Below are 111965 nucleotides of genomic sequence, written 5' to 3' on the forward strand. Positions count from 1 at the left end.
CCACCGGGCTCGCTCGCGCGAACGACCTCGGGGTTCACGCCATCCATCTCTACAGTCTGGGCGCTCATGCCGTACACATCGTCGGCACTCGGCGCCTGAGGGTCGACATGGCCGGGGAAGTGCTTCATCCGCCAGACGACCTTCTCGAAACTCTTCGTCTTGCCCTTGGTGTCTGCGCCGTAGAAGGCGTAGGTGTTCGGGTGATAGGTCCGTTCAGTGAGCCGCTGATGGAAGCTCTTTGCTCGGCCAAGATATTTGACGTAGTCAATCCAGGTTATCGGCATTCCACCTTCTGGAGCCAACCACTCTTCCTTGACCAGTGCCCACCAACGGTCCCGCCGGCGGTAGATCTCGTCGTACGGGTTCTTTTCATGCAGACACTTCTGCACGGTCTTGCCATCGGCATCGCGCACTTCAAGCCAGCCCTTGTCGTAGCGCTGCGTGGGCAACAGCTCCAGCGCGCCCGGCGCCTGGGCAAACACGGCTGTCACTTCCTGGCCGGTGCCACCGATGACGCGGCCGCCGATCGGGTCTTCCTCGAGCATGCCGACCTTGCAGCGCCGGTAGGCAACCGCCGCGCCGTTCGCCGGCATCACGCCATGCACGATGCCGGCGATCTTCTCCTGTATGCCCGGCAAGGCCTGGCAGGCGCGCGCCACCAGTCCGCCCATGCTGTGGGTGATGACGATGACCTGTTCGCAGCGCGCCCAGGGGCCGTTGTGCTTCGCAATGATCTGCTCGATGCGTTGCTGCAACCGGATGGCGGCCTCTTCGTTGTCGTCGAGCCAGTTGTAGCCGCAGGCATGGACAGGCAACAGCCAGTTGCGCAACTTGGCGAAGTCCTCCGGGGTGGAATCCACGAACGGTTTCTGCGGGCGCCAGGATGAATCGGCGCCGGTGCGTTCGGTCATCAGGGCTGCAATCTGGGCTTCGGCCGCAGTGGCAGGGAGGCCAGAGCGAAAGCCGTTGAGAAGCTTCTCGAGCTTCAGGAGGAAGGCGTGATAGCTGCCCTCGCCGATCTCGCCCCAGCCGCGGTCCTTGTACGGGATGGTGAAGGCGGAGCCGTCGGCGCGGGTGGGGACGTTGCCACCGGCATCGACTTCCGTGCGGTCGGGGTGGAGGAGTTGCTGGCGCTCTCCGGCTTTTTGCGTCAACTTGTCTCTGGCGAGCCACAGCGGTTGACCTTGAATGGTGTCGAGCCGCCAAACGGGCAGCTTCCTGTCTTTCGACATCAGATTCGTCCCCATGATCCCCGGCACGAAGACGATGGGTAGCACATTCATGACATCGACACGGACCTCGACGAGATCCGTGCGACTTCGCTCGGTGAGGGTCCATGTGTATTGCAGGACGTCACCATCCGCAGAGACCGGATGGGCGACACGCGGGAAGCCAGGCACTTTGAATTGGGTCATGGTGAATCACTTAGCGCTGGAGGCCCAGCAGATGGAGGGTTAGTTCGTCCGGGCTGACACCCTTCGCGGCGGGAATGACGCCGTCCGCGCCAGTAACTCCATCAATGAAGCTTCCGTCACGATGAATCAGGCGGTACTTCATCTGCGACATGAGCTCTCCCGAATGGCTCATGAGGACAAATGAGTCATCGAACGCCATCTTTGGAAACGATCGAAGCTCTGTCGCAAGCGCGCCGGGCTCTTCGAAGGCAGTGCCGCCGGACTTCACCGTGAACGGCCCCCGCATGCCGAAGACCACCTTGCCATCTGCCAGGCGCAGGTAGGTTCCGTCCTCCAGCACCAGCGTGATGCTCTTGCCTGCGCGCACGACGACGTCTGCTTGCGTGGACGACAGCGTCAGACTTTTCTCTGCGGTGATCTCGACCTGACCGTGCTGCGCCTGGTGAATGAGGTCGCCCTGGTTCGCGATGCTGCGGATGTCACCTGCCACGGCAAACTGCCCGATGTCTCGGCCTGCGGTCTGCAGGATCGACTCGCCCGCATAGTGCTGCTGATTGCGCCCGGCCACGCTGTCGACGTGGCCGCCCGCGTACTGTGTGTGGTTCATGGGCGTGGCACTGGCGACGCCGGCCGCGCCGCTCATTGCCAGCACAGGTTGACCGCCGGGCGCATGGCCCGTTTGCTCGACGTCATCGCCGGCCATGCCGTGGCCTAACGCCTGTACCGCTTCCTGCAAAGCCTGCTGTGCCGCGGTATCGGGCGTACTGGCCACACAGGTCTTCGCCGCATGTGCCAGTTCCTTGGCGAGCGCCAACGCCCGCTCCAGCTGGACAATGAGCTCATCGCGGCTCAGGATGCCTCCTTCGCCCTGGGGGCGACCATCGGTCGACAGCAGCATCGCCAGGGCGCTGCGGATCGATGCATATCCATCGGTCCTGAGCTCCACTCCTTCTCCCGCCTCAGCCCGCCGCCCCGCGTGGCCCGCCACCCTGGTGATGTGCCCAAGGCTCAGGCTGGAACTCTGGTAGTCGCTCTTCAATTGCGCTTGAATCTTGCCGGCCGTGTCGTCGAGCACCAGGTGGTTGCCGCGCCCCGCCGCAGCGTTGCCGCTTCCGGGTGCGAGCTCCCTGGAGCGGAAGCCGCTGAGCGCAGCCTGCCCGGGCAGTTCCCACGGCGGCTGGTTCAGCGCGTTGTGCACCCGGCCCGTGCAGATCGGCAGGTCCGGGTCGCCACCGATGAAGTCGACGATGACCTCCTGGCCGATGCGCGGCAGCTGGATGCCGCCCAGCTGGTTGCCCGCCCAGGGCGAGCTCACGCGCACCCAGCAGCTGCTGTTCTGATCCAGCCGCCCTTCGCGGTCCCAGGGGAACTGCACCTTGATGCGTCCGAGCGCATCGGTCCAGATGTCGGGGTCGGTCTGCTTCGTTCCTTCCGTCCGGGTGGCGCCAGTCACTCGGGTGACCCGGCCCGTGTCGCCGGCCTCGTTCGATGCCCGGTCTTCCTGCGTCCTCGGCCCGACGACGACGGCGCTCTGCGGGCCGGCACCGACGGGCTTGCGCTGCGTGAGCGCCGGGCGCAGCGCTTCGGTGAGCGGGTGCGCGGTCAGCTCGAGGTCGACGCGCCACTGCTGGCGCCGGCCGGGTGCGGCGTCCTTGATCTGGCTGTTCTGGGCGATGTCTTCGATCAGGAAACGGGTGGCCAGGATCAGGTAGTCGGCGTTGGCGCTGTGGCGGGGGTGGTTCTGCAGCCTGAAGGTGCAGCCCGGCTCCATGCCGCGCAGGTTGCCGCGGGCCTGGGCGCGGGCACCGGCGGTGCGCAGCGCCTGCATGCGCAGGCCGGCCAGCAGGCGGCCTTCGGCTTGGGGGTCGTTGGCTGGGGGGCCGGCGGTGGCGGTGGCGGTTGCCGTGGCGGTCGCGGTGCCAGGGCCGCCAGTGCGTCCGGCGCGCGGCTGGGCGTAGTGGCTGCCGCCGGGATCGGCGTGCCAGGCGTAGACCTCGTCGAGGGGGCGACTGTTGGGGCGACCGGCGGATCGACTGGTGTCCGGGTCATTGCCCTGGCCGTTGCCCCGCCCGTCGGGGCGCGGATCGCGCCGCTCGATGTGCAGGTCGGCCCGCGGCCGGGTGTAGTCGTGCTCGCGCGTGGCGTAGGCGCCGCTGGTGAGGCGGCTCAGCGGGATGAAGCCGTGGAGGTATTCGGCATCGGTCTTCCAGCCGGGTGGGTGGTAGTCGACGGCGCGGTACGCCTCGCTCGGGTTGGGCTGGTAGGCGCCCATGGCGTCGCTGAGCACGAGCCGGTGGGTGCCCTCGCGGTGTTCGAAGTGGTAGCTGATGCCCCATTCCTGGCACAGGCGGGAGATGAAGTCGAAGTCGCTCTCGTTGAACTGGGTCTGGTAGTCGCGCTCGGGGTAGGTCTCGATGAGGCGCCTGGCGACCGGGAAGGCGTAGGCGCCGAGGACGGCGTCCAGGATCTGCACGACGCTCTGGTTCTGGAAGATGCGGCAGTCGCTGCGCAGGGTGGCCTGGTGCAGCCAGGGGCGCAGGGTGAGGCGGTAGAGCAGGTGGCGGCCTTCTTCGCCGACGAAGGCGGCTTCGGTGATGAGGGCGTTGATCTGGCGTTCGCCCGCGCCGATGGCGTGTGTGCTGGCGCCGACTGCGCCGGGGACGAAGGCGCCCATGCCGTCGAGCTGGATGACGCAGCTGATCTCGCGGCCGATGAAGGCGTCGAGGTCGAAGTCGGCGGCTTCGCCGGGGGGCGTGTCGAAGGGATTCGGGGCGTCGGTCGCCTCCGGCGTCTTGAGCAGCAGCTCGTACGCGAACAGGCTGTTCATGCCTTCGCGGCCCGACAGGCGCACGGGCTCCAGGACGGGGATGCCATGGATGAGGGGGAGTGCGGCGCTGGTGATCGATAGCGTGCGTGAAGTCATGCGAATCTCCTCCCGGTCCTCATTTGTCCCGAATGCCCCAGAGCTCCATCTGCAGCCCCGGGAACTCGCCAGCGACGTGCAGCGCGAGGCCGCCGAACTTGAGCAGGTGCTCCCACAACGGCCCGCGCGCGTCCACCTGGAAATAGACGAAGCCGGCGTTGAATGGGATCTGGCGAGGCGGGACGGGCAACGCCTGAAGCGGAATGCCGGGCAAATGGGATCGGATGAGGTCGGCCAATCGATCGCTCGGGCCAAGCTTGGATATCTGCGGAAACTGCGCGGCGATCTGATCCGGCGGCCTGTGGGCAGTGACCGCGAACACGAGGCTCGCAAAGCTCCGGAGATCGGCGGGATCGATGGCCGCAACGCGCATGCCATTGGGCCGATCGGACAAAGGGATGTTCTGTGCACTGCGCACGAGCACATCGTTGAGCAACGATTGCAGGTCGCCCACCAGGTCCTTGAAAGACAGGTAGGGATCGACGTGTTCGTAGTCGGGCAGCTTCCGGGGCCGACGCGTGCTGGGCCTCACGAAGGTGGAAAGCTCACCACCCATCGCTCGCAACGCAGAATAGAGAGTCTCTGGCGAGACCTCCGGCACACGCAGCCAATGCGCCAGCAACGGCTCGTACCGATTGAGGATCTGCAACAGCAGAAAGTCCGACACCTCTGCCGCTTCCGTGGATTGCCCATCGCTGCCACTGAGGCGTCCGGCCAGCGACTGGGCGCGCAATTGGCACAGACCGTGCAGATGAGTCATCCAGTCGCCCAGCAAGCCGCTCGCGCCATAGCCAGTCACGGGAGGAAGCAGGGTGTGATCGATCGTGATGCTGCCATCGGAACGCAGGGCAGTCACACGCGTGAGTGGCAGACCGATCCATGCGTCGGTCAGTTCGCGCTGGGGCAACAGACGCAGGCGCAACCGGGACAACTGAACCGTCTTCGGACCTTGCCCTATCGAGTTGGCATCGCGCAGTTCGGTCTCGAAAACCGAGAAGCGTGCAAGCGACGCATTGGCCAGCAGCGCATCGTCAAAGCTGGTTTCTTCGCCATTGGGGGTGCGGATGGGAACGGCCAGATAGACGATCTGATCCAGGTGCTCGGGACGAATCGTCAAGGGCGCAGGCGGCGATGTCTGGCCCGGCGTATCGAATGGCGTGCCATCCTGAAAGACTCCCGTCGCGCCAGCGAGTACGAGCTTGCCAAGAGACAGCGAGTCGGTGTCGAGACTGTAGTGACTGAAGCCCCAGAAGAACGGACTGAGCACCGAAGCGCGCTTGTTCGCCAGATGCTCGAAGTAGCGTTCCTGCTGCTGAAATAGCTGGGGCCGCAGGAAGAGGCCTTCGCTCCAGGCGACTTTGTTGTACCAACTCATGGGGCAATTTCTCGTAGATGAAGCGTCGAACTACTCGACCGCGGTAATTCGAACGTCATGTGCTTGCAGCTTGATCAGCAGCTTCGTCTTGTTCGCAGGCAGCACACTGCGATACCACGCCGCCTCGGGGGCGGGCTCGATCCTCTGGGTCGCTCGCCAATCGGATCGCGCAAGTTCTCGATAGCCCGCCAGCACGGCGATCACCGCCAGATCGGGATGCGATTTGCGTCGTATGGTTTTGACATCGCCTGGACGAAAGATGAACTCTTCGCGAGTGAGCAGATCGCCACCCAGCAGGGCCTTGTCTCCGCTTTGCAGGGAGAAGTAGTCGGCCGAGTCGAACAGCGCTTCGGACTTCAACTCGTAGATCCGCACCAGGATCGGCGCTGCTCGCCCCTTCTCGTCCACATTGACGTCGGCCGAGGCACTCACGGTGATGTCGAGCTGCGTCTGCTCTTTCGGTCCGAACGAGAATTGCTCGGATGGCGCTGCAAAGCGCGGCAACGTGGTCGACGACGACGCACCGGCCGCATCGGACGTCGGCGTACCGTTGGACGGCGCAGCAACCGCCGACGACCTCTGCTGCGCAGAGACCGATAGCGAAGCCACGCCGACGAGCACGGCGGCAAGCAGCTCGATGGCCGGGTGCGACTTCGGCCGGACTGCCGAGCGCAGCGCGCATCGAATCATCACGTGCAGACGATAGAAACGATCAAAGAACATGACGCAAGCCGGTGAGGTGGTATCGACGTGATCCGCAGGCCGAGCCAGGAGCGGCAGCGATCTGCCACCGACCTGGTGTCCTGGAATCGATTCATGCAACGTGTGGAAGACCGATCGGCCTTCCACCGCCCGTCAGGACTCCTTGTTGCCCTTGATGTCGTACCCTGCCGTGACAGCGCCACCACTGCCGCCTTGTGCGTTCTGTACCGCGTACTCCTGCTTGATCTTGGAGAACGACAACCGCACCCTCTCCTTGACGCGCAGCTCATCGGCGGTCGAGCCGAATGGCTGAACACTCGTGATGATCACATCGGTGAACGTGAACTTCAGGTACTCCAGCGGGTTGCCGCCCGCCTTGCGCACAGTGAGCTTCGCCTCCGGCACATGCTTGCCGGTGAGGCAGTACTTCATGAGGTTGGGGCTCGATCGATCGACGTAATGGTCGAACTCCAGATCTTCCACCGTGGCCTTGCCTGCCCCACCGCCTGATCCGGCGTGCATGGTCGACTCCTGAAGAACCTTCCAATTGAAGGTCAGCACTTCGATCTCGTTCTTGTGGCTCGAATCGAGCGACTCGCCTTCGATGCCATTGATCTTCAGAAAGATATCCTGCGACATGTGAACTCCCTTTTTTATATAGGCACGAAATCCATGCGATGCATGGAAAGAGCAGCGCTCAGGCCACTTCCTTGAGCGACGGCAACTTGGTGACCAACCGCAGCGAAACGGTCAGCCCCTCAAGTTGAAAATGCGGCCGAAGGAAGAACTTGGCGCTGTAGAAGCCGGGGTTCCCTTCGATGTCGTCGACCAGGACTTCCGCCGCAGCCAACGGTCGCTTCGCCTTTGTCTCCTGGGAGGAGTTGGCTGGATCCGCATCCACATAGCTCATGATCCATTCGTTGAGCCAGCGCTGCATGTCGTCGCGCTCCTTGAAGGTTCCGATCTTGTCGCGCACGATGCACTTGAGGTAATGCGCGAACCGCGTGCTGGCAAATAGATAAGGCAAACGCGCGGACAGGTTGGCGTTGGCTGTCGCATCGGCGTCCATGTACTCCTGAGGCTTCTGCATCGACTGTGCACCGATGAACGCCGCGTGATCGGTGTTCTTGCGATGAACCAGAGGAATCAGGCCGGCCTTCGCGAGTTCGGCCTCGCGCCTGTCGGAGATGGCGATCTCGGTGGGGCACTTCATGTCGAATCCACCGTCGTCGGTCGGGAAGGTATGGCAGGGCAGGTTCTCGACCGTTCCACCCGACTCGACACCGCGAATCATGGTGCACCAACCATAGAGATTGAAGCTGCGATTGATGTTGACAGCCATCGCATACGCCGCGTTGTTCCACACGTAGTTTCGATGGTCCGCGCCGTCGGTCTCTTCCTCGAAATCGAACTCGTCGACTGGGTTCGTCTTCACGCCATAAGGCAGCCGGGCAAGGAAGCGCGGCATTGCGAGCCCGACATAGCGAGAGTCCTCCGTTTCTCTCAGCGAGTTCCATGGTGCATGCTCGAGATTCGACGTGATCTTGGCAAGATCTCGGGGATTCGCGAGTTCTTGCCAGGACCCCATGCCCAGCAGCGACGGTGATGACCCGGCAATGAAGGGCGCGTGAGAAGCGGCAGAGATCCGTGCAATTGCGCCCAACAATTCGACGTCGGCAGGCGTATGGTCGAAGTAATAGTCGGCCACGAGACAGCCATAGGGTTCGCCGCCGAGTTGACCGTACTCTTCTTCGTAGATGCGCTTGAAGATCGGGCTCTGGTCCCAGGCGACGCCTTTGTGGCGACGCATGGTTCTGCGCATCTCGTCCTTCGAGATGTCCATGAAACGGATCTTGAGCTTCTCGTTCGTCTCGGTGTTCGACACCAGATGGTGCATGCCTCGCCAGGCCGACTCCACACGGAGAAACTCCTCCTTGTGCAGCACCAGATTGATCTGCTCCGAGAGCTTGCGATCGATCTCGGCAATGATGGCTTCGATGCTGCTGTAGGCGTCGTCAGTCATGGTCGCCGCGTTGACCAGTGCTTGCTCGGCCAGCGTGCGCACCGCCGCCTCGACGGCGTACCGTGCTTCATCCGTCTTGGGCTTGAACTCCCTGTCGAGCAACGATGCGAAATCGATCGTCTCGGCGTGGTGCGTCTGCAGAACCGCAGCGTGGTTGCTGTTGGATTTCATGACGGTCCTCAGACGATCTCTGGAGAACGATGCACTTCCGAAGAGCCCGACGTCTCGTGGGTCTTGGGCAGGGTCGCCAACGATTTCATGAGCGCTGGATCCAGCAGCAGCTGGTTGACCAGTCCTTCGGCACCCGCCTTGCCATCCATATAGGTCTGCAGGTTCGACAGCTGTGTACGCGCCTCGAGAAGTCGTGCCAGCGGCTCGACCTTGCGTGCGATCGCGGCGGGGGAGAAATCGTCGATGCTCTCGAAGGTGATGTCGACCATCAATTGGCCTTCACCGGCCAGGGTATTGGCCACGGCAAACGCCACGCGCGGGCGCACCGCCTTCATCCGATCATCGAAGTTGTCGATGTCGATATCGAGGAATTTCCGATCGCCCACTGGCGGCAATGGCTCTGCAGGCCGTCCCGACAGATCGGCGAGCACGCCCATGACGAAGGGCAATTCGATCCTTTTTTCGGACCCGTAGATCTCGACGTCGTATTCGATCTGGACCCGAGGTGCCCGGTTGCGGGCAATGAACTTCTGACTGCTGCGGTTGCTCATGACAACTCCCTGTTGTTGATTGAGGTGGAGAGGCCGTTGCGGGTTGCGTGACATCACCCCGCATCGGCGATGAATGGGTCATGTGTATTCAACGTGGCAAGCGATGCGTCCTCCTTCTGCGTGAGCTTGGTCGGCATTCACCGGCAGGACGTCCACGAACATCCGGGACACCTTGCGCTGCGCCTGGAGCGCATCCAGCCAATGGCCGGACAACACGGGCAGAAGGTGCTGGTCGATGAAGCCGATGAGCCGGCGCGCGCCGCTTTCGTGGACGCCGCATTGATCGATGACGTAGCGGTGCAGCGCGTTGTCATAGCTGAGCGCAACGCCGTGTTGGTCGCGCATGCGATTCGCCACACGATCCAGATGCAATGCGACGACACCGTCCAGCACGTCCCTGGGCAACGGGAGATAGGGCACCACCGCAAGCCTGCCCAGGAATGCCGCAGGAAAGACGCCGCGCAACGTGGTCTGCAAGGACTCGCGCAATGCGCGCGCATCAGGCACGAAGGCCGCGTCGTCGTGCAGCCGTGCGATCAGTTCCGAACCCGTGTTGCTGGTCGGCAGGATCGTCGTATTCCGAAAGTCGATCCGGCGCCCTTCACCGTCTTCCATCCACCCTTTGTCGAAGACTTGATAGAACAGTTCATGCACATCCGGATGCGCCTTTTCGATCTCGTCCAGCAAGACCACGCTGTGGGGCTTGCGACGCACGGCTTCGGTCAACACACCACCTTCGCCGTATCCCACGTATCCGGGCGGGGATCCTTTCAACGTCGATATGGTGTGCGGCTCCTGGAACTCGCTCATGTTGAGCGTGATGAGGTTCTGCTCGCCGCCGTACATGGCCTCCGCGACCGCGAGGGCGGTTTCTGTCTTGCCGACACCGGAAGGTCCGACCAACAGGAAAACACCAACGGGCCTGCGGGGATCGGTGAGGCCGGCACGGGCCGTCTGGAGGCGCTCGGCGATCATGTCGAGGGCCTGGTCCTGGCCCAACACGCGGCGCCGAAGTGTCGAACGCAAGGCGAGCACCGCCTCGACCTCGTTGCGCACCATGCGGCCCACGGGTATGCCCGTCCAATCGGCCACGATGCCAGCGACGGTGGACTCATCAACCTGAGGCAGGACCCAAGGCGACTCTTGCTGGAGATCAGCAAGACGTTCTTCGAGCGCAGCCAGCGCGTCACACATCGCGGGGTTTGAAACTGCTGAGGCCTCGCCCGCCTCCATTCGCAGGGCATGGATACGTGAAACCAGCTCGAGCTCGTCACGCCATCGCGCCTCGTCGCTGCGCAACCGATCTCGATGGCTCGCCACCTGGCTGCTGATGCTGGCGATGCGTTGCTCGCGCGGCACCCGTCCCTGCGTAATCAGCGCTTCGGTACTGAGCAGGTCCAACTCCAGCTCGAGTGCCAATATCTGCTGGCGCAGGTAAGCCACGGCCGCAGGCGGCGTGTGCAGGGACATCGCCACACGGGCACACGCCGTGTCGAGCAGGCTGATTGCCTTGTCGGGCAACTGGCGGGCGGGAATGTAGCGATGAGACAGCAGCACCGCAGCCCGAACTGCCTCGTCCATCACCGCCACTCCGTGGTGGCGTGCGAAAGTGGGCGCCAAGCCACGCACCATGGCCGTTGCTGCGCCCTCATCGGGTTCCTGCACCTGAAGCACCTGGAAGCGGCGCGTCAGCGCAGGATCCTTCTCGATATGGCGCTTGTATTCGCTCCACGTCGTTGCGCCGATCATGCGCAGGGTCCCGCGAGCCAGCGCGGGCTTCAACAGATTCGCTGCATCGCCCGTCCCGACCTGGCCGCCCGCACCGATCAACGTATGCACTTCGTCCACGAACAGCACCACGGCTCGAGCCGATGCGAGCGCCTCTTCAAGCACACCCTTGAGACGCGCTTCGAACTCTCCTCGCATGCTGGCACCGGCGATGAGCGCGCCAACATCCAGACTCAACAAGCGGACCTGATGCAGCGCCGGAGGAACGCCACCGTTGACAATGGCGTGCGCCAGTCCCTCCACCAATGCGGTTTTTCCGACGCCAGCGTCACCGGTCAGCAGCGGATTGTTCTGGCGGCGTCGCAGCAGGATATCGACGAGCGTCCTGATCTCCTGATCGCGCCCTATCACCGGATCGATCTTTCCGAGCAGCGCTTGCGCCGTGAGGTCGGTGCAGAAGCGATTCAGCGGCGATTCTTCATCTCGCGACTCGGCGAGCATCTGGACGGAGTCGCCAGGAACCAGAAGTGGGCCACCTGAACTGTCATGAGACCGATGAGGCCGCTCGCCGTGTTCCGGCGACTCTGCGACGATCGAGGGAAGCATGTCGGCCAACGCGTCTACCGGAATTCTTCGAAATGCGGGCACCATGTCGAACAACAGCTGCCGCAGTTCCGCATCTCGCAGCACTGCCAGCAGCAACCATGCGCCACGGATGCCGCCGTCGCCGAACTCGAGGCTCGCGACGATCCATGAACGCTCGATGGCGGTCATCACATGCTGAGAAAAATCCTGAAGCGAACTTGCACCGGCCGGCAACCTGGAAAGCGCTGCCGCCAGATTCCGATGCACGACGTCGCGATCGATCCGATAGTGGGCACAGATCCGATGGATGTCCCCATCGTCCAACTGGCAAAGCTGATGGAACCAGTGCGTCAGTTCCACATGCGGGTTGCCTCGCAACTTGGCAAATGCCGTCGCGGATTCGACGGCGCGAAAAAGAGTCGGATTGAGTTTTCCGAAGATCACCCTCCGCAGGGTGCTCATCGAGCAACCCCTGCGTTCAAAATTGACGCACCTGCATGCGCAATCCGACCGCCGCGCACGTTTACAGCGGCAATCCACCTTTCGATGTTCTGCATTTCCTCAACCCTGTTATCTATTTTTGTTGGGCTGGATTCTGAAGCCAAAAACACTCCGGCAACTTTGCCTTGCCGCTTGCCAATCTCTTTATCTTGTGATTTTGTGACTTAAATCACTGGATATTAAAACAGCTGCCAACCCCTTACTTTCATCCTATTGGCAGCTAAACCAAATTAACAAAATTTATATTTTTGTCTGATTTGTTTTGAAATTCAAAATATTGACAATCATGCAGCTTCAATGGATTGAACCGGGCGACCTCCTTCCTCCCGTGACTCGCGCCTGGACCGACAGAGATCCGATCCCGGGCTTGCTTGCCGCCGGCGGAGACCTGCGAGTCTCCACGCTGCTGGACGCCTATGGACATGGCATATTTCCATGGTTCAGCGATGGGCAGCCAATTCTCTGGTGGGCGCCTGATCCACGCATGGCGTTGTCTTCGTCCGATTTCAAGTTGCACCGCTCTTTGAAAAAATCTCTGCAATACTTTCGTTTGTCAAAGAACTGCGAAATTCGCATTGACCACGATTTCCAGGCCGTAATTCAAGCCTGCTCACACGCGCCACGACGCGGCCAATCCGGCACCTGGATCGTTCCAAAAATGATTTCGGCTTACATCGAATTTCATCGCGCCGGCAATGCGCACAGCATCGAGACGTGGATCGATGGAAAATTGGAAGGCGGCTTGTATTGCGTCGCCATCGGCAAGGCGGTCTTTGGCGAGTCCATGTTTGCGCGGCGTACCGACGCATCCAAGATTGCACTCGCGGCCTTGGTCTGCTTCTGCCGTCACCACGGCATCCAATTGATCGATTGCCAGCAGAACACGGCCCACCTCGCCAGCCTGGGTGCACGCGAAATCTCGCGCGCCGACTTCGTTGCACACGTCGCCCGCGTGCGCGAACAAGCAAGCCCCACGTGGCGTTTTGACCCCGTATACTGGAACGAACTCCTGCCTGCGAATCCCTCCGCACTGACGTGACGCACCTCAAGGAACTTCCGCTTCACACGTTGCAGTTCTACGCGACGGCGCCCTATCCCTGCAGCTATCTGCCGGATCGCATGGCTCGCTCGCAGGTCGCCACCCCCAGCCACCTGATCCACAACGACGCATACTCGGACCTGGTGCGCAATGGGTTCCGGCGAAGCGGGATGTTCACCTACCGGCCCTATTGCGACGGATGCACAGCCTGTGTGCCGCTGCGTGTGCGGGTCAACGACTTTCAGGCCAATCGCAGCCAGCGTCGCGCAATGTTGCGCCACGCCAACTTGCAAGTGCGGGTCCTCAAGCTGTGCTTCGTGCCGGAGCATTACCAGCTCTACCTCCGCTACCAGAACGGACGACATGCCGGAGGCGGCATGGACCACGACAGCATCGACCAGTACACCCAGTTCTTACTGCAGAGTCGCGTCAATTCACGCTTGGTGGAGTTCCGGGAGCCGCTGCCAGATGGCAGCCCTGGCGCACTCAAGATGGTGTCGATCCTCGACGTGCTGAACGACGGTATTTCCGCGGTCTACACGTTCTATGAGCCCGACCAAGGTGCCGGCTACGGTAACTATGGCGTGCTGTGGCAGATCGATCAGGCACGCAAGCTGTCGCTACCTTATGTGTACCTGGGCTATTGGATCGAAGGCAGCCCCAAGATGAACTACAAGGCGCGTTACACACCGCACGAAGTGCTGCTGGATGGCACCTGGCAGGCACGAAGCGATTTCACAAGATAAAATTGCAACCCGGCCATTCCGCGTTGCAGCACATGAGAAAAGCACAATCCGACGTCCCGGCTACACCGGTCATCCAGGTCATCGAACGCATGTTCGCGTTGATCGACGTGTTGGCGTCGCGTGAAGAAGCGATCTCGCTGAAAGAGATCAGCGAGAAGACGGGCCTCCACCCGTCGACCACTCACCGCATCCTCAACGATCTCGCCGTCGGCCGGTTTGTCGATCGCCCGGAAGCAGGCAACTACCGCCTTGGCATGCGTCTGCTGGAGCTCGGCAATCTGGTGAAGGGCCGACTGAACGTGCGCGATGCAGCGCTGACGCCGATGCGCGAGCTGCACAAGCTCACGCAACAGCCGGTCAATCTCAGCATGCGCCAGGGCGACGAGATCGTCTACATCGAACGCTCCTACAGTGAGCGGTCCGGCATGCAGGTGGTGCGGGCAATCGGCGGACGCGCACCGCTCCACCTGACCTCGACCGGCAAGCTGTTTCTGGCTGCGGATGATCCGCAGCGCGTACGCAGCTACGCCACACGGACCGGCTTGGCCGGACACACCCGCAACAGCATCACGCAGCTGCCCTTGCTGGAACGAGAGCTGGCAAAAGCGCGCCAGTACGGCATCGCCAGGGACAACGAGGAACTCGAACTCGGCGTGCGTTGCATGGCGGCGGGTATCTACGACGACCAGAACAAGCTGGTCGCCGGCCTGTCGATTTCTGCGCCAGCCGACCGCTTGGACGAAGGCTGGCTTCCCAAGCTTCAGGCCACAGCCAGTGAGATCTCGAGCGCGCTGGGCTACAGCGCTGACGCGCCCGCACTGCGCTGAAGCGCCTCATGCCGCGCAAGGCGGGCTTCCAAAGAAAAAACCACGAACAGCCGTTGGGCTGACCGTGGTTTCTGCATGTGAATACATGCCATCAGCGACCAAGACGTGATGGCTGCAGCACGCGCAACGCCATCACGCTCGTCTCGTCAATCTCCAGCGATGTGCTGCGAAGCGACGTTCTGGATGTTGGGCGCCATGAATTGAGTGGCCTCCACCCAACGACGGACACGCTCCGCATCCGCGATACGGCTGAACTTGCCGGCGGAATCCAGGAACACCATGATCAGCTTCCGGCCGGCGATCTTGACCTGCATGACCAGGCACTGGCCCGCTTCGGAGATATAGCCGGTCTTTTGCACGCCGATCTCCCAATCCGGACTCTTCACCAGGCGATTGGTCGTGTTGTATTGCAGTACGCGGTTGCCGACCTCGACCTGGTAGTTCGGCGACGTGGTCAGCTCGCGCACGGTGGCGTCGGTCGATGCCACGTTCACCAGCAGCGCCAGATCCTGCGCGCTGGACTGGTTATGAAAAGACAGCCCGGTCGGTTCGACGTAGTGCGTGTCGTTCATGCCGATGGCGCGCGCCTTGGCATTCATCATGCTCACGAACGTCGCAAGACCACCCGGATAGGTACGGCCCAGCGCATGCGCTGCGCGGTTTTCGCTGGACATCAGCGCCAGGTGAAGCAGTTCGCCGCGCGACAGCGTGGTGCCGACACGCAAACGCGAGCTGCTTCCTTTTTCGGTGTCGACGTCATCCTGCGTGATGGTGATCATTTCATCCATCGGCAGTTTGGCTTCACTGACCAGCACGCCGGTCATGAGCTTGGTCAGCGACGCAATGGGCAGCACGGCGTGATCGTTCTTGCTGAACAGAACTTCACGGGTGTCCTGATCGATCACCAGGGCAGCACTCGACTTCAGGTCGAGCGCGTCATCGGTGCGGTGCAAACCGGCCATCTGGCCGTAGGAAAGACGCGCGGGCTCAGCCACACGCACAACGGAACGCCGCTGTACCGCCACAACCGTCTTGCCATTCTTCTTGCGGATGGTGGCCACGACATTGCGGCCACCACGAACACTTTTTTCTTCGGCGGCGGCAGCACGCGTGGGCTTGGCGGCGGAAGCAGCGACCTTGCGCTTGCTGTCGCTGCTCGCAACAGACTTCTTGGCAGCTGGTGCTTCGCGCTTGGCCGCCTGGGCCGCAGGCAACAAAAACGCCGCAGTGCACAGAGCGACGGCGGCGAGACGGAATAAGGGAGACACAGGGCTGGAAACTCGGTGAAGACGGGCTTCGGGCATCAAAACTCTCCAGCGGACGAAAGGGGGGAGCCCGCAGTGTATAGAAATCAAAAAAATCGCGCAATAACAGATACTTGCGGCCCTTTCTGAATTCCAAATGAAGGATCGCCCCGTACCTCAACCTTGCGCAGCAACTCTCTCAGCTTGGCTCTGTAACTTGTTGAGCGCACTCAAATAAGCCTTGGCGGAAGCAACCACGATGTCCGGATCCGCACCGACGCCGTTCACGACGCGACCAGCGTTTTGAAGCCGAACCGTCACTTCCCCCTGGCTCTCGGTCGACCCGCTGATCGCATTCACCGAGTAGAGCACCATCTCGGCCCCACTTTGAACGTGGGACTCGATCGCCTTCAGTGAAGCATCAACCGGGCCATTTCCGTCCGACTGGCCCGTGACTTCCTTGCCCTGCACGGTGAAGACGACGCGGGCGTGTGGGCGCTCGCCGGTTTCGCTGTGCTGGGCCAGGGATACAAAACCAAACCGCTCACCAACGTTCGAACCCTCCTCGTCGCTGACCAAGGCGAGGATGTCCTCGTCAAAAATTTCGCTCTTGCGGTCGGCCAACTCCTTGAAGCGCGCGAATGCCGCGTTGATGTCGGACTCGCTTTCCATCGTCACGCCGAGTTCCAACAAGCGCTGCTTGAACGCATTGCGGCCGCTGAGCTTGCCCAGCACGATCTTGTTATTGCTCCAACCCACGTCTTCCGCCCGCATGATCTCGTAGGTATCACGCGCCTTCAGAACCCCGTCCTGATGAATGCCGGACGCGTGCGCGAACGCATTGGCGCCGACGACGGCCTTGTTCGGCTGCACGACGAAGCCGGTGGTCTGACTGACCATCCGGCTGGCCGCCAGGATGTGCTGGGTATCGATACCGAGCGTCAGCCCGAAATAGTCGCGGCGCGTCTTCACCGCCATGACGATCTCTTCGAGCGAGCAGTTGCCGGCACGCTCACCCAGGCCGTTGATCGTGCATTCGACCTGGCGTGCGCCGCCGATCTTCACGCCGGCGAGCGAATTCGCCACGGCCATGCCCAGATCGTTGTGGCAATGCACCGACCACACGGCCTTGTCGCTGTTGGGTACGCGCTCGCGCAGCGTCTTGATGAAGGTGCCGTAGAGCTCGGGAATGGCATAGCCGACGGTGTCGGGCACGTTGATGGTGGTGGCGCCTTCGGCGATCACTGCCTCGATCACGCGGCACAGGAAGTCCATGTCGCTGCGATAACCGTCTTCCGGGCTGAATTCGACGTCGCCGACCTGGTTGCGCGCGAAACGCACGGCCAGCTTCGCCTGCTCGAACACTTCGTCGGGCGACATCCGGAGCTTCTTCTCCATGTGCAGCGGCGACGTGGCGATGAAGGTGTGGATCCGACCATTGGCGGCGCCCTTGAGCGCTTCGGCGGCCCGGGCAATATCGCGGTCGTTGGCACGCGACAGGCCACAGATCGTCGAGTCCTTGATCGCATTCGCAATCAGGCGAACGGCCTCGAAGTCGCCATTCGAGCTGGCCGGAAAGCCAGCCTCGATGACGTCGACCCGCAGGCGCTCGAGCTGGCGCGCAATGCGCAGCTTCTCGTCCTTGGTCATCGAAGCGCCAGGCGATTGCTCGCCGTCACGCAGGGTGGTGTCGAAAATGATCAGCTTGTCGGTCATCGTGGATTTCCTTTTTTTCGGCACCCTGCGCTGCACGCTCAGGCTGCGGCCGCCTCGGATTGTGCGCTGCGTGCGTCGTGCCCTCGCGAGCGCTCGAGCCCCGAGACGATCGCCTTCAGCGACGCCGAGATGATGTTGGCGTCGACACCCACACCGAACAGGGTGCGCGCTTCATCGATGCGCAATTCGAGATACGCCACCGCCTGTGCGTCGGCACCGGCGCCGATCGCGTGCTGGTGGTAGTCGATCACACGAATCACGTGGCCGGTCGACGCGGCAAGCGCCTGGATGAAAGCGTCGATCGGTCCATTGCCACGGCCCTCGATCTTCCGGACTTCGCCATCCCAGGGAAGATCGGCGCGCAACACCACGGAAGCCGTAGCGCCCTCGCCCTGCTCTTCGAGCACCCGATGCTGGGGGCCCGCAGCGGACTTGAGGCGGTATTCGTTCTCGAAGAGCTGCCACAGATCGGCGGCCGTCAATTCCTTGCCCGCGACGTCCATCACACGCTGAACGACCTGCATGAACTCCATCTGCAGACGGCGCGGCATCTCGAGGCCGTACTCGCTTTCGAGCAGGTACGCCATGCCGCCCTTGCCCGACTGGCTGTTCACACGGATCACGGCTTCGTAGCTGCGGCCCACGTCCTTCGGATCGATCGGGAGGTAGGGCATGTCCCAGATGTCGCCGTCCTTGCGGGCCGCGAATGCCTTCTTGATTGCGTCCTGGTGAGAGCCGGAGAACGAGGTGTAGACGAGATCGCCCACGTACGGATGGCGAGGGTGCACCGGAATCTGATTGCAATGCTCGACCGTCGCGCGGATCTCGTCGATGTTCGAGAAGTCCAGTTCCGGCGACACGCCTTGCGTATAGAGATTGAGCGCCACATTCACGAGGTCGAGGTTGCCGGTGCGCTCACCGTTGCCGAACAGGCAGCCTTCGATGCGGTCCGCGCCAGCCATCAACGCGAACTCGCCCGCGGCGGTGCCCGTACCCCGGTCGTTGTGCGGGTGGACAGAGAGCACGATCGAATCGCGCCGGGCCAGATTGCGATGCATCCACTCGATCATGTCAGCAAAGATATTCGGCGTCGAATGCTCGACCGTCGACGGCAGATTGACGATCGCCTTGCGCTGCGGCGTCGGTGTCCAGACGTCCATCACGGCATCGACGACGCGCTTCGAAAACGCCAGGTCGGTGCCCGAGAACATCTCGGGCGAGTACTGAAAAATCCACTGCGTTGCTGGCTGCTTTGCGGCGCATTCATTGAACATGCGCGCGTGCGTCACAGCGAGTTCCACGATCTGGTCCTCGTCCATGCCCAGCACGACGCGGCGCATGATCGGCGCGACCGCGTTGTAGAGATGGACGATGGCACGCGGCGCGCCTTGGAGCGCCTCGAAGGTGCGCGTGATCAGATGGTCGCGAGCCTGCGTCAGCACCTGGATCGTCACATCATCCGGGATGCGGTCTTCCTCGATGAGGCGGCGCACGAAGTCGAATTCCACCTGCGACGCGGAAGGAAAGCCAACCTCGATTTCCTTGAAGCCGATGGCCACGAGGGTTTCGAACATGCGCATCTTGCGATCGATGTCCATCGGCTCGACCAAGGCTTGATTGCCATCGCGCAGATCGGTCGACAGCCAGATCGGCGCCTTGGTCAGAACGGCATCTGGCCAGGTACGGTCCTTGAGGCCGATCGGGGCAAATGCGCGGTACTTGGCTTGAGGTTGCTTCAACATGTCGATTTCTCTGTGGTGATGTGGATTCACCAGCAACCCCAAACAAAACGGCCCGTTGCTGGTGCGAACGGGCCGTGTCAGGGATTAACGCGTGCGCTACCTTCTCCGCCCGAAGGGGATCAGTAGTAGGGCCAGCGAAATCTGCTTCATGAGGACATCGAATTTAGCACAAAGCCGGCGGGAGCCGATCTTCGGGCTTCTACCTACTGCGTTATTTATGCAACCCGCGCTCGTCTGGTTCCTCGGTCGACATGCTGATCACGCTGACCTGCTGGCCTTTCGCCTTGCGCCATCCGTAGACAAAGAATCCACTGAGGCCATAGGCGACGAAAACACCGAACAGTACCGTCGGCGGATGGATGTTGATGACGGCGATGGCCAGCGCGATCAGCACGATCACGGCGAAAGGCACGCTCTTCTTCACCTGGACGTCCTTGAAGCTGTAGAACGGTGCGTTCGTGACCATCGACAAGCCCGCGTACAAGGTGAAAGCGAAGGTGATCCACGTGATCTGCGACCAGGACAGATACAGCACTTCTCCACCACGTTTCCCCCACTCGGTCATCAGCCAGATGAAGCCGGCGACCAATGCTGCCGCGGCCGGAGAAGGAAGCCCCTGGAACCAACGCTTGTCCACCGTTCCCGTGTTCACATTGAATCGGGCAAGCCGCAGCGCGGCGCACGCGCAGTACACGAACGCAGCAATCCAGCCCCAGCGACCCAAACCCTTGAGCGACCATTCATAGGCGATCAACGCGGGTGCGGCACCGAAAGAAACCATGTCGGACAACGAATCCATCTGCTCGCCGAACGCGCTCTGCGTGTTTGTCATGCGCGCCACGCGGCCATCGAGGCTGTCGAGGATCATCGCGGCGAAAACACCCAGCGCCGCCAAATCGAAACGGCCGTTCATGGCCATCACGATCGAATAGAAGCCGCCGAAAAGTGCAGCCAGCGTGAACAGGTTCGGCAGGATGTAGATGCCCTTGCGACGCTTGCGCGGCGGCGCATCGTCCATCACCGTATCGTCATGCATGAAAGTGGCCTCCAGCGCGGGGAAGCGCAGGGAAAAGTGCCGACGGATTCATTGCAGGACGATAGGAGCAGTACATCGGACGAGTGTAGTTCAGGCGCCATGGCGCTCCCAACGAAAAAGGCCACCCGCAAGGGTGGCCTGGTGCATGAGCCGAGGCTCGATCAGTTGCGGGTCTGGTCGACCAGCTTGTTCTTCTTGATCCAGGGCATCATCGCGCGAAGTTGCTCGCCGACGATTTCAATCTGATGCTCGGCATTGATGCGGCGACGGCTGATCAGCGCCGGTTGGCCGGCAGCGGCTTCGAGCACGAAGCTCTTGGCGTACTCGCCGGTCTGGATGTCCTTCAGCACTTGCTTCATGACCTTCTTGGTCTCGTCGGTCACGATGCGCGGGCCCGTGACGTACTCACCATATTCGGCGTTGTTCGAGATCGAGTAGTTCATGTTGGCGATGCCGCCTTCATAAATCAGGTCGACGATCAGCTTTAGCTCGTGCAGGCATTCGAAGTACGCCATTTCAGGCGCGTAGCCGGCTTCAACCAGCGTCTCGAAACCGGCCTTGATAAGTTCGACCGTGCCGCCGCACAGAACCGCTTGTTCGCCGAACAGGTCGGTCTCGGTTTCTTCGCGGAAGTTCGTTTCGATGATGCCGGCCTTGCCGCCACCGTTGGCCGTCGCGTAGCTCAGTGCGAGGTCACGCGCCTTGCCGGTCTTGTCCTGATGCACGGCCACGAGGTGAGGCACGCCGCCGCCTTGGGTGTACGTGCTGCGCACGGTATGGCCGGGCGCCTTCGGAGCGACCATCCAGACATCGAGGTCGGCGCGCGGCTGCACGAAGCCGTAGTGCACGTTGAAGCCATGGGCGAAGACGAGCGAAGCACCTTCCTTGATGTTCGGGGCGACGTCGTTCTTGTAGACGTTCGCGATCTGCTCGTCGGGCAGCAGGATCATGACGACGTCGGCCGATTTCACGGCTTCAGCGACTTCGGCGACTTTCAGGCCGGCCTTCTCGACCTTCGGCCATGAAGCGCCACCCTTGCGCAGACCAACCACGACTTTCACGCCGCTGTCGTTCAGGTTCTGTGCGTGCGCATGGCCTTGCGAGCCGTAGCCGATGATCGCCACGGTCTTGCCCTTGATGAGGCTGAGATCGGCGTCCTTGTCGTAGTAAACCTTCATGATGTTCTCCAGATAGATGCTTTGGTGCAGTGGTTGTTGCCGTTCGTGCTGAGCCTGTCGAAGGGCTCAATGCAGTCCTTGCGCGAGCAAGGGCTTCGACAGACTCAGCCCGAACGAGCGGCGGCTGAGCCCCGATACATCGCGATCAGACCCGCAGGATGCGCTCGCCGCGGCCGATGCCGCTGGCGCCTGTGCGCACGGTTTCGAGGATCGCCCCACGATCGATCGCCTCGAGAAAGGCGTCGTTCTTGCCGTGGTCACCGGTCAACTCGATGGTGTAGCTCTTGTCGGTCACGTCGATGATGCGACCGCGGAAGATCTCCGCCATGCGCATCATTTCCTCGCGCTCCTTGCCCACCGCACGCACCTTGACCATCATGAGCTCGCGCTCGGTATAGGCACCTTCGGTGAGATCGACGACCTTCACGACCTCGATCAGCCGGTTCAGATGCTTGGTGATCTGCTCGATCACGTCATCCGACCCGGCGGTGACGATGGTCATCCGCGAAAGACTTGGGTCCTCGGTCGGCGCCACGGTGAGCGATTCGATGTTGTAGCCGCGGGCCGAGAACAGGCCCACGACGCGGGAGAGAGCGCCGGGCTCGTTCTCCAACAGGACGGCAATGATGTGTTTCATGTGTGCGAACTCCTCTTTTCGCCGCCCTCCCCCACGCACGGTAATGCGCGGGCTCGGCGGACAATAGATTCGTCGAAAAGTGTGGCGAAACCGGGCTATTTTCGAGCCCGGAACTCAGGTATCAGAGGTCCTCGGACCCCAGCAGCATCTCGGTGATGCCCATTCCCGCCTTGACCATCGGGAACACGTTCTCGGTCGGATCGGTGCGGAAATCCATGAAGACCGTACGGTCCTTGAGCTTGCGAGCCTCGCGCAGCGCGGGCTCGACGTCCTGCGGACGCTCGATCAGCATGCCGACGTGACCGTAGGCCTCAGCCAACTTCACGAAGTTGGGCAGCGCGTCCATGTAGCTGTGGCTGTAGCGACCGGAATATTCGATCTCCTGCCACTGACGCACCATCCCGAGGTAGCGGTTGTTGAGCGCGCAGATCTTGATCGGCGTGTTGTATTGCAGGCAGGTCGACAGCTCCTGGATGCACATCTGCACCGAGCCTTCGCCGGTGATGGTGAACACCTCGGATTCCGGCTTCGCAAGCTTGATGCCCATTGCATACGGAATACCCACACCCATCGTACCCAGGCCACCCGAGTTGATCCAGCGGCGCGGCTCGTCGAAGCGGTAGTACTGCGCAGCCCACATCTGGTGCTGGCCGACGTCGGACGTGATGTAGGTGTCGGCGTCCTTGGTCATGTTCCAGAGCGTCTCGACCACGTACTGGGGCTTGATGACGTCCTTGTTGCCACGGTCGTAGTTCAGGCAATCCTTGCTGCGCCACGCTTCGATGGTCTTCCACCAATCGGCAAGCGCACCGGCGTCGGGCTTCTGCGACGCTTCCCGGATCATCGAAATCAGTTCAGTCAGCACGTCCTTCACGTCGCCGACGATCGGGATGTCGACCTTCACACGCTTCGAGATGCTCGACGGATCGATGTCGATGTGGATGATCTTGCGCTCGTTCTGAGCGAAGTGTTTCGGATTGCCGATCACGCGGTCATCGAAGCGCGCACCAACCGCGAGCAGCACATCGCAGTTCTGCATTGCGTTGTTCGCCTCGACGGTGCCGTGCATGCCCAGCATCCCCAGGAACTTTCGATCGCTCGCCGGATAGGCGCCCAGGCCCATCAACGTGTTGGTGACGGGGTAGCAGAGCATGTCGACCAGGGTGCGCAGTTCGTTGGTCGCATTGCCCAACAGAACGCCACCGCCCGTGTAGATGTACGGGCGCTTGGCAGCCAGCAACAACTGCAACGCCTTGCGGATCTGGCCCCCGTGCCCTTTGCGAACCGGGTTGTACGAACGCATTTCGACCTTATCGGGATAACCCGAGTAGGTCACTTTCTTGAAGGACACATCCTTCGGCACATCGACCACCACCGGCCCGGGACGACCGGTGCGGGCGATGTGAAATGCCTTCTTCATGGTCATCGCCAGATCCTTGGGATCTTTGACGAGGAAATTGTGCTTCACGATCGGGCGTGTGATGCCCACCGTGTCGCATTCTTGAAACGCATCCTGGCCGATCGCCGCTGTCGGGACTTGACCCGCGATGATCACCATCGGGATCGAATCCATGTACGCGGTCGCGATACCGGTCACCGCATTGGTCAACCCCGGGCCGGAGGTGACGAGCGCTACGCCCACTTCACCGGTGGCGCGGGCAAAACCGTCGGCCGCGTGCACTGCAGCCTGCTCGTGACGTACCAGCACATGCTGGATGGTGTCCTGCTTGTAGAACGCGTCGTAGATGTACAGAACGGCGCCGCCCGGGTAACCCCAGATGTAGTTCACGCCTTCAGCCTGGAGTGCCTTGACCAGCACTTCAGCACCTGAGAGTTCTTGTGTTTGATTGCCGGCTGCAGATGCTGCAGCCGCGGAAGCGAGTTCCGCCTTCGAGATTTCCATGATGAACCTTTGCGTTTTTTCGGGAACGAAAAACCTTGGGTGCCCCTTGCCAGCCCTTGTGAGACCGCGTCGGGACTTGAGGCCAAAGCCATGGGCGGACTGATGTTCCGCCGGACCGTGACCCGTTTGCCTTTTGACTTGCGGGGCGGATTATGACATCTGTTGCGCAACAACCCCAGGCGGCAAAGCCTTCCACACCACGATGCCATAATTCGCATCGACCTAAAAACGACGAAACGCCCCCACCTGCGTCGCGACGCGCCCCTCTGCTTGGCCACCGAAAAAGAACTCTCCGATTTCCTGAAAAGTGTGGAACGACGCGCATTCAAGCGGTCGGTCTATCACGTGCGGGACGACGAAGCCGCCCTCGACATCGTGCAGGACAGCATGATGAAGCTGTCGGAGCACTACGGGGACAAGCCGGCGGGGGAGTTGCCGATGCTGTTCCAGCGAATCCTCTCGAACTGCACCCTGGACTGGTTCCGTCGGCAGAAAACGCGGCGTGCGCTGTTCTCGAATCTCAGCGATTTCGAGACGGCAGATGGCGACGATGGCGATTTCGATCTGCTCGAGAATTTCGTTTCGCCGACCGACTCTCGTGAATCGGAAAGCGCAGAAGACACCACACGCCGCGCTCAAGTTTTTCATCAGATAGAGGAAGAGATCAGTGCGTTGCCAGGCCGTCAACGAGAGGCTTTCCTGATGCGTTACTGGGAAGACATGGACGTCGCCGAGACAGCCGCAGCAATGGGCTGCTCCGAAGGCAGCGTCAAAACCCACTGCTCTCGGGCAGTCCATGCCTTGAGCAAAGCGCTCAAGGCCAAGGGAATATCGCTATGAACACCTTGCCTTCCTCTAAAGCTGAAGCGCTAGAAGAGCAGTTTGGCCGCCGCGTCGCGGCCCGACTGTCTGCTGGAAACAACGAATTGCCTCACGACATCAGCGAACGCCTCCGAGTTGCGCGTACGCAAGCCATGGCGAAGCGAAAGCTCGCGCCAGAGATGCGGGCGGCGTCTACAGCCCACGTCGCGGGGGGAACGGTGACGCTTGGCGGTGGCGGCTGGTGGTGGACACGCATTGGTGCCGCCTTGCCACTCGTTGCACTCGTTGGCGGCCTGATCGCCATCAACGTGGTGCAGGCCGAAAACCGTGCACGTGAGCTGGCCGATGTCGACTCGGCATTGTTGACCGACGATCTTCCGCCCGCTGCATACACGGACCCGGGCTTCGCACAGTTCCTCAAGTCCGAAGCATCCGCCGACAAGAACTGATTACTGAAAAACGCCGCGACAACACATGCCCCTCTTCTCTGCCACGCCACTGGACGAGCCTGCCGCGCGCGCCAAGGGTCGGCTCACATGGGTCCGGGCACGCGCAATGACACTGTGCGGCTTTGCAGCGGCGTGCACCGTTCTGGCCATGGCGCAGGTGAAGCCAGCAGCAACCGGTGAAAGCGCCACTGCAGACAAGTCGGTACGCAGCGCAACTTCACACCCGCTCTGGAAGGAACTGTCTGCCAGCCAGCAACAGGCCTTGCTGCCGCTGGCGTTGCATTGGGACAGCCTCAGCAGCGGACACAAGCGCAAATGGCTGGCGTTGTCACGAAACCACAACAAGCTGTCGCCAGCAGAGCAAGCCAAACTGCACAGCCGGATGAGCGACTGGGCGGGCCTCAGCCAGCAGGAGCGCGCTCAGGCCAGGTTCAATTTCGACGAGGTCAAGCAGATCCCGAGCGACGAGCGCAAGGCCAAGTGGGAAGCCTATCAAGCGCTCAGTGAAAAAGAACGACGTGCGCTCGCAGAGCGGGCGACCACGGCGCACGCACCTGGCGCAACTGCCACCGCGCGCCCTGTCCCGCAGCAGAAGCTTGCGCCGGTCCCGGCCAATGCAGTCAAGATGCAGCACAGCGCGCGCATCGAGTTGGCCCCGACGCCTGCTGATATCGAATCCACATCGGCAGAGTCATCCTCAGCAGCGACAATCACTGCGCCGTTGACGACGGCCGCGCCTGCATCGGCGCGTACGCCGCCGGTGCCTGTCACCGAGCAACCTTCATCCGCTCCCTGACACAGCCGTCGATGGTCACCAACAGCCCATACGAAGCTTCATCCGCACTCTCGCCGACAGCCTCTGATCCGAAGGCTGCAAACAGCACGACGCCTTTGGCCGTACAGCGCCCACCGACACCCGGCCTGTGGCGCCGGATGGCTTGCTGGCTCTACGAGGGCATGCTCATGTTCGCGGTCGTTTTTATCGCCGGATGGTTGTTCAGCACGCTGGGGCAGATGCGCGATGCGATGGACACGCGACGCCACTTGCTCCAGGCCTTCCTTTTTGTGGTCTTCGGCATCTATTTCGTCTATTTCTGGTCAAAAGGTCAAACCTTGGCCATGAAAACCTGGGGCATTCGCATTGTCGATACGCGCGGCCGCCCCGTTACGCAGGCGCGCGCGCTGTTGCGCTATTTGCTGGCCTGGTTATGGTTTTTGCCGCCATTGGCAGCGCTCGCACCTTTCAAGCTTTCCGGCGGTGAGTCCGTCCTCATGATCTCCGGGTGGATCGCTGTCTGGGCGCTTCTTGCACGATTTCATCCGGAAAGCCAGTTTTGGCACGACGCCTGGGCCGGCACTCGCCTGATTGCGGCGCGCCCAGTCAACCCATGAATTCATGAGCAAACCCGATTCCGCGGTCAATCCGCAAAAGGCCCGCAGCGGATTTGATCGCGTCTGGCACGCAGGGCTCATTTCGCTCGCAGGTCTCCGTGCCGGCTGGAGCGAGCCAGCGTTTCGGCAAGAAGCGATTGCGGCAATCGTATTGCTTCCGGCCGCCTTCTGGCTCGGTGAGCACTGGACGGAAACAGCGCTGCTGGCGGGCAGCGTGCTGCTCGTCATGATCGTTGAATTGCTCAATACCGCCGTTGAAGCCGCGATCGATCGCATCGGGCCGGAATGGCACGACCTTTCCAAGCGCGCCAAGGACATGGGTAGTGCGGCAGTGCTCCTGTCGCTACTCCTTGCAGGCGGCATCTGGGTCGGGGCAATCTGGCAGCACTTCGGCAGCTAAGGTCAGTCCGATCGGGGCATGATCGAGGGATGACTCCAGCATTTTCAGTTTGTGTGTATTGCGGCTCGCGCTCCGGTGAGCGTCCTGAATTCGCGGCTGCGGCCGAAACCGTTGGCCGGTGGATCGGCGAACACCATGGGCAACTCGTCTACGGCGGTGGCCGAACCGGCTTGATGGGAACAGTGGCTGAAGCCACTCGCGCGGCTGGCGGGCGTGTGGTCGGAGTGATTCCCAAGGCGCTGGTCGACAAGGAATTGGCAAACCGACTGTGCGATGAACTCCACATCGTCGACACCATGCACGAGCGCAAGGCCATGATGGGGGAACGCGCGGATGCCTTCGTCGCACTGCCCGGCGGCATCGGCACCTTTGAAGAGCTGTTCGAAATCTGGACGTGGCGACAGCTTGGCTACCACGACAAGCCCATCGGCATCCTCAACGTTGCAGGCTATTACGACGCACTGCTTGCTTTTCTGGGCAGCAGCGTTCGAGATGGCCTGATGAACGATTGGCAGATGGGCTTGATGCGCACCGGCAATGACGCCAAGGACTTGCTCGAAGCCATGGTCGACGAAGCGGCCCGGCGCCCCAAGGGCGACCGGCTCGCCAACATCGTCTAGACCGCTGCTTCGTCCTGCTCGCCTGTACGGATGCGAACCACCCGTTCGACATCGGTGACGAAGATCTTGCCGTCGCCGATCTTGCCCGTACGGGCCGCCAGGATGATTGCCTCGATGGAACGGTCGACGTCCGCCTCGTTGACGACCACCTCGACCTTCATCTTGGGCAGAAAGTCGATGACGTACTCGGCCCCACGGTACAACTCGGTATGCCCCTTCTGCCTTCCGAACCCCTTGGCTTCGGTCACAGTCAGGCCACTCACACCGATGGCGGACAACGCCTCCCTCACATCGTCAAGCTTGAACGGTTTGACGATGACGGTTATCAACTTCATAGACACCTTCCCAAAATGATTGTTTTAAAAGTCCGATTACAGGCTAGGGACAATCGTCGCTCAAAAGCAGCGCTTCGGCTTTCAACGGCCCTCGAAACACGGCATTAGCACACACTGTTACGCTTCTTTTTGTTTCAAGTCGCGATACCTCCCCCGGAGCAAACTTGGCCGCCCCCGTTTTTCGAATTCACAGCGCTCCTTCTGAAATTTCGGCTGCAGCATGGAATGAGTTGCTTGCAACGCAAGCGTCGCAGAGCCCGTTCATGAGGCACGAATACCTGAATGCCCTTCACGAGAGCGGCAGCGCTACGTCCGAATCCGGCTGGACGGCCCAATTCGCAACGCTCTGGCAAGGAAAAAAGATGACAGCGGCGTGTCCGCTGTATCTCAAGAGCCATTCCTATGGCGAATATGTTTTCGACTGGGCGTGGGCCAATGCATACGAACAGCACGGACTGGCTTACTACCCCAAGGCCGTGGTGTCGGTGCCGTTCACGCCAGTTCCGGGCGCCCGGCTTCTGGCGCAGGATGCGGACAGCCGGGCTCTGCTGATTCAGGGGCTTGTCCAGTGGTGTGAACAAGCCGGCATGTCATCGTTGCACCTGCTTTTCGGCGCGGACGACGACATCAGCGGCTGCGAGAGCGCCGGATTGATGCTGCGCCACACCGTCCAGTTTCATTGGACGAACGAGGCGCCATCGAGAAACACGCATGCCCTCCCCGCCGAAGACGCGGCTACCGCCATCCCGGCCGAGCAGGCGCGTTACAGCGATTTCGAAGCCTTCCTTGGCAGCCTGTCCCACGACAAGCGCAAGAAGATCCGGCAGGAACGCCGAAAAGTAGCGGATGCAGGCGTCACCTTCCGATGGTCGCGGGGCACCGACATCGACGAAGCAGACTGGGATTTTTTCTATCGATGCTACGCACGCACCTACCGTGAACACGGCAACGCTCCATACCTGACCCGCGACTTCTTTCAGCGAATGGCAGCCACGATGCCGGAATCGTGGCTGCTGTTCATCGCGCAGCGAGAAGGCCGGCCCATCGCGTCGAGCCTGATCGCGCTGTCTGCCGATGGCTTGGACGACGGCGCACCGGAGGTCGCTTACGGTCGCTACTGGGGTGCGATCGAGCGCGTCGACTGCCTGCATTTCGAGGCTTGCTACTACCAGCCGCTGCAATGGTGCATCGCGCATGGCGTGCGCCGCTTCGAAGGCGGCGCACAAGGCGAACACAAGATGGCTCGCGCCTTGATGCCCGTCAAGACGACCAGTGCACATTGGCTGGCGCACCCGGCGTTTGCCGACGCCGTCGAACGCTTCCTGGAGCGCGAAGGCGCGGGCATCGAAAACTACATCGACCACCTCGGCGAGCGCAGCCCCTTCAAGTCGCAGGGCTGACGGGGCGCCGACGGGCACGCCCCAGCTTGCGCCGCCCGGTCTGCGTCAGCACACGCACACCGTATTCGACGAACGCCCTGGCCAATGCAGGCAATGTGCGCCCATCGAGCGACAGCAGTTGCAGCCGCCGTTGCTGCAACTGCGGGTCGCTGAAAGGCCGGGCAACCAGCGTTCCCGCGTCGATCAGGTGCACCACGGTGTGATGGCCGGCCAGCACGATGTCCGGCGCCTGCATCAATGGCAGCAGCGCAGCCGAAAAATTGCTGACGAAATTTGCACGGTACTGGAGCCCTTGCTCACTGCAGGCGAGATCGAACAGCTGGCGCGTCGTGGTCACCCCACGGCTTCCTACGGCCAGGGGATAGCGCACGACCTCCGCCACCTGCACCACACGCTGTGGCGCAAGCGGGTGGTCCGGTGCCATCACCGCGTAGACAGGCGCGGTCATCGTGCATTCGACGCGAAGCCCGGGCTCCGGTGCCACGACATACTTGAGACCGAGGTCTGCCTCACCGCGCATCAGCAGCGAGCTGACCTCGTCCGGCGCACCGACATGCAGTTCGAACTGGCTGCGCGGATGCGCCGCCTGGAACGCCCGCATCATGCCGGGCATCAAGTTACCGGCGAATCCTTCCGTGCAGGCGACACGGATGCGGCCCGCGCTTTGGTGACCCAGATCCCTCACCTGCTCGATCACTTGCTCCGCATCGAGCAGCGCATTCCGCAGATGCGCGGCCAGCCGCTCGCCAGCGGGCGTCAGCACCATGCCGCGCGTGCGGCGCTCGAACAGCGGCGTACCGAGTCCGTCCTCCAGTTTCGCGATCTGGCGACTGACGGCGGACGCGGCCACGAACAGACGCGCCGCAGCCTGGTTGACCGAGCCGCTGTGCGCTACCTCCATGAAATAGCGCATCGGAATGGCGAGCAAGGGTGTCATCGGCAGGCTCCACGCAGGATTCGGTATTGCTTTCAAGGCAATGGTAGCTTGCCAAATCGATAGTGCCAGCAACGCCGATCCGGCCTTCTACTTGCATGCGTTCCCAGCCAAAAGGAAGCCATTCATGCAACGAACAGACGCGCTGACCGCCGCGGCCAGCTACTTCGACAACGGCAGTTTTCTCGCGGACCTGCGGCGCCGCATCGCGCTGCGTACCGAAAGCGACACGGGCGTCGCGACGCCTGCGCTCGAGACCTACCTGAAGGATGAACTGATCCCCTCGATGACTGCCCTGGGGTTCGACTGCGAGGTGGTCGCCAACCCTGTCGAAGGTGGCGGTCCGTTCCTGATTGCCCGCCGCACCGAGGATGAAAGCCTGCCCACCGTACTGACCTACGGCCATGGCGATGTGGTCAGCGGGCAGGACGCGCACTGGCGCGAGGGCCTCTCGCCCTGGAACCTGACCGTCGAAGGCGACCGTTGGTACGGCCGCGGCACGGCGGACAACAAGGGCCAGCACACCATCAACCTTGGCGCACTCGCGGCCGTGATCAAGGCCCGCAATGGGCAGTTGGGCTACAACTTCACAGCGCTCTTCGAAATGGGCGAGGAAGCCGCATCGCCCGGACTGCACGCCATCTGCACCCAGGAACGTGCCAAGCTTCAGGCCGACCTGCTGATCGCCTGCGACGGTCCACGCGTGCGGGCGCAGCGGCCCACGCTGTTTCTGGGTTCGCGCGGTGCCGTGAATTTCAGCCTTCGGCTGCGCAGTCGTCCGCGCGGCTATCACTCGGGCAACTGGGGTGGCGTGCTGGCCAACCCGGCCACCGTGCTGAGCCACGCGGTCGCCAGCCTGGTCGATGCGCACGGACGCATCCTCGTCGACGCGCTGCGCCCGCCACCGGTCAGCGAAGCCGTGCGAGCCGCACTGGCCAGCATCGAGATCGGCGGCGACACCGACGATCCAGCACTCGACGCGGGTTGGGGCGAACCAGGCTTGAGTCCGGCGGAACGCCTGATGGCCTGGAACACCATCGAAGTACTGGCGCTCGGCGCCGGCTCGCCGCAACGGCCGGTCAATGCCATCCCCGGAGAGGCGGTCGCGCACTGCCAGTTGCGATTCGTGGTCGGAACCCCATGGGAGCGGCTGGAAGAAATCGTGCGGGCACACCTCGATGCGCACGGCTTCCCACAGGTCGACATCCAGATCACGCTGACGGGCGCCGCCACGCGGCTCGACGTCGAAAACCCGTGGGTGAGCTGGGCGCAAGGTTCGATCGAACACAGTGCCGGCCAACGGCCCGACCTGCTGCCGAATCTCGCGGGATCGCTGCCCAACGACGTCTTCGCCAAGCTGCTCGGCCTGCCGACCCTGTGGGTCCCGCATTCGTACCCGGCCTGCGCGCAGCACGCGCCCAACGAGCATCTGCTCGCCTCGATTGCACGCGAAGGGTTGCAGATCATGGCCGGCCTCTATTGGGACCTCGGCGAACCTGGCCATGCGCCATGGCAGACCGGCAAAACGCAGGCCGCCACCTGAAAGCGTCCGGACGTTGTCCGTCACACCGCCTCTCGATTTCCCCTAACGAAAACCTATGAACACCACTCGCCGCGGCTTCCAGGCCCTCACGCTCATCCTGGGCGCCAGTCTTTGCCTCAGCCCTGTCTTCGCACAGGACACCTGGCCCGCCAAGCCAGTCCGGCTCGTCGTCCCCTTCCCGCCCGGCGGTGGCACCGATCTGGTCGCGCGCGCCATGGGCCAGAAACTGGCGGAGCGGCTCGGCCAACCTGTCGTGATCGACAACAGGCCGGGCGCCTCGACCATCATCGGCACCGACGCCGTCGCCAAGGCCGCACCGGACGGCTACACGCTGTTGCTGTCGGGTTCGACGAGCTACACCGTGAATCCTGCGCTGCGCGCCAAGTTGCCCTACGACCCGATGCGCGACCTCGCACCGATCGCGATCGTCGCGCGCACGCCGCTGGTGCTGGTGGTCGGCGGCAACTCGAAGCTGCATTCGGTCAAGGACCTGATCGCCGCCGCCAAGGCAACACCCAAGGGCATCCGCTACGCGACCTTTGGCAGCGGCTCGGGTCCGCATCTCGCGGGCGAGCTGTTCGCGCTGGCCGCCGACGTGAAGCTCCAGGACATCCCGTACAAGGGCAGCAGCCAGAGTTCCATCGCCCTGATCGCTGGCGAGATCGAGATGGGCATCGACACCGTTGCCTCGGTCGCACCACACGTGAAGTCGGGCAAGATGCGCGCGCTCGGCATCGTCGGCACCACGCGGTCGAGCATGTTGCCGGACGTGCCAACGCTGACGGAGCTCAAGCTGCCCGAGGCCACTTTCGATGCCTGGTATGGCTTCGCCGCACCGGCACGCACACCCGCGCCGGTGATCCAGCGGCTGGTGCGTGACGTCGGTGCGACGATGTCCGACCCTGCCCTGCAGGCCCAACTGCGCGCGCAAGGCATGGAACCGGTGATGATCGGCGCCGACCCGTTCCGCAAGCAGATGGAAAGCGAGATCTCGCGCTACCTTGCGCTGGCGCATCGCGCCGGCATCCAGCCCGAATAAGCTCGGAGGATGACCGACCCGAACACCACGCGCGACATCCAGGCGCAGATCGATACCGAGACGCCGCATCGCCATACCCGCACCGAGGATGCACTGGCGATCACCAGCGGCACGCTCATGATTTCGGTCGGCGTCGCCTTCTTCAGCAGCGCCGGCCTGATGACAGGCGGCACGGCCGGGCTGGCTTTTCTGGCGCACTACGTCAGCGGCATAGGATTCGGGCCGGTGTTCTTCGTGCTCAATCTGCCCTTCTACTGGCTGGCGCTGCGCAAGCTCGGCGCAGCCTTCACCGTGAAGACCTTCATCGCGGTGGCCCTGCTGTCGACGCTGACTTCGCTGCAGGCTCATTTCCTGTCCTTCGCGTCGCTGCAGCCGCTGTATGCCGCGATCGCCGGCGGGCTGATCACAGGCACGGGTTTCCTGATCCTGTTCCGCCACAAGTGCAGCCTGGGCGGCATCGGGGTGCTGGCGCTGTGGCTGCAGGACCGCTTCGGATGGCGTGCAGGCAAGATCCAGATGGCGGTGGACTGCGCGATCGTGCTGCTCGCACTGGTCTCCATCGAGCCGATCCGGGTTGCCTATTCGGTGGTGGGCGCGGTGGCGCTGAACATCGTTCTCGCCATCAACCACCGGCCAGGGCGCTATCTGGGCATGTGAGCGTGAGTGCGCGGCGCGGCATCTGCTCCGCCATGCAAAACGCCCCGCAAGCGGGGCGTTCTTGTTTGCGAGGTGTCGCGGCTTACTTGTTGTAGTTGGCGATGCCGTCGAGCACTTCCTTCTTGGCAGCCTCGATGCCTTCCCAGCCCAGCACCTTGACCCACTTGCCGGCTTCGAGGTCCTTGTAGTGTTCGAAGAAGTGGCTGATGGCCTTCAGGCGCATCTGGTTCACGTCGTCGATCGACTTCCAGTGGCTGTAGATCGGCAGCACCTTGGTGGTCGGCACGGCCAGAACCTTGCCGTCGACGCCAGCTTCGTCTTCCATCATCAGGATGCCGAGCGGACGGCAAGGCACCACCACACCGGGCAGCAGCGGGTACGGTGCGATCACGAGCACGTCGACCGGATCGCCGTCGCCGCTGAGCGTCTGCGGCACGTAGCCGTAGTTCGCCGGGTAGTACATCGCGGTCGTCATGAAACGGTCGACGAACAGCGCACCCGACTCCTTGTCCACCTCGTACTTGATCGGGTCCGAATTCATCGGGATCTCGATGACCACGTTGAATGCGTCGGGGACGTTCGTGCCGGGGGAAACTTTGTCGAAGGACATGGTCGATCTCGTTGAGGGTTGGTTTTAGGAGGATTCGGACAAACCCGCAGTTTACTTTCCGCGCACCGCGATGGGCACCACGGAGCCGAGATTTGCCTGTAAATTGCCGTCGTTGGCCAATCCGGCTCCCCGTCCTGTGGCGGGCGGCTCGAGGAAGCAACGCGACGGAAGCACAGTCCCGTGGCGTTGCGCACCAGGACCGTGCTTTCGTCTCCAAAAGTCACAACGAACGAATGGAGACAACGCATGAATGGCAACACCCCCCTCGTCCTGGCGATCGTCTGCGGCCTCGTGGCCGTCGGCTATGGCGTCTGGGCGCGCAGCTGGATCCTGGCGAAGGACCCGGGCAATCCCCGCATGCAGGAGATCGCTGCGGCGATCCAGCAAGGCGCCGCGGCCTATCTGGCCAAGCAGTACCGAACCATCGCCATTGTCGGCATCGTGCTGGCGGTGCTGATCGGCCTGTTCCTCGATCTCACGACCGCGGTCGGCTTCGTCGTCGGCGCCGTGCTGTCGGGCGCCTGCGGCTTCATCGGCATGAACGTGTCGGTGCGCGCCAACGTGCGCACCGCGCAGGCCGCCACGCAAGGCATCAGCCCGGCGCTCGATGTGGCGTTTCGCGGCGGTGCCATCACCGGCATGCTGGTGGTCGGCCTCGGGCTGCTGGGCGTCACCGGCTTCTACTGGTTCCTGGCGAGCTCCGGCAAAGCCGGCGCCAACCTGGCCGTGCTGTTGAATCCGCTGATCGGCTTCGCCTTCGGCTCTTCGCTGATCTCGATCTTCGCGCGGCTCGGTGGCGGCATCTTCACCAAGGGTGCGGACGTGGGCGCCGACCTGGTCGGCAAGGTCGAGGCCGGCATCCCGGAGGACGACCCGCGCAACCCGGCCGTGATTGCCGACAACGTGGGCGACAACGTGGGCGACTGCGCCGGCATGGCGGCCGACCTGTTCGAGACCTATGCCGTGACGCTGATCGCCACGATGGTGCTGGGCGCGCTGATGGTCACGGCGGCACCGCTGAACGCGGTGATGTATCCGCTCGCACTGGGCGGCGTGTCGATCATCGCGTCGATCATCGGCTGCTTCTTCGTGAAGGCGTCGCCCGGCATGACCAACGTGATGCCGGCGCTCTACAAGGGGCTGGCGGTGGCCGGCGTGCTGTCGCTGATCGCCTTCTGGTTCGTCACGTCCTGGCTGATTCCGGACAACGCCATTGCCGCGTCGGGCAGCGTCATGAAGCTGTTCGGCGCCTGCTTCGTGGGGCTCGCGCTCACGGCGGCGCTGGTCTGGATCACCGAGTTCTACACCGGCACGCAGTACGCACCCGTGCGCCATATCGCGCAGGCGTCGACGACCGGACATGGCACCAACATCATCGCGGGCCTGGGCGTGTCGATGCGCTCGACGGCCTGGCCGGTGATCTTCGTCTGCATTGCCATCCTGGCGTCGTATTCGCTGGCTGGCCTCTACGGCATCGCAGTGGCGGCCACTGCGATGCTGAGCATGGCGGGCATCGTGGTCGCGCTCGACGCCTACGGACCGATCACCGACAACGCCGGCGGCATCGCCGAGATGAGCGAGTTGCCCGACAGCGTGCGCGCCGTCACCGATCCACTCGACGCCGTGGGCAACACCACCAAGGCCGTGACCAAGGGCTATGCGATCGGCTCGGCGGGCCTCGCGTCGCTGGTGCTCTTCGCCGACTACACGCACAAGCTCGAGAGCTACGGCCAGGCGATCAGCTTCAACCTGAGCGATCCGATGGTGATCGTCGGCTTGTTCATCGGCGGGCTGATTCCGTACCTCTTCGGTGCGATGGCGATGGAGGCGGTCGGCCGTGCAGCCGGCGCGGTGGTGGAAGAAGTCCGCCGGCAATTCCGCGACATCCCCGGGATCATGGAAGGCACGGCCAAACCCGAATACGGCAAGGCGGTCGGCATGCTGACCGGCGCCGCGATCAAGGAAATGATGATCCCCTCGCTGCTGCCGGTGGTGGTACCGATCCTCGTGGGCCTGCTGCTCGGGCCGAAGGCGCTCGGCGGGCTGCTGATGGGCACCATCGTCACGGGGCTGTTCGTCGCCATCAGCATGTGCACCGGCGGCGGCGCCTGGGACAACGCCAAGAAATACATCGAGGACGGCCACCATGGCGGCAAGGGCTCCGAGGCGCACAAGGCGGCTGTGACAGGCGACACCGTCGGCGATCCCTACAAGGACACGGCCGGCCCGGCAGTGAATCCGCTGATCAAGATCATCAACATCGTCGCGCTGCTGATCGTGCCGCTGGTGGTGAAGTTCCACGGCGGCTGACACGTCCCGTCACCGGACCGCCACAAGGCCCGCTTCGGCGGGCCTTTTTCGTGGTGACCTTTTTCGTGGTGAATTAGTCGCCTTTCGGGTGCCGGATCGGCCACTCTTACGATTCTTACTTCGCCCGCCCTGACATGGTTTCGACTCCTCAATAGGCTGTCATCGGCCGCTGAAGACGATGAGCATCGTGCTGATGGATAGCCATCGCACGCGTCCTCCTATATTCATCCAACTAGGAAGCCATGACCAACTCGACAAACTCCATCGGAATACTCACAAGTCATTTGCTCAGATCGCTCGTGGGTGCGACGCCGATCAACCTGCCCTTGGATCAGCCTGGAACATCCAAATTCCAGCTCAAAGGACTCAGCCAGCTTCAGCTGTATGAGCAAGGTGTGAGACCGGCAGGAATGCTCGAAGGATTGCGCGACAGAACTTATGACCTGGACAACGACTACGAAGATTATGAGGACTACGAAGCAAAGAATTACGAAGACTTCGAGTCCCCGGTAGACGAGGACGATGACGATCAAGCCGTAGAGCCTGATCCCGACTTGCACGATGCACTGCTCTGGGGCCCAGACGTCGAGACAGATTCGACCCCATCGACCGCCGCCGATTCAGTCGGCCCCGCTCGGGCTCGCCGTGAAGATGAGCCGGTGTCGAAAAACCGCACGACCGGCGCAAGACACAAGCAAGTCGGCGACATCGTGGTTCACGTCACGCCCAATGGCACTCGCGTGCATCTACGCGAACTGCTTCCGCGCTTTGCGTATCACTTATGGAATCAAAGACTCGTGATTGCTGCAAACCAGTCCCTGGAAAAATACGAAACGGTTGCCTCACCCCATTACATCAAAGCCTACGCGACCATTTATCTGCGAACGAACGCGCCGCATTTGCTCGACAGAGTGAAGGGAATCTTCAGATCGCTTCGACGCTTCATATTGAAGCTCCACAACGCCATATCTCAATTCGACCGCCACAACCCCGGCTATTCGAACATTTCTCGCATTCACTCAGAGCGCGTTCTCTTCAACACGTTGCCCGTGCTTGCCATGAACAACGTCTCTGATCTTCACCTCAACCAGTTGATGCAACCGTTGACGGATGAAGTCGCCGGTCTTGAAGCGGACAGGAAACGGGCGGGCGCCGACCGGGAGAGGCTAAGGCAGGAGGAAAGCGCCCGACACGCGGAAGAAGAACGCACGAAGGTATTGAACTATCGTCGCCTGGAAATCAAGTCCTTCTACGGAATAGAGTCCGTGCGGGGCGACTATTCACCAGGAGGTACCTCGTATGTATCACCCGAGGAATTCTTGAAATACGTCACAGGGCCGGACAAGGGACACGACTACAGGTACGTCGGACCTCCTCCGAACCTCGGATGGGGCGGAGTGCATGTTACCGACTATCGTGTTTCCGGCGACAACGGCGATCACATCTTCATGGTGACTCCAGGCCTCAATGCGCCGACGGAGCGTTGGTACTTCCGGACATGGCAATGCAGGGAGTACACCACGGACAACGGTGTGAGCTGGCTCAACAACACTTACGCCACCCCTTATGACGAGGAAGGGGATATCCGCAGACAGGAGCTCAATGCGCACATTGGTAATAGACCTCGCATCAACAATCGCCTCCAGCTTCAGCACGAGCGCGAGTACCCAGACCGCTATCAGGATCGAGGCAGAGCAGGAGGACTACCTCTGAACCGTCCGATCGGCGGGCCAGGGCCTCGACTCCTGCGGCGGACCGGCGACACCGATCAGCTGCCAAATAGCGCGACCAACGCCACGACCCCGGCGCCCACCCGATAGTCCTCAACCGTTCCGCTGCCCATCGGGCAGCGGATGTTCGAACAGGTTCAGAGCAGTTCTTCCGGCACCAGCGGCCCGAACACGTCGTTGTAGAAGCGCTGCACCCAGGTCGACTCCGGCTCGGCGTGGAGCACCTTCTCGCCGTCCTCGTCCAGCGTCAGCCATTCGAGGTCGTTGCCGGGCTTGCTCAGCCGCAGCCGGTAGGCGCTCTCGAGCTTGCTGATGTTGATGATGCGCAGCATCTCGCGCGCGAGCTGCGGGCTGTCGACCGCGATGCCGAGTTCGGTGTTCTGCGTGGCCGAGCGCGGATCGAGATTGACCGAGCCGATGAACATCAGCCGCTTGTCCACCACTGCCGTCTTGGCGTGCAGCCGGCCGCGGGAGCTGCCGAATACACCGAGCCGCTTGCTGAGCGTGGTTCGCGCCGGGCTCAGCTCGTAGAGATCGACACCGGCGTAGAGCAACCGCAGCCGGTAGCGCGCATAGCCGCTGTGCACCAGCGGCTCGTCGTTGGCTGCCAGCGAATTGGTGAGCAGCGTGACGTCGACGTTGCGCCGGCGCAGGTCCTCGAAGGCCGCCATGCCGTTCTCGCCGGGCACCAGGTACGGCGAGGTCAGCACCACCTCTTTCTGGGCAGCGAGCAATCGCGTCCAGAAGCGCATCGTGACGCTCGCGGCCAGTGCCTCGTCCGCGGTGACGAAGCGCAGCTTGGCGGGCGGGTCGGCCACGGCATTCGCGGCGCCCCACAGAAAACCGATGCGGCCGGCGTCCATTTCTTCGCCGATCGGGCCATAACCCAGCACGTCCGTCGGCGGAAGGATCACCCGCGGCGGCGGCCCGGCCATGCCGACCGCCTCGTCGAACTCGTCGGCCATCGCCGCGTGCCCGCCATGCGGCTGCACGATGGCCGCGATCGGATAGACCTCTTCGCTGTTCCAGTAGTTGTCGAAGATGGCGCTGAGCTGGCCCAGCACCTTGCCGACGACCACTGCATCCATGTCGATGAAATTCTGCGAACTGTTCAACGTGAAGTACTCGTCGGCGATGTTGCGTCCGCCCGCCACCGCCATCACGCCATCGGCAATGAACAGCTTGTTGTGCATCCGGTGGTTCAGCCGCTGGATATCGAAGGCGGAAGCGACGAAACGCCCCGCCAGACTGCCGCGCGCACAGCAGAAGGGGTTGAACAGGCGAACCTCGATGTTCGGCGTGGCGGCAAGTGCCATCAGCAGGTGGTCGGTGCTCGCGGTGTAGAGATCGTCGACCAGCAGCCGCACGCGCACGCCGCGCTGCGCCGCCTCCTTGAGCGTGCGCAGCAGCAGCCGACCCGCACCATCGTTGGCGATCACGTAGTACTGCACGTCGAGCGTGCGTTCGGCGCGTTTCGCGAGCTCGATACGCGCATCGAGCGAATAGACGCCGAGCGGCATCAACCGGAAACCGGACTCCTCGCCCGGGGGCGTCGAGTCGGCCACGATCTTCGCAAGGGCGGTCGATGTGCTGACCGGCAGCGCCTCGGTCGCCGGCATCTGCTTGTACGGCGGCAGGCTGCCGCAGGCCCCGAGCAGAAAGACCAGCATGACGGAAGCAAACAACCGCACGAATCCACCGGCCTCGCCGGGAATGGAGCTGCGGAATAAGATGTGTGTCATCTTTTTTCAGGATTGAAGACGTGAAGCTGCTCGCAACCAAGGCCCTTGCCGTGCCGCTCATGCTGCTCGCGGGCGTGGCGTCCGCACCCGCTCTCGCCGCGCTGGATGTCGGAGAGAAGGTGCCGAACTTCAGCACGACCGCTGCGCTCGACGGCAAACCCTTCACCTACACGCTGAACGCTGCGTTGGCCAAGGGACCTGTCGTACTGTACTTTTTTCCGGCGGCGTTCTCCGTCGGATGCTCGATCGAGGCCCATGCCTTCGCCGAGGCGATCGACCAGTTCTCCGCCCTCGGAGCCACGGTGATCGGCGTATCGACCGACGACGTCGAGACGCTCTCGAAATTCTCCAGCCAGTCGTGCCAGGGCAAATTCCCGGTGGCGTCCGATGTCGACAAGTCGATCAGCAAGTCCTTCGACGCGCTGATGCAGACCCGGCCGGACTATGCCAACCGCATTTCCTATGTGATTGCACCCAACGGTGCGGTCGCCTTCTACTACCAGAGCCTGAACCCGTTCAAGCACGTCGAGAAGGTGCTGGCGGCGGTGAAGGATCTGCCGGCTCAGTCGCGTCCCAAGAACTGAGCGCCGAGCCGGCGACGGCTCACTCCAGCTTCGCGCCGGATGCGGCGACGATGCCCTTCCATTTGGCGTGATCCGTCTTCACCAGCGCTGCGAAGGCTTCAGGGGAAATCGGCCGTGGCTCAGCGCCCTGCGCCAGGATCGCGGCCTGCACATCCGGCAACGTCAGCTGCTTGTTGATTGCCGCATTCACCGTGGTCACGACATCCTTCGGCGCCCCGGCCGGCATGAAGATGCCATACCAGGAACTCACGTCGAAATCCTTGAGGACGGTCGACTCGGCGATCGTCGGCACGTCCGGCAAGCTGGCGCTGCGGCGCGCCGAGGTCACCGCCAGCGCACGCAGCTTGCCGGCCTTGATCTGCGACATCGCCGACGGGATGGACGACACCATCATCGACACCTGGCCGCTCATCGTGTCGATCACCGCCGGGTTCGAGCCCTTGTACGGCACGTGCGTGATCTTGATGCCTGCGGCCAGCTTGAACATTTCGCCCACCAGATGCGTCGTCGTGCCGTTGCCCGGACTGCCGTAGGTGATCGTGTCCGGCGCGGCCTTGGCTGCGGCGATCACGTCGGCCATGGTCTTGAAGGGCGAGTTGCTCGCGGTGACGATGACCAGCGGCGATTCGGCCACCAGTGCTACCGCCGTCAGATCTTTCGAGGGATCGTAGGTCAGACCGCTGTAAAGCCAGGGCGCGACGGCGAGGTTGTCCTTCTGGCCCATCACCATCTCGTAGCCGTTGGCTGGCTGGCGCACCGCCTCGGTGATGCCGATGGTGCCGCCGGCGCCCGGCTTGTTGTCGATCACGACCGTCCATTTGTTGGCTTCGCTCAGCCGGGTGCCGACGATGCGCGCCAGGATGTCGGTGCCGCCGCCAGGCGGAAACGGGACGATCACGCGGATCGGCTTGGTCGGATAGCCCTGCGCAGGCGCAAGGGCGGGGACGAGCGCCAGGGCCGAGAAGGCCAGGAGCGGAAGCAGTTTGCGAATCATGGTCGGTTGTCTCTGGAATAGCGCGCCATCGCGCGTCGGTTTCACGGGCCCGGGAGTCTACTGCGATCGATCGCCGGCCACAGCCCGGATCAGCCGGGTCGCAGGTGCCACGAGCTCGCGCAACTGCGCAGAACGGTCATGCTCGATCGCTTCGAGGATCAGCTCGTTGATGCCGCCGACCACCGTCATCGCCAGCTCGGGCGACAACAGCGCATCGCCCTCGCCGCCAATCGCAAGCTGGATGAAGCGTGCGATCTGCAGATTCATGCGCCGCCGGACGGCCAGGCCCGGCAGTCCAAGCCCCAGGATTTCGACGAACAGCGTCTTGAGCAACGCCGGGTCCTGCGCCAGGAAATCGAGATACGCCGTGACCGCATGCTCGACCTGGGTCTGCCAGGGCTGCAACGGATTCACCGCCTCGCTCAGCACCTGGAGCGCCTGTCCGCTCGCCACCTCGTACAGCGCGACGAGGCAATCCGCCTTGGTCGTGAAATGCTCGTAGAAGCTGCGCCGCGAGACGGCCGCCTCGCGCACGATGTCGGCAATGGTGAGATCGGCGTAGCCTTTGGTCGCCATGGCTTTGGCCATGCCTTCCAGCAGGCGGTCGTAATGCACGTGGCGCGAAGCGTCAGGAACCAGGGCGGAATCTGCGGCGAAGGAGTTCATGGCAACAGTGTGATGCTGGTACTTGACAGTACCAGACAATGCCAGCACCATGCGGTACGCATTCGTACCAGATATGAATGGATGCCCCCAACCAATGGAATCACCATGACAGAACTCGTCGTTCGCCGCCTGCTGATCGATCTGCAACCACCCTTCGCCCGCAACTGGTGTGGCGGCGACGCATTTGCGACGGCGTTCTTCAACGCGCTGTCGATGAGCTTTCCTTTCGGCGAGCAGTTCTTCATCGACGCGGTGCGCGACACCGTCGCTACGCTGCCCCCAGAAGTTCAGCTCAGCCGCAAGGAAGAGGTCAAGGGCTTCATCGGGCAGGAGGCCACACATCGACGCGTGCACGCGCTGTTCAACGCCCAGCTGGAACGCCAGGGCCTGGTCGATCACTGGACGCCGCGCGCGATGTCGCGCATGAAGCTGCTCGAGGGCGAGGATCCGCGGCATGCCCTGGCGATCACAGCCGCGACCGAACACTTCACGGCGATGTTTGCGGACTGGTTGCTTGCGCATCCCGAAGTGCTCGCGGACGCCGAGCCACGCCTGCGCACGATGTGGCTCTGGCACAGCGCAGAAGAGTCGGAACACAAGAACACGGCCTTCGACATCTATCGAGCGGCCGGCGGCTCGGAGCCATGGCGAACCCGCTGGTTCCGCCGCACGACCCTGATGTTTCTTGGCGATCTGACGCGACAGACGCTCACGAACCTGCGCCATGAAGGCGAACTCTGGAAGCTCGCGACCTGGCGCAGCGCGTTTCGCATCCTGTTCGGGCGCGCCGGGCTGCTTGGCAGCAATCTCAAGGCATGGCGCAGCTATTTCCGCGCGGACTTCCATCCATCCCAGCACGACAGCGGCCTGGCGGTGCGTTGGCTGTCGGAAAACCCGTCGGCCTTCGTTCCGGTGAACGCACCGAGCGGATCTCCCGCTGCGGCCTGAGCACGCGAGGGCTGCGGCTCAGCGCACGTGCGCCCGCGCCCAGCGGACGATGTCCGCCACGCCCATGGCTCCCGGCTGGCGGGCGATTTCGCGACCACCCGAGAAAAGCGCGAGCGTCGGAATGCTTCGGATGTTGAAGCGCGCACCGAGATTCGGCACCGCCTCGGTGTCGACCTTCGCCAGCCGCATATGCGGTTCCAGCTGAGCGGCGGCGAGCTCATAGGCAGGTGCCATCTGGCGACAAGGGCCGCACCAGGGCGCCCAGAAATCCACCAGCACCGGAATCTGATTGCGGGCGATGTGGCGATCGAAAGCCGCTTCGTCCAGCGCCACCGAGTGCGCCACGAACAGCGCCTGATGGCATTTGCCGCAATCCGGCGCGCGCGCCATGTCGGCCAGCGCCACGCGATTCGTCGTCTGGCAGTGCGGGCAGACGATATGCCGCGCGTCTGTCATGGCGCTACTGCGAGGCGAGCAGCTCGTCGAGCGCCTTGCAGGAAGGCGCACAGACGCTCTGGGACTTGCCCAACACCTGGCGCGTGCGCAACTGCGCGCGCGTGCGGTGCTTGCCGCACATGAAGCACGACATGGTCGCGCCGCTGAACGACGCCGAGGCGCGGAAGGGCGAGCCCGAAGGCTTGGATTTGTAGCGGAGGCCGTCTGCAACGACGGCGGTCTTGACTTCAGCTTTGGACATGGGCGTGATCTGGTTTCGGGCGCTGCATGGCGCGGGCAATGGCCTCCTTCGCGCGCAGCTCGGCGCCCAGGGAAGCGTCGAGCGCGGAACGGCAGAGGCCGGCGTGCTGGTAGTTCAGATTTTCGTACACCTGAGCCGCCGCTGGATACGCATCCAGCAATTGGCTCAGCGCAGGCCCCTGCTCGACGTCTGCAAACTCATGGACCAGGTGCTCAACGACCGATCGGTATTGATCGGCGCCGACCGGCACGGAACTGTGCTCCAGTCGCTCGAGCAACTGCGCCAGCGTTTCCGTGATATCGAGATTGGTCTTCGAAGCAGAAGTGTGGGTTGCGGTCATGGACGGAATCTGGGGACGCGTTGCATCGAATGCAAGCGCCGACCCTATTTTGCTACAACTTCGATAGCATTCCAGTCCATCGTATTGTTCCGCAGGCCGCCACCGCACGTTGGCGACCCGACAACATCGGTCGGCGGGCTTAAGATTTCGGGTTTGGCGGGCGCCGCCGCCGCTCGCTCAGTCCGGTGCGCGAACCGCGCATCCATGCGGCCGTCCTCAGCTTTTCGATCATCGAATCCCAATGCAACTCAATTTCATCGCCAATGCCGACGTCCCTTCTTCGTCGGGCCGCACGCTGCCCGTCATCGATCCGTCGGACGGCCAGCCCTTCGACGAGCTCCAGCGCAGCAACGCCGCAGACATCGACGCTGCAGTGCGCGCGGCACGCGACTGCTTCGAAGGTGTCTGGCACAAGGTCAGCGCCGCCGAACGCGGCCGCCTTCTCTACAAGCTGTCGCAAAAGATCGCGGCACACGTCGACGAACTGACGGCCCTGGAGCAACGCGACTGCGGCAAGCCGGTCAAGCAGGCACGTGCCGACGCGCTCGCGCTGGTGCGCTACTTCGAGTTCTACGCCGGCGCCTGCGACAAGCTGCACGGCGACACGATCCCCTACCTGGACGGCTACAGCGTCCTGACCTGGCGCGAACCGCACGGCGTGACCGGCCACATCATTCCCTGGAACTACCCGATGCAGATCTTCGGGCGCAGCGTGGGCGGTGCCCTTGCTGCCGGCAACGTCTGCGTGGTCAAGCCGGCGGAAGACGCCTGCCTGTCGCTGATCCGTGTGGCCCAGCTCGCCGCCGAAGTCGGCTTTCCCGCAGGCGCGCTGAACATCGTGACCGGCTACGGACACGAGGTCGGCGACGCGCTGGCCCGGCATGAAGGCATCGACCACATCAGCTTCACCGGCAGCCCGAAGATCGGCACGCTGATCCAGCAGGTGGCCGCCGAACGCCATTGCCCGGTCACGCTCGAACTCGGCGGCAAGAGCCCGCAGATCATCTTTGCCGACGCCGATCTCGGCGCCGCCATCCCGGCACTGGTCAACGCGATCGTGCAGAACGCTGGCCAGACCTGCTCGGCGGGCTCGCGCGTGCTGATACAGCGCGACATCTACGAACTGGTGCTCGAACGCCTTGGCAATGCGTTCTCGGCGCTGCGCGTCGGCCCGGCGGCCATGGACCTCGATGTCGGCCCGCTGATTCGCCAGACGCAGCAACAGCGCGTGTGGGACTTCCTGTCGGACGCGCAGGTCGCAGGCATCCCGATGGTGGCGCAAGGCGTCGTCGTCGACGAAGCGCCGGAAACCGGCTTCTACCAGGCACCGACGCTGCTGCGCGACGTGCCGGTGAACCATCGGCTCGCGCAGGAAGAAGTGTTCGGCCCGGTGCTCGCGGCCATGCCGTTCACGGACGAGGACGAGGCCGTGGCATTGGCCAACGCCACGCAGTTCGGCCTCGTCGCCGGCGTCTGGACGCAGGACGGCGCGCGGCAGTTCCGCATGGCCAAGCGGGTTCGCTCCGGCCAGGTGTTCATCAACAACTACGGCGCCGGCGGCGGCGTCGAACTGCCTTTCGGCGGCGTCAAGTCGTCGGGTTACGGACGCGAAAAGGGTTTCGAAGCGCTGTACGGCTTCACGACGCTGAAGACCGTCGCCATCAAGCACGGCTGATGGTCCGGACCTGACCCGCCCGGTGGGGCAAGTCAGGTCACGAAAGCGGCTCAGGCCAGCGCGGTGTCGAGCAGCATCATCAGCACGAAGCCGATCATCAGACCACCGGTGGCGAAGGCTTCGTGCCCCTTCCGGTGCGACTCAGGGATGATCTCGTGGCTGATGACGAACAGCATCGCGCCCGCAGCAAACCCGAGCCCCCAGGGCAGCAGTGCGGCGGAATAGCCAACGATTGCAGCACCCAGCACCGCGCCAAGAGGCTCCACCAGTCCCGAGGCCATGCCGAGCGCCACTGCAAACCAGCGGCGATAGCCCGCGGCCAGCAGCGCGACGGCGACGACCAGGCCTTCAGGAACATCCTGGATCGCAATGCCTGTGGCAAGCGCATTGGCACGCAAGCCCTCATTGCCCGCGTAGCCGACGCCGATGGCGAGGCCCTCTGGCAGGTTGTGCAACGCGATCGCAAAAACGAACAGCCAGGTACGGCGCAGCTTCTGTGCCGACTGCCCTTCGCGACCCTTGATGAAATGCTCGTGCGGAAGCACGCGGTCCATCGACAACAGCGCGAGTCCGCCGAGCAGGATCGCGAGTCCCACGATTCCGCCGGCGGCCCAGAGGCCGCCCCCGAAAGTGCCGACGGCGCGGGCGGCTTCGATGCCCGGTATCACCAGCGAGAACGCACACGCGGCCAGCATCACGCCAGCGCCGAAGCCGAACAGCGTGTCCTGCACGCGATCCGACAGGCGCTGCGAGAACATGACGGGCACGGTGCCCAATGCCGTTGCCAGCGCAGCGACGGACCCGCCCAGCAGCGCATTGAACACGACTGCATCGCTGCTGACGAAACGCCAGAACTGCGAAGCCGCCACGGCCAGGCCAGCCAGCACGATCGCCCATCCGAACCACTCCCGCCGCGGTTGCAGCAGGCGGCGCGCATTCGCTCCAACGGTGTCTGCGGCAGTTCGCTGGCGGTCCATGGTGTCGTCCTTGTCAGGCGCGGGAGGCGGCATGGCGCCATGCCACCTCGGCCCAGTCGACGACGTTGTAGAACGCGGCGATGTATTCCGGCCGGCGGTTCTGGTACTTCAGGTAGTAGGCGTGCTCCCACACATCGAGCCCGAGGATGGGCGTGTTGCCCGAACCGATGCCGACCATCAGCGGACTGTCCTGGTTGCCGGTGCTCTCCACCACCAGCTTGCCCTGCCCGGTCACGCTGAGCCAGGCCCAACCACTGCCGAAGCGTGTGAGCGCGGCCTTCGTGAACGCGTCCTTGAACGCATCGAAGCCGCCGAGATCCGCATCGATCGCCTGCGCCAGCTCACCGGATGGCAGTCCGCCGCCGGCGGGCGACATGACGCGCCAGAACAGGCTGTGATTGGCATGGCCGCCGCCGTTGTTGCGCACGGGCGCACGCAGCTTTTCAGGCAGCGATTCGACCTTCACGATCAACTCCTCGACCGGCAGATCGACCCACTCGCTGCCTTCCAGCGCTGCGTTCAGGTTGTTCACGTAGGTCTGATGGTGCTTCGTGTAGTGGATCTCCATGGTCTGCGCATCGATGTTCGGTTCGAGTGCGTCGTAGGCGTAGGGCAGCTTCGGCAGGGTATGTGGCATGGAGTGATGACAGCTTGGTAGTGGAAAAGGAAGATGGGAAGCGGGCTTCAATGCAGCGTATGGCTGCGGGCGATCGGGAACGGCATGCAACCGGCGCGCAGCGCGTCCAGCACGGCCGGATGGCTGCCGTGCTCGCTCAAGTGGGAGAGCAGCGCAGCGTGCGTCTCCCGGCTGTGACGAAACGCGGCTTGCTGCATGTCGTGATCGCCATGGGGATCGCGTACCAATGCCATCAACGTCTCGTGTGCGCCGCACAGGTGCGCCACGGCGGCATGCGTTTCCTCGAGATCGTTGTGCAGATCGGCGAGGTTGAGGTGGGTGACGACGAAGGCTGCGAGCCGGTCGTCTGCGCTGAAGCCGCGGCCCTGGGCCATCAGGCTTTGTGCGATGACCAGCGACTGCTGATAGAGATGCCCGGCCAACGCGGTATTGCCACAGCGGGCGGCATCGCAGCCGCGCCGCATCAGGCTCTGCCACTCAACCAGCCCTGGCGCGAGCGTTGCGTCATCGCGCAGAGACGCACCGGAATACGTATTCATGTGGACACTCCTGTTCAAAACACCCTTTGCGTTGAACAGGACTTACGTACTCGGGCAAATGAATGATAGTCATTCTTGTTTGACACGTCCAATCAGGGCTTTCCAGAAGCCCCGTTGGAAGGTGGCGAGGCGCCGATCAGGTAAATTGCCGCACCCGATGACAGAGACCTTCGTCCCCCTTGCCGCGATAGGCCGCGCGCGCCCCTCGGCGCCTGCGGCGGAGTCGGTCGTGCCTGCATCGGGCCATCTTGCCGACCGCCTGGGTCGGCCGTTGACCGATCTGCGCATCAGCGTCACCGACCGCTGCAACTTCCGCTGCAGCTATTGCATGCCCAAGGAAGTCTTCGACAAGGACTACCGCTACCTCCCGCACAACGCCCTGTTGAGCTTTGAAGAGATCGCGCGGCTGGCCCGATTGTTCGCCGCGCACGGCGTCCGCAAGATCCGGCTCACGGGCGGCGAACCCTTGCTGCGCAAGAACATCGAGTCGCTGATCACGCAGCTTGCCGCGCTGCGTACCACCGATGGCGCGGCCCTCGACCTGACGCTCACCACCAACGGCTCGCTGCTCGCGCGCAAGGCGGCCATCCTGAAGGCTGCAGGACTGCAGCGTCTGACGGTGAGCCTCGACGGGTTGGACGACGCGGTCTTCCAGCGGATGAACGACGTCGACTTTCCGGTCGCACAGGTGCTGGCCGGGATCGAAGCGGCACTGGCTGTCGGGCTCGGGCCGATCAAGGTGAACATGGTCGTCAAGCGCGGCACGAACGACGCCGAGATCCTGCCGATGGCGCGGTACTTCCGCGATCACTACGGCGGTGCCGTCGTACTCCGCTTCATCGAGTACATGGATGTCGGTGCCACCAATGGCTGGCGCATGGACGAAGTGCTGCCCTCGGCGGAGGTGATGGCCCGCATCGCGGCCGAATTCCCGCTGGTGCCCCTGGAGCCCAGCGCGCCGGGGGAAACGGCGCAGCGTTGGGCCTATGCGGACGGCCGCGGCGAGATCGGACTGATCAGCAGCGTGACGCAGGCCTTCTGCCACGACTGCAGCCGCGCAAGGTTGTCGACCGAAGGAAAGCTCTACCTCTGCCTGTTCGCCGGCGGCGGCCACGACCTGCGGCCGCTGTTGCGCGGCGATGCCAACATGCCGCCTGTCGACGATGCCGTGCTTTCAACCCGCATCGGCCAGATCTGGCAGGGACGAGGCGACCGCTATTCCGAGTTGCGCGCGCTACGCGAAACCGTGCCCGGCGACGCCGATGCGCCACGTCGCGTCGAAATGAGCTACATCGGCGGATGACGATCATGGCAAGCGACATCACAGGCCTGGTGTTGGCCGGCGGTCGCGGCACCCGCATGGACGGAGCAGACAAGGGCTTGCAGCCCTTCGCCGGCACGCCGCTCGCGCTGCATGCCGTGCGGCGACTCGCGCCGCAAGTCGGCCAGGTGGTGGTCAATGCCAACCGCAATCCTGCGGCGTACGCGGCGTTCGGCGTGCCGGTCTGGCCAGACGACATTGCAGGCCACGCCGGCCCGCTGGCCGGCCTCCTGGCAGGTCTTTCGCGCTGCGAGACACCCTATCTGTTGAGCGTGCCGTGCGACACGCCCTTGTTTCCGGTCGATCTGGCCGCTCGCCTGGTTGTCGCGCTGGAAACGGCCGATGCCGAGATCGCGATGGCCGAAGCCCCGGAGCACCAGGACGACGGCGTTGTCGCATGGCGTGCGCAGCCCGTGTTCTGTCTGCTCTCGGCGGCACTGCGCGACAGCCTGGCCAGGTTCGTCGAACGTGGCGGCAGAAAGGTCGGCGCATGGACGGCCGAGCACCGGATGGCGCGCGTGCGCTTCGATCGACCCGGCGATGCCGTCGATGCGTTCTTCAACGCCAACACGCTTGCCGAACTGCATGCGCTGGAGCAGCGCACGGTCCAACGATGAGCCGCATCGCCGAAATCAGCGCATCGCTCGCCGCCTACGACCCGGACGCGCTCGGCGTGGACGAAGTGGGAATCTTTCTTTCCCGATTGGTGACGCCGCTGGCCATCACCGAGCGAACCGCCGTGCCACTGGCTGACGCGCTGGGCCGGGTCCTCGCGCAGGACGTCATCCCTCCTTTCAACGTGCCGCCGCACGACAACTCGGCCATGGATGGCTTCGCGTTCGACGGCGCGATGCTCGACTGCCGCGGCGACGAGATCACGCTGCAGGTGGCCGGTACCGCCTTGGCCGGCGCCGCGTGGCAAGGTCGGGCAGGTCCGGGTGAAGCCATCCGGATCATGACCGGCGCGATGATGCCCGCCGGGCTGGACACCGTCGTGCCGCAAGAGCTTTGCACCGTGGCCGAAGGCACCGTGCGGTTCGCGGCCAAAGCCCTGCGCCGCGGCGACAACCGGCGACTGGCCGGCGAGGATCTGGCCACTGGTCGCCCTGCACTGCGGTGCGGCGATCGCCTGACACCGGCCGCACTCGGCCTGCTGGCGAGCCTCGGGCTGCCCCAGGCACCGGTGCTGCGCCGGTTGCGCATCGCCTACTTTTCGACCGGCGACGAAATCCTCAGCCTCGGCGACGTGCAACGCGAAGGCGCCATCTACGACAGCAATCGCTACACCGTGTTCGGTCTGCTGACGCGACTGGGCTGCGAGGTGATCGATCTCGGCGTGGTGCGCGACGACCGAACCGCACTTGAAGCAGCGCTGCGCCGTGCGGCCAGCACGGCGGATGCCATCATCACCAGCGGCGGCGTAAGCGTCGGCGAGGCCGACCACACGCGCGCCGCAATGCGGCATCTCGGCGACATGGCGTTCTGGGGCGTTGCAATGCGGCCGGGCCGACCGATGGCCGTCGGCCTCATTCCCCGGCGTTGCGACATTCCGCCGTCGCCGATCGATGGAGCGGCCGTGCTGTTCGGGCTGCCAGGCAACCCGGTGGCCGTGATGGTGACCTTCCTGGCCTTCGTTCGCCCCGCGCTGCTGCAGATGATGGGGTGCAACACGGCCGCTGCCGCGCCGGCCCCGCTGCTACGCGCACGCAGCGTCGGCGCGATTCGCAAGAAAGCAGGACGCACCGAGTACCAACGCGGCTTCGTGCGTCAGGTGCCCGGGGCGTTGCCCGAAGTGCGCATCGCGGGCAACCAGGGCTCTGGCGTGCTGAGCTCGATGGTCGACGCCAATGGCCTCGTGGTGTTGCGCCATGACCAAGGCCACGTTGCGGCGGGCGACGAAGTCGACGTGATGATGTTCGACGGCGCGATCTAGATCCGCCCCAGCGCGCGCTCGACACCCTTGTTGGCCAGCGCGTCGGCCCGCTCGTTGCCCGGATCGCCCGAGTGGCCCCTGACCCAGCGCCAGTCGATCTGATGGCCGCCTTCGAGTACCAGCTTGTCCAGCCGCTGCCAGAGCTCCACGTTCTTGACCGGCTGCTTCGTCGATGTACGCCATCCTTTGGCTTTCCAGCCATGGATCCATTCGGTGATGCCCTGCCGAACGTACTGGCTGTCGAGGTAGAGCGTGATCTTGCAGGGACGCTTGAGCGCCGCGAGGCCCTCGATCACGGCTTGCAGCTCCATCCGGTTGTTGGTCGTGTTCAGCTCCCCACCGAACAGTTCCTTCTCCATCGTTCCGGACTTCAGCCACGCGCCCCAGCCACCCGGGCCGGGATTGCCCTTGCAGGCGCCATCCGTATAAATCTGTACCTCGGTCAAATCCCGCTTCCTTCACTCGTTTGTTTCGTTGGGTCGCGATGCACGCGACCCGCGATGGGTACCGGTGCGCTGGCGCGCTGCGCCGCACGGCGCCAGTCCGCGCTCAGCAGGCGCATGCCGCGCACGCGCTTCACGGCGACCAGAAAATAGACGGAACCGAAGATCGGCCACCAACGTTCGCCCAGACCATCGAACCAGCTGAAGCGCTCGAGCCAGGCCTCGCTGCGCACTGCGGGCCGGTAGGCACCGAAGCGGCCCGACTCCACCTCGAAACCGAGCAGGCGCAGCCAGTCGCGCATACGCCAATAGCCGATGAAGTCTCCGGTGCCTGGCACGAACGGCTCGCCCAATCCGGCGCGCTGATACAGCCTGCCGCGACGCTGCCGCATGCCCCAGAGGCTCGCAGGATTCAGGCCGCAGATCACGACCCGGCCCTCCGGCACGAGCACGCGTTCGACTTCGCGCAGGGTGGCATGCGGATCCAGGCTGAGTTCGAGCGTGTGCGGCAGCGCCAGCAGATCGAGGCTGTTGGCGGAGAACGGCAATGCGGCGAAATCCGTCACGAGCGCAGCGCCAGGTGCAGGCGCGGCATCGGCCAGTGCGAGCCAGCGATGCGGCATCCGGTTGGTTCTCAGCGCCTCGACCGCCGGCAATCCGAGTTGCAGCGCGTGATAGCCGAATACGTCGGTGACCGCCTGGTCGAACTGGGCCTGCTCCCAGGCCAGGAGGTAGCGCCCGGCCGGGGTCTCGAACCAATCCTGCAAACCTATAATTTGACCGCTCATGACCCTCGTTCCGCTACCCGCCTTCACCGACAACTACATCTGGATGCTGCACGACGGGGCCGCCGCGATCGTGGTGGACCCGGGTGATGCCCAGCCGGTGTTCGACGCACTGGCGCGCGACGATCTTCAACTGGCCGCGATTCTAGTCACGCACCACCACGCGGATCACACCGGCGGGGTCGCAGCATTGCGCGAGGCGACGTCCGCGCCGGTCTTCGGACCTGCCAGCGAGCGCATTCCACAGCCCTGTGAACCGCTGAAGCAAGGCGATCACGTCGACGCGCTGGGCTTGCGATTCAGTGTTCTCGATGTCCCCGGCCACACCGCGGGTCATATCGCGTTCTATCTTCCAGCCGGCGGCGACCAGTCGATGCCGCTCGTGTTCTGTGGCGATACCCTGTTTTCGGGCGGCTGCGGCAGGCTGTTCGAGGGCACACCGGCGCAGATGCTCGCTTCGCTCGATGCGTTGGCAGCGCTGCCCGGCGACACACGGGTTTGCTGCGCCCACGAATACACACTTTCTAACCTGCGCTTTGCACAGGCTGTGGAACCCGGCAACCTTGATCTGACTCAGTACACGGCGCGATGCGAAGCCGTGCGCGCCGTCGATCAGCCGACGCTGCCCGCGCAACTCGCGACCGAACGGCTGATCAATCCCTTTCTTCGCAGCCGCGAAGCCTCTGTTCTTCAAGCCGTGCGTGCGCACGCGGACCTTCCCGCGGACGCGGCCGAAGCCGAGGTGTTTGCAGCCCTGCGCCAATGGAAAAACGACTTCCGATGAAACTATTGAATGCTCTCTGCCTGGCCGGCGCATTGCTGCTGGCAGGCTGCGCGGGCACCACGACCAGCATCCCAGTCCCTTCCTCCGCCGACACGGCCGCCGGCACGCTGCCCTACCCCGTCCCGGTGCCACGCGGCACCGCGGCACCCGTCTACCCCAACGGTTCCCTGACGCCGATCGTCTCTGGCGAGACCGGTTCGCACAGTGTCTTCACCCTGGCTCCGCCCTCCGACATGTGGGACCGCATTCGCCGCGGCTTCAAGATGCCCGATCTTCAGGGCGAGCTGGTGACCGACCGCGAGCAGTGGTACGCGACCCGGCCCGACTACATCCAGCGCATGACGGAGCGCTCCAACAAGTACATCTTCCACATCGTCGAAGAGCTCGAACGCCGCAACATGCCGACGGAGCTCGCGCTGCTGCCCTTCATCGAGAGCGCATTCAATCCGCAGGCCGTGTCGAGTGCGCGCGCCGCCGGCATGTGGCAGTTCATGCCGGCCACCGGCAACGATTTCGATCTGAAGCAGAACATCTTCCGCGACGACCGCCGGGATGTGCTGGCCTCGACCCGTGCCGCACTCGACTACCTGCAGAAGCTCTACAACATGTTCGGCGACTGGCAGCTTGCACTGGCCGCCTACAACTGGGGCGAAGGCAGCGTGAGCCGCGCGATCGCCAAGAACGAACGCGCCGGCCTGCCGACCGGATACGCCGACCTCACGATGCCGGCCGAAACGCGCATGTACGTGCCCAAACTGCAGGCGGTCAAGAACATCGTCGCGAACCCGCAGCTGTTCGGCGTCGACCTGCCGGTGATCGCCAATCACCCGTACTTCCAGACCGTGACGCTCACGCGCGACCTCGACGTCGATCTGGCCGCCAAGCTGGCGGACGTGCGCCTCGAGGACTTCCGCGCGCTCAATCCGGCCGCGCACAAGCCGGTGCTGCTGGCGGCCGGCACGCCGCAGATCCTGCTTCCGTGGGACAACGCCGCCGTGTTCCTGCGCAACTTCGATGCCTACAGTCAGGGACAGTATGCGAGCTGGACCGCCTGGACGGTGCCCGGCACGATGACGGTCGCCGCGGCCGCCCAGCGTTCGGGCATGAGCGAAGCCGACCTGCGCGCCATCAACAACATCCCGCCACGCATGCTGATCAAGGCCGGCTCGACGCTGATCGTGCCCCGCGGCGCGCGTGTCCAGCAGGACGTGGCTGCGCTGGTAGCCGACACCGGCCAGTTGAGCTTCCAGCCCGAGATCGTCACACGCCGCACCGTGGTCAAGGCCGGCCGGAACGAGAGCGTGGCGACCATTGCGCGGAGATACCGTGTCAGCCCAGCCAACGTCGCCGAATGGAACGATGTGAAGCCCAACCACGCATTTCAGCGGGGCTTCCAGGTCGTCGTGTTCTTGCCGGTGAAAGCGGCGGCGGCTGTCACGCGTGTCAGCACGGGCACGCCGCGCGGTGTCGGCGCGAAGGCGCCTGCACGCAAGGGCATCGCGTCCAAGGCTCCGGCCGCGCCGGTGGCGCGCGCGCCACGAGGCGGTACGCCATCCAAGAAGAAGCGCTGATCGCGGTCTAGAGCTTCTCGGTTTCGCCGCTGCGCGGCTGCCATTTCATGAGGCGCTTCTCGACCGCACCGACAAGACCGTCCAGCACCAGGGCAAAAGCCGTCAGCACGACGATGCCCGCGAACACGGTGTTCACGTCGAAAGTGCCTTCGGCCTGCAGGATCAGGTAGCCGACGCCCCGTGCCGAGCCCAGATACTCGCCGACCACCGCGCCCACGAACGCCAGGCCGACCGACGTGTGCAGGCTCGAGAACACCCAGCTCGTCGCGCTCGGCAGGTAGACGGTGCGCAGCAGCTGCCGCTGATTGGCACCCAGCATGCGTGCATTCGCCAACACCACCGGGCTCACCTCGCGCACGCCCTGGTAGACGTTGAAGAACACGATGAAGAACACCAGGGTGACGGCCAGCGCCACCTTGCTCCAGATGCCCAGCCCGAACCACAGCGCGAAGATCGGCGCCAGGATCACGCGCGGCATCGAGTTCGCAGCCTTGATGTAAGGGTCGAGGATCAGGCTTGCGGTAGGCGCCAGCGCGAGCCACAGCCCGCAGGCCAGCCCCATCACCGTGCCGATGCCGAAGGCGAGCACGGTCTCGAGCAGGGTCGTGCCCAGGTGCAGATAGACGTCCGCGTTGCCCTTGAGACCGTCCGGAAACAACGCGTTGGCCGGCACGTCGAACGGCAGGAACCAGCTCCAGATGCGCCCGGCCACCTGCACCGGTTCGCCGACGAAGAAAGCGAACTGCTGGTTGCGCGACGCGAGCTGCCATGCGGCGAGCAGCAGCACCAGCAGGCCGATCTGCCAGGCGCGCGCATTGCGTTCATTGGGCTTCAGCATGCTCAAGCCGCCTTCCTGAGTTGCTGCGCGTAGCCCTTGAGGACCTCGTCGCGCAGCACGTTCCAGATCTGCGTATGCAACTCGACGAAGCGCGGATGCGTGCGCACTTCTGCCACGTCGCGCGGGCGCGGCAGATCGATCGCGAATTCGCCGATCGGGTGCGTCGCCGGCCCCGCCGACAGCACCACGACGCGATCGCTCATGGCGATGGCTTCGTCCAGATCGTGTGTGATGAAGAGCACGGCCTTGCGGCGTGCCGCCCACAGGTCGAGCACCTCGTTTTCCATGAGCTGACGCGTCTGCACGTCGAGTGCGCTGAAGGGCTCGTCCATCAGGATGATGTCGGGGTCCAGCACCAGCGTCTGCGCCAGCGCAACCCGTTTGCGCATCCCGCCCGACAACTGGTGCGGATAGCGATCGCCGAAACCCGACAGCCCGACCCGCGCCAGCCACTGGACGGCCTGCGCCCTGGCATCGGCATCGGGCACGCCGCGGTACTGCAGCCCGACCATCACGTTGTCGAGGGTGCTGCGCCACGGCATCAGCGCTTCGGTCTGGAACATATAGCCCGCGCGGGTGTTGATGCCCTCGAGGGGTTGGCCGAACACCTTGACGCTGCCCGACGACGGCGCCAGCAGGCCGGCGCCGACGTTCAGCAGCGTCGACTTGCCACAGCCCGTCGGGCCGACGACCGAGACGAACTCGCCTTCGCGGATACGCAGCGTGGTGTCGGCGACTGCCGTGTAGCGCTGACCCGGATCGTCCTTGGAGCGGAAGGTGCAGCTGATGTCGATCAGTTCGAGCGCGTGGTCTGGATGGGAAGACATGGTCGGGATCTCGGCATGCAATGCCTCAAGAAAAAAACCCGGCCGCGGCCGGGTTGCGAGCGCTTGCAGCGTCAGGCCTTGAATCTGTCCTTGGCGCGCTTGGCAAACTCGTTGGTGTAGGTCTTCGCAAGGTCGATCTTGTCGGCCTTCACGCTGGTGTCGAAACTGGCGATGGCGGCAAGCGCCGTCTTCGGTCCGTCCGCCGGCACGAGGCCATCGGTCGCGATCGACTCGCGCACCTTGTCGAACGACGCAAGATACAGCGCACGGTCGCCGAGCAGGAAGGTCTCGGGCACGGTCTTGATGATGTCGCCGGGACCTGCGGTCTGCAGCCATTTCAAGCCGTGCACGATGGCATTCGCCAACGCCTGGCAGGTGTTCGGATTTTTCTGGATGAACTCGGCCGACGCATAGAGACAGGCTGCCGGCATCGTTCCGCCAAAGACATCCTGCGTCCCTTTCAGGGTGCGTGTGTCGCTAATGATCTTCACGTCGCCCTTCTGCTCCAGCATCGTCATGACGGGGTCGGTGTTGCTGATCGCATCGATCTGCCCGGAGCGAAGCGCCGTCAGCGCGCCAGCAGCCACGCCAACGCCGATGTAGCTCACATCGCTGGCCTTCAGTCCACCTCGGGAGAGCACGAGATTCGCGACCATGTTGGTCGATGAACCCGGTGCCGACACACCGATCTTCTTGCCTCTGAGATCCGCGATGCTGCTGTAGCTCGCCATGTTCTTCGTCGACACGCCAACGGCGATCTGCGGGGCGCGCCCCTGCAGGACGAACGACTGGAACACCTGGTTCTTGGCCTGCAGGTTGATCGTGTGCTCGAACGCACCCGAACACACATCGGCCGAACCACCCACCACGGCTTGCAGCGCACGGGCGCCGCCAGAGAAGTCCGAGATCTCGACATCGAGGCCTTCGGCCTTGAAGTAGCCCAGCTGTTCCGAGATGGTGAGCGGCAGGTAGTAGAACGCGGCCTTTCCACCGACTGCGATCGAAACCTTCGTCTTTTCGAGCTTGGGCTGTGCGAAGACGTGCGGGACGGCGATCGATGCGGCGCCGAGCGCGGCGACGGCAGAAAAGGTGCGGCGATTGAGCATGAAGCTGGTCCCTTGGACTCGTTGGTCTGATGCCGAACGAGCTTAGGCGGGGCCTGCGTGCGCCTGCATCGGGAACATCCCGCGCGCGGGTTTTCACGTAACGATGACGACGCGTTGAGCGCCGCCGGCGAACCTATCGCCCTGCGAAAACAATCGCGATGTTGACCAGGAAACCCAGCGCCCAGAACGCGCTGCGCAGCGATGACAAGCCACGCACGTACAACGCGATGTACACCAGTCTCAGCAGCACGTAAGCCACTGCCAGGAGGTTCAGCGTGCCCTGCACCGCGCCGAGCTGGTGCGCCATGATCACGGCCCCGATGAAGAAAGGCAGGCCTTCGAAACTGTTGTCCTGCGCAGCGTTGGCGCGAGCGCGCCAGCCGCTCTGGCGCCCCGCCCATTCGCGCGGAGCCAGGTTGTCACGCGGCAAGAACCCGCCACCCAGCTTCGCCAGATAGGCACACAGATAAGGCAACGCCACGGCAACGAGCACGCACCAATAGGCCAGGGTCAGGGAAGGAAAACTCAAGCGTGCCTCCGTTGCGTCGCGCAGACGCCGTTACGTCCCGTCGGGACTCTTACCTTCGGTCAACCAGCGCATGCGCGATGGTTCCGAGATCCACATACTCGAGTTCGCTGCCCGCGGGCACACCTCGGGCCAGCCGCGTCACCATGAGGCCGCGTTGTTTCAGCGCCTCGCCGATGACATGCGCCGTCGCTTCGCCTTCCGCAGTGAAGTTGGTGGCAAGGATCACCTCGGCGACCGTACCGTCGAGCGCACGATCGAACAGCTTCTGCAGACCGATATCGTGCGGACCGATGCCATCGAGCGGGCTGAGCTTGCCCATGAGCACGAAGTAATAACCGCGGAACGCACCGGTGCGCTCGAGCGCGGCCTGGTCGGCCGGTGTTTCGACCACGCAGAGCTTGGTTGCGTCGCGACGCGGATCGACACAGACGCTACAGATCGCCGCCTCCGTGAACGTGTTGCAGAGCTCGCAATGGCGCACGCTGGCCACCGCCTGCTGCAACGCGCGCGCCAGCACCTGGGAGCCTTCTCGATCGTGCTGCAACAGATGAAAGGCCATGCGGGACGCCGACTTCACGCCGACGCCCGGCAGCCGGCGCAGCGCATCGATCAGTGCATCGAGCGAGCTGGCGTCAGCCATGAACAGGCCGCATCAGAAAGGCAGCTTCATGCCGGGCGGCAGACCGGCGGTCAGCTTGCCCATCTTCTGCTCGCTGGTCTCTTCGGCCTTGCGCACGGCCGCATTGAAAGCGGCAGCCACGAGGTCTTCGAGCATGTCCTTATCGTCTGCGAGCAGGCTCGGATCGATGGTGATGCGCTTCACGTCGTGCTTGCAGGTCATCAGCACCTTGACCAGGCCGGCGCCGGATTCGCCCTCGACCTCGATCGTCGCGAGCTCGTCCTGCGCCTTCTTGAGGTTGTCCTGCATTGCCTGCGCCTGCTTCATGAGGCCGGCCAGTTGTCCTTTGTTGAACATCGTTGGTCCTTGGTTCGGTTAAGTATGAGTATGGAAAAGTCAGGCAGGCTTGAGCGTACCGGGAACGATCTTCGCGTCCCACTCCCGCATCATCGCCTGCACTTCGGGGTCATTGCGTATCGCTTCCTCCGCGACGCGCTGCCGCTCGTCCGCCGCCATCTTGTTGCGGCGTGCCGGGCTGTCTTCGACAGACCCGATTTCGATGACGATTTTTATGCCATGGCCGATACCGGCCAATGCCGCCTGAAGCTTCTCGCGGCTCGCCGTCTGGTTGAGCGAGGAGCGTTCCACGCGCAGCATCCACTGGTCCACGTCGCGCGCCACGAGCTGCGACTGCAGGGCCAATTCACGGGCCAAGGCATTGATGGCTTCGGCCATGACGAGCTGCGTGACCGTGGCATGCCAGAAATCACCCTCCTCACTGGAGACGAAGCCGGTTGCGTTCGACTCGACCGGCCTGTCGCGCAAAGAGTCACGGGCACTCGGCGGAGGCTGCACCCGCACCGGCATGGCCATGACACTGGCCTGGGATTCAATCGCGGGCTCCGTTGCGCGCTCGGACTGCGGCATGCGCGGCATCGGCGTGTCGCGCACGGCAAGCCGATGGCCCGGTGGTGCTGCATGCGCGGCAGGTGGCAGTGCAGCCAATGCGACGGATACGGGCACATCGGATGCAGCCACAGCGACCGGATCGGAAGGCGACACCGCCACGGGCGTCGCATCGACCGAAGGCGCAAGACGTGCTGCAGCCCCGGAGGAGGTCGATGTGGCCCAAGCGGTGTCCGCCTCCGCCTCATTCAGAGTTTTTTTTTCCGCGGTGACCGACCGGCCTGGCTTGAATGCGAGCAGTCGCAACAGCACCATCGTGAGCGCAGCGTATTCATCCGGTGCCAAGCCGAGCTCGCCACGACCATGCAGACACAGGCTGTAGAGCAATTGGGTCTCATCGGCGGGCATGGCGGCAGCCAGCCTGGCCGTTTCTGCCGCATCGGGGTCGGCGGGATCGGCGCTGCCAGCGCGGGACGGTACGGCCTGCAGCACGGCCATGGCCTGCAGCACCATGGTCATCTCTTCGAGCGTCGAGGCGGCAGAGAAGCCGTCGCGGCGCAGCGTCTCGGAGGTTTCGACAACCGTCTTGCCGTCGGCCTGCGCAAGCGCATCGATCAACCGGAACACGTGCCCCCGATCGACGCTGCCCAGCATCTGACGGACGCCGGCCTCGACGAGCGTGCCGTTGCCGAAGGCGATGGCCTGGTCGGTCAACGACAGCGCGTCGCGCATGGAGCCGCGGGCAGCACGGGCCAGCAGCCGCAATGCCTGTACTTCAGCCGGCACCTGCTCGGTCTGCAGCACCTGCGTGAGATGCTCCAGCACGGTTTCCGGCGCCATGGGACGCAGGTTGAACTGCAGGCAACGCGACAGCACCGTCACCGGCACCTTCTGCGGATCGGTGGTCGCCAGAACGAACTTGAGATACTCCGGCGGCTCTTCGAGCGTCTTCAGCATCGCGTTGAAGGCGGTGTTGGTGAGCATGTGCACTTCGTCGATCATGAAGACCTTGAAGCGCCCCTGCACCGGCTTGTAGACCGCCTGCTCGAGCAAGGACTGCACTTCATCCACGCCACGGTTCGATGCAGCATCGAGCTCGGTGTAATCGACGAAACGGCCCGCATCGATGTCGAGGCATGCCTGGCAGACGCCGCACGGCGTGGCCGTGATGCCGCCTTGCCCATCGGCACCTTGGCAATTGAGCGACTTGGCCAGGATGCGCGATACGGTGGTCTTTCCGACACCGCGCGTGCCAGTGAACAGATAGGCGTGATGCAGGCGCTGTGTGGTCAGCGCGTTCGAGAGCGCCTGCACCACATGCTCCTGCCCAACCATTTCTTCGAAATTGCGGGGCCGGTATTTACGGGCAAGCACGAGATAGGACATTGCGACGATTTTACGTTGCCGACTTCACTGATTCGTCCCGGTAAAGTGCCATGCCGCAGAAGGAGGGTATGCCGCACGGGTTTACAATCTGGGTTGACGGGCCTCTCCGCATGGTGAAGTGGCCAACCGGGTCAGGTGGGGAACCAAGCAGCCCTAACTGCGTAGCCAGTGCCGGAGGTAAGGCTCGTCAACCTCCATCCATCAGATGCATGCTTCACGTTGCATCTGAATACGTTTCCGGGCACAGGCCCCGGAAACTTCATCGATCGAATCGCGCCATCGCGCTTCAAAGGCCCTGCGACAGAACGCCCCGCGCAGCGGCTGCGCCGCTTGCCATCGCCGCGGTCAGCAAATAGCCGCCCGTCGGTGCTTCCCAGTCCAGCATCTCTCCCGCACAGAACACGCCAGGCAGCACGTTCAACATCGAACGGCTGTCCAGTGCGCCAAAGCCCACACCACCCGCGCTGCTGATGGCCTCGTCGAGAGGACGAGGAGCAACCAGCCGGATCGGCACGGCCTTGATGGTGTCTGCCAATGTGCCTACGTCCAGCATTGCCTCCCGCGACAGGACTTCATGCAACACGCCGGCCTTGATGCCTTCCAGGCCCAACCGACTTTTCAGATGGCTGCTGAGCGAGCGCGCACCGCGTGGATGGCGCACTGCAGCGTGAACCTGCTCCAAAGTGCGCCCCGGCAAGAGGTCGAGGTGCAACACGGCATGACCGCTCGCGGCGATCTCATCGCGCAAGAGCGCCGATGCGGCATAGATCAGACTGCCTTCCACACCGGTGGCCGTGGCCACGAACTCGCCTTTGCGCGAGAACTGGCGCCCCCTTGAATCCGCGAAGGCGATGGCGACGGATTTGAATGGCTGGCCCGCAAAACGCGTCGCGAAGTGATCGCTCCATCCGACATCGAAGCCGCAATTGGCCGGGACCAGCGGCGCCACCGTGACCCCGCGCGCCTCCAGCCACGGCATCCAGGCGCCATCGGAACCGAGCCTCGACCAGCTTGCTCCCCCAAGCGCCAGGATGACCGTCTCGGCCGGCACCAGGACTTCGCCCGAAGGCGCTGCAAAGCGCAGCACCGGCTCGCTGTCCGAGCCCGCATCAGACCAGCCAAGCCAGCGATGCCGCATATGGAATTGCACGCCCATCGCTCGCAACCGATGCAACCAGGCGCGCAACAGCGGCGCGGCTTTCATGCCTTCCGGAAACACCCGGCCCGAGGTACCGACGAAAGTGTCGACTCCCAGCTCCTTCGCCCAGGCGCGCACCGCGTCCGGGCCGAATTCCCGCAGCCAGCGTTCGACATTCGCCCGTCTGTCGCCAAAGCGGCCGGCGAATGCATCGAACGCCTCCGAATGAGTGAGATTCAAACCGCCGCGGCCGGCCAGCAGGAATTTCCGTCCGACGGAGGGCATGGCGTCATAAAGGTGGACCTGGACGCCAGCGGCGCCCAGCACTTCGGCGGCCATCAAGCCAGCCGGCCCGCCGCCAACGATGGCAACGGTTTTTTCAACAGTCATTCGATCTCACAGTTTCAGCCTTCATGGAAAGGCAAGGGGACGGATGGTATGCCCAGACGAGGTCGAAATACGGGGACGGCGGCCTCACGCCAGCAATCCGAGTCGGCATGCCGCACCTGCTCTGCGTCACGGCCCATCTGCTCAATGACGGAAGGGCTTTGGCTATCGTGCCCATAGCCTCACCCATGGCATGCTTAACATTGGTTTCTGTCACAATGACCCGAACTCCAGCAGTACCGAAACTACTCGCTTTTCAAGGACAACATCATGGCCAGCGAACTCATCAAACACATCTCAGACTCCTCTTTCGAAGCCGACGTGCTGCAGTCCGGCAAGCCTGTTCTGGTGGATTACTGGGCCGAATGGTGCGGCCCATGCAAGATGATTGCGCCGATTCTGGACGAGGTGTCCAGCACCTATGAAGGCAAGCTGCAGATCGCCAAGATGAATGTCGACGAAAACCGCGACATCCCGGCCAAGTTTGGCATCCGCGGCATTCCGACACTGATGTTGTTCAAGGACGGCCAACTTGCCGCCACCAAGGTCGGCGCGATGAGCAAGGCGCAATTGACGGCGTTCATCGACCAGCAGCTTTCGTAATTTGGCCATGGGCCGTTCGGCGGTCGACGCGCAATGCGCCGGCCGCCCTGTTTTTCCTGTCATAATCTCTTTCAGATCGCCGGCCAGCCCGGTTTGAGTTCCCCGGTTCAGAGGCACCTCTCGCCTCATCCGAAACCACCCCCCGTTTCCTCCGTTCGACAACATCCCGAACACCCCGCAAGGGGTCGCTCCATGCACTTAAACGAACTCAAGGCACTCCACGTGTCTGAAGTCCTCAAGCAGGCGGAAGCCCTTGAGATCGAAAATACCGGCCGCATGCGCAAGCAGGAGCTGATGTTCGCGATCATCAAGAAGCGCGCCAAGGCCGGCGAACAGGTCTTCGCCGATGGCGTGCTCGAAATCCTGCCCGACGGCTTCGGCTTCCTGCGCAGCCCGGACACAAGCTTTACGGCAAGCACCGACGACATCTACATCAGTCCCAGTCAGGTTCGCCGCTTCAACCTGCATACCGGTGACATGGTCGAAGGTGAAGTCCGCACGCCGAAGGACGGTGAACGCTACTTCGCGTTGACCAAGCTGGACGCCGTCAACGGTGGCCCGCCGGAGCAGAACAAGCACAAGGTGATGTTCGAAAACCTGACGCCGCTGTTCCCCAAGGAGCAGATGAAGCTGGAGCGAGACGGCGTCAAGGGCGAAGAGAACATCACGGGCCGGATCATCGACATCATCGCCCCCATCGGAAAGGGCCAACGCGCCCTGCTCGTGGCGCCGCCCAAGAGCGGCAAGACGGTGATGATGCAGCACATCGCCCATGCGATCAGCGCTAACTATCCCGAGGTCCACATGATGGTGCTGCTCGTCGACGAGCGCCCTGAAGAAGTGACCGAAATGCAGCGCACCGTGAAGGGCGAAGTCATTGCCTCGACCTTCGACGAACCAGCAGCCCGCCACGTGCATGTGGCTGAAATGGTCATCGAGCGCGCCAAGCGCCTGGTCGAGCTGAAGAAGGACGTCGTGATCCTGCTGGACTCGATCACCCGCCTCGCCCGCGCCTACAACAATGTCGTGCCGTCCTCCGGCAAGGTGCTGACCGGCGGCGTCGATTCCAACGCATTGCAGCGTCCCAAGCGCTTCCTTGGCGCTGCGCGCAACGTGGAAGAAGGCGGCTCGCTCACCATCATCGGCACAGCGCTGATCGATACCGGCAGCCGCATGGACGAAGTGATCTTCGAAGAGTTCAAGGGGACCGGCAACTCCGAAATTCACCTGGATCGCCGCCTCTACGAAAAGCGCGTGTTCCCGTCGATCCAGCTCAACCGCAGCGGCACACGTCGCGAAGAGTTGCTGCTCGCACCTGAAATCCTGCAGAAGACACGCATCCTGCGTCAGCTCATGTACAACATGGATGAGATCGAGTCGATGGAGTTGATGCTCAAGAACATGAAGGCGACGAAGACCAATGTCGAGTTCTTCGACATGATGCGTCGCGGGGGCTAGGGTCTTCCCTTGCCTCGGGCAGCGTGACGCCTGGCGTCCGCTGCTTTGGCTGCAGCTGCCCTCTTGGCGGCGGCGGCAACACCCAGAGAAGCGCTGTTCAGCACAAACCTCCCAGCGTGGAATGCCGATTGCATCGACTGGCCTGGATTCGAACCCCATCTTCACGAAAAGGCATCGCTATGCCATAATCGTGGGCTACGCGAAAAGTGCGGCCGAAGATGGTGGGTTGAGTCAGCGTATCGCCCCTCCCGTCGGAACAAGTCATCTCTGATTTGTAGTGCCTGTGGCTCTTGCATCGACCCCAAAGGAAAACACCATGGCAAAAGAAGGCATTCACCCCAATTACCGCGAAGTCTTGTTCGTCGACATGTCGAACGGCTTCAAGTTCGTGACTCGTTCGTGCGCGAACACCAAGGAAACGGGCAAGACCGACGACGGCCGTGAGCTGCCGTTGTTCAAGCTGGACACCACGAGCGAATCGCACCCGTTCTACACCGGCACCCAGAAGTCGGTCGACAACATGGGCGGCCGTGTTGAGAAATTCCGCAACCGCTTCGGCAAGACCACTGGCGCTGCCTCCAAGTAAGGTACGCGTTTTCAGGTCGAGGGCAGCCCGGTTTACCGCGCTGCCCTTTTGCTTTCTTTCGTCACATTGATCCATTGAACAAGCCGACCCCCGCGATCGTTGCTCAGAACGCCGTGCGCCGACTGCCACGGCTGGCGCTCCTCCTGTTGTGTGCCGCCTACCTGCTGCCGGGTCTGCTCGGTCGCGGACCGTGGAAGAGCGCGGATGTGACGTCCTTCGGCTACATGTCCGAATTGTCCCGTTCGGGCACCAGCATCGTTCGATGGTTCGACCCGCTGCTGCTCGACCTCCGTCCCGAATCGCCGGCATTGCTGCCCTATTGGATCGGCGCAGCTGCGATAAAGATCGCGCCGTCGTGGCTACACCCGGATCTTGCCGTCCGGATCGTCTTCGCGCTGATGCTCTGGTGCATCTTCACCGTCACCTGGTACGCGGTCTATTTTTTGGCACGTACGCCGAATGCCCAGCCAGTCGCGTTCGCATTCGGAGGCGAAGCCCGACCCAAGGACTATGCGCGGGCGATCGCCGATGGAGGATTGCTGGCATTGCTCGCCTGCCTCGGTTTGGCGCAACTGGGCCACGAAACCACGCCGGCACTCGCACAGCTCTTCTTTGTCTCTCACATATTCTTCGGCGTCGCCGCGCTGCCCTACAGACCGATCGGCGCCTTCACGGCACTGACGATCGGCACGCTGGGCATGACGCTGAGCGGAGGTCCCGTCGTTGGACTGGCGTTGGGCCTCGGCAGTCTGGCCGTCGTGTTGCTCGACCGCCGCCGCATGGCACAAACGCAAACGTCGGACGAGGCTCGGCCATACTCCCGCGCGGCGCTGCCTGCCATCGCGGGACTGACACTGTTGGCGGCGCTGGTCGCGTTGGGCCTGGGCTTGTGGCATTGGCAGATCGCGCTACCCGGTTCGCATGCAGGCCGAAGCCTGTGGATCGACGTGCGCAGCCAGATCAAGCTCCTGCTGTGGTTCACCTGGCCGACCTGGCCCTTGGCGGTCTGGACACTCTGGCGCTGGAGGCGCCAGCTCATGGCACGGCACGTGGCGCTGCCGCTGTGGTTTGCACTGGTTCCACTGTGCGCCACCTGGACCACCGACTTTTCAGAGCGTTCGCTCTTGCTGGGGCTGCCTGCCTTCGCCACGCTTTCAGCCTTTGCGTTGCCAACGCTGCGCCGCAGCGTGGCCGCGCTGATCGACTGGTTCACGCTGTTGTTCTTCAGCGGCTCGGCGCTGATCATCTGGGCTTACTGGATCGCCATGCAGACCGGCTGGCCACCCAAGATGGCTGGCAGCGTTGCGCGCCTCACGCCCGGCTACCTGCCGAGCATTTCCTGGCTGGGGCTGTTTTTCGCGCTGGCTGCCACGGTGGCATGGTGTTGGCTCGTGCGATGGCGCACCGGCCGGCATCGGTCTGCCCTCTGGAAGACTCTGGTACTCCCGGCCGGTGGTGCAGCGTTGTGCTGGTTGCTGGGCATGACGCTGTGGCTCCCTGCCCTCGACCATGCGTTGAGCTACGGACCGCAAGTGCGCGCCATCGCAGATCGCATCGGCGAGCCGCAACCGGCCTGCATTGCGGAGCTGGGCCTGAGCAGACCCCACATCGCGGCGCTTCGCCATCACGGCGACTTCAACCTGAAACCTGTCGCAGATGGCGCTGGCTGCCCGTGGCTGATCATCAGTGCCGATGCCATCCCGAACTTGCACGAGTCGATCCCGCTCGACCAGTGGCGCCTGATCGGCACCTTCCGCCGTCAGACCAGCGCCAACGACGACCTGCTTCTCTACCAGCGCATCGCCGCCCGCTGAACGCATGACGAGTGAACGGCGCACGATTGCGCGGCACGCCGGCACGGTGTTCGCAGGCCAGTTGGCGGTGATGGGATTCAGCATCACCGACGCGATCGTGGCGGGCCGCTATGACGAGCGCGCGCTGGCAGCGCTGTCGGTGAGTTCGGCCATCTTCGTGAGTGTGTACATCTCGCTCATGGGCATCCTTCAGGCACTGCTGCCCATCTGGGCCGAATCGCACGGCGCGGGCCGCAAAGCCGAGGTCGGCGCCTCGCTGCGGCAGGCCCTCTATCTGTGCGCCATGACCGCCGTGCTGGGCATGTTCGTCCTCTGGGCGCCGGGCCCGTTGCTGCGCTGGACCGACGTGCCACCCGACATGCGAGGCGACGTCGAAAGCTACCTGGGCGTGCTGGCCTTCGCGCTCGCGCCAGCCCTGCTGTTTCGACTGTTCAGCACGCTCAACCAGAGCATCGGCCAACCGCAGTTCGTGACATGGCTCCAACTCGGTTCGCTGCTGCTGAAGCTGCCTCTGTCGATCTGGTTCGCTTTCGGCGGTGCCGGCGTACCGGCCATGGGCTTGGTCGGCTGTGGCTGGGCCACCTTCGCGGTCAACTGGGCGACGCTGGCCGCTGCCATCTGGCTGCTGCGCACTCAGCCCGTCTATGCGGAATACGCGCTCTGGCGTCGGATCGAGGCGCCGGACTGGCGGCAGATCGCCCGCTTCGCGCGGCTCGGCGTGCCTGGCGGCCTGTCCATCCTGGTCGAGGTCACCTCGTTCACCTTGATGGCGCTCTTCATCGCCCGCCTCGGCACCACGGCAACGGCGGCGCACCAGATCGCCGCCAATCTCACCGCGGTCGGCTACATGCTGCCGCTGTCGCTGTCGATCGCCACCAGTGCGCGCGTGAGCTTCTGGCTCGGGGCGGCGAACCCCGCGCAGGCACGCCATGCCTTCCGTTGCGGATTCGAACTGGTTGCGTCATGCGCATTGTTGTATGCAGCCAGCCTGGCCGCACTGCGTGAGCCATTGGCCGCCATGTATTCGGACAATCCCGCCGTGATCTCATCGGCCATTGGCCTGCTCCTGGTCGCAGCGCTGTATCACCTGGCGGATGCGATCCAGGTGCTGTGCGTCTTTGTACTTCGCTGTTACCGCGTGACGGTGCTTCCGCTGGTGCTGTACAGCACGATGCTGTGGGGCGTGGGGCTCGGCGGCAGCTACCTGCTGGCCTATCGCGGACTCGGCCCCTGGCAAGCCATGCGCTCGCCGATGGCGTTCTGGCTGATGAGCGGCGTTGCCCTGGCGATGACCGCACTGCTGATCCTGGCGCTCGCACGCCGCACCGTCCAACACGCGCGCTGACCGGAGGCGCTCCCTGCTCTCAGGTTTCAGCGCAGGTGGGCGCGCGCTTCGCGGACACGGCCTGCCGGGAAGATCAGCGCGAAGCGCGACCCATGCCCCACCGTGCTCTCGATGCGGAACTCGGCACCATGACGCTGCGCCACATGCTTGACGATGGCCAAGCCGAGACCCGTACCGCCCGTCTCGCGGGAACGGCTGCGATCGACCCGATAGAAGCGCTCCGTCAACCGGGGAATGTGCTCCGCGGCAATGCCCGGCCCGCTGTCACGCACCGCGTATTCGCCACGACCGTCCGGCAACGTGCGCCACGTCACGGCCACCTCGCCACCGCCAGGTGTGTAGCGGATGGCATTGCTCAGCAGATTGGACATCGCGCTCTGCAGTTCGGTCGCCATGCCCGCCACCTCGGAATCGGCATCGATGACAAACGACAGGCGGTGGCCCTGCTGCGGTGAAAGCCGCCCCGAAAGGCCGCGTGCCTCGTCCTCGCAATGCGCCATCAGCGCACGCATGCGCGTCCACTGATTGACCGACGGCATCGCGCTCCCTTCGAGGCGGGACAGTGTCAGCAGATCGTTGACGAGGGTCTCCATCCGATGCGACTGCTGCGCCATCAAGCCCAGGTAGCGCGAGCGCTCGGACACATCGAGCGGCAGGGTCTGCAGCGTCTCGACGAAACCCGCCAGCACCGTGAGCGGCGTCCGGATCTCGTGCGACACGTTCGCCACGAAGTCGCGCCGCATCGCCTCCGCCTGCTCGAGCGACGTGACGTCGCGTGTGAGCAGCATGCGGCGATTGCCCGCATACGGATGCACCTGCACCGACAGCCTCAGCGGATGGCTTCGGCGTTGGCTCGACAGCGCCGGGCCATCGATCACGACGTCACGGCTGTAGTTCCAGGAAGCCAGGTAGGCCACGAAGGCCGGGTCGCGCACGAGGTTCACGAGGTGCTGCTGCAGATCGCGCTCGGCATCGATGCCGAACTGCTCGGCGGCGGTCTGATTCGACCATTCGATTCGCCCCTGCTCGTCGATCAACACCACACCGTTCGGCGAGGCCTGAATGGCCGCGAGAAATTCCTGCAGCCGTTCCTCGGCTTGGCGGATCTGCTGGTCGCGCTCACGCAGAAGCTTGCGGACGCGATCGGCCACTTCACCCCACACCCCCGCGCCACGCGTGGGGAGCGCAGCGACGTCGTTGCGCAATGCACGCAGCAGCCGTCCGCCGCGCCAGGCATCCAGACCGAGCCAGGACAACGCGCCGAGCCAGGCGCCCAACCAGATGAAACGCGCTCCACCCAGGCCCCATGCGCCCGCAGCGAACACGATGGAAGCCACGAGAAACGTGGCAATACGAAAAGGCATGGCGCGCGATTATCCGCGGCGGCCCGAAGACGGAAACCGGATCAAACAGTGGCCTGCGTGGTCAGCCGGTAGCCTGCGCCACGGACAGTCTCGACCATCGACGACGCGGCGCCGAGCGACTCGCGCAGGCGCTTCACGTGCACGTCGACCGTGCGCTCCTCGATGTAGACGTGGTCACCCCATACCTTGTCGAGCAGTTGCGCGCGGCTGTGCACGCGCTCCGCGTGCTGCATCAGGTAGCCGAGCAGCTTGAATTCGGTCGGGCCGATCTTCAGCGGCGCACCCTGCCAGGTCACGCGGTGGGTGGCCGTGTCGAGCACCAGTTCGCCGATCTCGACACGTTCGGTCACGGCTTCGGGCGCACGCCGGCGCAGCACTGCGCGAATGCGCGCCAGCATTTCCTGCGTCGAGAACGGTTTGGTGATGTAGTCGTCGGCACCGGCATCGAGCCCTGCCACCTTGTCCGGCTCATCGCCGCGCGCTGTCAGCATCAGAATGGGAATGGCCTTGGTGCGCGCGTCCTTGCGCCAATGACGTGCCAGTTGCAGCCCGCTCTGGCCCGGAAGCATCCAGTCGAGCAGGATCAGATCAGGCAGGAATGCATCGATCTCGCGCTGGGCGGCTGCGCCGTCTTCAGCCCAGATCGGCTCGAAACCGTTGTGGCGCAGGTTGACCGCGATCAGCTCGGCGATCGAGGACTCGTCTTCAACGATCAGGACTCTGGGTTTCTTCATGTTGTTTACTCACTTCCCACTCCCCAAGAAACACTCCCGCAGGTTCCAGCGCAATCCGGTGGATGCCGCGGAACCGGCTCAGCCGGACCGCAGGCATTGCCCCCTCGAAGGGGGTGGCGAAGCGACACGCAGTGCGCGAAGCCTGGGGGAGGTTCATTGCAATGCGGATTCGATTTCCTGCATCGAAGTGTGCCGCACGTCGGCGCCCTTGACGATGTAGATGATGAATTCCGCGATGTTCTTCGCATGATCGCCGATGCGTTCGATGGCCTTGGCCAGGAACAGCAGGTCGAGGCTGGCGGAGATCGTGCGCGGGTCTTCCATCATGTAGGTGACCAGCTTGCGCACGAAACCGTCGAACTCCTTGTCGATCAGGTCGTCGTCCTTCAGGATCGACAGCGCAGCCGACGTGTCGAGCCGGGCGAAGGCGTCGAGCGCCTTGCGCAGCAGGCCCGATGCCATGTCGGCGGCGATGCGAAGTTCGGTCGACGGCAGCGCGCGAGCCGAGCCGCTCTCGATGATCGACTTGACCATGCGCGCGATCTTGTTGGCCTCGTCGCCCACGCGCTCCAGGTTGGCGGTGGTCTTGCTGATCGCGATCAGCAGGCGCAGGTCGCGGGCGGTCGGCTGGCGGCGCGCGATGATCGACGACAGTTCGCGGTCGATCTCGATCTCCATCGCGTTCACGCGCACTTCGGTTTCCATCACGCGGTCGGCGGCTTCGGAGTCGAACTGCGCCAATGCGTAGACCGCCTGCTGAATCTGCGACTCGACCATGCCGCCGAGCTCCATCACGCGCGACGAGACGCCATTGAGCTCGCTGTCGAACTGGCTGGAAAGATGCTTCTCGGTCATGTCTGTCTCCTTAGCCGAAACGGCCCGTGATGTAGTCCTCGGTCTCTTTGCGCTGCGGCTTGAAGAACATCTGTTCCGTCGCGCCGAACTCGATCAGGTCGCCAAGGTACATGTAAGCCGTGTAGTCGCTGCAGCGGGCCGCCTGCTGCATGTTGTGCGTCACGATGACCACGGTGTACTCGCTCTTCAGCTCGGCGATCAGTTCCTCGATCTTGGCGGTCGAGATCGGATCGAGTGCCGAGCAGGGTTCGTCGAGCAGCAGCACTTCAGGCTTGATCGCGATACCACGTGCAATGCACAGGCGCTGCTGCTGGCCGCCGGAGAGTCCCGAGCCGCTCTGTTGCAGCTTGTCGCGCACTTCGGTCCAGAGCGCGGCCTTCTTCAGGGCCCATTCGACGCGGTCGTCCATGTCGCTGGCGCTGAGATTCTCGAACAGCTTCACGCCGAAAGCGATGTTGTCGTAGATCGACATCGGGAACGGCGTCGGCTTCTGGAACACCATGCCGACCTTGGCGCGGATCAGCGCCACGTCCTGCTTGCTGGTCAGCAGGTTCTCGCCGTCCAGCGCGATGGTGCCTTCGGCGCGCTGCTCGGGATAAAGCTCGAACATGCGATTGAAGGTACGCAGCAGCGTCGACTTGCCGCAGCCCGACGGACCGATGAAGGCCGTGACCTTGTTCTCGGGGATCTCGAGATTGATGCCCTTCAGGGCGTGGAACTTGCCGTAATAGAAGTTCAGGTCCTTGACCGAGATCTTCGAGCGCGTCGGTTGTGCGAGGGTGGTTGGCATGTGGATTGCCCTGTTCAGATTTTGGAGCGCGTCAAGACTCGCGCAAGGATATTCAGGCCCAGCACCGCAACGGTGATCAGGAACACGCCGGCCCAGGCCAGCTGTTGCCAGTTCTCGTACGGGCTCATCGCGAACTTGAAGATGGTCACCGGCAGGCTGGCCATCGGCTGCGTGACGTCGGCCGTCCAGAACTGGTTGTTGAGCGCGGTGAACAGCAACGGCGCGGTTTCACCGGCAATGCGGGCCACGGCCAGCAGGATGCCTGTCACCACACCGGCGCGGGCAGCGCGCAACGTGATGCTGATGATGACCTTCCACTTCGGCGTGCCGAGCGCGTAGGCCGCTTCGCGCAAGCCTGGCGGCACCAGTTGAAGCATGTTCTCGGTGGTGCGGATCACCACCGGAATCACGATCAGGGCCAGTGCCAGCGCACCGGCCAGACCCGAGAAAGTCTTGAAGTAGGCGACCACCACGGCATAGACGAACAGGCCGATCACGATGGACGGCGCCGACAGCAGGATGTCGTTGACGAAGCGCGTCACCGACGACAGCCAGCCCTTCGGGTTGTATTCGGCCAGGTAGATACCGGCCATGATCCCGATCGGCGTACCGACGAAGGTTGCCAGCGCCACCATCACGACCGAGCCGAAGATCGCATTGGCAATACCGCCCTCTTCGTTGGGCGGCGGCGTCATTTCGGTGAAGGTGGCAAGCGCGAGGCCGCCGATGCCCTGGCGCAGCGTTTCCCACAGGATCCACACCAGCCAGAACACGCCGAAGGCCATCGCGGCCAGGGAAAGCGTCAACGCGATCTGGTTGACGCGCTTGCGGCTGGCGAATTTCGCGGCGCGCGTGGCGTTCAGGGTCTGAGCCGCCAGGAGTTTTTCTGCCGTGGTCATGACTTCGTTCCTTCGCTCTTCTTCATGCGTTGCAGCAGCAGCTTGGACAGCGACAGCACGACGAAGGTGATGAAGAACAGCACGAGGCCGAGATACATCAGTGCAGCCTGGTGCAGGCCTGCGCCGGCTTCGGCGAATTCGTTGGCAAGTGCCGAGGTGATGCTGTTGGCCGCCTCGAAGACGGACAGCGAATTGAGCTGATTGGTGTTGCCGATCACGAAGGTGACCGCCATGGTCTCGCCCAGCGCACGGCCCAGGCCGAGCATGACGCCACCGACCACACCAGCCTTGGTATACGGCAGCACGACCTTGGAGACGACCTCCCAGGTGGTGGAGCCCAGGCCATAGGCGGATTCCTTGAGCAGCGGCGGTGTCACCTCGAACACGTCGCGCATCACCGAGGCGATGAACGGAATGATCATGATCGCAAGGATGATGCCGGCGGACAGGATGCCGATACCCACCGGCGGACCCGACACCAGGCTACCGAGCACGGGCACGCCGGTCAGCAGCTTCTGCAGCGGCTGCTGCACATAGGTCGACAGGATCGGCCCGAACACCAGCAGACCCCACATGCCGTAGACGATCGACGGCACTGCGGCGAGCAGTTCGATGGCCGTGCCCAGCGGGCGCTTGAGCCACGAGGGCGACAGCTCGGTCAGGAACAGCGCAATGCCGAAGCTCACCGGCACCGCGATGATCAATGCGATCAGCGAGGTGGCGAGCGTGCCGTAGATCATCACCAGCCCACCGTACTCGTCCTTCACCGGATCCCACACCGAGCTGGTGAGAAAGCCGAGGCCGTACTTGGAGATGGCTGGCCATGCGCCGGCGATCAGCGACAGCAGGATGCCGATCAGCATGGCAAGCGTCAGCAGCGCGGCGCCCTTGGCCGCCATGCCGAACAGACGGTCGGTCGCAGCGCCGGTGCGCGGCCGCTTGGCCGGTGGCGGATTGTCGGATGCGCGCTCGCGCTCGGCCTTCAGGTCGAGCGCGGAAGCGTTGGTGGGGAATGTGGATGACACGGGTCGCTCCATGGTCGGCGCGTCGTCGAGCGGGTTGCCCATGCGGCGCGCCGATGTGGCTTACTTGGCGGCAGCTGCCGTGACGACGTTGCCCGAGGTGTCCTTGATCTGACCCCACGACTTGGCAATGGTGGCCTTCACGGCGTCAGGCATCGGGACGTAGTCCAGATCGTCGGCCGTCTTGTCGCCGGTCTTGTAGGCCCATTCGAAGAACTTCAGAACGCTGGCAGCATTGGCCGGCTTGTCCTGCACCTTCTGCATCAGGATGAAGGTCGCGCCGGTGATGGGCCATGCGCCCTTGTCGGCCTGGTTCGTCAGGACCTGGTAGAAGCTCTTGTCCCACTCGGCTGCAACGGCAGCGGCCTTGAACGCCGTGTCGTCAGGCGACACGAAATTGCCGGCGGCATTCTGCATCTGGGCATACGTCATCTTGTTTTGCTTGACGTAGGCGTATTCGACGTAGCCGATCGAGTTCGGCAGTTGCTTCACGAATGCTGCAACGCCTTCATTGCCCTTGCCGCCGGTGCCGACGGGCCAGTTCACGGCCGTGCCTTCGCCGACCTTGCTCTTCCACTCGGCATTGACCTTCGACAGGTAGTTCGTGAACAGGAAGCTGGTGCCGGAACCGTCAGCACGGCGAACCGGTGCGATGGCGGCGTCAGGCAGTGCCAGCGAGCCATTCAGTGCCTTGATGGCGGGGTCGTTCCACTTGGTGATCTTGCCCAGATAGATGTCGCCGAGGACCTGGCCGCTCAGCTTGAGTTCGCCGGCCTTCATGCCCTGGATGTTGACCACGGGGATCACGCCGCCGATGACGGTGGGGAACTGCATCAGGCCCTTGGCGGCCAGTTCGTCGTCCTTCAGCGGTGCGTCGGAAGCGCCGAAGTCGACTGTCTTGGCTTCGATCTGCTTCAGACCGGCGCCCGAACCGACCGACTGGTAGTTCACCTTCGTGCCGGTGGCCTTGTTGAAGTCGCTGGCCCACTTGGAGTACAGCGGCGCGGGGAAGCTGGCGCCAGCGCCGGTCACGTCCTGTGCGAATGCGGGGAAGAAGGCGGCAGCGGCGAGGCCGATGGCTGCAAATTTGAACGTCGTTTTCATGGAAGCTTCCTTTGAAGAGGTACGGGTCATCCCGAATCGGGTTGAAGCGGACTTTAGAAAGCTTGTGTGACATCGATGTGACATCGCGCCCTCCAGTGAAAAGCGGTGATTTCGCCCGGATTCGGGGCCGAATGCTTTATGACGCTGTCACACAATCGTCACAGGCGCGGAATGTGCTGAGCGCTACCATCGCAGCGGCCGTTTTTCCTCTTTCTTTTCCCGCACAGGCCGCCTCACTCAACATGCAAAACGGCACCCTTCTCGCAGCAGTCGACCTCGGCTCCAACAGCTTTCGCCTCGAAATCGGTCGCGTCGACCACGGCCAGATCCACCGCACCGAATACCTGAAGGAAACCGTTCGCCAGGGCAACGGACTCGACAGCGCCCGCAACCTGACACCCGAAGCCATGCAACGCGGCTGGGATGCGCTCGCGCGTTTCGGCGAGCGGCTCGCGGGCTTCAAGCGCTCGCAGGTGCGCGCGGTAGCCACCCAGACGCTGCGCGAAGCGCGCAACCGCGACGAATTCCTGCTGCGCGCCCGCACCGCACTGGGTTTTGGCATCGATGTCATCCCGGGTCGCGAAGAGGCACGCCTGATCTACCAGGGCGTCGCCCACATGCTGCCGCACGACGACGTGTCCGGCCGCGAACGTCGACTCGTCGTCGACATCGGCGGCCGTTCGACCGAAATGATCATCGGCCGCGCACTCGAAGCCCAGGTCATGGAGTCCTACCGGGTCGGCAGCGTCGCCTGGTCGATGAAGCATTTCCCGCAGGGACAGTTCACGGCCGGCGCGTTCCGTGCGGCCGAGGTCGCGGCCAAGGCAGTCCTGGAAGATGCGCTCGGCAGCTACGCCCCAAGCCAGTGGGACGTCGCCTATGGTGCGTCCGGCACGATCGGCGCCGTGAGCGATGTGCTGGTCGCCTCTGGCGCCAAGCCAGGCGTGGTCACGCGCGAAGGGCTGGACTGGCTGCTCGATCGCCTGCTGAAGGCCGGCAACGCCGACAGGCTGCGCATGGAAGGCATGCGCGAGGATCGCAAGGCGGTGATCGGCGGCGGCGTCAGCGTGCTGCGCGCCGTATTCGACCTGCTCGGCATCCGTGAGATGAAGGTCGCGCAAGGCGCCCTGCGGCATGGCGTGCTTTACGAGCTGCTGGAGCGCGACGACAGCGTGGCCGACTTGCGCGCCACCACCGTTGCACGGCTCGCAGCCCGCTTCTCGGTGGACGCGGCGCAAGCGAAGCGCGTCGGCGACACCGCCTCCGCGCTCTTCGTGCAGTTCGTCCCCGCGGCACGGGGTGGCAGCACGCTGAGCAGCGCCGGCCGGGCGTTGCGCAAACTGGGATGGGCGGCGCAATTGCACGAGATCGGTGCACAGATCTCACACAGCGACTATCACAAGCACGGGGCCTACATCCTGGACAACGCGGACGCACCGGGCTTCGCAAGCAACGAACTGCATCATCTGAGCCAGCTGGTGCTCGGCCATCGCGGCAAGCTGCGCAAGCTCGAGACCGCGCTCGACGACGCCACGCTCGCGACCCAACTGCTGTCGTTGCGACTGGCGGTGATCCTGTGCCACGCACGGCGCGAGCCGGAAGTGTCGGCGCTGCGTGTGCAGGCGTCGGGGCGGCTTTTCACGATCGGCTGCCGCGACGGCTGGGCCGATCTGTATCCGCAATCCGCCTACCTGCTGCGCGAAGAAGTGCTGGCCTGGCAGAAGACCAACTGGCGGGTCGAACTCGGCGGCTGCTGAGAACGACCTCGGCGCACCGCCCGGATCAGAGCAGCTCGGGCGCCTGCACCGTCACCACGACGGTCTGCACGTCGCCGTCGCGTTCCCGGGTTCGAATCCACCACACGGCGCCCTTGCGCACCGCACAGCTGTCCTGCTGCAGACCCAGCAACAGCGAGATCGCCTGACCCAGCGCGGGCTGGTGGCCGATCATCAGCACCACCGACTTGCTGTGCGGCCAGCCGGCAGCGGCCAGCAGCGCGTCCGGCGTGGCGTCCGGTGCGAGTTCGGCCCGCAGCTTGTACTTGCGACCAAGCGCGAGTGCGGTCTGCTCGCAGCGCCTTGCCGGACTGCTCACGATGCGCGTGCCCTCGGGCAATTGCCGGTCGAGCCAGCCCGCCATCCGCTTGGCCTGCTTCTCGCCACGCGGCGTGAGCGAGCGCTGCATGTCGTCGCAGCCTTCCGTCCAGTCATCGGCTTCGGCATGCCGCCAGAAGATCAGGTCCATGGTCATTCCTTTCAGCCGCGCGGCGCCACACGGCGCAGCCCGCGCGAGGCATAACGGCCCATCAGCGCAGACTGGGCGCCGTGGGCCTCGATGGTTCTGGAGGCGCCCTCCTCACCCGCATGCGTGTCGCTGTTGACCCGGTGGTAGATGCCGTCGGCACCCAGGTCCCACGCGTCGCGCCCGTCGTGCAGGTAAGCCACCAGGCATTCGTCGATGAGACGCTGGCGAAGCACCGGGTCCGTCACCGGCCAGGCGAGTTCGATGCGTCGCATCATGTTGCGGTTCATCCAGTCGGCGCTGGACAGGTAGAGCGACTCGTCCTTCCCGTTCCGGAAGTAGAAGACGCGCGAATGCTCCAGAAATCGACCGATGACGGAACGCACGCGGATGTTGTCCGTCAGCCCCGGCACCTGGGCGGGCAGCGTGCAGGCGCCGCGCACGATCAGGTCGATCTTGACGCCCTGCTGCCCGGCGCGCACCAGCGCTGCGATCAGCGCCTCGTCGGTCAGCGCATTCATCTTCGCCACGATCCGCGTGGGCTCGCCCGCCGCCGAGGCGGCACCCAGCGCATCGATCTGCGCGACAAGGTTGCGGTGCAGATCGAAGGGCGCGAGCCACATGCGGTTGAGCTTCGGCAGCCGGCTCTGGCTCGCCAGATGCACGAACACGGCCTCCATGTCGGACGTCAGCAGCGGATCGGCCGTCAGGTGGCTGATGTCGGTGTACAGACTGGCCGTGCGGGGGTTGTAGTTGCCGGTCGACAGATGGCCATAGCGCCGAAGCTGCTTGCCTTCGCGCCGGGTCACCAGCAGCATCTTCGCGTGGGTCTTCAAGCCGACCACACCATAGACGACCTGGGCGCCGATCGATTCCAGCATCTCGGCCCAGTTGATGTTGGCCTCTTCGTCGAAGCGCGCCTTGAGCTCGACCACCACCATCACTTCCTTGCCGCGCCGCACCGCTTCACGCAGCAGGTCCATCAGCGCCGAATCGGTGCCGGTGCGATAGATCGTCTGCTTGATCGCCAGCACCTGCGGGTCCTGCACGGCTTCGCGCAGGAAGGACAGCACGCCGTCGAAGCTTTCGAAAGGCTGGTGGATCAGCACGTCGCCGCGCTGCAGCCGATCGAAGAACGACTGGCCCGGCGACAACGTGATCGGGAAGGAAGCCTGGTAGGGCTCGAAGCGCAAGTCCTTCAGACGCGGATCGTCGATCAGGTCGATGACCTGCGTGAAGCGCGCCAGATTGACCGGCCCGTGCACGCGGTACAGCGCCATTGGCGGCAGGTTGAACTGCGCGAGCAGAAAGCTCGCCAGCGATTCAGCGCAACTCGCGGACACCTCGAGGCGCACGGCCTGGCCGTAATGGCGATGCTGCAGCCCCTGGCGCAGTGCGGTGCGCAGGTTCTTGACGTCTTCCTCATCCACGGCCAGATCGGAATGGCGCGTGACGCGGAACTGCGAGAACTCGCCGACCTCGCGGCCCGGGAACATGCTCGACAGATGCGCCCGCACGATGCTCGACAGGGCCACCAGCAGCGTCTTGCCGCCGGACACCTTCGCCGGCATGCGGATGACCCGCGGCAATACGCGAGGCACCTTCAGGATCGCGATCGGGTTCTCGCGGCCGAACGCATCCTTGCCGCCGAGCCGCACGATGAAGTTGAGCGACTTGTTGGCCACCTGCGGGAACGGGTGCGACGGATCGAGACCCACGGGAATCAGCAGCGGGCGCACCTCGCGCTCGAAGTAGTCATGGACCCACTTGCGCTGCGCAGGGTTGCGCTCACCGTGCGACACGATATGAACATCGTGCGTGGCGAAAGCCGGCATCAGCGCGTCGTTGTACAGCGCGTACTGGGTGGCCACGAGCTTGTGCGCGGCAGCCGACAGCTTCTCGAAGGATTCGACCGAATAGTTGCCGACCTGATCGCCGACGCTGTCCGCCACCAGATGCGGCGCGACCCGGACTTCGAAGAACTCGTCGAGGTTCGATGACACGATGCACAGATACCGAAGTCGCTCGATCAGCGGCACTTCGGACCGGCGCGCCCAGTCCAGCACACGCTCGTTGAAAGCCAGGATGCTGTGATCGCGGTCGAGCAGGGACAGCGTGGGCGGCGGTGCGGTGGCGGCAACGCCGACTGAAGACTCGGCGTCGGCGGGTGAAAGGGGCATGGTCACGGATTCTGGCGCATCGCCCTCGGGGACGCGTGTCAGCGGAAACATGACAGTGTCGAAAGGGCTTATGACATCCATGTGACAGCTGTCACAAAGCAGATGACAGACTCATGCACCCAGGAAATGCTTCCGATAGCGTGACGGCAGGTCCTCGATGCGCATCAGCATCGGCAGGTCGGCGGAGTTGAAATCCGGATCCCAGGCCGGCGCGCCCAGCACCTTGGCGCCCAGGCGCAGATAGCCCTTGATCAGTGCGGGCGGCTCCACATCGAGCATGCCGTTCAGGCGCTCGACCGGCAGTGGCAACCGCGGCTGCACCTGATAGCGCACCGGCGCCATGTGCGTCGCCGACAGTTGGCGCCAGATGCTGGCTGCTGCATCGCCGCTGGTCACGCCGTTGTGCCACATCGGAATGCTGGCGCAGCCGATCATCGTGTCGAGCCGGTTGCGGTGCATGAAGCCGGCCAGCGCGCCCCACAGTGCGAGGATCACGCCACCGTGGCGATGGTCCGGGTGCACGCAGCTGCGGCCCAGCTCGACCATGCGCTCGCGCAGGTCGCGCAGGCGCGTCAGATCGAATTCGGTGTCGCTGTAGGTGCTGCCGATGCGACGGGCCTGGGCCGGCGTCAGCACACGGTAGGTGCCGATGACCTGCTGCGTTGCGTCGTCACGCACCAGGAGGTGCTCGCAGAAATCGTCGAACAGATCGACGTCGTGGCCGGCGATGGTGGTCGACAGCCGTGCGCCCATTTCGCCGGCGAACACGTCATGGCGCAGGCGCTGAGCCGCGCGGACTTCGTCGAGGTGACGGGCCCAGCCCACGGTGATGCCGTTGCCGGTGGCCGTCGCTGCGGCGGCCGATGCCGGCACCGCGACCGGCGCCGGCTGCACCGACGCCACGCTGGCGACGCGAGCCGCCGGAGGTGCGCGCCAGAACGCAGAACGCGCGCCCAGCTGCGAAATCGGGAACGTCGGGTTCGGAAGCTCTTTCATGGAAGCCCTTTCTTTGCACGAAAGTCTCGCGAGTCGCCATGAACAACACGTGTCGGTGCCGTGGCAATTGCGTGACGGAGCGCGCATCGTCTTTAATGCAGGCTCCGAGACTCAGGAGCCTGCATGGCCGCCAACGAGAAGATTGAAGTCGAAACCCGGCGCCATCAGATGTTTCCGGTGCTCAGTGACGCCGACATTGCGCGCGTGCGTCGTTTCGGCACGGTGCAACGTCACGCGGATGGCAGTTGTCTGTTCCGGGCCGGCGATCCCGGCCCGGGCATGTTCGTCGTGCTCAAGGGCGCGGTATGGATCACGCAGCGCGATGGCCTCGGTCACGTGGTGCCGATCGATCGCCAGGGCCCCGGCCAGTTCCTGGCCGAAGTCGCGCAACTGTCCGGCCGGCCGGCGTTGGTCGACGGCCATGCGGACGGTGACACCGAGACACTGCTGGTTCCGCCCGCCCAGCTGCGGGCGCTGATCATCGCCGAGGCCGATCTCGGCGAACGGCTGGTGCGCGCCATGATCCTGCGCCGCGTCGCGCTGATCGAGTCGGGCGCGAGCGGCCCCGTCCTGATGGGTCCGCCGCAGTCGGCCGGCGTGATGCGCCTGCAGAACTTTCTCGGCCGCAACGGCTACCCCTACCAGGTCGTCGATTCCACGCAGGACAGCGACGCAGCCGCATTGCTCGAGCAATATGGCGAGAGCGAGCTGCTGGTGGTGTGCCCGAACGGCGCCGTGCTCACGCACCCGACCGACAACGCGCTCGCACGCTGCCTGGGCATGGTCGACACGATCGCGCACGACGAGCTGTTCGATGTGATCGTGGTCGGCGCAGGCCCGGCCGGCCTTGCGACGGCGGTGTACGCCGCCTCCGAAGGATTGCGCGTGATCGTGCTCGACTGCCGCTCATTCGGTGGCCAGGCCGGTGCCAGCGCGCGCATCGAAAACTACCTCGGCTTCCCGACCGGCATTTCCGGCGGCGCGCTGGCCGGCCGCGCCTACGTGCAGGCACAGAAGTTCGGCGCCGAACTGCTGATTCCGGCCGAAGTCGCATCGCTCGACTGCAGCGGCGCCACGTCAGGCGGCGACCTGTCGGTTCTGCTGGCCGACGGCCGACGGCTGCGCGCACGGACGGTGGTGGTCGCCAGCGGCGCCCGCTACCGGCGACCGGAAGTTCCGAATCTGGCGGACTACGAAGGCCGCGGCGTCTGGTACTGGGCATCCGCCATCGAAGCACGGATGTGCAGCCGGCAGGAGATCGCGCTGGTCGGCGGCGGCAACTCGGCGGGCCAGGCGGCGGTGTTCCTGTCGCAGCAGGCCGCCAAGGTCAACATCCTCGTGCGCGGGCCGTCGCTGGCCGCCAGCATGTCGCGCTACCTGATCGACCGCATCGAGGCCACACCGAACATCGAACTGCATCCGCATACCGAGCTCGCGGGTCTGCAGGGTGATCCGTCATCGGGGCTGCAAGGCGCCAGCTGGCGCCACCGGATTTCAGGCGAAACCTACGACTGCCCGGCACGCAACGTGTTTCTCTTCATCGGCGCCGAGCCCGAGACGCGCTGGCTCGACGGCTGCGGCGTGGCCGTCGACCGGCACGGCTTCGTGCTGACGGGCCAGGAGGCGCGTGGCGGCTTTCCCGCGCGCCAGGCGGCGGCGCTGGAGTCCAGCGTACCTGGCGTGTTCGCAGTGGGCGACGTGCGCTCGGGCTCGGTGAAGCGCGTGGGTGGCGCCATCGGCGAAGGTGCGGCGGTGGTGGCGCTGATCCACGCGCATCTCGCCCGGTCACAAGCCGTCGCCTGATCACGCACGACGGGACGGGGCACGATTTCTGCTGCCGGATCTCGGCCCCCGTTGCCGCTTTTCGTCCGACCGGCGCAACGGGCATCTACATTCCATCCAGGAGTGATCCATGCAGAGCAGAACGTACCGCAGCGACTCGTTGTCGGAAGGCGCGCACATCCTCAACCGCGAGTGGTCGCGCCACCAGCTGTCGGTGCCGCGCGGCGATGCCTTGCGGCTGCGCTTCTCGATCCGCGACATCACGCCGCACATGTCGCTGAGCGCGCTGGCCTATGGCGCGCCTGCCACGGTGCGGCCGCAGGACCGCGCCGAGGTGCTGCTGCTGCAGATGCCGCGCGCCGGCAACGGCATCGCGTCGTATGCCGGCGGCAACACGCCGATGGACCACGCGCATTACGCACTGATCGACGTGCCTCACGTGGCGCAGGTGCACTACAGCCGCGACCTGGACGTGCTGGTGCTGCGCATCGCTCAGTCGCAACTGATGGCGCAGCTGGAAGAGCTGCTGGGCCATCGGCCTGCCGATGCACTTCGCTTCGAGCCAGGCATGGCGCGCGGCACCGGAGCCTGGGCTGCCTGGGAGCCCGTGGCGGCGGCACTGGACATGCTGCAACGCAGCAGCCTGGCCGATTTCCCCGCGCCGGCGATGGCGGCAATGGAGCGCATGGTGCTGTCGACACTGCTCCTTGCGCAGCCGCACAACCACAGCGCCGCACTGCTGAAACCGGCCCCGCAGATCGCGCCGCGCCATGTACGCCGTGCCGAGGAGTTCATCCACGCCAATCTCGCGCGCGCGCCCGCCACCGAAGAGATCGCGCGGCACGCACAGGTCAGCGTACGGACACTGTTCGACGGCTTTCGGACCTTCCGCCAAACCACGCCCGCCGCCTACGTACGCAGCGCGCGGCTCGCCGCGGTGCGCGCCGAACTGCAGCGCAGCGCCGATAGCGTCGCCGACATCGCGCAGCGCTGGGGCTTCCAGCATCCGGGCCATTTCGCGGCGCAGTACCGCCGGCAGTTCGGCGAAGCGCCAGCCGCCACGCGGCGCGTGCTCGTGCCGCTGCACTGACTCTTCACGCCATACCAAGGAAACTTCGCCGACATGACCGACATCCAGCACATCCCCTCGCCGGGCCGCTTCAAGACGCCACCGCTGTCCGCCGCCACCCGCTTCGGCGACCTGCTCTTCATCTCGGGCACGCCCGGCTACTACGCCGACGGCAGCATCGACGAGGGCGACTTCGACAAGCAGTTCGACCAGGCGGTCGCCACGCTGCACCAGATCCTCGCCGCGGCGGGTGGCTCGATGCGCTCGCTGCTGAAGGTCAACGTGCTGCTGACGCGCCTGCAGGACGTGCCCGCGATGAATGCGCGCTATGCAGAGGCCTTCGGCCCCGCGCCCTACCCGGCCCGCACGACGTCCATCGTGCTGTCGTTGCCCGATCCGCGCATGCTGCTCGAGATCGAGTGCGTCGCGGTGGCGGACGCTGCCCGATGACGGCGACGAACACGGCGCCGGCGCGCGCACCCTTCCGCATCGGCATGCTGATCTTCCCCGGCATGACCAGCCTCGACTTCGCCGGGCCTCTCGACGTGTTCGCGCGTCTGCCCGACACCCAGGTGCACGTGCTCGCGAAGACGCTGGAGCCGGTCGTCACCGACATCGGCCTGCGCGAACTGCCCAGCATGCGCATGGACGACGCGCCGCCGCTGGACCTGCTCTTCATCGGTGGCGGACCCGGCGTGAACGTGCTGATGGAAGACGCGCAGACCATCGACTTCCTGGCCGAACGGGCACCTCGGGCGCAATGGATCACGTCGGTCTGCACCGGCGCGCTGGTGCTTGGCGCCGCCGGGCTGCTGCGCGGCTACAAGGCCGCCACGCACTGGACTGCGATGGAGGTGCTGCGCCACTTCGGCGCCGAGCCGGTCGCAGAGCGTGTGGTGATCGACCGCAACCGCATCACCGGCGGCGGCGTCACGGCGGGCATCGATTTCGCATTGACCATCGCGGCGCGCCTGCACGGCGACCTGCGCGCGCAAGGCATGCAGCTCGCCATGGAATACGCACCGGCGCCACCCTTCGACGGCGGTTCACCCACCACCGCGCCTGCCGACCTGGTGGCGCGGGTGCGCGCCGCCGTCGCGCCGTCGACGGAGGCACGCATGGCCGCCGCACAGCGGATCGCGCGGCGCCATGGCTGGACGGACGGCATCGGCGACTGAAAGCGGGCCGTGCCGGCAACGGCACTGGCACTGGCACCGGCAACGCGCGCGGCCCGGACAAGATCGCCGCCGGATTGCGGCCCGTCCTGCCGGATCGGGACATGGCCAGCGACAGCCATTCCTAAGCTAAGGCGCATGTTGTTCACGACGTCCTGAAGGAGTTGGCATGTTGCGTCTGGGTTGGAGCCGATGGCTCCGTGCATCGTTCGCGCTCTGCGCGCTGGGAACCGCGTCAGTCTTCGCACAAGACTACAAGGGGCCGATCACGCTGGTGGTCGGCTATCCGGCCGGCGGGTCGGCCGACATCGGCGCGCGCATCCTCGCCGAGAAGCTGCCGGACTTGCTCGGACAGCCGGTGATCGTCGAGAACCGTGCGGGCGCCGGCGGCCAGATCGCGGCACGCTACACGAAGGGCGCGCCAGCCAACGGCTCGGTGCTGTTCTTCACCAACGGCCACACCGTCGTGACCGTGCCATTGATCCTGAAGGCACCCGGCTTCGACACCGCCGTGGACCTGAGGCCGGTCAGCCCCTTCGCGAGCTTCGAGCTCACGCTGGTCGCGAATCCGAAGACCCAGGCACGTTCGATCAAGGATCTGGCCGATTACTTCGCGAAGGTGCCGGCGGACCGGAACATCGCCGTACCGGCGCCGGGCAGTGCGCCTGAATTCATCGTGGGCCGCTTTGCGCAGCTCACCAAGACCGAGGTCCAGCCCATCGCGTACAAGGGCACGGCCCCCGCCGTCCAGGATCTGCTGGGCGGGCAGGTCAGCGCCGCGGTGCTGCCGGTGGCCGACATCCTGCAGTACCAGCGCGCCGGCAAGCTGCAGGCCGTGGCCGTCACTCGATCCACACCGCTGCTGCCCGGCGTGCCCTCGTTCGGCGACGTCGGCCTGGGCGAGCTCGCCGCCTCGGACTTTCTCGCGGTCTACGCACCGGCCGGCATGAGCGACGCCAACGTGGCACGCTTCCATCGTGCGATCCAGCAGGTCGTCGCGATGCCTGAGGTGAACGAGCGGCTGCTGTCGCATGCGCTGCAACCGCAGCACGGAACGCCCGCCGACCTGACGAAAGCCTACGAAGCCTCGCGAACCACGGTCCGCAGCCTGATGAAGGCGGTCGGCTACCAGCCCCAATGACGCCGGCCGCGCCGATGGCGACCACGCAGTGGAGCCGCATGAAGTCCACCGGGTTCGATCGTGCGGCGGCGGCATCGACCGTCGTCATCCTGCCGATCGGCTCGACCGAACAGCACGGGCCGCACCTGCCGGTCGAAGTCGACAGCCTGCTGGTCGGCGAGGTGGCGCAGCGCAGCGCCACGCTGGCCGCGCTCCAGACGCCGGTGCTGGTGCTGCCCACGCTGTGGGTCTCGCTGGCCGAACACCACATGGCCGATGCCGGCAGCCTCACGCTCGACTTCGAGACACTGCTCGGCTTCACGCGCTGCATCGTGCGTTCGCTGCAGCGCCAGGGCTATCGGCGCATCCTGCTGCTCAACGGGCACGGCGGCAACATGGCTGCGCTGACGCTGGTCGTCGACATCCTCACGGCCGAGCTCGACGTGCCGGTGGCGACCGCGACCTACTGGGTGGTTGCGGCCCCGGCCTTCGCCGAGATCCTCGAAGGCCAACCCAACCTGCTGCACGCCTGTGAGGCCGAAACGTCCATGGTGATGTACCTGCGGCCCGAGCTGGTCGACGCCGAAGCGGCGCGCACGGTGGCCGCGTCGGCGAGCGGCTTCCTGCTGGCCGGCGGCGTGCACCGCTGGCGGCCGATCGCGCACTGGTCGTGCAGCGGCGTGGTCGGAACGCCGCGCCTTGCATCGCCCGAGAAGGGCGCACGACTGCTGCACGCGGCAGCGACCGCATTGGCCGATCGGATCGTCGAAGGCGGGATTTGGGGCGACGAAGGAGCGCATGTCCACGGCCAGCCGCACAGCTAGATGAAAGAATTCTGCCGTTCTGAAGCCGAGGCACCGCTTCGGCGGGTTAGAATCGAAGGCTCGTCGGGGTGTAGCGCAGCCTGGTAGCGCATCTGGTTTGGGACCAGAGGGTCGAAGGTTCGAATCCTTTCGCCCCGACCATGAAAAAAGTGAATGCCGGTAAGTACTTAGGTGCTTACCGGCATTTCGCGTTTCTGGGGCCGGCTTTCTGATCGCTTGGCTCTCTTCTGACGACCCGGCCGGACTGAATCGGATTCGCCGACGGACTCGCAGATCAGCGCATGCCTCGCCCGTCCAGCCTAAACGAATGGCTGATGGCAGGACGCCTCTCCGCCGACGTATAGTAATTTTGTACACATTTAGCACTGGACCGGTCTCGGCCCGGGATCGACGGACGGGAGCTGCAATGACACTTTCATGCCACATGGGCCAAGCGTTTGAAAACTGGCAGACGCTGACCGACGAATACGCCCAAGCGCTTTCGGCGCTGCAGCGAGGCGACCTCAGTGCCCGCCCCCGCGTGAATCGCCTGGCCCGCGAAATTCTGAGGCTGTCGCCAAACTCGCCGAAGGCGGTGGCTCCGCCAGTCGCGCAAGTTGGACCTTTCAGCGACAGGCCAAGCAGGCCATGAAGCGCCCTGTTTCGCCCATCCCTCACGTTCAAATTACCCAAGGAATCGCACCGGTCAGACGGCCTGGCAACACCCGTCAACACGCTGCAGAGAGCTGGATTGGGGCGCGATGAATCTTTCCCCGATTCCCACAAACTCGCCAATGGCCGGTCCCGAATGGACGATGGAGTTCGCCATCCAGAAGGTCAACTCTTCTTCCCAATGCACCGCCGTGGTCCTGAAAAGCGGAACAGGACTTTGTCATATCTCGATGACGAGCCAGATTGCGGATCCCAATGCAGTGCGGATGGAGCTCCTGGAAAAAGCACGCGCCTGGATCGCTGAATACGAGAAGCGTCACACGGCTTGAGTCGATTCGACGGCAACGGCACCCAGCAGGCTCGAATCCTTTCGCCTCGACATCGAGCAGGTGAATGCCTGCAAGGACTCCGGGCCTTGCAGGCGTTTTGCTTCCCGTGGCGCCACCTGCTTTTATTCCAAAGGAATTCCCCAATCCTCTCGCTCATGAAATCCGGCATAACCTGAAAGTGAGCACGACGAAGCGCGCTGGATGGCCATACCGCTACCGCGCCGCACACAACCCAGGATGGAGCGCGAGCCATGAGAGAGATTCGCCTGATCTGGAAATCCGAGCCTGCCGAAAAGTCGGATGAGCCGCGGGGCCGCACGCCCTGGCATCCCGACTCGCCCGAGTGGCGCGACATGCTGACGACGCTCGCCGAGGCAGGTACCGCCGTCTTCGGGCGCGGTACGCACTGGGTGGAAGAGCGCGATAAATGAATCAACAAAGTTTCATATGTAAACCTTTGCCTTCTTGACGACAGGTGCTGGACATCCAGAATGGGCGCCCGTAGGAGATGTCCTTCATGCCCATGGAACTGTTGCAATCGCTTGCCACGCACCCCCTGCCCGTTGAGATCGCCGACGATGAAATCGTCGACAAACTCATGGTCTTGCAGGAGGCCCATCTGATTGCAGCGTCCATCCCGCAACCAGAACAGCTGCCTTCCGGATTGCGCAGCTACAAACCAGCCACCGTTCTCGCGGTCACGCCCGAAGGCATGCGTGCAGCACACCTGGCGCCCCATACCGAGGAGATGGCGGCTTCGGTTTCACCCAGCCAAGCCTCGTGATCTTGACGACGCGCCGCCATCAGCGAGACATGCCGAGACACGCCGATACATCAGGCACCTCCCTCACTGAAGTTCGGTAAAAATGAATGCTTTAGCATTCAATTTATAAACTAACCTTTCCATCGCCGGACTACACGCACCGGCACTTCAACACCCGCGTTCTCAGTGCCGCAGTGCCGATCAGCACGGCTCGCGACGCCGACCGAACAGCCAACTGCTTGAAACATCCCTAGAGCGGGCAACTGGTTCCGTCACCGCGGAATGCCCCTCGTCGCCCTGCTTCAAGCGCTTCGGCATCCCCTTCCCGCTCACGGACCCCCGCTGTTGTTCTCCACAACAGCCGACATGTCGAAATATTGACAACTGCAAGCGCTACGCCAAAATGCAACACACGCAGCAACACACGAAAGCTTTCGTTACAAGCTTTGCGTTTTCTGCGAAATACACCCCAACAAGCTTGCCGCGGGTCAGGTCCGCGTCGTGCAGAGAATGTCTTGAACCTCCGGAGCCAGCGATGAGAATGCTGACCTCAATGTGTGAATGCGCGCTGCCCGATGTGGTTGCAGCAGGGAAAACTCGTCTCTGGATGCGCCTTTTTCCGTCCCGCCGGCTTTACCACTGCTGCAACTGCAAAGCGGACATGTTCCTGCCACGAGAGCTCGGCGAGGAAGCTGTCGGCCGCAACGGCGCGGCGCGTTTCTTCGAGATGACCGGCCCGGCCGATCTGGCGAGCCGGCCACGCAACTCGCTCTGGTAGCGCACTGACGCTACACGCCGGCGAGCCTCCGGCGGCAATGGCCTGGCCGACTTTTCCTACAAACTCGGCGCACCAGGACTCCTAGGTTGAGTCTCCACAGCGCGCGATCGCCGATCACCAGCGCAAGAAGAGGAGCCGACATGAAGCCATTCACACTCGACCCCGGCATGACCGCCAAGATCGGCGGCGCCTTTTATCCGACGGGTTATTCCTTCGTGATGTTCCCGAAACCCGACGACGCCCGGCAGATTGCGCAAGCGCTGATCGACGGCGGTTTCAGTGGCGACGACATCTACCTGATTCCAGCCGAGACCGTTCTCTCGCAGATCACGCCCACCGTGAGCGACGCCGACAATCCCTTGCCCTCGGCGGGCACCGAAGGCGCGACCGTACGGGCTTACACCAAACTCGCGCGCGAAGGCCATGCGGCGCTGCTGATCCGGACGGAAGACGGCGACGACGCGGATGGCGTGATGGCCATCGTGAAAACGGTGCCCTATTCGATCGCCCAGCGTTACCGCATGCTGGTCATCGAAGACCTCTGAAGCGGCGCCCGCTCGCCATCAGGCGGGTACCGCGCGGCGGATCACGTCATGCGCCATGGCTCTTGCGAGCTCCTGCTCGCCGAGGAACACCGTGGCCGTCGTCTCTTGCGCCAGCAGCCGCGCTTCTTCCTCGTTGTGGCTGCGCACCACGGTTTCGATGTCCGGATTGAGCGTGCGCGCCACGCTGATCATCTGGCGCACGTTCAACGTGTCGGGCGTGGCGATCACCAGCACACGCGCCCGCGCGATGTGCGCCTGAATCAGCACGGCCGGGTCGGCGGCATCACCCCACACCGCCGCAACGCCATCGCGGCGCAGCTTCTCGACCAGCTCGCGATTCTGTTCGGCCACCACGAAGGGCATGTGCTGGGCATTCAACTCGGCGGCAATGCTGCGGCCCACGCGGCCATAACCCACCAGCACGACCTGGCGCGACAGGTATTTCGCGTCGGTGGTCATCGGAAGCTCGGCCATGGGGTCGTCGCGGGTCGACAACCGCCGGCCCAGTCTCGAATGGGTCTGCAGCCATTTCTGCAGCGGCGCCGTCAGCGTGAACCACAGCGGATTCGTCGCGATGGAAATCAGCGCGCCAGCGAGCACCAGGCTTTGCGCCTCTTCCGGCAACAGCTTCAGCGACACACCGAGCCCGACCAGGATGAACGAGAACTCGCCGATCTGCGCCAGGCTGGCACTGACCGTCAAGGCGGTCCCGAGCGGATAGCGGAAGGCCAGCACCAGCACGCTCGCTGCAATCGACTTGCCGACGACGATCACCAGCACCACCGCCAGCACCTGCAGCGGCCGATGAATCAGCACCGACGGATCGAACAGCATGCCGACCGAGACGAAGAACAGCACGGCGAAGGCGTCGCGCAGCGGCAGCGATTCCTCGGCCGCACGGTGGCTGAACTCCGATTCGCGCATCACCATGCCGGCGAAGAAGGCGCCCAGCGCAAACGACACGCCGAACAGCGCCGCGGATGCAAACGCGATGCTGACCGCAGCCGCCACGACGCACAGCGTGAACAGCTCGCGCGACCCGGTACGCGTGACCTGCCAGAGGATCCAGGGAAAGACGCGCCGGCCGACGATGAGCATCAACGCGATGAAGGCGCCGACCTGCAGCAGTGTCCAGCCGAGCGTGACCCAGAGCGACCCGGCATCGGCGCCGTTCGACTGGCCGCCCAGCACGCCGGCCAGCGGCGGCAGCAGGACCAGCACGAGCACCATGGCGAGGTCTTCGACGACGAGCCAGCCGACCGCGATGCGGCCGGTATACGAGTCCAGCAGGCCCAGGCTTTCGAGCGCGCGCAGCAGCACCACCGTGCTCGCGACCGACAACGCCAGCCCGAACACCAGGCTCGCCCCTGCGCTCCAACCCCACCACAGCGCGAGCCCGCCACCCAGCGCCGTCGCCACGACGATCTGCACCAGGGCACCCGGCACGGCGATCTTGCGCACGGCCAACAAGTCGTCGAGAGAGAAGTGAAGGCCGACGCCGAACATCAGCAGCATCACGCCGATCTCGGCCAACTGCGCCGCGATCCCCGCATCGGCCACGAAGCCCGGCGTGAACGGCCCGATGATCACCCCGGCAAGCAGGTAGCCGACGAGCGCCGGCAACCGGATGCGTGCCGCGAGAAAGCCGAGCACGAGCGCCAGCCCGAGGCCGGCAGCAATGGTGTTGATCAATGAAACGCTGTGGGGCATCCGGAATGACGTCGAACGAGGGAGAAGCCGAGGAACGATGGACTTTAGCGTTCAAAACCGCGACGGGCTTGCGGGCATGAAAAAACCCGCCGAAGCGGGTTTCCTGTGGGGCTTGGCGGCACCGCGTGGGTGCGCCGATGCGGCCGATCAATGCATGTGCAGTCCGCCGTTGACCGAGAAGTCGGCACCGGTGGAATAGCCGCCTTCATCGGTGGCCAGCCACGAGATGATCGACGCGATCTCGCTCGGCTCGCCGAGGCGCTTCACTGGAATGGTCGCGACGATCTTGTCGAGCACTTCCTGCCGGATCGCCTTGACCATGTCGGTGCCGATGTACCCGGGGCTCACGGTGTTGACCGTCACGCCCTTGGCGGCGAGCTCCTGCGCCAGCGCCATCGTGAAGCCGTGCATGCCGGCCTTGGCCGCCGAGTAGTTGGTCTGGCCAGCCTGGCCCTTTGCGCCATTGACCGAGCTGATGTTGACGATGCGCCCCCATCCCTTTTCGACCATGTCGCCGACCACCTGCTTGGTCACGTTGAACATGCTGTTGAGGTTGGTCTCGATGACCGCGCTCCAGTCTTCGGGCGTCATCTTGAGGAACATGCGGTCGCGCGTGATGCCGGCGTTGTTGACGAGCACGTCGATGCTGCCGTGTTCCGCCTTGGCCTTGCCGAAGGCCTCGACGGTGGAATTCCAGTCGCCGACATTGCCGACCGACGCGTGGAACTCGTAGCCCTGCGCCTTCTGCTCGGCGAGCCATTTCGAGAAGTCCCGGGTCGGTCCGCAACCGGCCACCACGGTGAAGCCGTCGCGGTGCAGGCGCTGGCAGATGGCGGTACCGATGCCACCCATCCCACCGGTGACGTATGCGACTTTCTTGCTCATGAATATTCCTTGATTTTGACGAAGCTGGACAGCGAGAACACTGTACCGAAATTTGGCACCGCCGCCGTCTGAGGAAAACACTGACTGCTGCACTGCAACAGAACTGTCACGTTGCATTTCTACACTTTGTCATGTCTTCCATTGCGCTCCACGGCGCCGCCAAATCCTGGGGCGACAGCATTGCGCTCCATGCGATCGATCTGCAGATCCAGTCGGGCACCTTCTGCGTGCTGCTCGGTCCGTCGGGCTGCGGCAAATCGACCACGCTGCGCATCATTGCCGGCCTGGAAAGCGCTACCGCCGGCCAGGTGCTGATCGACGGCCGCGACGTGACGAACCTTCCGCCGGCGCAGCGCGGCATCGCGATGGTGTTCCAGAACTACGCGCTGTTCCCGCACCTGAGCGTCGCCGACAACATCACTTTCGGCCTGTCCGTGCGCAAGGTGCCGGCCGCCGAAAGCGCGAAACGCCTGAAGGAAGCCGCAGCGCTGCTCGGGCTCGGCGCCCTGCTCGAGCGCCGGCCCGGCCAGTTGTCGGGCGGCCAGCAGCAACGCGTCGCGCTCGGCCGCGCGCTGGTGGCCCAGGCGCGGGTCTGCCTGATGGACGAGCCGCTGTCCAATCTCGATGCCCAGCTGCGCCAGGAGATGCGCCGCGAACTGCGCGAGCTGCAGCAGCAGCTCGGGCTGACCGTGGTCTACGTGACGCACGACCAGACCGAAGCGATGAGCATGGGCGACCAGGTCGTCCTGCTGAACCAGGGCCGCATCGAACAGGCCGGCACGCCGCGCGACCTGTATGCGCGGCCGGCCACCACCTTCGCGGCGCGCTTCATCGGCACGCCGCCGATGAATCTCGTCGTGCTCGAACACGGACGCATCGCGGGCAGCGACGTCGCCACCGGGCTGTCCGCCGCCACGCTGGGCGTGCGCCCCGAAGCGATCGCGCTCGACCCGCAAGGCATTCCGGCCGTCGTGCGCAGCGTTGAATACCTCGGCGCCGACCTCGCGCTGCGCTGCGGCGTCGGCAGCCAGACGCTGCTGGTGCGCGCCGCCGGCCAGCACCTCGCGGCGCCGGGCGACCACGTCGGCCTGCGCTGGGCCGCGCACGATGCGCACGGCTTCGATGTCCAAGGCCGCCGCGTCGCCGGCTGACGAGCGATCCACGAATTTCCCCTCCCGAAGAGAAGTCCCTCCCATGCAACGCAAACGCTTCATCCATACCCTGGCCGCGCAACTGGTGGCCGTCAGCGCCGCCATCGCCGGCCTGCCCGGCCTGGTTCAGGCCCAGACACCGGTCGACCTGCAGTTCTACTACCCGGTCGCCGTCGGCGGCCCGATCGCCAAGACGATCGACGGCTTCGCGGCCGGCTTCATGAAGGAAAACCCCGGCATCAAGGTCAGCCCGATCTACGCCGGCACTTATCAGGAAACGATCGTCAAGGCGCTGACCGCGCACAAGTCCGGCACGCCGCCGGTCACTTCAGTGCTGCTGTCGACCGACATGTTCACGCTGATCGACGAGGACGCGATCGTGCCCTTCGACGACTTCGTGAAGACGCCGGAGGACAAGGCCTGGCTCAACAGTTTCTACAAGGCCTTCATGGCGAACAGCCAGACCGGCGGCAAGACCTGGGGCATTCCGTTCCAGCGCTCGACCGTGGTCATGTACTGGAACAAGGAACTGTTCAAGGAAGCCGGCCTCGATCCGAACAAGCCACCGACGACCTGGGCCGAACTCAAGGACGCGGCCGCCAAGCTGACGAAGAAGGACGCGAGCGGCAAGGTCGTGCAGTACGGCGTGCAGATTCCGTCGAGCGGCTTCCCGTACTGGCTGTTCCAGACGCTGACCACACCGAACGACACGCTCCTCGCGAACGACGCCGGCACGCAGGTGAAGTTCGATGACCCGAAGGTGATCGAGGCGCTGCAGTTCTGGGTCGACCTGGGCAAGTCCGGCGTGCATCCGGCCGGCGTCGTCGAATGGGGCACCACGCCCAAGGACTTCTTCGAGAAGAAGGCCGCGATCATCTACACGACCACCGGCAACCTGACCAACATCAAGGCCAACGCGAAGTTCGACTTCGGCGTCGGCATGATCCCGGGCAACAAGCGCAAGGGCTCGCCGACCGGCGGCGGCAATTTCTACATCTTCAAGAAGTCGACGCCGGCTCAGCAGGAAGCGGCCTTCAAGTTCGCCAAGTGGATCACGCAGCCCGAGCGCGCGGCGCAATGGAGCATGGACACCGGCTACGTCGCCGTGTCGCCGGCCGCCTATGAAACCGACACGCTCAAGAAGTACGGCAACGACTTCCCCGCAGCGCTCGTGGCGCGCGACCAGTTGCCGGTGTCGGTCGCGGAGTTCTCGACGCACGACAACCAGCGCGTGACCAAGGCCCTGAACGATGGCCTGCAGGCCGCGCTGACCGGCACCAAGCCGGCCGCCCAGGCCATGCAGGACGCGCAGAAAGAAGCCGACCGCATCCTTCGCAGTTACAGGTAACTCGCCCCCAGGCTGCGGCGCACTCCGTGTCGCCTCCGCCAACCCCCTACCGGGGGCAACACCAGCGGCCCGGCAAAGCCGGTTCCGCGGTGTTTCACGAAAGGATCCTGTCGACATGAATGGTCGTGGTCATAACCATGCCGCCTGGCTGTTGCTGCTGCCTGCACTGCTCATCCTGCTGGCCTTCACGCACTGGCCGACGGTCGCCACGCTGATCCACAGCTTCCAGTCGACGCCCAAGGGCGGCCGGCCGCCGCTGTGGGTCGGCCTGGAGAATTACCAGGTCATGCTCGACGACCCGGTGTTCTGGCAGGCGGCCGTCAACAACCTCTGGTTCGCGGCGGCGACCATTCCGTTGTCGATCGGCCTGGCGCTGGCGATGGCGCTGTGGGTGAACGAGCGCATTCCCGGCCGGACCTTTCTGCGGATGGCGTACTTCACGCCCACCGTGCTGCCGATGATCGCGGTCGCGAACATCTGGCTGTTCTTCTACACGCCGCAGTACGGCTTGCTCGAACAGGTCTCGGGCCTGTTCGGCCTCCCTTCGCACAACTGGCTCGGCGACCCGCGCACCGCCCTGGCCTGCGTGACGCTGGTCGCGGTATGGAAGGAAGCCGGCTTCTTCATGATCTTCTACCTGGCCGCGCTGCAGTCGCTCAACCCGAGCCTGCGCGAAGCGGCCGCCATCGAAGGCGCGTCGCGCTGGTTCTTCTTCCGGCGCGTGCAATGGCCGCTGCTGATGCCGACCACGCTCTTCGTGCTCATCAACTGCGTGATCAACGCCTTCCGCATGATCGACCACCTGTTCGCGCTCACGCGCGGCGGGCCCGACAACGCGTCCACGCTGCTGCTCTATCACCTGTACGAGGTCGGCTTCAAGTTCTGGGACACGGGCTACGCGTCGGCCATCACGGTCGTGCTGATCGCCGCACTGGTGGGCGTCACCCTGCTGCAGTTCTTCGTTCTCGATCGCAAGGTGCATTACCAGTGAGCTCACGACGCATCGCCTACAACGCGCCGACCTGGATCGATACGGCAGCAGCCTGGCTGCTGGCGCTGCTGTGGATTCTCCCGCTGGTCTACACGCTGTGGACCGCATTCCATCCGTCCGAGTACGCGGCGCGGCTGGCACTCGGCGCACCGCTCACGCTGGACAACTTCGCACGCGCCTGGGACGCCGCGCCCTTCGCACGCTACTTCTTCAACACGACCGTGCTGGTCGTGATGATCCTGGCGGCCCAGCTCGTGCTGAGCACGCTCGCCGCCTATGCGTTCGCGCGCTACGAATTCCCCGGCCGGAACATCGCCTTCGCGCTGGTCCTGGTGCAGCTCACCGTGATGCCCGACCTGCTGCTGGTCGAGAACTACCGCACGATGGCGCAGCTCGGCATCGTCGATTCGCTGTTCGCCATCGGGCTGCCCTACTTCGCGTCGGCGCTCGCCATCTTCCTGTTGCGCCAGACCTTCCTCGGCATTCCGAAGGAGCTCGACGAGGCCGCACGGATGGAAGGCGCCAGCGCGATGCAGATTCTCTGGCGCGTCTACGTGCCGCTGGCCCGCCCGATCTACGTGGCCTTCGGGCTGGTGTCGGTGAGCTACCACTGGAACAACTTCCTGTGGCCGCTGATCGTCACGAACAGCGTGAACGCCCGTCCGCTCACGGTCGGGCTGCAGGTGTTCTCGTCGGTCGACCAGGGCATCGACTGGTCGATCATCACGGCCGCGACGCTGATGACGTCGGCACCGCTGCTGGTCGCCTTCCTGCTCTTTCAACGCCAGTTCGTCCAGAGTTTCATGCGCGCGGGGATCAAGTGAAAGATCGCATATGCAAGCGCGCGATCGTTCCTTCTTGCCGCGGCACGCATCGCGAACAATCGTTCGCGCATGACAAACACCATCTCCCCATCTTCCGACACGACCCATCCATGGGGTGCGCCGCCCAGTTCCCGCTATGAAGCATTGGCCGCGCCGCTGCGCCCGGTCTTCGCGCGCATTCGCGAGGGCGCGGTCGAGCGCGATCTGACTCGGCGCCTGCCGCACCAGGAAATCAACTGGCTGCGCGAGGCCGGCTTCCCGCGCATACGCCTTCCCCGCGAATTCGGTGGCCAGGGCGCGACGCTCACCGAACTCTTCGGCCTGCTGGTCGAACTGGGCGCCGCCGACACCAACGTGGTCAATGCGCTGCGCGCGCATCTGGGCTTCGTCGAAGACGTGTTGAACTCGCGCGAGCAGACCTGGCGGGCACGCTGGCTCGACAAGCTGGCGCAGGGCGATCTGATCGGCTCGGGTGCGTCCGAAGTGGGCGAAGCCAAGGTCGGCAGCTTTTCGACCCGGCTGCGGCGTGACGCGCGCGGGCTGCGCCTGGACGGGCAGAAGTTCTACACGACGGGCTCGCTCTTCGCCGACTGGATCAACGTGGTCGCCGACGACGATGCTGGTGAGGTGGTCTACCTCCAGGTGCCGCGTTCGGCGCCCGGCGTCGAAGTGGTCGACGACTGGAACGGCTTCGGCCAGGCGCTGACGGCCAGCGGAACCGCACGCTTCGTCGACGTGGCGGTCGATCCGGAATGGATCAACCCGGTGAATACGCGCTTCCCTTACGCCACGCCCTTCTTCCAGCTGGTGCACCTGGCTTCGCTGGCCGGCATCGGCCGCGCGCTCGCCGACGATGTGGCCGAACGCGTTCGCCAGCGCGAGCGCTCCTACAGCCACGGCAATGCAGCGCGCGTCTCGGAGGACCCGCAGATCCTGCAGGTGGTGGGCCGTGTGCGTGCCGCAGCCTTCGGCGCCGGGGCGATCGCGCAGCTGACCGCTGCTTCGCTGCAGCGCAGCCTGGAAGCCAACACGCGCGACGACGCGAGCCCGGAAGAGCGCGAGCGCGCCAACATCGAAGCGCACGTCGAAGTCGACCAGGCGGTGAGCGTCATCACGCGGCTGGTGCTCGAGGCGAGCACCGAGCTCTTCGACGCGCTGGGCGCCTCCGCTGCGCTGCGGCCCGCCGGCCTGGACCGCTACTGGCGCAATGCGCGCACGATCTCCTCGCACAACCCGCGCGTGTACCGCGAACGCCAGATCGGCGCCTTCGCGGTCAATGGCACGCCGCCGCCCACGTACTACCGCGTCGGCAAGGCCTGAGACCGCGAGAGCGGACGCGTCAGCCGGCAGGCGGCGCCGTCATCCAGCACAGATCGGCGAACATGCGGGCATCCGTCCACTCTCCCGATCCGAGAAGGCAATGGCGCCATCCGCACCGCACGATCTCCTGAACACCCTCGCCGGCCCACGCATACGGCTGCGGCCCCTGCAGGAAGAAGATGCCGATGCGCTGGTGCGCGCGGCGTCGGACGGCCGGCTGTGGGAGCTGCCCTTCACCGTGGTGCCTTCCGCAGAAACCGTGGCGGACTATCTGCGCCAGGCGATCGCCGGCCGGGAGCACGGCAGCGTGATGCCCTTTGCCACCGTGCTGGCCGACAGCGGCGAAGTGATCGGCTCGACCCGCTTCTGGAAGATCGACCACAAGAACCGGAAGCTCGAGATCGGCAGCACCTGGCTGGCCGCCCGCTGGCAACGCAGCTTCGTGAATACCGAGGCCAAGTACCTGATGCTGCGGTATGCGTTCGAGACGCTGGGATGCGTGCGCGTGCAGTTCACGACGGACGAGATCAACACGCGCTCGCGCAACGCCATCCTGCGCCTGGGTGCCCGGCAGGAAGGCATCGTGCGGCACGAACGCATCATGCCGGACGGCCGCAAGCGCAACTCCGTGCGCTTCAGCATCATCGACGACGAGTGGCCCGAGGTGAAGGAAAGGCTGATCGCGCTCGGCTGACCGCGGCTGAATGCAAGCGTTCAGGGCGACAGGCGCATGCTGGACGTCAGCGCCTCGGCCTCCACCGCGCAATCGGCCGCCGGTCGCACACCGTTGCTGCGCGCAACGGCCACCTCGTGGCGGGCCGCATCCAGTTGCGCCACGAAGGCCGGATTGCCGTGCAAGCGGGCCACGGTCGCCGCACCCACCAGGCGACCGGCTTCGATGTCGCTCTTCCAATGCACGCCGCAGATCGCACGGCTCTGCGAGTAGGCACGACCACGCTGCAGGATGGCGTCGCTGCGTTCCGGCGCGACCTCGGCCAGCACCAGCGCCCAGGTCCAGCCCACGGACGCATGGCCCGAGGGATAGGAGCCATCGGTTGCGAGCGAGGCTTCGTCGCCCGGCGTGCAGCTCGCCGCCTGCAGGGTGACGAAGGGCCGAGCCCGCTTGTAGTGGTCCTTGGCCGCATAGGGCGCAAGACTCGCATCGCCTTGCGTTCGACGCATCAGCATCGCCAGGCTGGGCATCCGCGTCGCGGAAATCTCCACGCCCAGGGCGCAGGAAAACGCGCCGAGCGCTTCGGGATAAGCGTGCTTCGCGTCCTGCCTCGCCAGGTTCCCGCGTGGGGTCGGCTGCAATGCCGTGAGTTCGACGAAGCTGGCACGGTCGTCCGCGAACGCGGCGCTTCCTTCGGCCGGTGGCGCAGGCAGCAGCGCCAGGCTGTCGGGCAGTTCCGAAGGCGCCAGATAGCCCTTGAGGACGCCATAGCCGGGCCAGATCTCGCCGACTTCGGCCGGGTCGGTCGTCGGTGCCTTTCCTGCGGGGCCCGCCGCACAGGCCGTCAAGACAGCCGCGAGCACAGCGGCCCCTGCAACGCATGCCGCCCGGGCGACGACTGCCCCGTCCTTCGAACACATGGCCGTTTTCTTCATTCACATCCTCGAGAAAAGGTCAGTCTAGACGCCGGACGCCATCCTTCTGCATCGCTGGAAAGGCGTGCGATGAAGACCTCATTTGCTTACTTGGACAAAGTCGTTTGCCGATGCGGCCTCGACCGGTAACTTGGCGGCCGCGATTCGACGGCCGCGCCGTGGATCGCGCCCTCACGCGCCTTCCCATGACAGCAACATCCCCGCCTCGCCAACTCCACCTCAACGTCAACGCCTGGCTCTCGGGCTTCGCGGCCTCGGCCTGGTGCACGCCGAACAGCGACCCACGCGCCTTCACCGATGTGCAGCACTACGTCCGCATCGCGCGCATCGCGGAAGCGGGCAAGTTCGATGCGGTCTTCCTGGCCGACAGCGTGTCGACCGACGGTCTCGGCACCGGTCCGGTGACCGCGCTCGAACCGACCGTGCTGCTGGCGGCCATGGCCGGCGCCACCTCGCATGTGGGCCTGATCGCCACGGCCTCGACCAGCTACAACGAGCCCTACAACATCGCGCGCCGTTTCGCGACGCTGGACCTCATGAGCGGCGGCCGCATCGGCTGGAACGTGGTGACCACGGCCGACCCGGGCTCGGCGCGCGCCTACGGCCTGGACGCCGTGCCCGACCACGCGACGCGCTACCGCCGCGCGGCCGAGTTCACCGGCATCGTCAAGTCGCTCTGGAACAGCTGGGACGACGAGGCCTTCATCGGTGACAAGGCCGGCGGCCGCCTCGTCGACCTGGCCCGGCTGCATCCGACCACGCACCGCGGCGAGTTCTTCGCGGTGCAAGGCACGCTCGGCCTGCCGCGCTCACCGCAGGGCCAGCCGGTGCTGGTGCAGGCCGGTGGATCGGCGGACGGGCGCGAACTGGCGGCACGACACGCCGAGGCCGTGTTCTCGGCCTCGCAATCGTTCGACGAAGCGCTCGCCTACGCCCGCGATCTCAACCAGCGCGCCGAGGCGCACGGACGCGGCAAGAACGCCATTCGCGTGTTCCCCGGACTCGGTACCTTCCTCGGCGGCACCGAGGCCGAGGCACGCCGCCGGCACCGCGAGCTGATCGAACTGATCCCGCTGGAACAGAGCCTGGGCCGCCTGGCCGCCCGACTCGGCGTTCCGCCCGACCGGCTCGCGCTGGACGACCGGTTGCCCGACGACCTGCCGCTGCCCAACAACGGCAACGGCGGCCACACCTTCTTCCATGCGATCGTCGGCCGGGCACGGCAGGGGCGGCTCACCGTGCGCCAGATCCTGCGCGAACTGGCCGGCGGCGGCGGGCACCGAGAGATCGTGGGCACACCCGAGCAGGTTGCCGACGACATCGCGCACTGGTTCCATGCCGGTGCCGCGGATGGCTTCAACCTGATGCCGGGCGTGCTGCCCGACGGACTGCAGGAGTTCGTGGACGAGGTCGTGCCGCTCCTCCAGCGGCGCGGCATCTTTCGCACCGACTACGACGGCAGCACGCTGCGCGGCCATCTTGGCCTGGCGCGGCCCGCGCACGCCGCAGGACTCCCGCAGCCTGTGCGCGTCGCCGCCTGACACGTCCGGAAAGAAAGCGCTCGATTCTCGGAACCCACGAATCCAGGGTTCGCAAGCCATGCCAGGCATCGCCACCGACGTCCTGGTCGGCGCGCGTCACCGCCACGACTTACATATTTGTTGAAGACAATGTTTCGCTGATACATCAACGAGCTCATGGGTCTATGCAAGTTGTGACTTGGAACACGCAGTGGTGCTGCGGCCTCGATGGCCAGGTGAGCGTGCAGCGCATCGTCGAAGGCGCACGTGCCATGGCCGATTTCGACGTGCTGTGCCTGCAGGAGATTGCCTCGGGCTACGCGCACATGCCCGGCGCGCCAGGCGACCAGCCGGCCGAACTGCAGGCGCTGCTGCCCGGCTTTCAGTTGTTCTTCGGCGCCGCAGTCGACGAGTTCGATGGCCAGGGCCATCGCCAGCGCTTCGGCAACCTGATCGCAACGCGCCTGCCCGTGTTGCAGGTGCAGCACCATGCACTGCCGTGGCCGGCCGACGCGGGCGTGCGCAGCATGCCGCGCATGTGCACCACCGTGACCGTGCAGGACCCGTCGCTCGGCGCCGTCCGGCTGATGACGACGCATCTCGAGTACTACTCGCGCGTGCAGCGCATGTCGCAGGCCTGGGCCCTGCGCGAGCTGCATGCGGAAGCCTGCGCACGCGCCGCGGCGCCGCCGCTGGACGACGACAGCCGGTCGCCGTTCCAGCGCAAGACGCACACGCCGCATGCCATCCTCTGCGGTGACTTCAATCTCGGTCCGGCCGAACCCGAGTACCTGGTGCTGCAGCGGCCGTTCCCGGTCGAAGACGCGCCCAGCGCCACACCGGCCGCCCACCAGAGCCTGCACGATGCCTGGCCGCTGGTGCACGGCCGGACACCGCATGCGCCGACCTTCCGACTCTTCGATCGCCAATACGGCCCCGAGCCGGTCGCCTGCGATTTCGTCTTCGTCAGCGACACGCTCGCACCGCGCGTGCGACGCGTCGAGGTCGACGGGCAGACGCGCGCCTCGGACCACCAGCCGGTGTTGGTCGAGCTTCGCTAGGCGGCGTGACGGGCGCACACAGCGCCCATGAAAAAGCCGCGACGACGCGCGGCTTCCCGGTCAGCGGCGCACTCGCGACATGGCGAGCGACATCGCGAGTGCGCGCAAGCTCAGCGCTCGATCGTCAGCGCCACGCCCATGCCGCCGCCGATGCACAGCGATGCGATGCCCTTCTTGGCATCGCGGCGCTGCATCTCGTGCAGCAGCGTCACCAGGATGCGGCAGCCGGACGCACCGATCGGGTGGCCGATGGCGATGGCACCGCCGTTCACGTTGACCTTGTTCACGTCCCAGCCCATCTCGCGGTTCACCGCGCAGGCCTGCGCCGCGAAGGCCTCGTTGATCTCGAGCAGGTCGAGGTCGGCGGCCTTCCAGCCGGCGCGCTGCAGCGCCTTGGTCGAAGCCGGCACCGGGCCCATGCCCATGATCGCGGGATCGAGACCCGCCGTCGCATAGCTCGCGATGCGGCCGAGCGGCGTGAGGCCGAGCGACGCGGCCTTCTTGGCCGTCATCACCAGCACTGCCGCCGCGCCGTCGTTCAGGCCCGACGCGTTGCCGGCCGTCACGCCACCGGCCTTGTCGAAGGCGGGGCGCAGGCCGGCCAGCGCTTCGGCCGTGCTCTTGCGGTTGATGAACTCGTCGGCATCGAAGACGAGCGGGTTGCCCTTCTTCTGCGGAATGCTCACGCCGACGATCTCGTCCTTGAACCTGCCGGCGTCCTGCGCGGCAGCGGCCTTGGTCTGGCTGCCGAAAGCCAGCTCGTCCTGCGCGGCGCGGCTGATCTCGTACTTCTTGGCCACGTTCTCGGCCGTGATGCCCATGTGGTACTGGCCGTAGACGTCCCAGAGGCCGTCGACGATCATCGTGTCGACCAGCTTCCAGTCGCCCATGCGCTGGCCGTTGCGGGAGTTCGGCAGCACGTGCGGCGCCAGGCTCATGCTTTCCTGGCCACCGGCGACCACGATCTCGCTGTCGCCGGTGGCGATCGCCTGTGCCGCCAGCATCACGGCCTTCAGGCCGGAGCCGCACACGGCGTTGATGGTCAGCCCCGGCGTCTCGCGCACGATGCCGGCTTTCAGCAGCGCCTGGCGCGCCGGGTTCTGGCCGACACCGGCGGTGAGCACCTGGCCCATGATGACCTCACCGATCTGGTCGACGCCCACATTGGCGCGACGCAGCACTTCCTTGATGACGGTGGCGCCCAGTTCGGTGGCCGGGATGCCGGCGAGCGATCCGCCGAACTTGCCGACGGCCGTGCGTGCGGCCGAAACGATGACGATGTCTTCCATAACGATCTCTCTGTGTTGCTGACGCGAAAGGCGTCGGTTGTCTTCAGGCGCGCACCTTGACGTAGCGGCCCGGTGCCGGCTCGGCAGCCTTGTAGCGGCGCGCCTTGCCGTAGGTCTTGGGGGCGGCGATCAGCTTGCCGCCGTGCCCCTTGAGCCAGTCGGACCAGTCGGTCCACCAACTGCCCGGATGCTCGGTCGCGCCAGCCAGCCATTCTGCCTGCGCGGCCGGCAGCCGGCCGTCTGCGCGGATCCAGTGGCTGCGCTTCTTGTTGGCCGGCGGATTGATCACGCCGGCGATGTGGCCCGACGCACCCATCACGAAGCGCCGCGGCCCCGACAGCAGCTGCGTCGAGGCGTAGGCGCCGCCGATCGGCACGATGTGGTCTTCGCGCGAGCCGTAGATGTACGCCGGCACGTCGATCCGGCCGAGGTCGACCTTTTCGCCGCAGACCGTCACCGCGTCCGGCTGGGCCAGCTTGTTCTCGAGGTAGGTGTTGCGCAGGTACCAGGCGTAGAACGGGCCCGGCAGGTTGGTCGCGTCGCTGTTCCAGTAGAGCAGGTCGAAGGGTGGCGGCGTCTCGCCCTTGAGGTAGTTGCCGACGACGTAGTTCCAGACCAGGTCGTTCGGCCGCAGGAAGCTGAAGGTCGAGGCCAGGTCGCCGCCGGGCAGCATGCCGCCCTTGCCCATCTGCAGTTCGCGAAACGCCACCATCGGCTCGTCGATGAAGATGTCGAGGATGCCGGTGTCGCGGAAGTCGAGCAGCGTGGTCAGCAGCGTGACCGACGCCGCGGGCTTCTCGCCGCGGGCGGCCAGCACGGCGAGGGCGGTGCTCAGGATCGTGCCGCCGACGCAGAACCCCAGCGTGTTGATCTGCTCGGTGCCGCCGATCTCCTGCACGACGTGGATCGCCTTGATCGCGGCGTTCTCGATGTAGTCGTCCCAGGTGGCGTCGCGCAGCGAGTCGTCGGGATTGCGCCAGCTCACGACGAACACCCGGTGCCCCTGCGACACCGCATAGCGGATCAGCGAGTTCGTCGGCTGCAGGTCGAGGATGTAGAACTTGTTGATGCAGGGCGGCACCAGCAGGAACGGCCGCTCGTGGACCTTGGCCGTGAGCGGCTTGTATTCGAGCAGCTGGAACAGTTCGTTCTCGAACACCACCGCGCCTTCGGTCGTCGCCACGTTGCGGCCGACCTCGAACGCGCTTTCGTCGGTCATGCTGACATGGCCCTGCTGCATGTCCTTCAGCAGGTTCTGCATGCCCTTGGCGATGCTCTCGCCCTGGGTGTCGAGTGCTTTCTTCTGTGCGTCGGCATTGAGCGCGAGCGAGTTGCTGGGCGCGGTGGCCGCCATCCACTGCTCGACCGCGAAACGCAGGCGCGCGCGGGTCTTCGCATCGGTTTCGACGGCATCGACCATGCCGAGCAGCGTGCGCGCATTGAGCAGGTACGCAGCCGCGGCGAAGGACGACATCGGGTTGCTGTGCCAGGCTTCGGCCGCGAAGCGCTTGTCGCCCGCAGGCTTGGCCGCAAAGCCCTGCTGCCAGAGTTCGGCGGCATCGGCCAGGTACTGGTCGCGGATGCCATCGAGCTTGTCCTGCGCGAACGAGAACTTCGGCATCTGCGGCGGCGCGCCCCAGGCACCGGCACCGGGCATGTCCGCATTCATCGATCGGAAGGACTCGAGCGCCTTGCCCCATCCCTGTGTCAACGCCTGCTGGAACGGCGCAAAGGCCTCTGCCATCTTGGCCTGCTGTGTCATGGAGTCTCCTGTTCCTCGCCTGGGTCTGGACTGTTTTTGAGTATGCTGCATTCGTCTGACGCCCACAACGCCGAAACCTCGTTTCTCCCTCTATTTCAACCCCGTTCCAACCCTGGTTCCGCGCCCATGTACATCGTCGTGATCGGCTGGCTTTACGTGGCCTTGATGATGGCCGTGGCCGAAGCCACGAACACCACCGGCACGGTGCTCGGCGCGATCGTCACTTTCGTTCTGTACGGTTTGGCGCCGATGGCGCTGGTGCTGTACCTGCTGGGCACGCCCGCCAGGCGCCGCGCGCTGAAGGCGCGGGAACTCGCGGCACAGGAGGCCGCACGCCGCAGTGCGGCTTCAGGCCAGCCAGATGCAGGCAGCGAAGCGCCCGCTGAGCCGGTCGCGCCGGTGGGAAAAGAAACGTAGCGGATTGCGCACGGTGCACCAGGCGTCGCTGCCGTCATTGCCATGGATCTGCGTCACGCCCGCTGCATGCAGGCGTTGCCGGGCGAGTGCAGGCAGATCGGCCCACCACTTGCCTGGCGAACCGGTCGGCCGGAAGCAGGCCGCCGCTTCGGCGGATCCGGATTCGAATGCGGCCTTGACCTCGTCGCCGACCTCGAAGGCGTTCGGCCCGATGCACGGCCCGAGCCACGCCATCGGCTGCGCGCCAGCCCGGTCGAAACTGGTCAGCGTCTGCTCCAGCACGCCCGCCGCCAGGCCGCGCCATCCGGCATGCGCCGCCGCCACGCGTGCGCCCGAAGCGTCGGCGAACAGCACCGGCAGGCAGTCGGCCACCATGATCGTGCAGGCCACGCCCGGCCGCGTCGCCGTGCACGCATCGGCGACGGTGCCATCGGGCGTCGGCAGATCGAGCATGGCCACCGCGGTGCCGTGCACCTGCTGCAGGAACACGGGATCTGCGCCCATCGCCTCGCGCAGCCGCGCGCGGTTGGCGGCGACATGCGCCGGCCGATCTCCCACGTGATCGCCGAGATTGAAACTGTCGTAAGGCGCCGCGGACTGCCCGCCGCCGCGCGTGGTGCACAGCGCGCGCACGTTCGGCGGCGCAGGCCAGTCGGGCGTCAGCCAATCGACCGATGCAACTGATGCAACCGATGCGACCGCCATCAGGCTTCGACGTCCGGACAGCGCGACGGATGGGCGCGCTGGAAGGCATCGAGCTGGCTCGCGGCCTCGTAGGCCGCCATGGTCCGCGGGAAGGGGCTCAGGTCGCAGTTGAAGCGCTGGGCATTGAAGATCTGCGGCACCAGGCAGCAGTCGGCCAGCGTGGGCGTGTCGCCGTAGCAGTAGCGGCCCGTGGGCAGCAGCGCGAGTTGGCGCTCGAAGGCGGCCAGGCCTTCGCCGACCCAGTGGCGGTACCACGCGTTCTTGGTCGCATCGTCGACCTTGAGTTCGCGCGTCAGGTATTTCAGGACGCGCAGGTTGTTGACCGGGTGCGTCTCGCAGGCGATGACCTGCGCGAGCGCACGGACGCGGGCGCGGCCCAGCGGATCGGCCGGCAGCAGCGCCGGCGCCGGATGCAGCTCGTCGATGTATTCGATGATGGCCAGCGACTGCGTGAGGCGCGCGCCGCCATCGGCTTCGTCCTCCTCCAGCAGCGGGACCAGCAGGTCCGGCGACAGCGCCGAGAACGGTTCGACCAGGTGCTCGCCGCGGGCGATGTGCACCGGCACGTAGTCGTAATCGAGCCCCTTGAGGTTCAGCGCGATGCGTACGCGGTAGGAGGCGGACGACCGGAAGTAGTTGTGCAGCTTCATCATGCGGCGAGCATAGCGCCGTCACGTCGATGCAGCATCGGCCCGCGCCCTCTGGCACACTGCCGTTCTCGCTTGAAAAAAGGACCGAACGCGATGTCTCCCGAGTACGTTTTCCCCCCGCCGGCCGTGGTTTCCATTCCGGTCGCCGGCCAGAAGGCCCGTTTTCCGGTGCACCGGATCTACTGCGTGGGCCGCAACTACGAAGAACACGCGAAGGAGATGGGATTCACCGGCCGCGAGCCGCCCTTCTTCTTCATGAAGCCGGCCGATGCACTGGTCGTGGTCGATGACGGCGCCACGGGCGAGATCAGCTATCCCTCGCTGACCAAGAACCTGCACCACGAGATCGAACTCGTGGCCGCGATCGGCACCGGCGGCAAGGACATCTTGGCAGCCGACGCGCACAAGCATATCTTCGGCTACGCCGTCGGCCTGGACATGACGCGCCGCGACCTGCAGAACGACATGAAGAAGCAGGGCCGCCCCTGGGAAATCGGCAAGGCCTACGAACAAAGCGCGCCGATCGGCCCGATCGTCCCGGTCGCGACGGCAGGCGACGTCGAAAGCGCCGAGATCTCGGTGCAGGTGAACGGCACGGACCGCCAACGCAGCACCGTGGCCAAGCTGATCTGGAACATCGCCGAAACCATCGAGCACCTGTCGGCCGCCTGGGAGCTGCAGCCGGGCGACCTGATCTACACCGGCACGCCCGAAGGCGTGGCCGCGGTGGTCGCCGGCGACACGCTGGTCGGCGAGGTCAAGGGCCTGCCGGTGCTGACCGTCAAGGTCGTCTGAGCGAGAGCACCCTTGCACGTCCCGATCAAGCATTGCAAGAACTGCGGCACGGCGGTGGTCTACCGCGTGCCGGACGATGGCGACACCAAGGAACGGGCGGTCTGCCCGGCCTGCCACACCATCCACTACGAGAACCCGCTGAACGTCGTCGGCACGATTCCCGTGCTGGGCGACCGGGTTCTCCTGTGCAAGCGCAACATCGAGCCGCGCTGGGGCAAGTGGACGCTGCCGGCCGGCTTCATGGAGTTGAACGAGACGACGGCGCAGGGCGCAGCCCGCGAAACCGACGAGGAAGCGGGTGCCGAGTACGAACTCGAGGGCCTGTATTCGGTGATCAGCGTGGTGCGGGTCGGGCAGGTCCACCTGTTCTATCGCGCGCGGCTGCTCAGCGACAAGTTCGACCCCGGTCACGAGACGATCGAAGCGCGGCTGTTCACCGAAGAAGAAATTCCGTGGGAAGAGATCGCCTTCCGCACCGTCAAGGAAACGCTGGAGCACTACTTCGAAGACCGCCGCCGCGGCAGCTTCGACCGCGTGCACGAGATCGACATCGCCTGAGGACTCCATGACCCATCGCCCGGCCTTCCTGGCCCTGTTTTTCTGCTGCATCGCCTTCGCCACCCTGGCGCGGGCCGAACAGGTCGGCGAGGTCGACACCGTCTTCAAGCTGATCGGCCCCGATCACAAGATCCTGATCGACGCGTATGACGACCCGAAGGTCGGCGGCGTGACCTGCTACGTGTCGCGCGCCAAGACCGGCGGCGTGAAGGGTGCCTTCGGCCTGGCCGAGGACAAGGCCGAAGCCTCGATCGCCTGCCGCCAGGTCGGTCCGGTGTCCTTCACCGAGCCGCTGCGCCAGCGCGAGGAGATCTTCAGCGAGCGCCAGTCGATCATGTTCAAGCGCCTGCGTGTGGTGCGCATGGTCGACCCGAAACGCAACACGCTGGTCTACCTGACCTATTCCGACCGGCTGGTCGAGGGCTCGCCGCAGAACAGCATCACGGCCGTGCCCGTCGACCGCGGCACGCCGATCCCCGTGAAGTGAGCCGATGACGGCGGAGAGCAAGGCACCCGGCAACGCGATCCTCGAGCTCTATCGGGCGCTGTGGCACTACGCCGCCGGCGCGCGGCGCGAATTCATCGGCGCGACCGCGCTGCTGACCAGTTCGCAGCTGCTGCGGCTGACCATGCCGTGGCTTGCGGCGCAGGCGATCAACGCACTGCAGACCGGCAGCTTCGACGGCGCGGGCCGGTGGATCGCCGCGCTGGGCGGGGTCTACCTGCTGTCCTGGCTGGTGCACGGGCCGGGACGCATCCTGGAACGCAACGTCGGCCTGCGCGTGCGCGAGTCGCTGGCCGACGACCTGTACGGGCGCATCGCCGCCGCGCCGCTGGCCTGGCACGACGGCCACCATTCGGGCGAACTGCAGCACCGCGTCCACCAGGCGAGCAAGGCCTTGTCGGACTTCGCGCAGAACCAGTTCATCTACCTGACGAACGTCGTCAACTTCATCGGGCCGCTGGTGGCGCTGGCGCTGCTGTCGCGCACCAGCGGCGCGCTCGCGATCACCGGCTACGTGGTCATCGCCGCGATCATCCTGCGCTTCGACCGCGCGCTGATGCGGCTGGCGCGCACCGAGAACGACGCCGACCGCCGCTATGTGGCCGCCCTGCTCGACTTCCTGGGCAACGCGTCGACCGTGATCGGGCTGCGGCTGTCGGCCGCCTCGCGGGTGCTGCTGCACAAGCGGATGCAGGCCATCTCGCTGCCGCTCAAGCGCACCGTGGTGCTCAACGAGGGCAAGTGGTTCACGGTCGATGTGCTGGGCCTGACGCTGACCTGGGGCCTGGTCGTCATCTACGTCTGGCAGTCCCGCACGCCGGGCCAGGCCGTGCTGCTGGGCGGCGTGTTCATGATCTACCAGTACGCGCAGCAGGCCGCCGGCGTGGTGTCGTCGATGGCCGCCAACTTCCAGTTCTTCGCGCGCATGCACACCGATTACGGCAGCGCCGCGCCGATCTGGGACGCGCCGTCGCGGACCCGGGCGCCGGGCGACGAGCGCATCGACGTCGGCGCCGATTGGCAGGCGCTCGAAGTGCGCGGACTCGACTGGAACTACCGTCCGCGCGGCGCGCCGACCGGCACCGAAGGCGGCCAGCGCAGCGGGCTGCACAACGTCGCGCTCGACCTGCGCCGCGGCCAGCGTGTCGCGCTGGTGGGCCCGAGCGGCGGCGGCAAGAGCACGCTGCTGCGCGTGCTGGCCGGCCTGTATGCACCGCAGGGCGGCACGCTCGCCTTCGACGGCGTCGCCGCACCGTGGCCGCAACTGCGCCATGTCGCCACGCTGCTGCCGCAGGAGACCGAGGTCTTCGAGGCCAGCGTGCGCGAGAACCTGAGCTTCGGCGAGCCGGTCGACGACGCCGCGCTGGACGCCGCGCTGCACGTGAGCACCTTCGACGAGGTGCTGAAGGCCACGCACGGCGATCTCGACACGCCGCTGTCGGAGCGCGGCTTCAACCTGTCGGGCGGCCAGCGCCAGCGGCTGTGCCTCGCGCGCGGCGTGCTCGCGGCGCAGGGCAGCACGCTGCTGCTGCTCGACGAACCGACCAGCGCGCTCGATGCGGGCACCGAGGCACGCGTGCTGGAACGCATCGCACAGGCGTTTCCCGAAGCCTGCCTGATCGCATCGATCCACCGGTTGAGCCTGCTCGACCGCTTCGACACGGTGGTGCTGATGGACGCGGGCCGGGTGGTCGATGCTGGGCCGCGCGACGCGGTGCTGGCACGCCAGCCGCTGCTGCAGCGGCTGGTCGCGCCGGCCGGCCAGGCGCCCACGCCGGGAACCTGAACCCGCAACAGCCTTCCAAGTGCCATGCAAGCCAGACACACACGCACCTCACTCCCGCTGATCCGCACCGGTCTGATCGCGCTGGCGGTCGCCGGACTTGCCGCCTGCACCACCACGCCGCCACGTGGCGCATCGGGCCAGGCGGCACCCAGCGCGAACCCGACACGGCCGCAGCAGCAGTTCATCCGGCCCGCAGCGGGTGCGACCATCGCGCGCTTCAACGGCCAGGGCAACAAGGGCATCGACATCGGCGGCAACGCTGGCGATCCGGTGCGTGCATCGGCCGACGGCCGGGTGGTCTACGCGGGCGGCGACATGCGCGGCTACGGCAACATGATCATCGTGAAGCACAACGAGACCTTCCTCACGGCCTATGCGCACAACCGGAAGCTGCTGGTCAAGGAACAGGACGTTGTGCAACAAGGCCAGCAGATCGCCGAGATGGGCAGCAGCGGCACCGACAAGGTGAAGCTGCACTTCGAGATCCGCAAGCAGGGCACCGCCGTCGACCCCGAGCCGTACCTGAGCGGGCGCGCGCGCTGACGCTGCAGACGCGACGACATATCGATGTCGCCGCGGGCCACGCCTGCCATGCGTGGCCGGAGAATGTCGGTCTCTCGAACTCGCGCGGAGCCCACAGGCCCGCACGCCCAGATCACGCCGCATGACAAATCCAGCGCCACCTTCGCCACCCCTTCCCGCCGATCTGCTGCAGGCGCTCCGCCAGAAGACGCCGCTGCTCTGGCTCAACGCCGACGCCGCTGCGGCCGATCTGCCCATCAACCCGTCCCCCGCGGACATCGAGCCCGCACGCGCGCGCCTGGCGCGCTGCGCCGGCCTGCTGCAGGCGCTGTTCCCCGCCTTGGCCGCCACGCAGGGGCGCATCGAATCGCCGTTGCTGCCCTTGGCCAAACTGCAGGCGCGGCGCGGCAGCGATCCGGCCAGGGACGGCACCTGGCTCCTCAAGGCCGACCATGCATTGCCCGTGGCCGGATCGATCAAGGCACGCGGCGGTTTTCATGAGGTGCTCGCCTTCGCGGAGTCGGTCACGCTGCGGCACGGCCTGATCGGCGACGGCGACGACCGCACCGCGCTGGCGTCCCCGGCCGCACGCGACTGCTTCGCGCACTACACCGTCACGGTCGGCAGCACGGGCAACCTGGGCATGGGCATCGGACTGATGGCGGCTGCGCTCGGCTTTCGCGCCGTCGTCCACATGTCGACCGACGCCAAGGCCTGGAAGAAAGACCGGCTGCGGCGCCACGGCGTGCAGGTCGTCGAGCATGCGGGCGACTATGCCGAAGCGGTGGCGGCCGGCCGCGCCGCCGCGCTGGCCGACCCGCACACGCACTTCGTCGACGACGAACATTCGCTGCAGCTCTTTCTCGGCTATGCGGT

108 protein-coding genes, 1 tRNA gene, 1 other RNA gene and 1 pseudogene (1 of these 111 running past the window's edge) are annotated in these 111965 nt (G+C 64.7%); 57 read left to right on the forward strand and 54 right to left on the reverse strand.

Features of this window, described 5'->3' with window-relative positions; all coding sequences use genetic code 11:
• The 8 genes from AC07PZ_RS08155 to tssH all read right to left on the reverse strand — a co-directional run.
• The coding region (locus AC07PZ_RS08155; protein ID WP_495294567.1) for an esterase/lipase family protein at positions 1–1415 on the reverse strand (1415 nt) is incomplete at its 3' end.
• Positions 1416–1425: 10 nt separating this feature from the next.
• The gene (locus tag AC07PZ_RS08160; protein WP_495294568.1) at positions 1426–4338 is read right to left on the reverse strand and encodes a type VI secretion system Vgr family protein; all 2913 of its coding nucleotides are present in this window, start codon (positions 4336–4338) and stop codon (positions 1426–1428) included.
• A 19-nt stretch (positions 4339–4357) separates the two neighbouring features.
• Complete coding sequence (tssK, locus tag AC07PZ_RS08165; protein ID WP_495294569.1) at positions 4358–5713, reverse strand: type VI secretion system baseplate subunit TssK; 1356 nt, start codon at positions 5711–5713, stop codon at positions 4358–4360.
• Positions 5714–5743: 30 nt separating this feature from the next.
• The gene (gene tssJ / locus AC07PZ_RS08170; RefSeq protein ID WP_495294570.1) at positions 5744–6436 is read right to left on the reverse strand and encodes a type VI secretion system lipoprotein TssJ; all 693 of its coding nucleotides are present in this window, start codon (positions 6434–6436) and stop codon (positions 5744–5746) included.
• A gap of 132 nt (positions 6437–6568) precedes the next feature.
• Complete coding sequence (locus AC07PZ_RS08175; RefSeq protein ID WP_495294571.1) at positions 6569–7054, reverse strand: Hcp family type VI secretion system effector; 486 nt, start codon at positions 7052–7054, stop codon at positions 6569–6571.
• A gap of 58 nt (positions 7055–7112) precedes the next feature.
• A complete protein-coding gene (tssC, locus tag AC07PZ_RS08180; protein ID WP_495294572.1) occupies positions 7113–8609 on the reverse strand; it encodes a type VI secretion system contractile sheath large subunit in 1497 nt (498 codons plus the stop codon).
• 8 nt (positions 8610–8617) lie between these two features.
• Positions 8618–9160 (reverse strand): type VI secretion system contractile sheath small subunit, encoded by a 543-nt coding sequence (tssB, locus tag AC07PZ_RS08185; protein WP_495294573.1) that lies wholly within the window; start codon positions 9158–9160, stop codon positions 8618–8620.
• A gap of 78 nt (positions 9161–9238) precedes the next feature.
• A complete protein-coding gene (tssH, locus tag AC07PZ_RS08190; protein ID WP_495294574.1) occupies positions 9239–11935 on the reverse strand; it encodes a type VI secretion system ATPase TssH in 2697 nt (898 codons plus the stop codon).
• A 325-nt stretch (positions 11936–12260) separates the two neighbouring features.
• Between tssH and aat the strand changes: the two genes are divergently transcribed.
• Genes aat through AC07PZ_RS08205 form a run of 3 tightly spaced genes read left to right on the forward strand, consistent with a single transcriptional unit; the run spans position 12261 to position 14586 of the window.
• A complete protein-coding gene (gene aat / locus AC07PZ_RS08195; RefSeq protein ID WP_495294575.1) occupies positions 12261–13013 on the forward strand; it encodes a leucyl/phenylalanyl-tRNA--protein transferase in 753 nt (250 codons plus the stop codon).
• Positions 13010–13759, forward strand: a complete 750-nt coding sequence (locus AC07PZ_RS08200; RefSeq protein ID WP_495294576.1) for an arginyltransferase — start codon at positions 13010–13012, stop codon at positions 13757–13759. The genes aat and AC07PZ_RS08200 overlap by 4 nt, the downstream gene beginning before the upstream one ends.
• Before the next feature lie 32 nt (positions 13760–13791).
• Positions 13792–14586: an IclR family transcriptional regulator gene (locus AC07PZ_RS08205; RefSeq protein ID WP_495295142.1), complete on the forward strand. Its 795-nt coding sequence runs from the start codon at positions 13792–13794 to the stop codon at positions 14584–14586.
• 146 nt (positions 14587–14732) lie between these two features.
• Here AC07PZ_RS08205 and AC07PZ_RS08210 read toward each other — a convergent pair whose 3' ends face one another.
• The 7 genes from AC07PZ_RS08210 to AC07PZ_RS08240 all read right to left on the reverse strand — a co-directional run bounded on the left by AC07PZ_RS08210 (position 14733) and on the right by AC07PZ_RS08240 (position 24042).
• Complete coding sequence (locus tag AC07PZ_RS08210; protein WP_495294577.1) at positions 14733–15890, reverse strand: serine hydrolase; 1158 nt, start codon at positions 15888–15890, stop codon at positions 14733–14735.
• 117 nt (positions 15891–16007) lie between these two features.
• Positions 16008–17546 carry a 2-isopropylmalate synthase gene (locus tag AC07PZ_RS08215; RefSeq protein WP_495294578.1) on the reverse strand — a complete coding sequence of 513 codons (1539 nt, stop codon included), beginning with the start codon at positions 17544–17546 and terminating at the stop codon, positions 16008–16010.
• Between the two features lie 38 nt (positions 17547–17584).
• Entirely contained in the window at positions 17585–19288 is a 1704-nt protein-coding gene (gene leuA, locus AC07PZ_RS08220; RefSeq protein WP_495294579.1) for a 2-isopropylmalate synthase, read from the reverse strand.
• 211 nt (positions 19289–19499) lie between these two features.
• Positions 19500–20324, reverse strand: coding sequence for a CDP-diacylglycerol--serine O-phosphatidyltransferase (gene pssA / locus AC07PZ_RS08225; protein WP_495294580.1), 825 nt, complete (start codon positions 20322–20324; stop codon positions 19500–19502).
• 161 nt (positions 20325–20485) lie between these two features.
• Positions 20486–21502: a ketol-acid reductoisomerase gene (ilvC, locus tag AC07PZ_RS08230; RefSeq protein WP_495294581.1), complete on the reverse strand. Its 1017-nt coding sequence runs from the start codon at positions 21500–21502 to the stop codon at positions 20486–20488.
• A 145-nt stretch (positions 21503–21647) separates the two neighbouring features.
• Complete coding sequence (ilvN, locus tag AC07PZ_RS08235; protein WP_076998466.1) at positions 21648–22139, reverse strand: acetolactate synthase small subunit; 492 nt, start codon at positions 22137–22139, stop codon at positions 21648–21650.
• A gap of 121 nt (positions 22140–22260) precedes the next feature.
• A complete protein-coding gene (locus AC07PZ_RS08240) occupies positions 22261–24042 on the reverse strand; it encodes an acetolactate synthase 3 catalytic subunit (RefSeq protein ID WP_495294582.1) in 1782 nt (593 codons plus the stop codon).
• 270 nt (positions 24043–24312) lie between these two features.
• Here AC07PZ_RS08240 and AC07PZ_RS08245 point away from each other — a divergent pair, with 270 nt between their 5' ends.
• From AC07PZ_RS08245 to AC07PZ_RS08270, 6 genes are read left to right on the forward strand one after another with little or no spacing between them, the layout of a single operon-like run.
• On the forward strand, positions 24313–24882 hold the full coding sequence (locus AC07PZ_RS08245) for an RNA polymerase sigma factor (RefSeq protein ID WP_495295143.1): 570 nt from the start codon (positions 24313–24315) through the stop codon (positions 24880–24882).
• Positions 24879–25313: a DUF3619 family protein gene (locus tag AC07PZ_RS08250; protein ID WP_495294583.1), complete on the forward strand. Its 435-nt coding sequence runs from the start codon at positions 24879–24881 to the stop codon at positions 25311–25313. Before AC07PZ_RS08245 ends, AC07PZ_RS08250 begins: the two co-directional genes overlap by 4 nt.
• A 25-nt stretch (positions 25314–25338) precedes the next feature.
• Positions 25339–26109 (forward strand): DUF3106 domain-containing protein, encoded by a 771-nt coding sequence (locus tag AC07PZ_RS08255; protein WP_495294584.1) that lies wholly within the window; start codon positions 25339–25341, stop codon positions 26107–26109.
• A gap of 11 nt (positions 26110–26120) precedes the next feature.
• Positions 26121–26705, forward strand: coding sequence for an RDD family protein (locus tag AC07PZ_RS08260; protein ID WP_495294585.1), 585 nt, complete (start codon positions 26121–26123; stop codon positions 26703–26705).
• 4 nt (positions 26706–26709) lie between these two features.
• Positions 26710–27105 carry a diacylglycerol kinase gene (locus AC07PZ_RS08265; RefSeq protein WP_495294586.1) on the forward strand — a complete coding sequence of 132 codons (396 nt, stop codon included), beginning with the start codon at positions 26710–26712 and terminating at the stop codon, positions 27103–27105.
• Positions 27106–27134: 29 nt separating this feature from the next.
• Positions 27135–27725 (forward strand): LOG family protein, encoded by a 591-nt coding sequence (locus AC07PZ_RS08270; protein WP_495294587.1) that lies wholly within the window; start codon positions 27135–27137, stop codon positions 27723–27725.
• On the opposite strand, the gene AC07PZ_RS08275 is transcribed toward AC07PZ_RS08270, so the two are convergent.
• A complete protein-coding gene (locus AC07PZ_RS08275; RefSeq protein ID WP_495294588.1) occupies positions 27722–28060 on the reverse strand; it encodes a P-II family nitrogen regulator in 339 nt (112 codons plus the stop codon). The two genes, AC07PZ_RS08270 and AC07PZ_RS08275, sit on opposite strands and share 4 nt — an antisense overlap.
• Positions 28061–28224: 164 nt before the next feature.
• Between AC07PZ_RS08275 and AC07PZ_RS08280 the strand changes: the two genes are divergently transcribed.
• Positions 28225–29460: a GNAT family N-acetyltransferase gene (locus AC07PZ_RS08280; protein ID WP_495294589.1), complete on the forward strand. Its 1236-nt coding sequence runs from the start codon at positions 28225–28227 to the stop codon at positions 29458–29460.
• On the opposite strand, the gene AC07PZ_RS08285 is transcribed toward AC07PZ_RS08280, so the two are convergent.
• Entirely contained in the window at positions 29444–30397 is a 954-nt protein-coding gene (locus tag AC07PZ_RS08285; protein WP_495295144.1) for a LysR family transcriptional regulator, read from the reverse strand. The two genes, AC07PZ_RS08280 and AC07PZ_RS08285, sit on opposite strands and share 17 nt — an antisense overlap.
• A 124-nt stretch (positions 30398–30521) precedes the next feature.
• On the opposite strand from AC07PZ_RS08285, the gene AC07PZ_RS08290 reads away from it, so the two are divergent.
• The 3 genes from AC07PZ_RS08290 to AC07PZ_RS08300 are packed head-to-tail and all read left to right on the forward strand — an operon-like array spanning position 30522 to position 33633.
• On the forward strand, positions 30522–31937 hold the full coding sequence (locus AC07PZ_RS08290) for a M20 family metallopeptidase (protein ID WP_495294590.1): 1416 nt from the start codon (positions 30522–30524) through the stop codon (positions 31935–31937).
• 55 nt (positions 31938–31992) lie between these two features.
• Positions 31993–32976: a Bug family tripartite tricarboxylate transporter substrate binding protein gene (locus AC07PZ_RS08295; protein ID WP_495294591.1), complete on the forward strand. Its 984-nt coding sequence runs from the start codon at positions 31993–31995 to the stop codon at positions 32974–32976.
• A 9-nt stretch (positions 32977–32985) separates the two neighbouring features.
• Positions 32986–33633 carry a YitT family protein gene (locus AC07PZ_RS08300; RefSeq protein ID WP_495294592.1) on the forward strand — a complete coding sequence of 216 codons (648 nt, stop codon included), beginning with the start codon at positions 32986–32988 and terminating at the stop codon, positions 33631–33633.
• Positions 33634–33715: 82 nt separating this feature from the next.
• Here the strand turns inward: AC07PZ_RS08300 and ppa are convergent, their stop codons facing one another.
• Complete coding sequence (gene ppa / locus AC07PZ_RS08305) at positions 33716–34243, reverse strand: inorganic diphosphatase (protein WP_495294593.1); 528 nt, start codon at positions 34241–34243, stop codon at positions 33716–33718.
• Positions 34244–34489: 246 nt separating this feature from the next.
• Between ppa and AC07PZ_RS08310 the strand changes: the two genes are divergently transcribed.
• A complete protein-coding gene (locus tag AC07PZ_RS08310; protein WP_495294594.1) occupies positions 34490–36553 on the forward strand; it encodes a sodium-translocating pyrophosphatase in 2064 nt (687 codons plus the stop codon).
• Positions 36554–36795: 242 nt separating this feature from the next.
• A complete protein-coding gene (locus tag AC07PZ_RS08315) occupies positions 36796–38373 on the forward strand; it encodes a hypothetical protein (RefSeq protein ID WP_495294595.1) in 1578 nt (525 codons plus the stop codon).
• A gap of 47 nt (positions 38374–38420) precedes the next feature.
• Here AC07PZ_RS08315 and AC07PZ_RS08320 read toward each other — a convergent pair whose 3' ends face one another.
• Complete coding sequence (locus AC07PZ_RS08320) at positions 38421–40025, reverse strand: phospholipase D family protein (protein ID WP_495294596.1); 1605 nt, start codon at positions 40023–40025, stop codon at positions 38421–38423.
• Positions 40026–40084: 59 nt separating this feature from the next.
• On the opposite strand from AC07PZ_RS08320, the gene AC07PZ_RS08325 reads away from it, so the two are divergent.
• Positions 40085–40609, forward strand: coding sequence for a peroxiredoxin (locus AC07PZ_RS08325; protein WP_495295145.1), 525 nt, complete (start codon positions 40085–40087; stop codon positions 40607–40609).
• Between the two features lie 19 nt (positions 40610–40628).
• On the opposite strand, the gene AC07PZ_RS08330 is transcribed toward AC07PZ_RS08325, so the two are convergent.
• Together AC07PZ_RS08330 and AC07PZ_RS08335 are read right to left on the reverse strand one after the other, a co-directional pair.
• Positions 40629–41603, reverse strand: a complete 975-nt coding sequence (locus tag AC07PZ_RS08330) for a Bug family tripartite tricarboxylate transporter substrate binding protein (protein WP_495294597.1) — start codon at positions 41601–41603, stop codon at positions 40629–40631.
• Between the two features lie 57 nt (positions 41604–41660).
• On the reverse strand, positions 41661–42269 hold the full coding sequence (locus AC07PZ_RS08335; protein WP_495295146.1) for a TetR/AcrR family transcriptional regulator: 609 nt from the start codon (positions 42267–42269) through the stop codon (positions 41661–41663).
• Positions 42270–42374: 105 nt separating this feature from the next.
• Between AC07PZ_RS08335 and AC07PZ_RS08340 the strand changes: the two genes are divergently transcribed.
• Complete coding sequence (locus AC07PZ_RS08340) at positions 42375–43217, forward strand: metal-dependent hydrolase (RefSeq protein ID WP_495294598.1); 843 nt, start codon at positions 42375–42377, stop codon at positions 43215–43217.
• Between the two features lie 18 nt (positions 43218–43235).
• Here the strand turns inward: AC07PZ_RS08340 and trxC are convergent, their stop codons facing one another.
• Genes trxC through AC07PZ_RS08355 form a run of 3 tightly spaced genes read right to left on the reverse strand, consistent with a single transcriptional unit; the run spans position 43236 to position 44254 of the window.
• Positions 43236–43673: a thioredoxin TrxC gene (gene trxC / locus AC07PZ_RS08345; RefSeq protein ID WP_495294599.1), complete on the reverse strand. Its 438-nt coding sequence runs from the start codon at positions 43671–43673 to the stop codon at positions 43236–43238.
• Between the two features lie 4 nt (positions 43674–43677).
• On the reverse strand, positions 43678–43914 hold the full coding sequence (locus AC07PZ_RS08350) for a hypothetical protein (RefSeq protein ID WP_495294600.1): 237 nt from the start codon (positions 43912–43914) through the stop codon (positions 43678–43680).
• On the reverse strand, positions 43901–44254 hold the full coding sequence (locus AC07PZ_RS08355) for a hypothetical protein (RefSeq protein WP_495294601.1): 354 nt from the start codon (positions 44252–44254) through the stop codon (positions 43901–43903). Before AC07PZ_RS08355 ends, AC07PZ_RS08350 begins: the two co-directional genes overlap by 14 nt.
• Before the next feature lie 241 nt (positions 44255–44495).
• Here AC07PZ_RS08355 and AC07PZ_RS08360 point away from each other — a divergent pair, with 241 nt between their 5' ends.
• The gene (locus AC07PZ_RS08360) at positions 44496–45929 is read left to right on the forward strand and encodes an aldehyde dehydrogenase family protein (RefSeq protein WP_495294602.1); all 1434 of its coding nucleotides are present in this window, start codon (positions 44496–44498) and stop codon (positions 45927–45929) included.
• A gap of 50 nt (positions 45930–45979) precedes the next feature.
• Here AC07PZ_RS08360 and AC07PZ_RS08365 read toward each other — a convergent pair whose 3' ends face one another.
• From AC07PZ_RS08365 to AC07PZ_RS08375, 3 genes are read right to left on the reverse strand one after another with little or no spacing between them, the layout of a single operon-like run.
• On the reverse strand, positions 45980–46906 hold the full coding sequence (locus tag AC07PZ_RS08365; protein ID WP_495294603.1) for a ZIP family metal transporter: 927 nt from the start codon (positions 46904–46906) through the stop codon (positions 45980–45982).
• A 13-nt stretch (positions 46907–46919) separates the two neighbouring features.
• Complete coding sequence (locus tag AC07PZ_RS08370; protein ID WP_495294604.1) at positions 46920–47543, reverse strand: superoxide dismutase; 624 nt, start codon at positions 47541–47543, stop codon at positions 46920–46922.
• 47 nt (positions 47544–47590) lie between these two features.
• Positions 47591–48082 carry a DUF2753 family protein gene (locus AC07PZ_RS08375; protein WP_495294605.1) on the reverse strand — a complete coding sequence of 164 codons (492 nt, stop codon included), beginning with the start codon at positions 48080–48082 and terminating at the stop codon, positions 47591–47593.
• Positions 48083–48239: 157 nt separating this feature from the next.
• Between AC07PZ_RS08375 and moaA the strand changes: the two genes are divergently transcribed.
• Genes moaA through moeA form a run of 3 tightly spaced genes read left to right on the forward strand, consistent with a single transcriptional unit; the run spans position 48240 to position 51336 of the window.
• Positions 48240–49385, forward strand: a complete 1146-nt coding sequence (moaA, locus tag AC07PZ_RS08380) for a GTP 3',8-cyclase MoaA (RefSeq protein WP_495295147.1) — start codon at positions 48240–48242, stop codon at positions 49383–49385.
• Positions 49382–50020 (forward strand): molybdenum cofactor guanylyltransferase MobA, encoded by a 639-nt coding sequence (mobA, locus tag AC07PZ_RS08385; protein WP_495294606.1) that lies wholly within the window; start codon positions 49382–49384, stop codon positions 50018–50020. Before moaA ends, mobA begins: the two co-directional genes overlap by 4 nt.
• On the forward strand, positions 50017–51336 hold the full coding sequence (gene moeA, locus AC07PZ_RS08390) for a molybdopterin molybdotransferase MoeA (RefSeq protein ID WP_495294607.1): 1320 nt from the start codon (positions 50017–50019) through the stop codon (positions 51334–51336). Before mobA ends, moeA begins: the two co-directional genes overlap by 4 nt.
• Here the strand turns inward: moeA and rnhA are convergent.
• Positions 51333–51782 (reverse strand): ribonuclease HI, encoded by a 450-nt coding sequence (gene rnhA, locus AC07PZ_RS08395; RefSeq protein ID WP_495294608.1) that lies wholly within the window; start codon positions 51780–51782, stop codon positions 51333–51335. The two genes, moeA and rnhA, sit on opposite strands and share 4 nt — an antisense overlap.
• Complete coding sequence (locus tag AC07PZ_RS08400; protein ID WP_495295148.1) at positions 51779–52546, reverse strand: class I SAM-dependent methyltransferase; 768 nt, start codon at positions 52544–52546, stop codon at positions 51779–51781. Before AC07PZ_RS08400 ends, rnhA begins: the two co-directional genes overlap by 4 nt.
• 19 nt (positions 52547–52565) lie before the next feature.
• On the opposite strand from AC07PZ_RS08400, the gene gloB reads away from it, so the two are divergent.
• Positions 52566–53348, forward strand: coding sequence for a hydroxyacylglutathione hydrolase (gene gloB / locus AC07PZ_RS08405; protein WP_495294609.1), 783 nt, complete (start codon positions 52566–52568; stop codon positions 53346–53348).
• Entirely contained in the window at positions 53345–54919 is a 1575-nt protein-coding gene (locus AC07PZ_RS08410) for a transglycosylase SLT domain-containing protein (RefSeq protein ID WP_495294610.1), read from the forward strand. Before gloB ends, AC07PZ_RS08410 begins: the two co-directional genes overlap by 4 nt.
• A 7-nt stretch (positions 54920–54926) precedes the next feature.
• On the opposite strand, the gene AC07PZ_RS08415 is transcribed toward AC07PZ_RS08410, so the two are convergent.
• The 7 genes from AC07PZ_RS08415 to dnaX all read right to left on the reverse strand — a co-directional run bounded on the left by AC07PZ_RS08415 (position 54927) and on the right by dnaX (position 61130).
• The gene (locus tag AC07PZ_RS08415) at positions 54927–55757 is read right to left on the reverse strand and encodes an ABC transporter permease (RefSeq protein WP_495294611.1); all 831 of its coding nucleotides are present in this window, start codon (positions 55755–55757) and stop codon (positions 54927–54929) included.
• A gap of 2 nt (positions 55758–55759) precedes the next feature.
• Positions 55760–56584: an ABC transporter ATP-binding protein gene (locus AC07PZ_RS08420; RefSeq protein ID WP_495294612.1), complete on the reverse strand. Its 825-nt coding sequence runs from the start codon at positions 56582–56584 to the stop codon at positions 55760–55762.
• 71 nt (positions 56585–56655) lie between these two features.
• The gene (locus tag AC07PZ_RS08425) at positions 56656–57690 is read right to left on the reverse strand and encodes an ABC transporter substrate-binding protein (protein ID WP_495294613.1); all 1035 of its coding nucleotides are present in this window, start codon (positions 57688–57690) and stop codon (positions 56656–56658) included.
• A gap of 133 nt (positions 57691–57823) precedes the next feature.
• Positions 57824–58219: an MAPEG family protein gene (locus AC07PZ_RS08430; RefSeq protein ID WP_495294614.1), complete on the reverse strand. Its 396-nt coding sequence runs from the start codon at positions 58217–58219 to the stop codon at positions 57824–57826.
• Positions 58220–58268: 49 nt separating this feature from the next.
• Positions 58269–58859, reverse strand: coding sequence for a recombination mediator RecR (gene recR, locus AC07PZ_RS08435; protein WP_495294615.1), 591 nt, complete (start codon positions 58857–58859; stop codon positions 58269–58271).
• Positions 58860–58871: 12 nt separating this feature from the next.
• Positions 58872–59195 carry a YbaB/EbfC family nucleoid-associated protein gene (locus AC07PZ_RS08440; protein ID WP_495294616.1) on the reverse strand — a complete coding sequence of 108 codons (324 nt, stop codon included), beginning with the start codon at positions 59193–59195 and terminating at the stop codon, positions 58872–58874.
• A gap of 39 nt (positions 59196–59234) precedes the next feature.
• Complete coding sequence (dnaX, locus tag AC07PZ_RS08445) at positions 59235–61130, reverse strand: DNA polymerase III subunit gamma/tau (RefSeq protein ID WP_495294617.1); 1896 nt, start codon at positions 61128–61130, stop codon at positions 59235–59237.
• A gap of 95 nt (positions 61131–61225) precedes the next feature.
• On the opposite strand from dnaX, the gene ffs reads away from it, so the two are divergent.
• An RNA gene (gene ffs / locus AC07PZ_RS08450) (signal recognition particle sRNA small type) lies at positions 61226–61322 on the forward strand.
• A 94-nt stretch (positions 61323–61416) separates the two neighbouring features.
• Here ffs and AC07PZ_RS08455 read toward each other — a convergent pair.
• Positions 61417–62658, reverse strand: coding sequence for a TIGR03862 family flavoprotein (locus AC07PZ_RS08455; protein ID WP_495294618.1), 1242 nt, complete (start codon positions 62656–62658; stop codon positions 61417–61419).
• A 267-nt stretch (positions 62659–62925) separates the two neighbouring features.
• On the opposite strand from AC07PZ_RS08455, the gene trxA reads away from it, so the two are divergent.
• From trxA to AC07PZ_RS08480, 5 genes are all read left to right on the forward strand, one after another.
• Positions 62926–63258 (forward strand): thioredoxin TrxA, encoded by a 333-nt coding sequence (gene trxA, locus AC07PZ_RS08460; RefSeq protein WP_495294619.1) that lies wholly within the window; start codon positions 62926–62928, stop codon positions 63256–63258.
• 192 nt (positions 63259–63450) lie between these two features.
• Positions 63451–64716 carry a transcription termination factor Rho gene (gene rho, locus AC07PZ_RS08465; RefSeq protein ID WP_495295149.1) on the forward strand — a complete coding sequence of 422 codons (1266 nt, stop codon included), beginning with the start codon at positions 63451–63453 and terminating at the stop codon, positions 64714–64716.
• Positions 64717–65032: 316 nt separating this feature from the next.
• A complete protein-coding gene (locus AC07PZ_RS08470; RefSeq protein ID WP_339091061.1) occupies positions 65033–65302 on the forward strand; it encodes a type B 50S ribosomal protein L31 in 270 nt (89 codons plus the stop codon).
• A gap of 74 nt (positions 65303–65376) precedes the next feature.
• Complete coding sequence (locus AC07PZ_RS08475; RefSeq protein ID WP_495294620.1) at positions 65377–67116, forward strand: hypothetical protein; 1740 nt, start codon at positions 65377–65379, stop codon at positions 67114–67116.
• A gap of 4 nt (positions 67117–67120) precedes the next feature.
• Positions 67121–68461, forward strand: a complete 1341-nt coding sequence (locus tag AC07PZ_RS08480; protein WP_495294621.1) for an MATE family efflux transporter — start codon at positions 67121–67123, stop codon at positions 68459–68461.
• A gap of 26 nt (positions 68462–68487) precedes the next feature.
• On the opposite strand, the gene phoR is transcribed toward AC07PZ_RS08480, so the two are convergent.
• The 7 genes from phoR to pstS all read right to left on the reverse strand — a co-directional run bounded on the left by phoR (position 68488) and on the right by pstS (position 75229).
• Positions 68488–69825, reverse strand: coding sequence for a phosphate regulon sensor histidine kinase PhoR (gene phoR / locus AC07PZ_RS08485; protein WP_495294622.1), 1338 nt, complete (start codon positions 69823–69825; stop codon positions 68488–68490).
• Between the two features lie 41 nt (positions 69826–69866).
• Positions 69867–70559 carry a phosphate regulon transcriptional regulator PhoB gene (gene phoB, locus AC07PZ_RS08490; RefSeq protein ID WP_495294623.1) on the reverse strand — a complete coding sequence of 231 codons (693 nt, stop codon included), beginning with the start codon at positions 70557–70559 and terminating at the stop codon, positions 69867–69869.
• A gap of 153 nt (positions 70560–70712) precedes the next feature.
• On the reverse strand, positions 70713–71414 hold the full coding sequence (phoU, locus tag AC07PZ_RS08495; protein ID WP_495294624.1) for a phosphate signaling complex protein PhoU: 702 nt from the start codon (positions 71412–71414) through the stop codon (positions 70713–70715).
• Positions 71415–71424: 10 nt separating this feature from the next.
• Entirely contained in the window at positions 71425–72204 is a 780-nt protein-coding gene (pstB, locus tag AC07PZ_RS08500) for a phosphate ABC transporter ATP-binding protein PstB (RefSeq protein ID WP_495294625.1), read from the reverse strand.
• Between the two features lie 14 nt (positions 72205–72218).
• Positions 72219–73103: a phosphate ABC transporter permease PstA gene (pstA, locus tag AC07PZ_RS08505; RefSeq protein ID WP_495294626.1), complete on the reverse strand. Its 885-nt coding sequence runs from the start codon at positions 73101–73103 to the stop codon at positions 72219–72221.
• Positions 73100–74170, reverse strand: a complete 1071-nt coding sequence (pstC, locus tag AC07PZ_RS08510; RefSeq protein WP_495294627.1) for a phosphate ABC transporter permease PstC — start codon at positions 74168–74170, stop codon at positions 73100–73102. Before pstC ends, pstA begins: the two co-directional genes overlap by 4 nt.
• Before the next feature lie 18 nt (positions 74171–74188).
• On the reverse strand, positions 74189–75229 hold the full coding sequence (pstS, locus tag AC07PZ_RS08515) for a phosphate ABC transporter substrate-binding protein PstS (protein ID WP_495294628.1): 1041 nt from the start codon (positions 75227–75229) through the stop codon (positions 74189–74191).
• A 242-nt stretch (positions 75230–75471) separates the two neighbouring features.
• On the opposite strand from pstS, the gene AC07PZ_RS08520 reads away from it, so the two are divergent.
• Complete coding sequence (locus tag AC07PZ_RS08520) at positions 75472–76986, forward strand: Ppx/GppA phosphatase family protein (RefSeq protein WP_495294629.1); 1515 nt, start codon at positions 75472–75474, stop codon at positions 76984–76986.
• A 25-nt stretch (positions 76987–77011) separates the two neighbouring features.
• Here the strand turns inward: AC07PZ_RS08520 and AC07PZ_RS08525 are convergent, their stop codons facing one another.
• From AC07PZ_RS08525 to AC07PZ_RS08535, 3 genes are read right to left on the reverse strand one after another with little or no spacing between them, the layout of a single operon-like run.
• On the reverse strand, positions 77012–77473 hold the full coding sequence (locus AC07PZ_RS08525) for a SixA phosphatase family protein (protein WP_495294630.1): 462 nt from the start codon (positions 77471–77473) through the stop codon (positions 77012–77014).
• Positions 77474–77484: 11 nt separating this feature from the next.
• Complete coding sequence (gene ppk1, locus AC07PZ_RS08530; protein WP_495294631.1) at positions 77485–79701, reverse strand: polyphosphate kinase 1; 2217 nt, start codon at positions 79699–79701, stop codon at positions 77485–77487.
• Between the two features lie 60 nt (positions 79702–79761).
• A complete protein-coding gene (locus tag AC07PZ_RS08535; protein ID WP_495294632.1) occupies positions 79762–80646 on the reverse strand; it encodes a GNAT family N-acetyltransferase in 885 nt (294 codons plus the stop codon).
• Positions 80647–80769: 123 nt separating this feature from the next.
• Here AC07PZ_RS08535 and AC07PZ_RS08540 point away from each other — a divergent pair, with 123 nt between their 5' ends.
• From AC07PZ_RS08540 to AC07PZ_RS08595, 12 genes are all read left to right on the forward strand, one after another.
• Positions 80770–82449 carry an FAD-dependent oxidoreductase gene (locus tag AC07PZ_RS08540; RefSeq protein WP_495294633.1) on the forward strand — a complete coding sequence of 560 codons (1680 nt, stop codon included), beginning with the start codon at positions 80770–80772 and terminating at the stop codon, positions 82447–82449.
• A gap of 109 nt (positions 82450–82558) precedes the next feature.
• Positions 82559–83518, forward strand: coding sequence for a helix-turn-helix transcriptional regulator (locus AC07PZ_RS08545; protein WP_495294634.1), 960 nt, complete (start codon positions 82559–82561; stop codon positions 83516–83518).
• Positions 83519–83551: 33 nt separating this feature from the next.
• Positions 83552–83947, forward strand: coding sequence for a RidA family protein (locus tag AC07PZ_RS08550; RefSeq protein WP_495294635.1), 396 nt, complete (start codon positions 83552–83554; stop codon positions 83945–83947).
• Positions 83944–84675: a DJ-1/PfpI family protein gene (locus AC07PZ_RS08555; RefSeq protein ID WP_495294636.1), complete on the forward strand. Its 732-nt coding sequence runs from the start codon at positions 83944–83946 to the stop codon at positions 84673–84675. Before AC07PZ_RS08550 ends, AC07PZ_RS08555 begins: the two co-directional genes overlap by 4 nt.
• A gap of 166 nt (positions 84676–84841) precedes the next feature.
• Complete coding sequence (locus AC07PZ_RS08560; RefSeq protein WP_495294637.1) at positions 84842–85813, forward strand: tripartite tricarboxylate transporter substrate-binding protein; 972 nt, start codon at positions 84842–84844, stop codon at positions 85811–85813.
• Positions 85810–86616 carry a creatininase family protein gene (locus AC07PZ_RS08565; RefSeq protein ID WP_495294638.1) on the forward strand — a complete coding sequence of 269 codons (807 nt, stop codon included), beginning with the start codon at positions 85810–85812 and terminating at the stop codon, positions 86614–86616. The genes AC07PZ_RS08560 and AC07PZ_RS08565 overlap by 4 nt, the downstream gene beginning before the upstream one ends.
• Before the next feature lie 64 nt (positions 86617–86680).
• Positions 86681–86757: transfer RNA gene (locus tag AC07PZ_RS08570), tRNA-Pro, on the forward strand.
• 599 nt (positions 86758–87356) lie between these two features.
• Positions 87357–87596, forward strand: coding sequence for a hypothetical protein (locus tag AC07PZ_RS08575; protein ID WP_495294639.1), 240 nt, complete (start codon positions 87357–87359; stop codon positions 87594–87596).
• Positions 87597–87847: 251 nt separating this feature from the next.
• A complete protein-coding gene (locus AC07PZ_RS08580; protein ID WP_495294640.1) occupies positions 87848–88027 on the forward strand; it encodes a hypothetical protein in 180 nt (59 codons plus the stop codon).
• Positions 88028–88113: 86 nt separating this feature from the next.
• On the forward strand, positions 88114–88380 hold the full coding sequence (locus tag AC07PZ_RS08585; RefSeq protein WP_495294641.1) for a hypothetical protein: 267 nt from the start codon (positions 88114–88116) through the stop codon (positions 88378–88380).
• Positions 88381–88894: 514 nt separating this feature from the next.
• Positions 88895–89137, forward strand: a complete 243-nt coding sequence (locus tag AC07PZ_RS08590) for a hypothetical protein (RefSeq protein ID WP_495294642.1) — start codon at positions 88895–88897, stop codon at positions 89135–89137.
• 167 nt (positions 89138–89304) lie between these two features.
• Entirely contained in the window at positions 89305–89682 is a 378-nt protein-coding gene (locus AC07PZ_RS08595) for a hypothetical protein (protein ID WP_495294643.1), read from the forward strand.
• 18 nt (positions 89683–89700) lie between these two features.
• Here AC07PZ_RS08595 and AC07PZ_RS08600 read toward each other — a convergent pair whose 3' ends face one another.
• Positions 89701–91392, reverse strand: a complete 1692-nt coding sequence (locus tag AC07PZ_RS08600) for a cation:proton antiporter domain-containing protein (protein ID WP_495294644.1) — start codon at positions 91390–91392, stop codon at positions 89701–89703.
• A gap of 147 nt (positions 91393–91539) precedes the next feature.
• The gene (gene phbB / locus AC07PZ_RS08605) at positions 91540–92277 is read right to left on the reverse strand and encodes an acetoacetyl-CoA reductase (protein ID WP_495294645.1); all 738 of its coding nucleotides are present in this window, start codon (positions 92275–92277) and stop codon (positions 91540–91542) included.
• 131 nt (positions 92278–92408) lie between these two features.
• Here phbB and AC07PZ_RS08610 point away from each other — a divergent pair, with 131 nt between their 5' ends.
• From AC07PZ_RS08610 to AC07PZ_RS08635, 6 genes are all read left to right on the forward strand, one after another.
• Complete coding sequence (locus AC07PZ_RS08610) at positions 92409–93428, forward strand: ABC transporter ATP-binding protein (RefSeq protein ID WP_495294646.1); 1020 nt, start codon at positions 92409–92411, stop codon at positions 93426–93428.
• Between the two features lie 43 nt (positions 93429–93471).
• Entirely contained in the window at positions 93472–94776 is a 1305-nt protein-coding gene (locus AC07PZ_RS08615) for an ABC transporter substrate-binding protein (RefSeq protein ID WP_495294647.1), read from the forward strand.
• A 115-nt stretch (positions 94777–94891) separates the two neighbouring features.
• Positions 94892–95767 (forward strand): carbohydrate ABC transporter permease, encoded by an 876-nt coding sequence (locus tag AC07PZ_RS08620; RefSeq protein WP_495294648.1) that lies wholly within the window; start codon positions 94892–94894, stop codon positions 95765–95767.
• Positions 95764–96591: a carbohydrate ABC transporter permease gene (locus tag AC07PZ_RS08625; protein ID WP_495294649.1), complete on the forward strand. Its 828-nt coding sequence runs from the start codon at positions 95764–95766 to the stop codon at positions 96589–96591. The genes AC07PZ_RS08620 and AC07PZ_RS08625 overlap by 4 nt, the downstream gene beginning before the upstream one ends.
• A gap of 69 nt (positions 96592–96660) precedes the next feature.
• Positions 96661–97911: an acyl-CoA dehydrogenase family protein gene (locus AC07PZ_RS08630; RefSeq protein WP_495294650.1), complete on the forward strand. Its 1251-nt coding sequence runs from the start codon at positions 96661–96663 to the stop codon at positions 97909–97911.
• Between the two features lie 100 nt (positions 97912–98011).
• Positions 98012–98605, forward strand: a complete 594-nt coding sequence (locus AC07PZ_RS08635; RefSeq protein ID WP_495294651.1) for a GNAT family N-acetyltransferase — start codon at positions 98012–98014, stop codon at positions 98603–98605.
• Between the two features lie 20 nt (positions 98606–98625).
• Here AC07PZ_RS08635 and AC07PZ_RS08640 read toward each other — a convergent pair whose 3' ends face one another.
• Complete coding sequence (locus AC07PZ_RS08640; protein ID WP_495294652.1) at positions 98626–99432, reverse strand: acid phosphatase; 807 nt, start codon at positions 99430–99432, stop codon at positions 98626–98628.
• A 272-nt stretch (positions 99433–99704) separates the two neighbouring features.
• Here AC07PZ_RS08640 and AC07PZ_RS08645 point away from each other — a divergent pair, with 272 nt between their 5' ends.
• On the forward strand, positions 99705–101060 hold the full coding sequence (locus AC07PZ_RS08645; protein ID WP_495294653.1) for an LLM class flavin-dependent oxidoreductase: 1356 nt from the start codon (positions 99705–99707) through the stop codon (positions 101058–101060).
• A gap of 164 nt (positions 101061–101224) precedes the next feature.
• The gene (locus AC07PZ_RS08650; RefSeq protein WP_495294654.1) at positions 101225–102100 is read left to right on the forward strand and encodes an endonuclease/exonuclease/phosphatase family protein; all 876 of its coding nucleotides are present in this window, start codon (positions 101225–101227) and stop codon (positions 102098–102100) included.
• A 110-nt stretch (positions 102101–102210) separates the two neighbouring features.
• Here the strand turns inward: AC07PZ_RS08650 and AC07PZ_RS08655 are convergent, their stop codons facing one another.
• Both AC07PZ_RS08655 and phaC read right to left on the reverse strand, forming a co-directional pair.
• The gene (locus tag AC07PZ_RS08655; RefSeq protein WP_495294655.1) at positions 102211–103389 is read right to left on the reverse strand and encodes an acetyl-CoA C-acetyltransferase; all 1179 of its coding nucleotides are present in this window, start codon (positions 103387–103389) and stop codon (positions 102211–102213) included.
• A gap of 43 nt (positions 103390–103432) precedes the next feature.
• Entirely contained in the window at positions 103433–105151 is a 1719-nt protein-coding gene (gene phaC, locus AC07PZ_RS08660; protein WP_495294656.1) for a class I poly(R)-hydroxyalkanoic acid synthase, read from the reverse strand.
• Positions 105152–105277: 126 nt separating this feature from the next.
• Between phaC and AC07PZ_RS08665 the strand changes: the two genes are divergently transcribed.
• On the forward strand, positions 105278–105568 hold the full coding sequence (locus AC07PZ_RS08665) for a hypothetical protein (RefSeq protein WP_495294657.1): 291 nt from the start codon (positions 105278–105280) through the stop codon (positions 105566–105568).
• Here the strand turns inward: AC07PZ_RS08665 and pgeF are convergent.
• The gene (gene pgeF, locus AC07PZ_RS08670) at positions 105500–106273 is read right to left on the reverse strand and encodes a peptidoglycan editing factor PgeF (protein ID WP_495294658.1); all 774 of its coding nucleotides are present in this window, start codon (positions 106271–106273) and stop codon (positions 105500–105502) included. The genes AC07PZ_RS08665 and pgeF overlap by 69 nt on opposite strands.
• On the reverse strand, positions 106273–106923 hold the full coding sequence (maiA, locus tag AC07PZ_RS08675; RefSeq protein WP_495295150.1) for a maleylacetoacetate isomerase: 651 nt from the start codon (positions 106921–106923) through the stop codon (positions 106273–106275). The genes pgeF and maiA overlap by 1 nt, the downstream gene beginning before the upstream one ends.
• Before the next feature lie 93 nt (positions 106924–107016).
• Between maiA and AC07PZ_RS08680 the strand changes: the two genes are divergently transcribed.
• The 6 genes and pseudogenes from AC07PZ_RS08680 to dsdA form a co-directional block, all read left to right on the forward strand.
• Positions 107017–107718 carry a fumarylacetoacetate hydrolase family protein gene (locus AC07PZ_RS08680; RefSeq protein ID WP_495294659.1) on the forward strand — a complete coding sequence of 234 codons (702 nt, stop codon included), beginning with the start codon at positions 107017–107019 and terminating at the stop codon, positions 107716–107718.
• A gap of 12 nt (positions 107719–107730) precedes the next feature.
• A complete protein-coding gene (locus AC07PZ_RS08685; RefSeq protein ID WP_495294660.1) occupies positions 107731–108276 on the forward strand; it encodes an NUDIX hydrolase in 546 nt (181 codons plus the stop codon).
• 7 nt (positions 108277–108283) lie between these two features.
• Positions 108284–108763, forward strand: a complete 480-nt coding sequence (locus AC07PZ_RS08690) for a CreA family protein (RefSeq protein ID WP_495294661.1) — start codon at positions 108284–108286, stop codon at positions 108761–108763.
• 4 nt (positions 108764–108767) lie between these two features.
• The gene (locus tag AC07PZ_RS08695) at positions 108768–110567 is read left to right on the forward strand and encodes an ABC transporter ATP-binding protein (protein ID WP_495294662.1); all 1800 of its coding nucleotides are present in this window, start codon (positions 108768–108770) and stop codon (positions 110565–110567) included.
• A 24-nt stretch (positions 110568–110591) separates the two neighbouring features.
• Positions 110592–111110, forward strand: a complete 519-nt coding sequence (locus tag AC07PZ_RS08700; protein WP_495294663.1) for a peptidoglycan DD-metalloendopeptidase family protein — start codon at positions 110592–110594, stop codon at positions 111108–111110.
• A gap of 121 nt (positions 111111–111231) precedes the next feature.
• A pseudogene (gene dsdA / locus AC07PZ_RS08705) lies at positions 111232–111965 on the forward strand (D-serine ammonia-lyase); its annotated part runs 589 nt beyond the window's last position; the annotation flags it as partial.

It is taken from the genome of Variovorax sp. GW821-FHT10B04 (genome assembly GCF_059415645.1).

What these genes read in the sequence shown, in the direction of transcription:
- AC07PZ_RS08160 (WP_495294568.1), bottom strand. Translation starts at nt 4,338, where the DNA reads ATGACTTCACGCACGCTATCGATCACCAGCGCCGCACTCCCCCTCATC.
- tssK (WP_495294569.1), bottom strand. Translation starts at nt 5,713, where the DNA reads ATGAGTTGGTACAACAAAGTCGCCTGGAGCGAAGGCCTCTTCCTGCGG.
- tssJ (WP_495294570.1), bottom strand. Translation starts at nt 6,436, where the DNA reads ATGTTCTTTGATCGTTTCTATCGTCTGCACGTGATGATTCGATGCGCG.
- AC07PZ_RS08175 (WP_495294571.1), bottom strand. Translation starts at nt 7,054, where the DNA reads ATGTCGCAGGATATCTTTCTGAAGATCAATGGCATCGAAGGCGAGTCG.
- tssC (WP_495294572.1), bottom strand. Translation starts at nt 8,609, where the DNA reads ATGAAATCCAACAGCAACCACGCTGCGGTTCTGCAGACGCACCACGCC.
- tssB (WP_495294573.1), bottom strand. Translation starts at nt 9,160, where the DNA reads ATGAGCAACCGCAGCAGTCAGAAGTTCATTGCCCGCAACCGGGCACCT.
- tssH (WP_495294574.1), bottom strand. Translation starts at nt 11,935, where the DNA reads ATGAGCACCCTGCGGAGGGTGATCTTCGGAAAACTCAATCCGACTCTT.
- aat (WP_495294575.1), top strand. Translation starts at nt 12,261, where the DNA reads ATGCAGCTTCAATGGATTGAACCGGGCGACCTCCTTCCTCCCGTGACT.
- AC07PZ_RS08205 (WP_495295142.1), top strand. Translation starts at nt 13,792, where the DNA reads ATGAGAAAAGCACAATCCGACGTCCCGGCTACACCGGTCATCCAGGTC.
- AC07PZ_RS08210 (WP_495294577.1), bottom strand. Translation starts at nt 15,890, where the DNA reads ATGCCCGAAGCCCGTCTTCACCGAGTTTCCAGCCCTGTGTCTCCCTTA.
- AC07PZ_RS08215 (WP_495294578.1), bottom strand. Translation starts at nt 17,546, where the DNA reads ATGACCGACAAGCTGATCATTTTCGACACCACCCTGCGTGACGGCGAG.
- leuA (WP_495294579.1), bottom strand. Translation starts at nt 19,288, where the DNA reads ATGTTGAAGCAACCTCAAGCCAAGTACCGCGCATTTGCCCCGATCGGC.
- pssA (WP_495294580.1), bottom strand. Translation starts at nt 20,324, where the DNA reads ATGCATGACGATACGGTGATGGACGATGCGCCGCCGCGCAAGCGTCGC.
- ilvC (WP_495294581.1), bottom strand. Translation starts at nt 21,502, where the DNA reads ATGAAGGTTTACTACGACAAGGACGCCGATCTCAGCCTCATCAAGGGC.
- ilvN (WP_076998466.1), bottom strand. Translation starts at nt 22,139, where the DNA reads ATGAAACACATCATTGCCGTCCTGTTGGAGAACGAGCCCGGCGCTCTC.
- AC07PZ_RS08240 (WP_495294582.1), bottom strand. Translation starts at nt 24,042, where the DNA reads ATGGAAATCTCGAAGGCGGAACTCGCTTCCGCGGCTGCAGCATCTGCA.
- AC07PZ_RS08250 (WP_495294583.1), top strand. Translation starts at nt 24,879, where the DNA reads ATGAACACCTTGCCTTCCTCTAAAGCTGAAGCGCTAGAAGAGCAGTTT.
- AC07PZ_RS08255 (WP_495294584.1), top strand. Translation starts at nt 25,339, where the DNA reads ATGCCCCTCTTCTCTGCCACGCCACTGGACGAGCCTGCCGCGCGCGCC.
- AC07PZ_RS08260 (WP_495294585.1), top strand. Translation starts at nt 26,121, where the DNA reads ATGGTCACCAACAGCCCATACGAAGCTTCATCCGCACTCTCGCCGACA.
- AC07PZ_RS08265 (WP_495294586.1), top strand. Translation starts at nt 26,710, where the DNA reads ATGAGCAAACCCGATTCCGCGGTCAATCCGCAAAAGGCCCGCAGCGGA.
- AC07PZ_RS08270 (WP_495294587.1), top strand. Translation starts at nt 27,135, where the DNA reads ATGACTCCAGCATTTTCAGTTTGTGTGTATTGCGGCTCGCGCTCCGGT.
- AC07PZ_RS08275 (WP_495294588.1), bottom strand. Translation starts at nt 28,060, where the DNA reads ATGAAGTTGATAACCGTCATCGTCAAACCGTTCAAGCTTGACGATGTG.
- AC07PZ_RS08285 (WP_495295144.1), bottom strand. Translation starts at nt 30,397, where the DNA reads ATGACACCCTTGCTCGCCATTCCGATGCGCTATTTCATGGAGGTAGCG.
- AC07PZ_RS08290 (WP_495294590.1), top strand. Translation starts at nt 30,522, where the DNA reads ATGCAACGAACAGACGCGCTGACCGCCGCGGCCAGCTACTTCGACAAC.
- AC07PZ_RS08295 (WP_495294591.1), top strand. Translation starts at nt 31,993, where the DNA reads ATGAACACCACTCGCCGCGGCTTCCAGGCCCTCACGCTCATCCTGGGC.
- AC07PZ_RS08300 (WP_495294592.1), top strand. Translation starts at nt 32,986, where the DNA reads ATGACCGACCCGAACACCACGCGCGACATCCAGGCGCAGATCGATACC.
- ppa (WP_495294593.1), bottom strand. Translation starts at nt 34,243, where the DNA reads ATGTCCTTCGACAAAGTTTCCCCCGGCACGAACGTCCCCGACGCATTC.
- AC07PZ_RS08310 (WP_495294594.1), top strand. Translation starts at nt 34,490, where the DNA reads ATGAATGGCAACACCCCCCTCGTCCTGGCGATCGTCTGCGGCCTCGTG.
- AC07PZ_RS08315 (WP_495294595.1), top strand. Translation starts at nt 36,796, where the DNA reads ATGACCAACTCGACAAACTCCATCGGAATACTCACAAGTCATTTGCTC.
- AC07PZ_RS08320 (WP_495294596.1), bottom strand. Translation starts at nt 40,025, where the DNA reads ATGACACACATCTTATTCCGCAGCTCCATTCCCGGCGAGGCCGGTGGA.
- AC07PZ_RS08325 (WP_495295145.1), top strand. Translation starts at nt 40,085, where the DNA reads ATGCTGCTCGCGGGCGTGGCGTCCGCACCCGCTCTCGCCGCGCTGGAT.
- AC07PZ_RS08330 (WP_495294597.1), bottom strand. Translation starts at nt 41,603, where the DNA reads ATGATTCGCAAACTGCTTCCGCTCCTGGCCTTCTCGGCCCTGGCGCTC.
- AC07PZ_RS08335 (WP_495295146.1), bottom strand. Translation starts at nt 42,269, where the DNA reads ATGAACTCCTTCGCCGCAGATTCCGCCCTGGTTCCTGACGCTTCGCGC.
- AC07PZ_RS08340 (WP_495294598.1), top strand. Translation starts at nt 42,375, where the DNA reads ATGACAGAACTCGTCGTTCGCCGCCTGCTGATCGATCTGCAACCACCC.
- trxC (WP_495294599.1), bottom strand. Translation starts at nt 43,673, where the DNA reads ATGACAGACGCGCGGCATATCGTCTGCCCGCACTGCCAGACGACGAAT.
- AC07PZ_RS08350 (WP_495294600.1), bottom strand. Translation starts at nt 43,914, where the DNA reads ATGTCCAAAGCTGAAGTCAAGACCGCCGTCGTTGCAGACGGCCTCCGC.
- AC07PZ_RS08355 (WP_495294601.1), bottom strand. Translation starts at nt 44,254, where the DNA reads ATGACCGCAACCCACACTTCTGCTTCGAAGACCAATCTCGATATCACG.
- AC07PZ_RS08360 (WP_495294602.1), top strand. Translation starts at nt 44,496, where the DNA reads ATGCAACTCAATTTCATCGCCAATGCCGACGTCCCTTCTTCGTCGGGC.
- AC07PZ_RS08365 (WP_495294603.1), bottom strand. Translation starts at nt 46,906, where the DNA reads ATGGACCGCCAGCGAACTGCCGCAGACACCGTTGGAGCGAATGCGCGC.
- AC07PZ_RS08370 (WP_495294604.1), bottom strand. Translation starts at nt 47,543, where the DNA reads ATGCCACATACCCTGCCGAAGCTGCCCTACGCCTACGACGCACTCGAA.
- AC07PZ_RS08375 (WP_495294605.1), bottom strand. Translation starts at nt 48,082, where the DNA reads ATGAATACGTATTCCGGTGCGTCTCTGCGCGATGACGCAACGCTCGCG.
- moaA (WP_495295147.1), top strand. Translation starts at nt 48,240, where the DNA reads ATGACAGAGACCTTCGTCCCCCTTGCCGCGATAGGCCGCGCGCGCCCC.
- mobA (WP_495294606.1), top strand. Translation starts at nt 49,382, where the DNA reads ATGACGATCATGGCAAGCGACATCACAGGCCTGGTGTTGGCCGGCGGT.
- moeA (WP_495294607.1), top strand. Translation starts at nt 50,017, where the DNA reads ATGAGCCGCATCGCCGAAATCAGCGCATCGCTCGCCGCCTACGACCCG.
- gloB (WP_495294609.1), top strand. Translation starts at nt 52,566, where the DNA reads ATGACCCTCGTTCCGCTACCCGCCTTCACCGACAACTACATCTGGATG.
- AC07PZ_RS08410 (WP_495294610.1), top strand. Translation starts at nt 53,345, where the DNA reads ATGAAACTATTGAATGCTCTCTGCCTGGCCGGCGCATTGCTGCTGGCA.
- AC07PZ_RS08415 (WP_495294611.1), bottom strand. Translation starts at nt 55,757, where the DNA reads ATGCTGAAGCCCAATGAACGCAATGCGCGCGCCTGGCAGATCGGCCTG.
- AC07PZ_RS08420 (WP_495294612.1), bottom strand. Translation starts at nt 56,584, where the DNA reads ATGTCTTCCCATCCAGACCACGCGCTCGAACTGATCGACATCAGCTGC.
- AC07PZ_RS08425 (WP_495294613.1), bottom strand. Translation starts at nt 57,690, where the DNA reads ATGCTCAATCGCCGCACCTTTTCTGCCGTCGCCGCGCTCGGCGCCGCA.
- recR (WP_495294615.1), bottom strand. Translation starts at nt 58,859, where the DNA reads ATGGCTGACGCCAGCTCGCTCGATGCACTGATCGATGCGCTGCGCCGG.
- AC07PZ_RS08440 (WP_495294616.1), bottom strand. Translation starts at nt 59,195, where the DNA reads ATGTTCAACAAAGGACAACTGGCCGGCCTCATGAAGCAGGCGCAGGCA.
- dnaX (WP_495294617.1), bottom strand. Translation starts at nt 61,130, where the DNA reads ATGTCCTATCTCGTGCTTGCCCGTAAATACCGGCCCCGCAATTTCGAA.
- AC07PZ_RS08455 (WP_495294618.1), bottom strand. Translation starts at nt 62,658, where the DNA reads ATGACTGTTGAAAAAACCGTTGCCATCGTTGGCGGCGGGCCGGCTGGC.
- trxA (WP_495294619.1), top strand. Translation starts at nt 62,926, where the DNA reads ATGGCCAGCGAACTCATCAAACACATCTCAGACTCCTCTTTCGAAGCC.
- rho (WP_495295149.1), top strand. Translation starts at nt 63,451, where the DNA reads ATGCACTTAAACGAACTCAAGGCACTCCACGTGTCTGAAGTCCTCAAG.
- AC07PZ_RS08470 (WP_339091061.1), top strand. Translation starts at nt 65,033, where the DNA reads ATGGCAAAAGAAGGCATTCACCCCAATTACCGCGAAGTCTTGTTCGTC.
- AC07PZ_RS08480 (WP_495294621.1), top strand. Translation starts at nt 67,121, where the DNA reads ATGACGAGTGAACGGCGCACGATTGCGCGGCACGCCGGCACGGTGTTC.
- phoR (WP_495294622.1), bottom strand. Translation starts at nt 69,825, where the DNA reads ATGCCTTTTCGTATTGCCACGTTTCTCGTGGCTTCCATCGTGTTCGCT.
- phoB (WP_495294623.1), bottom strand. Translation starts at nt 70,559, where the DNA reads ATGAAGAAACCCAGAGTCCTGATCGTTGAAGACGAGTCCTCGATCGCC.
- phoU (WP_495294624.1), bottom strand. Translation starts at nt 71,414, where the DNA reads ATGACCGAGAAGCATCTTTCCAGCCAGTTCGACAGCGAGCTCAATGGC.
- pstB (WP_495294625.1), bottom strand. Translation starts at nt 72,204, where the DNA reads ATGCCAACCACCCTCGCACAACCGACGCGCTCGAAGATCTCGGTCAAG.
- pstA (WP_495294626.1), bottom strand. Translation starts at nt 73,103, where the DNA reads ATGACCACGGCAGAAAAACTCCTGGCGGCTCAGACCCTGAACGCCACG.
- pstC (WP_495294627.1), bottom strand. Translation starts at nt 74,170, where the DNA reads ATGGGCAACCCGCTCGACGACGCGCCGACCATGGAGCGACCCGTGTCA.
- pstS (WP_495294628.1), bottom strand. Translation starts at nt 75,229, where the DNA reads ATGAAAACGACGTTCAAATTTGCAGCCATCGGCCTCGCCGCTGCCGCC.
- AC07PZ_RS08520 (WP_495294629.1), top strand. Translation starts at nt 75,472, where the DNA reads ATGCAAAACGGCACCCTTCTCGCAGCAGTCGACCTCGGCTCCAACAGC.
- AC07PZ_RS08525 (WP_495294630.1), bottom strand. Translation starts at nt 77,473, where the DNA reads ATGGACCTGATCTTCTGGCGGCATGCCGAAGCCGATGACTGGACGGAA.
- ppk1 (WP_495294631.1), bottom strand. Translation starts at nt 79,701, where the DNA reads ATGTTTCCGCTGACACGCGTCCCCGAGGGCGATGCGCCAGAATCCGTG.
- AC07PZ_RS08535 (WP_495294632.1), bottom strand. Translation starts at nt 80,646, where the DNA reads ATGAAAGAGCTTCCGAACCCGACGTTCCCGATTTCGCAGCTGGGCGCG.
- AC07PZ_RS08540 (WP_495294633.1), top strand. Translation starts at nt 80,770, where the DNA reads ATGGCCGCCAACGAGAAGATTGAAGTCGAAACCCGGCGCCATCAGATG.
- AC07PZ_RS08545 (WP_495294634.1), top strand. Translation starts at nt 82,559, where the DNA reads ATGCAGAGCAGAACGTACCGCAGCGACTCGTTGTCGGAAGGCGCGCAC.
- AC07PZ_RS08550 (WP_495294635.1), top strand. Translation starts at nt 83,552, where the DNA reads ATGACCGACATCCAGCACATCCCCTCGCCGGGCCGCTTCAAGACGCCA.
- AC07PZ_RS08555 (WP_495294636.1), top strand. Translation starts at nt 83,944, where the DNA reads ATGACGGCGACGAACACGGCGCCGGCGCGCGCACCCTTCCGCATCGGC.
- AC07PZ_RS08560 (WP_495294637.1), top strand. Translation starts at nt 84,842, where the DNA reads ATGTTGCGTCTGGGTTGGAGCCGATGGCTCCGTGCATCGTTCGCGCTC.
- AC07PZ_RS08565 (WP_495294638.1), top strand. Translation starts at nt 85,810, where the DNA reads ATGACGCCGGCCGCGCCGATGGCGACCACGCAGTGGAGCCGCATGAAG.
- AC07PZ_RS08575 (WP_495294639.1), top strand. Translation starts at nt 87,357, where the DNA reads ATGAATCTTTCCCCGATTCCCACAAACTCGCCAATGGCCGGTCCCGAA.
- AC07PZ_RS08580 (WP_495294640.1), top strand. Translation starts at nt 87,848, where the DNA reads ATGAGAGAGATTCGCCTGATCTGGAAATCCGAGCCTGCCGAAAAGTCG.
- AC07PZ_RS08585 (WP_495294641.1), top strand. Translation starts at nt 88,114, where the DNA reads ATGCCCATGGAACTGTTGCAATCGCTTGCCACGCACCCCCTGCCCGTT.
- AC07PZ_RS08590 (WP_495294642.1), top strand. Translation starts at nt 88,895, where the DNA reads ATGAGAATGCTGACCTCAATGTGTGAATGCGCGCTGCCCGATGTGGTT.
- AC07PZ_RS08595 (WP_495294643.1), top strand. Translation starts at nt 89,305, where the DNA reads ATGACCGCCAAGATCGGCGGCGCCTTTTATCCGACGGGTTATTCCTTC.
- AC07PZ_RS08600 (WP_495294644.1), bottom strand. Translation starts at nt 91,392, where the DNA reads ATGCCCCACAGCGTTTCATTGATCAACACCATTGCTGCCGGCCTCGGG.
- phbB (WP_495294645.1), bottom strand. Translation starts at nt 92,277, where the DNA reads ATGAGCAAGAAAGTCGCATACGTCACCGGTGGGATGGGTGGCATCGGT.
- AC07PZ_RS08610 (WP_495294646.1), top strand. Translation starts at nt 92,409, where the DNA reads ATGTCTTCCATTGCGCTCCACGGCGCCGCCAAATCCTGGGGCGACAGC.
- AC07PZ_RS08615 (WP_495294647.1), top strand. Translation starts at nt 93,472, where the DNA reads ATGCAACGCAAACGCTTCATCCATACCCTGGCCGCGCAACTGGTGGCC.
- AC07PZ_RS08620 (WP_495294648.1), top strand. Translation starts at nt 94,892, where the DNA reads ATGAATGGTCGTGGTCATAACCATGCCGCCTGGCTGTTGCTGCTGCCT.
- AC07PZ_RS08630 (WP_495294650.1), top strand. Translation starts at nt 96,661, where the DNA reads ATGACAAACACCATCTCCCCATCTTCCGACACGACCCATCCATGGGGT.
- AC07PZ_RS08635 (WP_495294651.1), top strand. Translation starts at nt 98,012, where the DNA reads ATGGCGCCATCCGCACCGCACGATCTCCTGAACACCCTCGCCGGCCCA.
- AC07PZ_RS08645 (WP_495294653.1), top strand. Translation starts at nt 99,705, where the DNA reads ATGACAGCAACATCCCCGCCTCGCCAACTCCACCTCAACGTCAACGCC.
- AC07PZ_RS08650 (WP_495294654.1), top strand. Translation starts at nt 101,225, where the DNA reads ATGCAAGTTGTGACTTGGAACACGCAGTGGTGCTGCGGCCTCGATGGC.
- AC07PZ_RS08655 (WP_495294655.1), bottom strand. Translation starts at nt 103,389, where the DNA reads ATGGAAGACATCGTCATCGTTTCGGCCGCACGCACGGCCGTCGGCAAG.
- phaC (WP_495294656.1), bottom strand. Translation starts at nt 105,151, where the DNA reads ATGACACAGCAGGCCAAGATGGCAGAGGCCTTTGCGCCGTTCCAGCAG.
- AC07PZ_RS08665 (WP_495294657.1), top strand. Translation starts at nt 105,278, where the DNA reads ATGTACATCGTCGTGATCGGCTGGCTTTACGTGGCCTTGATGATGGCC.
- pgeF (WP_495294658.1), bottom strand. Translation starts at nt 106,273, where the DNA reads ATGGCGGTCGCATCGGTTGCATCAGTTGCATCGGTCGATTGGCTGACG.
- maiA (WP_495295150.1), bottom strand. Translation starts at nt 106,923, where the DNA reads ATGAAGCTGCACAACTACTTCCGGTCGTCCGCCTCCTACCGCGTACGC.
- AC07PZ_RS08680 (WP_495294659.1), top strand. Translation starts at nt 107,017, where the DNA reads ATGTCTCCCGAGTACGTTTTCCCCCCGCCGGCCGTGGTTTCCATTCCG.
- AC07PZ_RS08690 (WP_495294661.1), top strand. Translation starts at nt 108,284, where the DNA reads ATGACCCATCGCCCGGCCTTCCTGGCCCTGTTTTTCTGCTGCATCGCC.
- AC07PZ_RS08695 (WP_495294662.1), top strand. Translation starts at nt 108,768, where the DNA reads ATGACGGCGGAGAGCAAGGCACCCGGCAACGCGATCCTCGAGCTCTAT.
- AC07PZ_RS08700 (WP_495294663.1), top strand. Translation starts at nt 110,592, where the DNA reads ATGCAAGCCAGACACACACGCACCTCACTCCCGCTGATCCGCACCGGT.